The organism is Rahnella inusitata, assembly GCF_965118895.1.
Classification (GTDB): Bacteria; Pseudomonadota; Gammaproteobacteria; order Enterobacterales; family Enterobacteriaceae; genus Rahnella; species Rahnella inusitata_A.
The window spans coordinates 515,298-629,683 of the sequence record NZ_CBCPJJ010000009.1 but is presented as its reverse complement, the minus strand read 5'-3'; the positions used below and the strand labels follow the sequence as shown (position 1 = coordinate 629,683).

The 114,386-nt window shown below is 53.3% G+C and carries 108 protein-coding genes and 4 tRNA genes (2 of these 112 cut by a window edge); 62 read left to right on the top strand and 50 right to left on the bottom strand.

The window, feature by feature from the left end:
* On the bottom strand, positions 1-3,073 hold the 5' portion of the coding sequence (locus ACMHLI_RS10885; protein WP_413529463.1) for an efflux RND transporter permease subunit. The gene continues 23 nt to the left of window position 1, outside the view; 3,073 of the gene's 3,096 nt are visible here — the first part of the coding sequence; the start codon lies at positions 3,071-3,073; its stop codon lies off the left edge, out of view.
* Between the two features lie 9 nt (positions 3,074-3,082).
* Complete coding sequence (locus tag ACMHLI_RS10880; RefSeq protein ID WP_413529541.1) at positions 3,083-4,243, bottom strand: efflux RND transporter periplasmic adaptor subunit; 1,161 nt, start codon at positions 4,241-4,243, stop codon at positions 3,083-3,085.
* A gap of 565 nt (positions 4,244-4,808) precedes the next feature.
* Between ACMHLI_RS10880 and ACMHLI_RS10875 the strand changes: the two genes are divergently transcribed.
* Positions 4,809-5,354, top strand: a complete 546-nt coding sequence (locus ACMHLI_RS10875) for a cytochrome b (RefSeq protein ID WP_413529462.1) — start codon at positions 4,809-4,811, stop codon at positions 5,352-5,354.
* 49 nt (positions 5,355-5,403) lie between these two features.
* Complete coding sequence (locus tag ACMHLI_RS10870) at positions 5,404-5,979, top strand: YceI family protein (RefSeq protein WP_413529540.1); 576 nt, start codon at positions 5,404-5,406, stop codon at positions 5,977-5,979.
* A gap of 69 nt (positions 5,980-6,048) precedes the next feature.
* Here ACMHLI_RS10870 and ACMHLI_RS10865 read toward each other — a convergent pair whose 3' ends face one another.
* Positions 6,049-7,104, bottom strand: coding sequence for a rhodanese-related sulfurtransferase (locus ACMHLI_RS10865; RefSeq protein ID WP_413529461.1), 1,056 nt, complete (start codon positions 7,102-7,104; stop codon positions 6,049-6,051).
* Positions 7,105-7,323: 219 nt separating this feature from the next.
* Between ACMHLI_RS10865 and ACMHLI_RS10860 the strand changes: the two genes are divergently transcribed.
* The 4 genes from ACMHLI_RS10860 to mdtG all read left to right on the top strand — a co-directional run bounded on the left by ACMHLI_RS10860 (position 7,324) and on the right by mdtG (position 11,870).
* Positions 7,324-8,421: an NADH:flavin oxidoreductase/NADH oxidase gene (locus ACMHLI_RS10860; protein ID WP_413529460.1), complete on the top strand. Its 1,098-nt coding sequence runs from the start codon at positions 7,324-7,326 to the stop codon at positions 8,419-8,421.
* Between the two features lie 359 nt (positions 8,422-8,780).
* Positions 8,781-9,716: a Kdo(2)-lipid IV(A) acyltransferase gene (locus ACMHLI_RS10855; protein ID WP_413529459.1), complete on the top strand. Its 936-nt coding sequence runs from the start codon at positions 8,781-8,783 to the stop codon at positions 9,714-9,716.
* A gap of 213 nt (positions 9,717-9,929) precedes the next feature.
* Positions 9,930-10,364, top strand: coding sequence for a DoxX family protein (locus ACMHLI_RS10850; RefSeq protein ID WP_112167272.1), 435 nt, complete (start codon positions 9,930-9,932; stop codon positions 10,362-10,364).
* Positions 10,365-10,631: 267 nt separating this feature from the next.
* Entirely contained in the window at positions 10,632-11,870 is a 1,239-nt protein-coding gene (gene mdtG, locus ACMHLI_RS10845; protein WP_413529458.1) for a multidrug efflux MFS transporter MdtG, read from the top strand.
* A gap of 26 nt (positions 11,871-11,896) precedes the next feature.
* Here the strand turns inward: mdtG and ACMHLI_RS10840 are convergent, their stop codons facing one another.
* Together ACMHLI_RS10840 and ACMHLI_RS10835 are read right to left on the bottom strand one after the other, a co-directional pair.
* Positions 11,897-12,238, bottom strand: coding sequence for a hypothetical protein (locus ACMHLI_RS10840; RefSeq protein WP_413529457.1), 342 nt, complete (start codon positions 12,236-12,238; stop codon positions 11,897-11,899).
* 132 nt (positions 12,239-12,370) lie between these two features.
* Positions 12,371-12,769, bottom strand: a complete 399-nt coding sequence (locus ACMHLI_RS10835; protein ID WP_413529456.1) for a VOC family protein — start codon at positions 12,767-12,769, stop codon at positions 12,371-12,373.
* Positions 12,770-12,990: 221 nt separating this feature from the next.
* On the opposite strand from ACMHLI_RS10835, the gene ACMHLI_RS10830 reads away from it, so the two are divergent.
* Positions 12,991-13,398, top strand: a complete 408-nt coding sequence (locus tag ACMHLI_RS10830; protein WP_213052276.1) for a MysB family protein — start codon at positions 12,991-12,993, stop codon at positions 13,396-13,398.
* 3 nt (positions 13,399-13,401) lie between these two features.
* Here ACMHLI_RS10830 and ACMHLI_RS10825 read toward each other — a convergent pair whose 3' ends face one another.
* The 3 genes from ACMHLI_RS10825 to ACMHLI_RS10815 all read right to left on the bottom strand — a co-directional run bounded on the left by ACMHLI_RS10825 (position 13,402) and on the right by ACMHLI_RS10815 (position 17,973).
* Positions 13,402-13,647, bottom strand: coding sequence for a YceK/YidQ family lipoprotein (locus tag ACMHLI_RS10825; RefSeq protein WP_413529455.1), 246 nt, complete (start codon positions 13,645-13,647; stop codon positions 13,402-13,404).
* Positions 13,648-13,856: 209 nt separating this feature from the next.
* Complete coding sequence (mdoH, locus tag ACMHLI_RS10820) at positions 13,857-16,445, bottom strand: glucans biosynthesis glucosyltransferase MdoH (RefSeq protein WP_413529454.1); 2,589 nt, start codon at positions 16,443-16,445, stop codon at positions 13,857-13,859.
* The gene (locus tag ACMHLI_RS10815) at positions 16,438-17,973 is read right to left on the bottom strand and encodes a glucan biosynthesis protein G (RefSeq protein WP_413529539.1); all 1,536 of its coding nucleotides are present in this window, start codon (positions 17,971-17,973) and stop codon (positions 16,438-16,440) included. Before ACMHLI_RS10815 ends, mdoH begins: the two co-directional genes overlap by 8 nt.
* Positions 17,974-18,304: 331 nt before the next feature.
* On the opposite strand from ACMHLI_RS10815, the gene mdoC reads away from it, so the two are divergent.
* Positions 18,305-19,489, top strand: a complete 1,185-nt coding sequence (mdoC, locus tag ACMHLI_RS10810; protein ID WP_413529453.1) for a glucans biosynthesis protein MdoC — start codon at positions 18,305-18,307, stop codon at positions 19,487-19,489.
* A gap of 112 nt (positions 19,490-19,601) precedes the next feature.
* Here the strand turns inward: mdoC and ACMHLI_RS10805 are convergent, their stop codons facing one another.
* Positions 19,602-20,636: an HlyD family secretion protein gene (locus ACMHLI_RS10805; protein ID WP_413529452.1), complete on the bottom strand. Its 1,035-nt coding sequence runs from the start codon at positions 20,634-20,636 to the stop codon at positions 19,602-19,604.
* A gap of 58 nt (positions 20,637-20,694) precedes the next feature.
* Entirely contained in the window at positions 20,695-22,305 is a 1,611-nt protein-coding gene (locus ACMHLI_RS10800) for an MFS transporter (RefSeq protein ID WP_413529451.1), read from the bottom strand.
* 254 nt (positions 22,306-22,559) lie between these two features.
* On the opposite strand from ACMHLI_RS10800, the gene ACMHLI_RS10795 reads away from it, so the two are divergent.
* Entirely contained in the window at positions 22,560-23,360 is an 801-nt protein-coding gene (locus ACMHLI_RS10795; protein WP_413529450.1) for an IclR family transcriptional regulator, read from the top strand.
* Positions 23,353-23,799 (top strand): universal stress protein, encoded by a 447-nt coding sequence (locus ACMHLI_RS10790; protein WP_413529449.1) that lies wholly within the window; start codon positions 23,353-23,355, stop codon positions 23,797-23,799. Before ACMHLI_RS10795 ends, ACMHLI_RS10790 begins: the two co-directional genes overlap by 8 nt.
* A 63-nt stretch (positions 23,800-23,862) precedes the next feature.
* On the opposite strand, the gene ACMHLI_RS10785 is transcribed toward ACMHLI_RS10790, so the two are convergent.
* From ACMHLI_RS10785 to ACMHLI_RS10775, 3 genes are all read right to left on the bottom strand, one after another.
* Positions 23,863-24,123: a hypothetical protein gene (locus ACMHLI_RS10785; RefSeq protein WP_413529448.1), complete on the bottom strand. Its 261-nt coding sequence runs from the start codon at positions 24,121-24,123 to the stop codon at positions 23,863-23,865.
* Positions 24,124-24,527: 404 nt separating this feature from the next.
* Positions 24,528-24,872, bottom strand: coding sequence for a DUF2502 domain-containing protein (locus ACMHLI_RS10780; RefSeq protein ID WP_413529447.1), 345 nt, complete (start codon positions 24,870-24,872; stop codon positions 24,528-24,530).
* A 252-nt stretch (positions 24,873-25,124) separates the two neighbouring features.
* The gene (locus ACMHLI_RS10775) at positions 25,125-25,256 is read right to left on the bottom strand and encodes a hypothetical protein (RefSeq protein WP_256370271.1); all 132 of its coding nucleotides are present in this window, start codon (positions 25,254-25,256) and stop codon (positions 25,125-25,127) included.
* A gap of 225 nt (positions 25,257-25,481) precedes the next feature.
* Here ACMHLI_RS10775 and ACMHLI_RS10770 point away from each other — a divergent pair, with 225 nt between their 5' ends.
* Positions 25,482-25,694 carry a YccJ family protein gene (locus tag ACMHLI_RS10770; protein ID WP_056778653.1) on the top strand — a complete coding sequence of 71 codons (213 nt, stop codon included), beginning with the start codon at positions 25,482-25,484 and terminating at the stop codon, positions 25,692-25,694.
* 60 nt (positions 25,695-25,754) lie between these two features.
* On the opposite strand, the gene ACMHLI_RS10765 is transcribed toward ACMHLI_RS10770, so the two are convergent.
* From ACMHLI_RS10765 to ACMHLI_RS10755, 3 genes are all read right to left on the bottom strand, one after another.
* A complete protein-coding gene (locus ACMHLI_RS10765; protein WP_244207707.1) occupies positions 25,755-26,018 on the bottom strand; it encodes a hypothetical protein in 264 nt (87 codons plus the stop codon).
* Between the two features lie 34 nt (positions 26,019-26,052).
* Entirely contained in the window at positions 26,053-26,328 is a 276-nt protein-coding gene (locus tag ACMHLI_RS10760; protein WP_413529446.1) for a hypothetical protein, read from the bottom strand.
* 138 nt (positions 26,329-26,466) lie between these two features.
* Positions 26,467-26,973 (bottom strand): YlaC family protein, encoded by a 507-nt coding sequence (locus tag ACMHLI_RS10755; RefSeq protein WP_413529445.1) that lies wholly within the window; start codon positions 26,971-26,973, stop codon positions 26,467-26,469.
* Between the two features lie 184 nt (positions 26,974-27,157).
* On the opposite strand from ACMHLI_RS10755, the gene ACMHLI_RS10750 reads away from it, so the two are divergent.
* Positions 27,158-27,634 (top strand): GyrI-like domain-containing protein, encoded by a 477-nt coding sequence (locus ACMHLI_RS10750; RefSeq protein WP_413529444.1) that lies wholly within the window; start codon positions 27,158-27,160, stop codon positions 27,632-27,634.
* Positions 27,635-27,640: 6 nt separating this feature from the next.
* Here the strand turns inward: ACMHLI_RS10750 and deoR are convergent, their stop codons facing one another.
* Both deoR and ACMHLI_RS10740 read right to left on the bottom strand, forming a co-directional pair.
* Positions 27,641-28,405, bottom strand: a complete 765-nt coding sequence (gene deoR, locus ACMHLI_RS10745) for a DNA-binding transcriptional repressor DeoR (RefSeq protein ID WP_413529443.1) — start codon at positions 28,403-28,405, stop codon at positions 27,641-27,643.
* A gap of 82 nt (positions 28,406-28,487) precedes the next feature.
* Positions 28,488-29,147, bottom strand: a complete 660-nt coding sequence (locus tag ACMHLI_RS10740; RefSeq protein WP_413529442.1) for a metallophosphoesterase — start codon at positions 29,145-29,147, stop codon at positions 28,488-28,490.
* 227 nt (positions 29,148-29,374) lie between these two features.
* Between ACMHLI_RS10740 and ACMHLI_RS10735 the strand changes: the two genes are divergently transcribed.
* Complete coding sequence (locus ACMHLI_RS10735; RefSeq protein ID WP_112167230.1) at positions 29,375-29,641, top strand: hypothetical protein; 267 nt, start codon at positions 29,375-29,377, stop codon at positions 29,639-29,641.
* A gap of 195 nt (positions 29,642-29,836) precedes the next feature.
* On the opposite strand, the gene wzz(fepE) is transcribed toward ACMHLI_RS10735, so the two are convergent.
* The 7 genes from wzz(fepE) to uvrY all read right to left on the bottom strand — a co-directional run bounded on the left by wzz(fepE) (position 29,837) and on the right by uvrY (position 34,886).
* A complete protein-coding gene (wzz(fepE), locus tag ACMHLI_RS10730) occupies positions 29,837-30,958 on the bottom strand; it encodes an LPS O-antigen length regulator Wzz(fepE) (RefSeq protein ID WP_413529441.1) in 1,122 nt (373 codons plus the stop codon).
* A gap of 386 nt (positions 30,959-31,344) precedes the next feature.
* Positions 31,345-31,430, bottom strand: a tRNA-Leu gene (locus ACMHLI_RS10725).
* Between the two features lie 11 nt (positions 31,431-31,441).
* Positions 31,442-31,515 (bottom strand) — tRNA-Cys (locus ACMHLI_RS10720).
* Between the two features lie 58 nt (positions 31,516-31,573).
* Positions 31,574-31,649 (bottom strand) — tRNA-Gly (locus ACMHLI_RS10715).
* A gap of 147 nt (positions 31,650-31,796) precedes the next feature.
* The gene (gene pgsA / locus ACMHLI_RS10710; protein WP_413529440.1) at positions 31,797-32,345 is read right to left on the bottom strand and encodes a CDP-diacylglycerol--glycerol-3-phosphate 3-phosphatidyltransferase; all 549 of its coding nucleotides are present in this window, start codon (positions 32,343-32,345) and stop codon (positions 31,797-31,799) included.
* A 56-nt stretch (positions 32,346-32,401) separates the two neighbouring features.
* A complete protein-coding gene (gene uvrC / locus ACMHLI_RS10705) occupies positions 32,402-34,237 on the bottom strand; it encodes an excinuclease ABC subunit UvrC (protein WP_413529439.1) in 1,836 nt (611 codons plus the stop codon).
* Positions 34,230-34,886 (bottom strand): UvrY/SirA/GacA family response regulator transcription factor, encoded by a 657-nt coding sequence (gene uvrY / locus ACMHLI_RS10700; protein ID WP_112167220.1) that lies wholly within the window; start codon positions 34,884-34,886, stop codon positions 34,230-34,232. Before uvrY ends, uvrC begins: the two co-directional genes overlap by 8 nt.
* Positions 34,887-35,681: 795 nt before the next feature.
* Between uvrY and ACMHLI_RS10695 the strand changes: the two genes are divergently transcribed.
* From ACMHLI_RS10695 to ACMHLI_RS10685, 3 genes are all read left to right on the top strand, one after another.
* Positions 35,682-35,906: a DUF2594 family protein gene (locus ACMHLI_RS10695; RefSeq protein ID WP_413529438.1), complete on the top strand. Its 225-nt coding sequence runs from the start codon at positions 35,682-35,684 to the stop codon at positions 35,904-35,906.
* A 105-nt stretch (positions 35,907-36,011) separates the two neighbouring features.
* On the top strand, positions 36,012-36,182 hold the full coding sequence (locus ACMHLI_RS10690; protein WP_413529437.1) for a hypothetical protein: 171 nt from the start codon (positions 36,012-36,014) through the stop codon (positions 36,180-36,182).
* 3 nt (positions 36,183-36,185) lie between these two features.
* Positions 36,186-36,962: an AraC family transcriptional regulator gene (locus ACMHLI_RS10685; RefSeq protein ID WP_413529436.1), complete on the top strand. Its 777-nt coding sequence runs from the start codon at positions 36,186-36,188 to the stop codon at positions 36,960-36,962.
* Here ACMHLI_RS10685 and leuA read toward each other — a convergent pair.
* A complete protein-coding gene (gene leuA, locus ACMHLI_RS10680; RefSeq protein WP_413529435.1) occupies positions 36,931-38,601 on the bottom strand; it encodes a 2-isopropylmalate synthase in 1,671 nt (556 codons plus the stop codon). The genes ACMHLI_RS10685 and leuA overlap by 32 nt on opposite strands.
* Before the next feature lie 228 nt (positions 38,602-38,829).
* Here leuA and ACMHLI_RS10675 point away from each other — a divergent pair, with 228 nt between their 5' ends.
* The gene (locus ACMHLI_RS10675; RefSeq protein WP_413529434.1) at positions 38,830-40,596 is read left to right on the top strand and encodes an EAL domain-containing protein; all 1,767 of its coding nucleotides are present in this window, start codon (positions 38,830-38,832) and stop codon (positions 40,594-40,596) included.
* A gap of 56 nt (positions 40,597-40,652) precedes the next feature.
* Here the strand turns inward: ACMHLI_RS10675 and ACMHLI_RS10670 are convergent, their stop codons facing one another.
* Positions 40,653-41,066, bottom strand: coding sequence for a hypothetical protein (locus tag ACMHLI_RS10670; protein ID WP_413529433.1), 414 nt, complete (start codon positions 41,064-41,066; stop codon positions 40,653-40,655).
* A 227-nt stretch (positions 41,067-41,293) separates the two neighbouring features.
* Here ACMHLI_RS10670 and ACMHLI_RS10665 point away from each other — a divergent pair, with 227 nt between their 5' ends.
* Positions 41,294-41,542: a hypothetical protein gene (locus ACMHLI_RS10665; protein WP_413529432.1), complete on the top strand. Its 249-nt coding sequence runs from the start codon at positions 41,294-41,296 to the stop codon at positions 41,540-41,542.
* A 267-nt stretch (positions 41,543-41,809) separates the two neighbouring features.
* Here ACMHLI_RS10665 and ACMHLI_RS10660 read toward each other — a convergent pair.
* Positions 41,810-41,885, bottom strand: a tRNA-Lys gene (locus ACMHLI_RS10660).
* 368 nt (positions 41,886-42,253) lie between these two features.
* Here ACMHLI_RS10660 and cycA point away from each other — a divergent pair.
* Positions 42,254-43,654 carry a D-serine/D-alanine/glycine transporter gene (cycA, locus tag ACMHLI_RS10655; RefSeq protein WP_413529431.1) on the top strand — a complete coding sequence of 467 codons (1,401 nt, stop codon included), beginning with the start codon at positions 42,254-42,256 and terminating at the stop codon, positions 43,652-43,654.
* A gap of 57 nt (positions 43,655-43,711) precedes the next feature.
* On the opposite strand, the gene ACMHLI_RS10650 is transcribed toward cycA, so the two are convergent.
* Both ACMHLI_RS10650 and rutR read right to left on the bottom strand, forming a co-directional pair.
* Positions 43,712-44,701, bottom strand: a complete 990-nt coding sequence (locus ACMHLI_RS10650; RefSeq protein WP_413529430.1) for a metal-dependent hydrolase — start codon at positions 44,699-44,701, stop codon at positions 43,712-43,714.
* A 10-nt stretch (positions 44,702-44,711) separates the two neighbouring features.
* A complete protein-coding gene (gene rutR, locus ACMHLI_RS10645; RefSeq protein WP_413529538.1) occupies positions 44,712-45,392 on the bottom strand; it encodes an HTH-type transcriptional regulator RutR in 681 nt (226 codons plus the stop codon).
* A gap of 427 nt (positions 45,393-45,819) precedes the next feature.
* Between rutR and rutA the strand changes: the two genes are divergently transcribed.
* The 14 genes from rutA to ACMHLI_RS10575 all read left to right on the top strand — a co-directional run bounded on the left by rutA (position 45,820) and on the right by ACMHLI_RS10575 (position 59,823).
* Entirely contained in the window at positions 45,820-46,911 is a 1,092-nt protein-coding gene (gene rutA / locus ACMHLI_RS10640) for a pyrimidine utilization protein A (RefSeq protein WP_413529429.1), read from the top strand.
* Positions 46,911-47,678 (top strand): pyrimidine utilization protein B, encoded by a 768-nt coding sequence (gene rutB, locus ACMHLI_RS10635; protein ID WP_413529428.1) that lies wholly within the window; start codon positions 46,911-46,913, stop codon positions 47,676-47,678. The genes rutA and rutB overlap by 1 nt, the downstream gene beginning before the upstream one ends.
* 25 nt (positions 47,679-47,703) lie before the next feature.
* A complete protein-coding gene (gene rutC, locus ACMHLI_RS10630) occupies positions 47,704-48,093 on the top strand; it encodes a pyrimidine utilization protein C (RefSeq protein WP_413529427.1) in 390 nt (129 codons plus the stop codon).
* A gap of 9 nt (positions 48,094-48,102) precedes the next feature.
* Positions 48,103-48,942: a pyrimidine utilization protein D gene (rutD, locus tag ACMHLI_RS10625; protein WP_413529426.1), complete on the top strand. Its 840-nt coding sequence runs from the start codon at positions 48,103-48,105 to the stop codon at positions 48,940-48,942.
* Positions 48,927-49,517 (top strand): malonic semialdehyde reductase, encoded by a 591-nt coding sequence (locus ACMHLI_RS10620; protein WP_413529425.1) that lies wholly within the window; start codon positions 48,927-48,929, stop codon positions 49,515-49,517. Before rutD ends, ACMHLI_RS10620 begins: the two co-directional genes overlap by 16 nt.
* 29 nt (positions 49,518-49,546) lie before the next feature.
* Complete coding sequence (gene rutF / locus ACMHLI_RS10615) at positions 49,547-50,110, top strand: NADH-dependent FMN reductase RutF (RefSeq protein ID WP_413529424.1); 564 nt, start codon at positions 49,547-49,549, stop codon at positions 50,108-50,110.
* Positions 50,111-50,134: 24 nt separating this feature from the next.
* Complete coding sequence (gene rutG, locus ACMHLI_RS10610) at positions 50,135-51,481, top strand: pyrimidine utilization transport protein G (protein WP_413529423.1); 1,347 nt, start codon at positions 50,135-50,137, stop codon at positions 51,479-51,481.
* A 236-nt stretch (positions 51,482-51,717) separates the two neighbouring features.
* Positions 51,718-53,358 (top strand): TIGR04028 family ABC transporter substrate-binding protein, encoded by a 1,641-nt coding sequence (locus ACMHLI_RS10605; RefSeq protein ID WP_413529422.1) that lies wholly within the window; start codon positions 51,718-51,720, stop codon positions 53,356-53,358.
* A 16-nt stretch (positions 53,359-53,374) separates the two neighbouring features.
* Entirely contained in the window at positions 53,375-54,331 is a 957-nt protein-coding gene (locus ACMHLI_RS10600; protein ID WP_413529537.1) for an ABC transporter permease, read from the top strand.
* On the top strand, positions 54,328-55,191 hold the full coding sequence (locus tag ACMHLI_RS10595; protein WP_413529421.1) for an ABC transporter permease: 864 nt from the start codon (positions 54,328-54,330) through the stop codon (positions 55,189-55,191). Before ACMHLI_RS10600 ends, ACMHLI_RS10595 begins: the two co-directional genes overlap by 4 nt.
* Positions 55,188-56,807 carry a dipeptide ABC transporter ATP-binding protein gene (locus ACMHLI_RS10590; RefSeq protein WP_413529420.1) on the top strand — a complete coding sequence of 540 codons (1,620 nt, stop codon included), beginning with the start codon at positions 55,188-55,190 and terminating at the stop codon, positions 56,805-56,807. The genes ACMHLI_RS10595 and ACMHLI_RS10590 overlap by 4 nt, the downstream gene beginning before the upstream one ends.
* A 10-nt stretch (positions 56,808-56,817) precedes the next feature.
* Positions 56,818-57,879, top strand: a complete 1,062-nt coding sequence (locus ACMHLI_RS10585; RefSeq protein ID WP_413529419.1) for a putative FMN-dependent luciferase-like monooxygenase — start codon at positions 56,818-56,820, stop codon at positions 57,877-57,879.
* Positions 57,876-58,985, top strand: a complete 1,110-nt coding sequence (locus tag ACMHLI_RS10580; RefSeq protein WP_413529418.1) for an alkylhydroperoxidase domain protein — start codon at positions 57,876-57,878, stop codon at positions 58,983-58,985. The genes ACMHLI_RS10585 and ACMHLI_RS10580 overlap by 4 nt, the downstream gene beginning before the upstream one ends.
* Complete coding sequence (locus ACMHLI_RS10575) at positions 58,978-59,823, top strand: VOC family protein (RefSeq protein WP_413529417.1); 846 nt, start codon at positions 58,978-58,980, stop codon at positions 59,821-59,823. The genes ACMHLI_RS10580 and ACMHLI_RS10575 overlap by 8 nt, the downstream gene beginning before the upstream one ends.
* A gap of 188 nt (positions 59,824-60,011) precedes the next feature.
* Here ACMHLI_RS10575 and fruA read toward each other — a convergent pair whose 3' ends face one another.
* From fruA to fruB, 3 genes are read right to left on the bottom strand one after another with little or no spacing between them, the layout of a single operon-like run.
* Positions 60,012-61,715: a PTS fructose transporter subunit IIBC gene (gene fruA / locus ACMHLI_RS10570; RefSeq protein WP_413529416.1), complete on the bottom strand. Its 1,704-nt coding sequence runs from the start codon at positions 61,713-61,715 to the stop codon at positions 60,012-60,014.
* Between the two features lie 15 nt (positions 61,716-61,730).
* Complete coding sequence (gene fruK, locus ACMHLI_RS10565) at positions 61,731-62,666, bottom strand: 1-phosphofructokinase (protein WP_112167162.1); 936 nt, start codon at positions 62,664-62,666, stop codon at positions 61,731-61,733.
* A complete protein-coding gene (gene fruB, locus ACMHLI_RS10560) occupies positions 62,663-63,793 on the bottom strand; it encodes a fused PTS fructose transporter subunit IIA/HPr protein (protein WP_413529415.1) in 1,131 nt (376 codons plus the stop codon). Before fruB ends, fruK begins: the two co-directional genes overlap by 4 nt.
* A 472-nt stretch (positions 63,794-64,265) precedes the next feature.
* Between fruB and ACMHLI_RS10555 the strand changes: the two genes are divergently transcribed.
* Positions 64,266-65,480 (top strand): sugar efflux transporter, encoded by a 1,215-nt coding sequence (locus tag ACMHLI_RS10555; protein ID WP_413529414.1) that lies wholly within the window; start codon positions 64,266-64,268, stop codon positions 65,478-65,480.
* Here the strand turns inward: ACMHLI_RS10555 and ACMHLI_RS10550 are convergent.
* Positions 65,477-65,731: a YkgJ family cysteine cluster protein gene (locus ACMHLI_RS10550; protein ID WP_413529413.1), complete on the bottom strand. Its 255-nt coding sequence runs from the start codon at positions 65,729-65,731 to the stop codon at positions 65,477-65,479. The two genes, ACMHLI_RS10555 and ACMHLI_RS10550, sit on opposite strands and share 4 nt — an antisense overlap.
* A 245-nt stretch (positions 65,732-65,976) precedes the next feature.
* Between ACMHLI_RS10550 and yeiP the strand changes: the two genes are divergently transcribed.
* Positions 65,977-66,549, top strand: coding sequence for an elongation factor P-like protein YeiP (gene yeiP / locus ACMHLI_RS10545; protein ID WP_112167405.1), 573 nt, complete (start codon positions 65,977-65,979; stop codon positions 66,547-66,549).
* A 270-nt stretch (positions 66,550-66,819) separates the two neighbouring features.
* Positions 66,820-68,289 carry a mannitol dehydrogenase family protein gene (locus ACMHLI_RS10540; protein ID WP_413529412.1) on the top strand — a complete coding sequence of 490 codons (1,470 nt, stop codon included), beginning with the start codon at positions 66,820-66,822 and terminating at the stop codon, positions 68,287-68,289.
* A 65-nt stretch (positions 68,290-68,354) separates the two neighbouring features.
* Here ACMHLI_RS10540 and ACMHLI_RS10535 read toward each other — a convergent pair whose 3' ends face one another.
* Both ACMHLI_RS10535 and ACMHLI_RS10530 read right to left on the bottom strand, forming a co-directional pair.
* The gene (locus tag ACMHLI_RS10535; protein WP_413529411.1) at positions 68,355-69,086 is read right to left on the bottom strand and encodes an FCD domain-containing protein; all 732 of its coding nucleotides are present in this window, start codon (positions 69,084-69,086) and stop codon (positions 68,355-68,357) included.
* 239 nt (positions 69,087-69,325) lie between these two features.
* Positions 69,326-69,634: a hypothetical protein gene (locus ACMHLI_RS10530; RefSeq protein WP_413529410.1), complete on the bottom strand. Its 309-nt coding sequence runs from the start codon at positions 69,632-69,634 to the stop codon at positions 69,326-69,328.
* A 216-nt stretch (positions 69,635-69,850) separates the two neighbouring features.
* On the opposite strand from ACMHLI_RS10530, the gene ACMHLI_RS10525 reads away from it, so the two are divergent.
* From ACMHLI_RS10525 to yejF, 8 genes are all read left to right on the top strand, one after another.
* On the top strand, positions 69,851-70,834 hold the full coding sequence (locus ACMHLI_RS10525) for a CobW family GTP-binding protein (protein ID WP_413529409.1): 984 nt from the start codon (positions 69,851-69,853) through the stop codon (positions 70,832-70,834).
* A 51-nt stretch (positions 70,835-70,885) separates the two neighbouring features.
* Positions 70,886-71,599 (top strand): phosphatase PAP2 family protein, encoded by a 714-nt coding sequence (locus ACMHLI_RS10520; protein ID WP_413529408.1) that lies wholly within the window; start codon positions 70,886-70,888, stop codon positions 71,597-71,599.
* Positions 71,600-72,027: 428 nt separating this feature from the next.
* Positions 72,028-72,603: a bifunctional murein DD-endopeptidase/murein LD-carboxypeptidase gene (mepS, locus tag ACMHLI_RS10515; RefSeq protein ID WP_112167147.1), complete on the top strand. Its 576-nt coding sequence runs from the start codon at positions 72,028-72,030 to the stop codon at positions 72,601-72,603.
* A gap of 178 nt (positions 72,604-72,781) precedes the next feature.
* Positions 72,782-74,365 (top strand): cyclic di-GMP phosphodiesterase, encoded by a 1,584-nt coding sequence (locus ACMHLI_RS10510; protein ID WP_413529407.1) that lies wholly within the window; start codon positions 72,782-72,784, stop codon positions 74,363-74,365.
* A gap of 196 nt (positions 74,366-74,561) precedes the next feature.
* A complete protein-coding gene (locus ACMHLI_RS10505; protein ID WP_413529406.1) occupies positions 74,562-76,367 on the top strand; it encodes an extracellular solute-binding protein in 1,806 nt (601 codons plus the stop codon).
* A gap of 10 nt (positions 76,368-76,377) precedes the next feature.
* Positions 76,378-77,472 (top strand): microcin C ABC transporter permease YejB, encoded by a 1,095-nt coding sequence (locus tag ACMHLI_RS10500; RefSeq protein WP_413529405.1) that lies wholly within the window; start codon positions 76,378-76,380, stop codon positions 77,470-77,472.
* A complete protein-coding gene (locus tag ACMHLI_RS10495; protein WP_413529404.1) occupies positions 77,472-78,515 on the top strand; it encodes an ABC transporter permease in 1,044 nt (347 codons plus the stop codon). Before ACMHLI_RS10500 ends, ACMHLI_RS10495 begins: the two co-directional genes overlap by 1 nt.
* A gap of 1 nt (position 78,516) precedes the next feature.
* A complete protein-coding gene (gene yejF / locus ACMHLI_RS10490; protein ID WP_413529403.1) occupies positions 78,517-80,130 on the top strand; it encodes a microcin C ABC transporter ATP-binding protein YejF in 1,614 nt (537 codons plus the stop codon).
* 33 nt (positions 80,131-80,163) lie between these two features.
* On the opposite strand, the gene ACMHLI_RS10485 is transcribed toward yejF, so the two are convergent.
* Entirely contained in the window at positions 80,164-80,508 is a 345-nt protein-coding gene (locus ACMHLI_RS10485; RefSeq protein ID WP_112167136.1) for a YejG family protein, read from the bottom strand.
* A gap of 644 nt (positions 80,509-81,152) precedes the next feature.
* Between ACMHLI_RS10485 and ACMHLI_RS10480 the strand changes: the two genes are divergently transcribed.
* The 3 genes from ACMHLI_RS10480 to ACMHLI_RS10470 are packed head-to-tail and all read left to right on the top strand — an operon-like array spanning position 81,153 to position 84,825.
* Positions 81,153-81,770 (top strand): sorbitol dehydrogenase family protein, encoded by a 618-nt coding sequence (locus ACMHLI_RS10480; protein WP_413529402.1) that lies wholly within the window; start codon positions 81,153-81,155, stop codon positions 81,768-81,770.
* A complete protein-coding gene (locus ACMHLI_RS10475; RefSeq protein WP_413529401.1) occupies positions 81,770-83,425 on the top strand; it encodes a GMC family oxidoreductase in 1,656 nt (551 codons plus the stop codon). Before ACMHLI_RS10480 ends, ACMHLI_RS10475 begins: the two co-directional genes overlap by 1 nt.
* The gene (locus tag ACMHLI_RS10470; protein ID WP_413529400.1) at positions 83,422-84,825 is read left to right on the top strand and encodes a c-type cytochrome; all 1,404 of its coding nucleotides are present in this window, start codon (positions 83,422-83,424) and stop codon (positions 84,823-84,825) included. The genes ACMHLI_RS10475 and ACMHLI_RS10470 overlap by 4 nt, the downstream gene beginning before the upstream one ends.
* Before the next feature lie 65 nt (positions 84,826-84,890).
* On the opposite strand, the gene ACMHLI_RS10465 is transcribed toward ACMHLI_RS10470, so the two are convergent.
* From ACMHLI_RS10465 to idnO, 3 genes are all read right to left on the bottom strand, one after another.
* Positions 84,891-85,061, bottom strand: coding sequence for an Ig-like domain-containing protein (locus ACMHLI_RS10465; RefSeq protein ID WP_413529536.1), 171 nt, complete (start codon positions 85,059-85,061; stop codon positions 84,891-84,893).
* A 163-nt stretch (positions 85,062-85,224) separates the two neighbouring features.
* Positions 85,225-85,968 carry an SDR family oxidoreductase gene (locus ACMHLI_RS10460; protein WP_413529399.1) on the bottom strand — a complete coding sequence of 248 codons (744 nt, stop codon included), beginning with the start codon at positions 85,966-85,968 and terminating at the stop codon, positions 85,225-85,227.
* Between the two features lie 12 nt (positions 85,969-85,980).
* The gene (gene idnO, locus ACMHLI_RS10455; protein ID WP_413529398.1) at positions 85,981-86,745 is read right to left on the bottom strand and encodes a gluconate 5-dehydrogenase; all 765 of its coding nucleotides are present in this window, start codon (positions 86,743-86,745) and stop codon (positions 85,981-85,983) included.
* Between the two features lie 219 nt (positions 86,746-86,964).
* Between idnO and ACMHLI_RS10450 the strand changes: the two genes are divergently transcribed.
* On the top strand, positions 86,965-87,948 hold the full coding sequence (locus ACMHLI_RS10450; RefSeq protein ID WP_413529397.1) for a LacI family DNA-binding transcriptional regulator: 984 nt from the start codon (positions 86,965-86,967) through the stop codon (positions 87,946-87,948).
* Between the two features lie 184 nt (positions 87,949-88,132).
* Positions 88,133-89,488: an MFS transporter gene (locus tag ACMHLI_RS10445; RefSeq protein WP_413529396.1), complete on the top strand. Its 1,356-nt coding sequence runs from the start codon at positions 88,133-88,135 to the stop codon at positions 89,486-89,488.
* Positions 89,489-89,520: 32 nt separating this feature from the next.
* Here ACMHLI_RS10445 and ACMHLI_RS10440 read toward each other — a convergent pair whose 3' ends face one another.
* Entirely contained in the window at positions 89,521-90,726 is a 1,206-nt protein-coding gene (locus tag ACMHLI_RS10440) for a Bcr/CflA family multidrug efflux MFS transporter (RefSeq protein WP_413529395.1), read from the bottom strand.
* Positions 90,727-90,758: 32 nt separating this feature from the next.
* Positions 90,759-91,466 (bottom strand): 16S rRNA pseudouridine(516) synthase RsuA, encoded by a 708-nt coding sequence (gene rsuA / locus ACMHLI_RS10435; protein WP_413529394.1) that lies wholly within the window; start codon positions 91,464-91,466, stop codon positions 90,759-90,761.
* A 367-nt stretch (positions 91,467-91,833) separates the two neighbouring features.
* Between rsuA and ACMHLI_RS10430 the strand changes: the two genes are divergently transcribed.
* Positions 91,834-93,597, top strand: a complete 1,764-nt coding sequence (locus ACMHLI_RS10430; protein ID WP_413529393.1) for a DEAD/DEAH box helicase — start codon at positions 91,834-91,836, stop codon at positions 93,595-93,597.
* Between the two features lie 136 nt (positions 93,598-93,733).
* Positions 93,734-94,024 (top strand): 50S ribosomal protein L25, encoded by a 291-nt coding sequence (gene rplY, locus ACMHLI_RS10425; RefSeq protein WP_413529392.1) that lies wholly within the window; start codon positions 93,734-93,736, stop codon positions 94,022-94,024.
* Positions 94,025-94,117: 93 nt separating this feature from the next.
* Here rplY and yejK read toward each other — a convergent pair whose 3' ends face one another.
* Positions 94,118-95,119: a nucleoid-associated protein YejK gene (gene yejK / locus ACMHLI_RS10420; protein ID WP_413529391.1), complete on the bottom strand. Its 1,002-nt coding sequence runs from the start codon at positions 95,117-95,119 to the stop codon at positions 94,118-94,120.
* A gap of 220 nt (positions 95,120-95,339) precedes the next feature.
* Between yejK and ACMHLI_RS10415 the strand changes: the two genes are divergently transcribed.
* Both ACMHLI_RS10415 and yejM read left to right on the top strand, forming a co-directional pair.
* A complete protein-coding gene (locus ACMHLI_RS10415) occupies positions 95,340-95,567 on the top strand; it encodes a YejL family protein (RefSeq protein WP_112167111.1) in 228 nt (75 codons plus the stop codon).
* A 24-nt stretch (positions 95,568-95,591) separates the two neighbouring features.
* Complete coding sequence (gene yejM / locus ACMHLI_RS10410) at positions 95,592-97,373, top strand: LPS biosynthesis-modulating metalloenzyme YejM (protein WP_413529390.1); 1,782 nt, start codon at positions 95,592-95,594, stop codon at positions 97,371-97,373.
* 82 nt (positions 97,374-97,455) lie between these two features.
* Here yejM and ACMHLI_RS10405 read toward each other — a convergent pair whose 3' ends face one another.
* Genes ACMHLI_RS10405 through ACMHLI_RS10390 form a run of 4 tightly spaced genes read right to left on the bottom strand, consistent with a single transcriptional unit; the run spans position 97,456 to position 100,998 of the window.
* Complete coding sequence (locus ACMHLI_RS10405; RefSeq protein ID WP_413529389.1) at positions 97,456-97,956, bottom strand: protein disulfide oxidoreductase; 501 nt, start codon at positions 97,954-97,956, stop codon at positions 97,456-97,458.
* The gene (locus ACMHLI_RS10400; RefSeq protein ID WP_413529388.1) at positions 97,943-98,527 is read right to left on the bottom strand and encodes a DsbA family protein; all 585 of its coding nucleotides are present in this window, start codon (positions 98,525-98,527) and stop codon (positions 97,943-97,945) included. The genes ACMHLI_RS10405 and ACMHLI_RS10400 overlap by 14 nt, the downstream gene beginning before the upstream one ends.
* Positions 98,527-100,566: a protein-disulfide reductase DsbD family protein gene (locus tag ACMHLI_RS10395; protein WP_413529387.1), complete on the bottom strand. Its 2,040-nt coding sequence runs from the start codon at positions 100,564-100,566 to the stop codon at positions 98,527-98,529. The genes ACMHLI_RS10400 and ACMHLI_RS10395 overlap by 1 nt, the downstream gene beginning before the upstream one ends.
* Positions 100,567-100,620: 54 nt before the next feature.
* On the bottom strand, positions 100,621-100,998 hold the full coding sequence (locus tag ACMHLI_RS10390) for a copper resistance protein (protein WP_413529386.1): 378 nt from the start codon (positions 100,996-100,998) through the stop codon (positions 100,621-100,623).
* Between the two features lie 195 nt (positions 100,999-101,193).
* Here ACMHLI_RS10390 and ACMHLI_RS10385 point away from each other — a divergent pair, with 195 nt between their 5' ends.
* The 3 genes from ACMHLI_RS10385 to ACMHLI_RS10375 all read left to right on the top strand — a co-directional run bounded on the left by ACMHLI_RS10385 (position 101,194) and on the right by ACMHLI_RS10375 (position 104,302).
* On the top strand, positions 101,194-101,436 hold the full coding sequence (locus ACMHLI_RS10385; RefSeq protein ID WP_413529385.1) for a DinI family protein: 243 nt from the start codon (positions 101,194-101,196) through the stop codon (positions 101,434-101,436).
* A gap of 221 nt (positions 101,437-101,657) precedes the next feature.
* Positions 101,658-103,430 (top strand): penicillin-binding transpeptidase domain-containing protein, encoded by a 1,773-nt coding sequence (locus tag ACMHLI_RS10380; RefSeq protein WP_413529384.1) that lies wholly within the window; start codon positions 101,658-101,660, stop codon positions 103,428-103,430.
* Between the two features lie 485 nt (positions 103,431-103,915).
* Positions 103,916-104,302 carry a helix-turn-helix domain-containing protein gene (locus tag ACMHLI_RS10375; RefSeq protein ID WP_056778417.1) on the top strand — a complete coding sequence of 129 codons (387 nt, stop codon included), beginning with the start codon at positions 103,916-103,918 and terminating at the stop codon, positions 104,300-104,302.
* Positions 104,303-104,465: 163 nt separating this feature from the next.
* Here ACMHLI_RS10375 and ompC read toward each other — a convergent pair whose 3' ends face one another.
* Positions 104,466-105,593 carry a porin OmpC gene (gene ompC / locus ACMHLI_RS10370; protein WP_112167089.1) on the bottom strand — a complete coding sequence of 376 codons (1,128 nt, stop codon included), beginning with the start codon at positions 105,591-105,593 and terminating at the stop codon, positions 104,466-104,468.
* 778 nt (positions 105,594-106,371) lie between these two features.
* Here ompC and ACMHLI_RS10365 point away from each other — a divergent pair.
* Positions 106,372-108,357 carry a DUF4034 domain-containing protein gene (locus ACMHLI_RS10365; RefSeq protein ID WP_413529383.1) on the top strand — a complete coding sequence of 662 codons (1,986 nt, stop codon included), beginning with the start codon at positions 106,372-106,374 and terminating at the stop codon, positions 108,355-108,357.
* A gap of 688 nt (positions 108,358-109,045) precedes the next feature.
* Here the strand turns inward: ACMHLI_RS10365 and ACMHLI_RS10360 are convergent.
* Together ACMHLI_RS10360 and ACMHLI_RS10355 are read right to left on the bottom strand one after the other, a co-directional pair.
* The gene (locus ACMHLI_RS10360; protein WP_413529382.1) at positions 109,046-109,582 is read right to left on the bottom strand and encodes a GNAT family N-acetyltransferase; all 537 of its coding nucleotides are present in this window, start codon (positions 109,580-109,582) and stop codon (positions 109,046-109,048) included.
* Positions 109,583-109,609: 27 nt separating this feature from the next.
* Positions 109,610-110,179, bottom strand: a complete 570-nt coding sequence (locus tag ACMHLI_RS10355) for a helix-turn-helix domain-containing protein (protein WP_413529381.1) — start codon at positions 110,177-110,179, stop codon at positions 109,610-109,612.
* A gap of 177 nt (positions 110,180-110,356) precedes the next feature.
* Here ACMHLI_RS10355 and ACMHLI_RS10350 point away from each other — a divergent pair, with 177 nt between their 5' ends.
* The 5 genes in view from ACMHLI_RS10350 to ACMHLI_RS10330 are tightly spaced (at most 1 nt apart) and all read left to right on the top strand, a layout consistent with a single transcriptional unit that may run on beyond the window.
* Positions 110,357-111,190, top strand: coding sequence for a MerR family transcriptional regulator (locus ACMHLI_RS10350; RefSeq protein ID WP_413529380.1), 834 nt, complete (start codon positions 110,357-110,359; stop codon positions 111,188-111,190).
* Positions 111,190-111,642 (top strand): nuclear transport factor 2 family protein, encoded by a 453-nt coding sequence (locus ACMHLI_RS10345; RefSeq protein ID WP_413529379.1) that lies wholly within the window; start codon positions 111,190-111,192, stop codon positions 111,640-111,642. The genes ACMHLI_RS10350 and ACMHLI_RS10345 overlap by 1 nt, the downstream gene beginning before the upstream one ends.
* Positions 111,642-112,358, top strand: coding sequence for an SDR family NAD(P)-dependent oxidoreductase (locus ACMHLI_RS10340; protein WP_413529378.1), 717 nt, complete (start codon positions 111,642-111,644; stop codon positions 112,356-112,358). The genes ACMHLI_RS10345 and ACMHLI_RS10340 overlap by 1 nt, the downstream gene beginning before the upstream one ends.
* Before the next feature lies 1 nt (position 112,359).
* The gene (locus ACMHLI_RS10335) at positions 112,360-113,721 is read left to right on the top strand and encodes an NAD(P)/FAD-dependent oxidoreductase (protein WP_413529377.1); all 1,362 of its coding nucleotides are present in this window, start codon (positions 112,360-112,362) and stop codon (positions 113,719-113,721) included.
* On the top strand, positions 113,718-114,386 hold the 5' portion of the coding sequence (locus ACMHLI_RS10330; RefSeq protein ID WP_413529376.1) for a DUF1365 domain-containing protein. The gene runs 48 nt beyond the window's last position; the window shows 669 of its 717 coding nt (coding positions 1-669); its start codon is at positions 113,718-113,720; its stop codon lies off the right edge, out of view. Before ACMHLI_RS10335 ends, ACMHLI_RS10330 begins: the two co-directional genes overlap by 4 nt.

The following is a 114,386-nucleotide window of genomic DNA, read 5'->3' as shown; positions in this document are numbered from 1 at the left end:
GTAAACGCTGAATGTGCATATACAGCGCCGGGATAAACAAGATCCCCGCAGTCGTGGACAGCAGCATCCCGCTGAAGACCGTGACGCCGATGATGTGGCGGCTCATTGCTCCGGCACCTGAGGCCAGCACCAACGGCAGAACCCCCAGAATAAAGGAAATCGCCGTCATCATCACCGCACGAAAACGCTGCTTCGCGCCGTCCTGCGCCGCTTCACTGATCGACGCCCCTTCTTCACGTCGCGCTTTCGAGAATTCGACAATCAATATGGCATTCTTCGCCGCCAGCCCTATCAGCAACACCATGCCGATTTGTGCGTACACGTCGTTGCTCAGCCCGGCCAGATGTAATCCGCCGATTGCACCAAATACGGCGAAGATAACTGAAATCATCACCACCATTGGGATACTCCAGCTTTCGTACTGCGCCACCAGGAACAGATAGGCAAACAACAGCGCGGCGGCGTAAATCAGGATTGCCTGACCGCCAGCCTGAATTTCCTGTAATGACATTCCTGTCCATTCATAACCATAACCGGCTGGTAGTTTTTCGCTCAGAATATTTTCCATCTGCGCCATCGCTTCCCCGGAGCTTACGCCCGGCGCCGCAGAACCGCTGATGGCCAGTGACGGGAACTGGTTGTACTGAGTGATAAACGGCGCGCCGAGCGACGGAGTGAGATCGACGAGTTTGCCCATGCTGATTAGCGAGCCATTATCACTGCGCACGCTGAGGGTCGAAATCTGATCAGCGCGCTGACGGTCTTCCATTTCATTTTGCATCTGCACGTTGAAGAGACGGTTGTTGATGATGAAATCACTGACGTTCACGCCGCCCAGCGACGTTTGCAACGTGCCGAAGATACGACTGACCGGTACCTGCAACTGTGCGGCACGGTCGCGGTCGACGCTCAGGGCTATCTCCGGTACGGATGCGCTGAAAGTGGTGAATACACGGCTCAGTAGCGGATCCTGATTGGCGGCCATAATCAGCGCCTGACCGGTTGCCGCCAGCTCCTGCGGTGATTGCCCCTGTAATGCCTGCAGGCGCAGATCCAGCCCGGAGGCAGTACCCAATCCGGAAATAGCGGGCGGATTGATCGCCATGATCATCGCTGAAGGGATACCTGCCATAGCCGGTTGCAGGCGACCTATCACTTGATCCACGCTACTGCGAGCCCCCCAGGGTTTCAGCAGCACAATCCCAAACGCTGAGTTTGGCGCACTGCCGCCGCTCAGCAGACTAAAGCCACTGATGGCAATCACGTCGTCAACCGCTGGATCGCTCTCCAGCAGCGTCTGCATTTGTCCAAGGACCGCGTCAGTCCGCCCCAGTGATGCGCCATCAGGCAATTGCACATTCACAAAAAAATAGCCCTGATCTTCATCCGGCAGGAAGGATTTCGGCAAGCTCGAGTAGCCCCATACACATGCTCCCACGAGGGCTATAACGGTGAGCACGCTGGTCAGCGCATGTTTGCTGAGGCCGCGGGTAGCGGTCACATACCTATCTCGCACGGTATCCAGCCCACGGTTGAACGCACTGAACAGCCTCGCCGGTTTTTCTGGGCGAGGTTTGAGCAACGTGGCGCACAACGCAGGAGTCAGCGTTAATGCGTTGATACTGGAAAGGATCACCGCCGCCGAAAGCGTCACGGCAAACTGGCGGTAAAGTGCCCCGGTGATGCCCGGCAATACCGCGATGGGAACGAAAACCGCCATTAACACCACGGTTGTAGCGATGATCGGCCCGGCGATTTGCTTGAGCGCCTTGCGGGTGGCGGCCACGCGACCAAGTGACGGGTCTTCGGTCATCAGGCGCTCGACGTTTTCGACGACTACGATGGCGTCATCGACCACGACCGTCAGTGCCAGAATGATCGCAAATAAACTCAGCGTATTGGCCGAATAACCAAACGCGTAGAGCACCGCAAAAGTGCCAAGCAAAGAAACGGGAATGGTCAGGGCGACAATAAACGTGGCGCGCGCGCTTTGCAGAAACAGGAAGACGATAGTCAGGACAACAAGGAACGTAATTGCAAGAGATACCACGATTTCATCGAGCGTAGCGCTGACGAACTGAGTCGAGTCGAACTTAATTTCATAGTTGAGATCGTCCGGGAAATAGCGCGCCTGACGCGTCATTTCTTCGCGCACGGCATTCGCCACGTTCAGCGCATTGGCACCCGGCGCAGGATAGACCGACAGAAAGGCAGAAGGCGTCTGATTCAGCGTCGCGTTAACCTGATAATCCTGCGCCCCCAGCTCAATACGGGCGACGTCACGCAAACGCACCGTGCCACCATTTTCATTTTTACGGACGATAATATTCGAGAACTCTTCGGGTGAACTCAGGCGTCCGGCACCGCTGATGGTCAGGGTTTGCTGCTGCATCGACGGACTGGGTGATGCACCGATTTGACCGGCTGCGGCCTGTACGTTCTGGCTCTGGATCGCGGCGCTGATTTCCGTGCTGCTGACATTGAGTGCTTCCATTTTGCGCGGATCCAGCCAGATGCGCATGCTGTAGTCACGCGATCCAAAGACCTGCACATCACCCACGCCGTCAATACGCGCCAGCGCGTCACGTAGCTGGATGCTGGCAAAGTTACTGATAAACAACATGTCGTGCGTGTTTTTTGGCGAAAGCAGGCTGATGCCCATCAGAATGTTAGAAGCCTGTTTACGCACCGATACGCCGGTGTTTAGCACTTCGGCAGGCAATTTTGCGCTGACCTGAGAAATACGGTTTTGCACTTCCACCGCAGCGGTGTCCGGATCGGTACCGCTGGCAAAAGTAATATTGAGGGAATAGCTGCCGTTATTGCCGCTGTTTGATGACATATACAGCATATTGCTGACACCGTTCACCTGCGCCTCAATTGGGGCAGCAACGGATTCCGCAACGTCCCTCGCGCTCGCGCCCGGATAAATTGCGCTGACGGACACCACCGGCGGCGTGATATCCGGATACTGTTCGACCGGGATGACGTTGAGCGCCACCGCACCAATCAGGGCGGTGACCAGCGCGATAACCATCGCAAAACGGGGTCGCTTGATAAATTGCTGGAGCATCGTCGTTCCTTAACGTTTTGTTATCTGAGCTGGTGAAACGCCCTGAGCGTCCCGCGTCGATACTTTCATTCCCGGCTGGATCCACTGCAGGCCTTCCGTCACCACGTGATCTCCGCCCTTTAAGCCTTCCAGCACGAAATATCCCTGAGGCGTTTGGCCCCCGAGGCGGACTGCCCGCGCTTCAACTCGCTGCTCTGCATTGACCAGCAGAACAAAGTGACCGGCCTCATTTTGCTGTAACGCATTGGCTGGCACGACAGGAAGATGGGCATCAGAGCGCGGTTCCGCCAGCACATTGACGGTGCCGCCTGGCAGTAGGCGATGTTGTGGATTCGCCACCGTCAGCCTGACCGCCACGGTACCGGTCTGCGCATCAATACGGTTGCCCAGCGATTCAAACGCAGGCCCGGTCATATACGGCGAACCGTCTGATAAGCGTAAAGACAGCGCCATGTTTTTCTCTGACATCGCCTCTTCTAATGAACCTGTGTTCTGGCTGGCGCTGAGGAAATCGCGTTCATTGACGGAAATCACTACGCGAACCGGGTCAAGCTGAACAATTTCAGTCAGCGTGCCGCTCGCCGGATTCACCAGACTGCCGGTATGAAAATGGCTGACCCCGATGCGCCCGGAAATCGGCGCGGTGATGCGGGTATAGCTAAGCTGCAGCTCCTGAGTTTTCAGGGCGGCCTGCGCCTGTGCGACGGCTGCACGGGCGGTGTCCCGTGCAGCCACGGCGGCGTCAACGTCAGACTGGCTGACAGTGCGGGCATCGCCCAGACGCTGAATACGGTTCAGATGTGTTTGTGCGTGGCGTGCCGTCGCGTTTGCGCTGTCGAGCTGCGCTTTCGCCTGAGCAACAGCTGATTTATGTAAAGCGGGCTCGATTTCATACAGCAGGTCACCTGCATTGACAAACTGTCCTTCTTCAAAGGCGCGTCTTGCAATAAAACCTTCGGTGCGGCTGGCCACATTGACCGACTGAACGGCTTCAAGTCGCCCAAGATAAGTGCGGCTGACGCCGTCAGTTTGGGTAGTAATGGTGACAGTGCCGACCGCAGGTACAGGCTGAGCTATCACATCGTCAGAATAAAGCAGAACAAAAGCCAATATTGCGGCGAGAGCGTTAAATCGGGTGCCCGTTGCCGGGCGGCGAAATGCAGGGATCATCATAGCGTCACTCTCCGTGTGATGTCGGATGCCTGCCCGAATTGAGAAGAGCGCGCAAGCAACGGCAGACATCAGATATAAGAATATAAAGAAATTCCTAACAAAATTTCCGGCAAGTATAATTGCGGAAATATTTAGTAACCTGATCTCGATCACCTGAATCCCCACCCTTAATTTTCTTTACGTTTTATTTAGGAAATATTTAAACTCTAGGGAATTGAGTAGACATATATATAAGAATTTTCGTACCGATAAATAAGACTGCAAAAAACATATCAAAAAATCAACGACTGCGGATAAAACTAGATTTATTTACTCAAATTTTTAGAACTGGAATCATCTTTACCCAGCATGACAAAAACTTACAAACCCCTTCCAGCACTGCATTTTGCGCCATTTATTTTATGATTCCCGGAGTGAGACTAAACCATTGAACAAATTCAGGCCATTATCATCAAAATTAATGAACAAGTTAAATTAATCGACACTTTTGAAAATTAAATATTGCCAATATATTTCAAAATGTTTACTTTCCAAAAATATTTCATTGAGTGAGATGTCTTTTATGCTGTGGAAAAACACGCCTGTTCACTTTGGCCATATTTCCGTTGTGATTCATTGGGCCGTCGCGCTGGCCGTTTACGGATTATTCGCGCTGGGTCTGTGGATGGTGGGATTGGGTTATTACGACACCTGGTATCACCGTGCGCCGGAATTACATAAAAGTATCGGCGTATTGGTTTTCGCAGCCATGGTATTCCGGCTGGCATGGCGGTTTATTTCCCCGCCGCCGAAACCGCTCAGTAGCTACAGCGCGAAAACCCGCCTCGGCGCATGGCTGGCACACGTTCTGCTGTTTGCCGGGCTGTTCGGCATTTTGATCAGCGGCTATCTGATTTCCACGGCAGAAGGTCAGCCGATAAGTGTGTTTGGCTGGTTTGATATTCCCGCGACGCTGTTCGGACTGAACCAGCAGGCGGACATTGCCGGAACCATTCATTTATGGATGGCGTGGGGCATTGTGATCGTTTCCGCCTTTCATGCACTGGCGGCGCTTAAACACCATTTCGTTGACCGTGACAGCACCCTGACACGCATGCTCGGGCGCTGACCCCAACGCTTATTGCTCTTCCCTTTATGAACAATGGAGAATCATCATGTTGAAAAAAACTACCCTGGGCCTGACGCTGGCATCGCTGTTACTGGCGGCCGGTTCCGCCAGCGCGGCAAATTACAAAATCGACAAAGAGGGCCAGCACGCCTTTATCGAATTTCGTATCAAGCACTTAGGTTACAGCTGGCTGTACGGCAGCTTTAATGATTTCGACGGTGGTTTCACCTTTGATGAAAAAGATCCCTCTGCCGATAAAGTCAACGTCACCATCAACACTACCAGCGTCTTTACCAATCACGCTGAACGCGATAAACACCTGCGCAGCGCAGAATTCCTCAACGTAGGTAAACATCCGCAGGCCACATTCACCTCAACATCCGTGAAGAGCGAAGGCGGGAATCTGGCAGTGACCGGTGATTTCACGCTTAACGGCATCACAAAACCGCTGACATTACAGGCGAAACTGCTGGGTCAGGGTAAAGATCCATGGGGTGGTTACCGTGCAGGCTTTGAAGCCGCTGGCACCATCGCGCTAAAAGATTATGGCATCACCACCGATCTGGGCCCGGCCTCTCAGGAGGTTGAGCTGATCATTTCTGTTGAAGGTGTCCGGGAGAAGTAATTTCTGCCAGCAAAGAAAAAGCCCTGAATGGCAACGCCAGTCAGGGCTTTTTTACGTTATGAAAACGGATCAGTCTTTTTCTGGTGCTGGAATATGCATGGTGGTTTGCAACAGGCCTTTGGACTTGTTGAAAATCTTGATGCCATTTTCGCGCCCGGCACGCAGCGCGCGCTGTTCTTCGACCGGCAGTTTCAGCTCTGTCATACAGATTTCACTGCAACAGCCATCAAACTTTGCCGTACAATCTGGACACTGAATAAACAACAAGTGGCAGCCGTCGTTTTTGCAGTTGGTATGGTTATCGCACGCGGTGCCGCACTGGTGGCAATGGGCGATCACGTCATCAGAAATACGTTCGCCCATGCGCTCATCAAAAACGAAGTTCTTGCCTTTAAATTTAACCGGCAAACCCTGCTCTTTCGCCCGGCGCGCATATTCAATAATGCCGCCTTCGACGTGATACACATTTTTAAACCCGTTGTGCAGCATGTAAGCACTGGCTTTTTCACAGCGGATCCCGCCGGTGCAGTACATGACGATTTTCTTGTCTTTGTCTTCTTTAAGCATATCAACGGCCATGGGCAGCTGATCGCGGAAAGTGTCAGACGGCACTTCAATCGCTTTGTCGAAATGCCCCACTTCGTATTCGTAGTGATTACGCATATCAACAAACAGCGTGTCCGGATCGTCAATCATCGCGTTGACCTGTTCGGCTTTCAGGTACTCGCCAATATTTGACGGGTCAAAGCTTTCGTCTTCGATACCGTCCGCCACGATGCGGTCACGCACTTTCAGGCGCAGCACCCAGAACGATTTGCCATCGTCTTCAAGGGCAACGTTCAGACGAATTTGATCCAGCGCGGGATGGCTGGAAAACAGCTCGGTTTTGAACGCGTCAAACCGGCTTTGCGGGACGCTTATCTGCGCATTAATCCCTTCTTTGGCGACGTAAATACGGCCAAACACGTTCAGGCGGGTCAGGCTGATATACAGGGCATCGCGGAAAGCTTTTGGATCTTCAATCTGGAAATACTTATAAAAAGAAACTGTAGTGCGCGGCTCGGTTTCGGCCAGCATGCGCTCCCTCAGTTCCTCATTAGAAATACGGTTATGTAACACTGGCATGGTGTACGTTCCTGTCTTTCGGGGAATTTAACTATCGGTAACTTTTAAGCGGCAAGATTATACATTAAAGCAACAATGAGGACATCTCCCGTTGCAAATTCGTCAACAGAAAAACACCTGCTGCACCTTGCCCTCAGGATAATTACGATAATCTATGCTTAGGTGTTATCCAATTTTCGGGATTTATTCACGATTCAACCCTTCGCAGGAGCAGGAAACATGAGCAAGCTTTTTGAACCGATTTCGCTGGGTCAGCTGACACTCCCAAACCGCATTGTGATCGCCCCAATGTGCCAGTACTCCTCAGATAACGGCAAAGCCACGTCCTGGCATCATGCCCATCTCGGCCAGTTATCCTTCTCGGGTGCAGGTTTGCTGATTCTGGAAGCCACAGCGGTGGAATCCGTCGGGCGCATTTCTGCCGAGGATTTAGGGTTATGGGATGATGAGACTGAGACCGCGCTGAAAGGTCTTGTCGATGGCCTGCGTGAAAACAGCGACATGGCACTCGGCCTGCAGCTCGGCCACGCAGGTCGTAAAGCATCGTGCGCAGCACCATGGAAAGGTGGCGCGCAAATCCCTCAATCCGCCGGTGGCTGGCAAACCGTAGCACCCTCTGCGCTGGCGTTTGCAGAAGGTACCGAACCCCCCGAAGCGATGTCACTTGAACGCATCGCCGAACTGAAAAAGGCTTACGTTGACAGCGTATTCCGCGCCGATCGTCTGGGGTTTGATCTGCTGGAATTACACGGTGCGCACGGTTATCTGCTGCATCAGTTCCTCTCACCGCTCTCCAACCAGCGTACCGATCAGTACGGCGGTTCGCTGGAAAACCGTATGCGCCTGCTGCTGGAAATTTTCGAGGAGATCCGCGCGGCCTTCCCGGCAGAAAAACCGGTGGGTGTACGCATTTCCGCGACTGACTGGGTGGAAGGCGGCTGGGATCTGGAGCAATCCATCGAACTTTCGAAAGCACTGGATGCGCTGGGCTGCAGCTACATTCACGTCTCCAGCGGTGGCCTGAGTACGGAGCAAAAGATCGCCGTCGGTCCGAACTATCAAGTGCCTTTTGCTGATGGCATCAAGCGTTACGTGAAAATGCCCGTGATCGCCGTTGGCCTGATTACCGAACCAGAGCAGGCTGAAGCGATTATCGGTACCGGTCAGGCGGATATGATAGCCCTGGCACGCGGGATTCTGTACAACCCGCGCTGGCCGTGGCACGCCGCCGCCAAACTTGGCGCCAAAGTGACCGCGCCGAAACAATACTGGCGCAGTGAGCCGCACAGCGTAAAAGGTTTATTCCTGCCAAAGTAAACTCTGTTTGTAAATTTACCTTCGGGCAGCCCATTTGGCTGCCCGTTAATTTGACAAAAACCGATTCTCTGCTGATATTCAGTCGGAAAGAGAAAAGTCCGCTATCTTGCCTTTAACAGGCCGCCGTTCAGAAAAAAAGCACAATGCTTTCCATTCAGGCAGTGAATACCAGAAAATGAGGTATTAGTGCCGACGACTTTCACCTCATTCAAAAAAAGTGCCACAATATGTCACTTTGTTATAAGAAATTAACGCATAACACGCACTCCATATGGGGAGTGACCGTTTTTATGTAGCGGGCTGCTGCACTAGACAGAGCTTATATATTTTCTACTTCGATATAATGACGCAGAGATTCTATGACTCAGGTACCAACATTTAACCGTTCATTACTGCACCCACGATACTGGCTCACCTGGCTGGGTCTGGGTCTGCTGTACACGCTGGTCTTATTACCTTATCCGGTTATCTATCGTCTGGGCACCGGATTGGGCCGATTCTCCATGCGCTTTCTGAAACGTCGCTACAAAATCGCGGTGCGCAATATCGAACTCTGCTTCCCCGATATGCCCCCGGAACAACGGGAAGATATGGTGGTGAAAAACTTCGAATCCGTTGGTATGGGCTTGTTTGAAACCGGTATGGCGTGGTTCTGGCCTGACTGGCGAATCGAGCGCTGGTTTCGCGTCAGCGGGCTTGAGCATATTCAGCGTGCCCGCGACAACCAACAGGGCGTGTTGCTGATTGGCGTTCACTTCCTGACGCTGGAGCTGGGTGCGCGCATTTTCGGCATCCATAATCCGGGCGTTGGCGTGTATCGCCCGCACGACAATAAATTGATGGACTGGATCCAGACCAAAGGCCGTATGCGCTCTAACAAAGGTATGCTGGATCGCAAAGACCTCAAAGGGATGATCCGCAGCCTCAAGCAGGGCGATATCATCTGGTACGCGCCTGACCATGACTACGGCCCGCGCGCCAGCGTCTTTGTGCCGTTCTTCGCCGTCGATAAAGCTGCCACTACCACCGGGACGTATCTGCTGGCACGTATGGGCAAACCGGCAATTATTCCGTTCACCCCGCGACGTCTGGAAGGTGGCAAAGGCTATGAGATGATCATTCATCCTCAGGTCGCCGACTTCCCGCTCGATGATGAGGTGGTTGCCGCCACCTATATGAACAAAGTGGTAGAAAACGAAATCCGCCAGGCGCCGGAACAATACATGTGGCTGCATCGCCGCTTCAAAACGCGTCCGCAGGGTGAGTCCTCACTCTATAAAACACTGAAGGAGTGATGCCGCTTGCCGGTTCAGGTTGATTGAGCCTGAACCGGCACTTGTTCCTCCCTCCTGATTTGCTTAAACAGTTTTTTTGACAGACTTCTTCAAAGTTATCAGATTTTATCTCATCTCTTTTAGGCCAATACTCTCAGCATAATTTCCCCACGTGATTACCCCGCCTTTTTTGGGGCCGCGTGACCTCTGAATCTCACTCGAAAGGAACGTTTTATGCTGGCTAAACTGAATACTGCTTTTACCCGCGCCACCGACCATCCTGATTTCGGTAAGCTTTTGTTACGTCTCACTTTCGGCATTCTAATCCTGTTCCACGGCGTGGCAAAAATTGAGAACGGTGTGGGCTGGATAGCCAAAATGTTACAGGCTGATGGCTTGCCGGGTTTCATTGCCTACGGTGCCTATATCGGCGAAGTGATTGCGCCCGTGCTGATCATTCTGGGGATCTTCACCCGCCCTGCGGCGCTGGTGATGGCATTCAATATTCTTGTTGCCGTTTTCCTGGTGGTCGCCGGAAAATTCTTCACTGTCACTGACGTCGGGGCCTGGGGTCTGGAAGGCGAAGCGCTGTATTTCTTCGGCGGATTGGTAATCATGTTCCTCGGCAGCGGCCGTTATTCTGTGATGAAAAACCCGGCGCTGCGTTAATTTCTACTGTGGTTTTTATCTTTCTGCGTTTGTCGCGGCCAGCCCCTTGCTGGCCGTTTTCTTTTGATCTATCCACACTGATATTGATCTCCTTCATCTCCGATTTTTTTAAACCTGTATTTTATTTCACTTGTTACAGTTCATTAACATCATTGAAGTGGATGATAATTAGGCGCATAATTATCCATCTGACTGATTGTTACTTGTGCTCTGCCTTGTTTCTGTCTGCTATGACAGAGCGAATCGACCTTTATCTTTCGGTAATTTATGACCCCGGCTCCTGAACCTGAAATCGCACCAGAACCCATTAACTGGAAACGTAATTTGTTTGTTGCCTGGATCGGCTGCTTTCTTACCGGTGCTGCATTCAGCCTGATTATGCCTTTCCTGCCGCTGTACGTAGAAACCCTCGGCGTCACCGGTCATGAGTCCCTGAACATGTGGTCAGGGCTGGTATTCAGCATCACTTTCCTGTTTTCCGCCATCGCATCGCCCTTCTGGGGTGGCCTTGCCGATCGCAAGGGACGCAAAATCATGTTGCTGCGATCCGCACTCGGTATGTCGATCGTCATGGTGCTGATGGGGTTCGCGCAAAACATCTGGCAATTCCTCGTTCTCCGCGCCCTGCTTGGCTTACTCGGCGGCTTCGTCCCCAACGCCAACGCGCTGATTGCCACTCAAATCCCCCGCAACAAAAGTGGCTGGGCGCTAGGTACGCTTTCCACCGGTGGCGTCAGTGGCGCATTGCTCGGGCCGCTGGTCGGCGGTTTACTGGCCGACAGCTACGGGCTGCGTCCGGTCTTCTTCATCACTGCTGCGGTGCTTTTCCTGTGCTTCGTGATGACGCTGTACTGCATCCGCGAACAGTTCGTGCCGGTGAACAAAAAAGACATGCTTAACCGCAAGCAGGTGTTTGCTTCGCTTAAAAATCCGAAACTGGTGCTGTGCCTGTTCGTCACCACGATGATTATTCAGGTGGCGACCGGCTCGATTGCGCCCATCCTCACACTTTACGTGCGGGAGCTGGCGGGTAACACGCAGAATCTGGCGTTTATCAGCGGCATGATTGCTTCGGTACCGGGTGTGGCGGCATTAATGAGTGCGCCACGGCTGGGTAAACTGGGGGACAGGATCGGACCTGAGCGCATTCTGGTGGCAATGATGGGGATATCAGTGCTGTTGCTGATCCCGATGGCGTTTGTGCAAACGCCGCTGCAACTGGGGATACTGCGCTTCCTGCTCGGCGCTACCGACGGTGCGCTGCTTCCGGCGGTACAGACGCTGCTGATTTACAACTGTACCAATCAGGTGGCTGGCCGCGTGTTTAGCTATAACCAGTCGTTCCGTGATGTGGGGAATGTCACCGGCCCGTTGCTGGGTGCGGCGGTTTCGGCAAGCTATGGATTCCGTACGGTGTTTTTCGTCACTGCGCTGGTTGTGCTGTTTAACGCCGTCTACTCCTGGTGGTGTCTGCAACGCCGGCCACGTCAGGCGATGGTCGATTAAACACGACCGTCGTTGCAGGAAACCTCTTACTTGGCCCTTTCTGGCAGCGGACGCATAGCGTCAGGCACTTCAACCACCGCCAGACGGACCTCATAGTGTTTACCGGCCGTTATCGCCGGAAGTACTGAGGTCAGTTTCTCAATGGTCTCGGTCGGATTATCACTGGCGACGCTGGCGCAGAATAATTGCCCCGGATGACAGAACCCCGCCATCATAATCGGTGGCGGCGGTGGCATACCGTCGCCGTGGAACGAGGGTAAGCCCATAGGAGGCTGAGGAGGTAGATTTTCAGCTGCCGTGCTGGCGACGCTGAATAATACGCCAAGACCGCACAGTGGCAGAAGTAACGCGCGGGAATGAATCTTCATAACAGTAACCTTATTGCTGTAAGTTTCATGGTCACTTTAGTCCCCAAATTCACGCCGCGCAGACGGTTTGCTAAAACTTTACCCTCCCCCTCCACTGCCTTTGCAAAGCAGGGAAAGTACTGACATTTGTGTCTATAGTAACCATTCACGCGAAGCCAAAACCACGCGGTAACCGTCCACATCCTCAAAGGTTCTGCCATTTTCATCCCAGTAAGGATTAAACGACGGCACGCCTGTAAATCCGGCTTGCAGCATCGCTTCACATTGTTCAACCCACTGTTTTTCTTCGGCAATATAAAATACCAGCAAATTATCCTGCGTCGGTGCGCAGCCTGCGACTGAACCATGATGATGCGTAAATTCAAGATGGTAATGATGCTGAGGATGCCCCACCAGCACGCCATCAAATCCCTGATGATCGCTGAAACATCCAATCACTTCGAATCCCAGCCCGTCACAATACATGGTGGCTATTTCATCAAGATTGTCAGTCGGTCGCGCTACGCGCAGCACTGCGTTTCGTGAAATCATGGTGAAAAACTCTCCCTCAACTTACCGTTTTTATTTAGAAAAATAAGGATAGCAGAAGAATACCCACTGTTTTTCATCTGAAAACTTGCACTCTGGGATTTATCGACAACAATCATTGAATCAGCGTTTTCACTGGCGGATGGTTGTTACCTGTTCATTCATAACGCTATTTACACCACACGTGTTTACCCATTACCCCCATTTCAACTCAGGAGACAACAATGAGCATGTACGTAACGCTTGAAGAAGCTATTGATGCCGCCCGCGAAGAATTTCTCGAAGCCGCACAGGACAGGATCCAGGGCGATGAAGAGCCGCTTCCCGATCAGTTCAATTTGCAGAAATACATCATGCAGGATGGCGACATCATGTGGCAGGCGGAGTTTCTTAACGGCGAAGGGGAATCGATTGATGCATTAACCTTCCGCAGCGGTGCCGCCGCTCAGGCCATTTTCGATGAGGACTATGACGTTATCGAGCTCGAAGAAGAGTGGCTGGAAGAAGCGACGCTGTACGAGTGGGATGAAGGAGAATTCCAGCACGAGCCGCAGACCGACACTGAAGAAGGCGCTGCTGCTGCTGAAGAATGGGATGATGAGGACGATTATCCGGGACGTGACATCGACTAACGATTAGTTATAGGGGCCGTGGCGGGCGTCAATCGGCAACATGAAGGTGTCGACGATCATCGAAAGCGGTACATCGATGACGGTGACATAACGCCACGGACTATCCCGCAGATCCCATTGCACCCCGGGATAATACTGATTGCCATGTCCCTGCCCCGGCACTGTCCGGCTAATGATACTGCCACAGCCCGTCAGAGTCCCAGCCACTAATGCCAGTACACATCCACGTAAAATTACCCGATTAATCACTCATACAACCTGTCGATTCGACTCAATGGAAGCACTCCGTGGAGCGCTGAAAGCGCTGTCAGCTTAGCACGCGCGCATGCCCCACGATGTTAAGGCAAAGTAAAATTTTATACGCTGACGCCTAAAGAGTCACTGAACTTCCGGCCATAAAAAACGGGCAGTACGTTTTCACATACTGCCCGTTAGCTTTAATGACTCTTCACATCAACTCAGGCGGGTTTAACTTCCAGCGTCTGGGTTTCAGGGAAAGCCTCAACGTTACGCGGCAATTTACTATAATGCTCACTCCACGCCCGTTGATCCGGTTGCGTCCAGACCGCAGAGTGTAAGCGTGCCATCAGTACCGGATCGCTCAGAAGGATCAGGCGATCGGCCTTGCCTAAATCTTTCGGCCCGGTTTTCAACGCCTGCTCAAGGTGAGCGCGACGGCCATTTTCAACCGCATCACGCATCAGGTGGCGCGAAGTCGCCATAGCTGTCGCCAGTGCATTGAAAGTCGGATCAAATACCGCATGCATGAAGCCGTTTTGCAGTTTGCGTTCACGGTTCAGCTTGAGATATTCATCCGTTGCCACCAGTTCACGCGGAGGATCGTACTCTTCCGGGATCAGGAACAACTTGGCTCTCTTACTCTTAATCCCCAGCGTTGCGCGGCTTGACAACACCGATACGATTGGCGAGAGGATCAGAGAGAAGACGATAGGCGCCAGCCACCACAGGAAGCGTAAGTCCAGCCATGCCATACCGGCGGCCCAGACAGCACCCAGCAACAGCTGAGAACCGTGACGCTTAAAGGCTTCGCCCCACGGCGTGTCATCATCATCACGCTGCGGTGAATTCCAGACCACTTCCCAGCCCAGGAATGCGCTGACCACGAATACGGTGTGGAACAACATGCGCACTGGTGCCAGCAGGACTGAGAACAGCATTTCCAGCAACATGGATAGCAGCAGACGCAGACCGCCGCCAAATTGCTTCGCACCTTTAGCCCAAATCAGGACGATGCTCAGCAGTTTTGGCAGGAACAGCAGCACCATGGTGGTCGAAAACAGCGCAATGGCCAGCTCGGGACGCCACTGCGGCCACACCGGAAACAGCTGGCGCGGTTGCAGGAAGTACTGCGGTTCCATCAGCGTATGCACTACCTGCAAGGCAGTAGACAGGGCCAGGAATGTAAACCACAGCGGAGCGGACAGATAAGACATCACGCCGGTCAGGAACACCGCACGGTGTACCGGGTGCATCCCTTTCACCAGGAACAGGCGGAAGTTCATCAGGTTACCATGACACCACCGGCGGTCACGTTTTAGCTCGTCCAGCAGGTTCGGCGGTAATTCTTCATAACTGCCCGGCAGATCATAGGCGATCCATACGCCCCAGCCAGCACGACGCATCAGTGCTGCTTCCACGAAGTCATGCGACATGATGGAACCGGCAAACGAACCTTCACCCGGCAGCGGCGCAAGCGCACAGTGCTCGATGAACGGTTTGACGCGGATGATGGCGTTATGACCCCAATAGTGGGATTCGCCCAGTTGCCAGAAGTGCAGACCGGCGGTAAACAACGGGCCGTAGACGCGGGTCGCAAACTGCTGGCAACGCGCATACAGCGTATCCATACCGGACGCTTTCGGCGAAGACTGGATAATACCGGCGTTCGGGTTGGCATCCATCAGACGCGCCAGACCGGTCAGACATTCACCGCTCATGACGCTGTCGGCATCAAGAATAACCATGTAGGCATATTCCCCGCCCCAGCGACGACACCAGTCATCGATGTTGCCGCTTTTACGTTTCACACGGCGGCGGCGGCGGCGGTAGAAGATACGACCATGACCATCAACGTCGCGGCACACTTCCATCCAGGCTTTTTGTTCGGCTACGCAGATGTCCGGGTCATAACTGTCGCTCAGGACATAGATATCAAACTGATCCAAATCACCCGTCGCTTTTACTGATTCATACGTTGCACGAAGACCCGCGAAAACGCGCTCCACGTCTTCATTACAAATCGGCATGATCAGCGCAGTACGGTTATTCGGGTTCAGCGGCTCATCGCCTTTGGTCGATGCCGTGATGCTGTATTTATCGCGGCCGATGAGCAGTTGTAAAAAGCCCATCAGCGCAGTCCAGAAACCGGCCGACACCCAACAGAAAAGGATGGCGAACAGCACCAGGATCCCCGTCTGCAACACATAAGGCAGAAGTTGCAGAACCGACTGTAACCAGTCCTGGTTTAGCATATCTGCGGGGTCGATCAGCGCCCAGCCCTGATAAGGCAGGATGGTTTTCATGTACCAGGTCGCGATCGCCGTTTGCACCAGCATGAGAGCCAGCAAAATATAACGACGGACGGAACCTGCATGACGCCAGCGTTTTTCCGACTCCGGCATTTCAGAGGCACGATGACGGGAAGCTGCACTGCGCCCCATCAGGTTGTCCCAAAAACGTCCTACCGGGTTGGTACGCCAGACATCAGGGAACATGCTGGAACGTTTAACTGCAGGCATAGCGCTCGCGATGGTGCGGCCTTCGTTATCCACCTCATCCAGCGAGCCTTTCTCCAGTGCGTAAGGCCAGCCAGCACCGACGCGTGCTTTCACCGAGGCCAGAGGCGCATCGGTGTCCGCAGCAGCGGCAGCCGCAGAAGCCATGTCATCAGTGCCCAGGCGCCGATGCACGGTGGCAAAAGCTTCGCCCTCAGCAGCCGGAAGCTGTTGAAGGAGTGCCGCTTTCTGATCTTCAGTAAGCGGCAAAGCTTCTACATATTCATGAGTAGAGTGCGTTGACTTATTCATTTGCAGGCAGCTGATAGCTCCAGGTTTCACTCAGTGTTTTATCGCCATTGGCCAGAGAAGCGCGCATTTCGATCGCTTTCTTCGGATCTTTCACTTTCAGGCGCAGCGTCAGACGCCAGCCCTTAGTTACCGGATTATAGCGGACAGTGTTTTCAACCAGATCGCCGTTGTCGCCCACGCTGACCTGAGACGCCACCGGTGTGTCGCTTTTCAGGGCTTTCAGGTTTGGACCGACAAAATCAACCAGGAAGGCAACGCTGCCGTCTGGCTCACGGATCAGATTTGACTGCTTCACATCACCGGTTGAGCGCATGGTACGTTCAACCCACGCCAGATCCGGTGAATGTAATTTATCTTCTTCAATAGAGAAGTGCAGACGATAGTTCATAGACAACGGCTTACCTGCATCAGGTAACTGATCCGGCGTCCAGAAGGCCACGATGTTGTCATTGGTTTCATCGGCGGTCGGAATTTCTACCAGCTCAACTTTCCCTTTACCCCAGTCGCCTTTGGTCTCTACCCAACCGCTTGGACGCAGATCGTAACGATCGTCCAAATCTTCAAAGTTGGAGAAACTGCGGCCGCGTTGCAGCAGACCGAACCCTTTCGGGTTTTCCATGGAGAACTGACTGACGGCCAAATGTTTTGGATTGTTCAGCGGACGCCAGATCCATTCACCGTTACCGGCGTGGATAGACAGACCATTAGAATCATGCAGCGCCGGACGATAGTTCATCACCGGAGACGGCTGGTTCGCGCCGAACAGGAACATACTGGTCAAAGGTGCGACGCCAAGTTTGCCCACTTTGTCACGCAGATAGACCTGAGACTGCACGTCAACGGTGGCTTCTTTGCCCGGATAAACATCCAGACGGTAAGCGCCGGTCGCACGCGGAGAATCCAGCAATGCGTAAATGACTAAGTGTTTTTCATCCGGATTAGGACGTTCAATCCAAAATTCGCGAAAACGCGGGAATTCTTCGCCGGAAGCCAGCGCGGTATCGATAGCCAAACCACGTGCAGACAGACCATAAACCTGGCCTTTACCGATGACACGGAAGTAGCTGGCACCCAGCACACTCATAATTTCATCATTTTTGTCTGCTTTATTGATGGGATAAAGCACTTTGAAACCGGCAAAGCCGAGGTTCTTCACAGAGTCAGCGTCATGTTTGACGTTGCCAAAGTTGAAGTAATCCGGGCTGTATTTGATTTCTTTAACGGAGTTAGCCGTCACTTCATTGATTTTCACCGGAGTGTCGAAGTACATCCCCTGGTGGTAGAACTCAAGCTTGAAAGGCGTGTTCTGATCTTTCCAGTACGCTTTGTCATGATTGAACTGAATTTGTTGGTAGTCTGCGAATTTGAGGTCGCGGAACTGGGACGGTAAATTGCTCTTCGGCGCTTCGTAGCCTTTATCGGCTAATGCTTTCGCTTGTTTTGCAACATCGTCAATAGAAAAAGCCCAGGCAGATGAGGTGAACATGGCCATCAACACTGCGGCACTTAGCAAACGGACTTTGATCATACGTGACCCTATGGAAAAATTTTTATCCGACACCTTGTCTCCTTTAAGCGCGCTTAACTCATTCGCTGTAACAATTTTAAGGGAAGTGTCAGGTTTCCGACAACCTGAGCAGTCGATGGTTCATCCATTGATGAACCGTTTAAGCGCAACAGGGTACAAGGATATCAATTCGTTGAAACACAGGCTATGGAAACTTGTCCTATAACAAAGCCCGTTTTATGTTCGGACTTATACTATTGTCAGCAATGTCCATTTCTGGTTACCTGAATGAATCGCCCTAAAGACAAATTACGATCTAAAATTAGGATGAGCTGCATACAACGGGAACGTAATGAAACCACAAAAACCACAACGTGAGTTCTTTTTGGACTCCATACGCGCATATTTGATGCTGCTGGGTATTCCATTCCATATATCATTGATTTACTCCAGTCATATCTGGGCAGTAAACAGTGCCATACCCTCGCACGGCCTGACTATCTTCAATGATGTCATCCACGCCTTCCGTATGCAGGTGTTCTTCGTCATATCAGGGTATTTCTCCTATATGCTGTACGAGCGCTATGAATCGCACCAGTGGCTGAAGGTGCGTTTGGAGCGGGTCGCCATCCCGCTGGCCGCGGCATTTCCGCTTATCACGCTCCCTCAGCTTTATTTCCTGATGAAATACACCAGCAAGTTTTCTGACTGGAGCACAATGGGCCTCTATCAGAAAATTAACATCACAGTCTGGGAATTAGTGTCTCACTTATGGTTCTTGCTGACGTTGGTTATTCTCACCAGCATTTGTTTTTATCTGTTTAAATTTATAAAAGAAATTAAGACTAATCGCATTCAATTAATTAAAAACCGAACAAATAGCTTAGGAAAACTCTCAATACTCTTTTTGTTTATCGGTTTAATTTATGCCGTATTTAACAGAGCGTTGTACCTTTTTGCGCCGGACTTACTTTCTAACGGAGCGTTTAATTTTATCGTCATGCAGACGCTGTTTTATCTGCCATTTTTCATTATCGGCGCCTTTGCGTATAAATTCGCCTGGTTGAAAGAGCTGTTTATCAAACCGTCTGCTACTGCGGGTGTGGTCAGCATCTTCCTGTTCGCTGCCTACATGTTCAATCAGCACGTGAATACTCCGCAGCTTTACTCGATGGAGATTGATGCCATCATCACGACGCTGTTGGGTATTCTGATGGTGAACGTGGTGTTCTCATTTAGCCATTACATGCTGAACTTCCAGGCACCGTGGATCACCTATCTGGTGAACTCATCCTTGTTCATCTATCTGATTCACCACCCGTTAACGCTGATTTATGGTGCCTTCATCACGCCAAAAATTCACAGCGACTGGATGGGTTTCTGGGTGGGTCTGGTGTTCGTATTCGGTATCGCCTTCTTCCTTTATGAAGTGCATAAACGTATACCGCTGCTGCGCTTCCTGTTTTCAGGCAAACCGCAGCAACTGAATAAAAAGAACGAGTCCGGCCCTACCCCGCCGCAAAATCAGGCGTCTTAATCGCCCGAAACTTTACAGCACGTTAAAGAAACTCCACAGCACGTTAAAAAGGCGACCATGCAATGAAGCATGGTCGCCTTTTTGTGTCGATTTAAGTGACTGAAAACCGGATTTATCGCGATGCGGTAGTGATAGTGGGGATCACGGACATGCCCACTTTAAGACGATTCGTATCGGTCTGATCAGGATCAAGCACGATTTTTACTGCCAGACGTTGCACCACTTTAGTGTAATTGCCCGTTGCGTTATCCGCAGAGATCGGGGAAAACGTCGCGCCGGTTGCGGGAGAAATGCTGTCCACTTTTCCTTTGAGCACGACCCCCGGCAGCGCATCGACTTTGATCTCCACAGCCTGATCGGGTTTCACCTCGCCTAACTGTGTTTCAAGATAATTCGCTAAAATATAGGCATCCCGTAGCGGAACGACTGCCAAAACTCGCGTGCCGGCGCTAACATAACCACCGATGCGCAGCGAACGTTGCCCGACAATACCGTCGACGGGCGCCGTTATTTGCGTGTAGGAAAGATTTAATTTTGCCTGCGCCAGCGCGGTCGTGGCTGAGTCGATGGCAGCTTTTGCTTCGGCCTGCCCCGCTTTTAGCACGTCGACCTGTTTTTCAGCCGCCTGTGCTGCTGCCATATCGCTTTGCTGCGTAGCCAGTTTGGCCCGCAGATTCGCATCCGATTCATCGCGCGCATCGGCGGTGCCTGATCCGTTTTGCAGTAAACGCTTGTAGCGGTCAGCGCTCTGACGCGCGTACAAAATACCCGCGCTGTCGGCATTCACCTGCGCCTGAGCCTGCAAAATGGTTTGCTGTTGTTTCGCCAACTGCGCGGTGAGGCTCAGCATTTGCGCATTGGCCGTTTCCAGATTCGCTTCGGCCGTCAGAACGGCGTTGCGATAATCCCGGTCATCGATGCGAGCCATTACCTCCCCGGCTTTAACTGACTGATTGTCGCGCACATACACCTCGGCAATAGTGCCGGAAATGCGCGGCGCCACCAGAGTAGAGTCGGCGGACACAAAGGCATCATCGGTTTCTGGCTCAGTGCTCCCGGTCAAAATCCAGAAGGCGATGACAATCAGCAATATCACCACTAAGGCGGCAATCAGCCAGCTCAGGCGGACGGGCGATGTTTTTATCATGATTCTTTTCTCTCATTCTTTTTTGTTGTGGCTTGCATTTGTTTGGGTGGAGCGTACTTCAGTTGCGGTTAACCAGTGACTGTGGCGGATACGTGCGTTTAGGCAAAACTGCGGCCAACACGATCAGTCCCAGCGCCAGACCGATAATCACCAGATAGGTATCCGCCAGCCCAAGGACCAGTGCCTGTTTTTTTACCAGCCTGGAAAACTGGGTGATCACTTCTGTCGAAATCGGTGAGCCATCGCTGTTAAGCGGCGCGAGAAAACTACTGCCGCCCCCGTACGGCTGCGACAGCAGATAGCTCACACTGCCTGCGTGATTGAGTAATACATTGGAATGAAACTGCTCGCGGTGACTGACGAAAACGCCCAGCATGGCGCTGCCCATCACGCTGCCCAGACCGCGCGTGGTATTAAACATCGCCGAGGCAAAAGGCCCTTCCGGCGGCTGGACCACGCTGGTCGCACTCATCAGGATGGGTAATACTGCCATCGGCTGACCGAACGCCTGCATAATCTGAATCAGATAAAAGTTGTCACGTGCCCAGGCACTGGTCAGGTGCGTGCCCCAGTAGCAGGAAAAACCAATCAGCCCCAGCCCGCAGGCCAGCACCCAGCGGCTGTCAATCCAGCGCATCGTCAGTACAAACGCCACCAGCGGTGCCAGCAATAGCTGCGGCAGGCCAATCGTCAGCGCCAGCGGCCCCACCTGAACCGCACGGAACCCGCCGACCTGCTCCATATAGCTCGACGGTAAGGCAGAGCCGGATAAGAAAAGGAACATCAGCGCAAACAGCGTGATTAAACCGTGAGCCAGATTGTGCCGCCGGAGCATCTGTAATTTGAATAACGGCAAAGGATGATGCCATTCGTTAACCAAAAAAATTGTCAGCAACGCCAGTGCAGCAAAAAACATCATCGTGATCAGCGGGGAGTTAAACCAGTCCAGACGCTCCCCTTGTTGCAGGGACAGCACCAGCAGAGAAATACCGCTGCACCCGGTCAGCATCCCGACCTTATCCATCTGCTTAAAACGCTCAAAGCGCAACGGATCCTGCGGAATACCGTAGCCGACCATCATGACAGCCAGCAAACAAGGCGGGATAACCTGCCAGAACACCCACTGCCAGCCTACGTAATCGGTCCAGATGGCTGCCAATGACGTCGCCATATTCGGGCCGAAGGTGGCCGTCAGCGCGTATGCACTCAGGCCATATAATTTGAAATGCGGCGGCATAAAGCGCAGCGCGGCGGTCATCAGCAAAGGTGGCAAAGCACCGCCGAAGATCCCCTGAACAGTGCGCAAGGCGATAAACACCGGCAAATTGGGTGCAAAAGGCAGGATCGCAGCCAGAAGTAAAAATCCGAGAGTGACGAACAAAGTGAAACGGCGCAGTGAAAATGTCATCGCAAACCACGGCGCGATCATCATCGCTGCCACTTCCGCCGCCTGATAGACACCGATCAACCATGATCCTTCGTCACTGCTGATACTGAGCGCACCGCGAACATCGGCCAATGCAATATCCGTTACCCGATCGTTCAGGCCGGAGCACATTGAGGCAATCAATACGCCGATTAGCCCAATAATCAGCCGCAGATTAAAAGGGGGCGGAACGGGCATTGCAGCACCGCTCGCGGCAGGTGCCGTTGTGACTGAATGATTCATCTTGTCGCTCGTTAACTTCGTCGCTTATCAGTGCGGCGAGAGTGAAAAGGCAGGTATGCGGATGGAAAACGTAATATGACGATCGGTATCACTTTTATTTCGATGCATTGCACCACATTGTGATACACAAGCAAATACTATAATACGGTGCACTGTATTGCAATGTGATTAAAAATTGTTTTTAGACCGCCCAGCTATTACATTGGCAGCATAGATTTCGTTAAGGATCACCCGTCGGTGACCAAGGAGAAGTGATGGCGCAGGACATTGCAGGAGACGAAGAACGCAGCGGTGGTATCCAGGTGATTTCGCGTGCGGCATCCATTCTTAATGCGCTTGGGAAACATCCTCAGGGAATGAGCCTTGGGGCAATCGCCAATGATGTTGATCTGCCGCGATCGACCGTGCAACGGATTGTTGCGGCACTGGCTGAAGAGGGTTTGGTGCGTTCAGAGGGAAGCGGCGGCGTCCGGCTAGGCCCGACGCTGCTGAAGCTGGTGTCCACGGTACACACCGATGTGATCGCCATCGCCTCCCCTTTCCTTCGCCAGCTGTGTGAATCCACGGACGAAACCGTCTCTCTCGAGCGGGCCAGTGGCCGCCAGATCGCCAATATTCACAGCATCGTGGCGGAACGAGAATTGCGCGTGGTACCGAGGGTCGGCCTGAATTTGCCGATTTACAGCACCTCCGGCGGCCGCGCGTTGCTCTCGCTTAAAACAGATGACGAGATCCGTATTATTGTCGGCGAGGTGCTTGAACCCGCCACCGAACAGACAGTGCGTACGGTGGATTCCCTGCTGAATAAAATCGCCGAGGTCCGCGAAAGCGGCATCTCCATGGAGAACGGTGAGACCGTAGATGGCGTCTCGACGCTGGCCGTTGCTATTGACACCATTTTGGGTCGCTACTCCGTTTCAGTGCTTTTCCCCACCTCGCGCCGGGAAAGCAAAGAATCCTTAATCCGTGACGCGCTGCTCGAGTGTAAAAACGCGCTGATTGGCGAAATCGGTAAACTCGGCCAGAACAACGAACCCAGGAGTGCACGTGTTTGATGTTATTTTGCTGGCCGTAGACGGCTCAAAGCAGTCCCCATTCGTCGTCGATCTTGCCCGGCAACTGGCGAACGGCCATTCATCAACGGTGTATGTTAGCTGTTGTATTGATGAATCTTATGCACTGGAAGAGAACGACGATGTGCCAGGAGAAATAGTGGAGTACCCACCGGCGGAGGAAGAGCAAAATACCGCCCGCGCCGTGGTCGGCAATGCACTGAAAACGCTGAATGAAGCGGGGATCCACGCGAAAGGAAATCTCATCGTCGGGGCTGCTGGCGAAGCACTGGTGGCAGAAGCCGAAAAAATTAAGGCCTCGGTGATCGTTATCGGCCATCGTCAGCTCTCGGTCTTTGGTCGCATGATGAAAGGATCAGTCAGCGCGGAAGTCATCGCCCACGCACCCTGCCCGGTGTTAGTTGAAGTTCGTGGAAATTAATTCCGCCGGGCTAAAAACAAATAAAGCGCCTGCTGGCGCTTTATTAATATATGAAGAATAAGGTTATTTACTCTTAATAAGGCCCATAGACGTCGCCCAGTCATTGATATTATTGCGGTAGAAAAAAGCAATATCGCTGTCTAAAGGATTGGTTTTGGAGGGGGTTACCATTCCCAGGCAAGGGTATTCTTGTGGACGCGATTCAAAAAGAAAATCATCCATTTCTTCATCGGTCAGGAGCGTATCACCAAAGATATTGTCCTGTCGAAAATAGGCATCAAGCATCCAGGAACGGTATTCAAAATCGTTTTTAATCAAGTGCATAAGATTAGCTCACAGTAAATAATGTCTAACGCACCTGATAAAAAACTTCCTTGAAGACTGAATATGAGATCAGGCACGCGTTGCGTTCGAGCCATCCATTGCTGATTTCACATAACAGAAAATTAACATATATATCGCAGTTAGCAAGCAGCAATCAGTCTTAAAAACCTGATTACAGGCTTTATTTCATTATTATTTAGAAATAACCACTCAATTCATAATCTCAATGAATACATTATTTTATTGCATTTTTTATTGTAATTAATAACGACTGAAATGGTCAGGCGAGAAAGTATAAAAGTAAAAGGAACAGAACTGACATTGGGGATACTTTCGCATCACCACTGCCAGCCCTGTTCCCAAAATTTTTATGACGATGTGTAAGCTAACTTATTGCACTTTGATTACCAGCGTCCCGGAGGCGGGCCTTCACGCCAGTGCCGCGGAGGGCCATCTCGCCAGTAACCGGGAGGCGGACCTTCGTGCCAGTGTTCATGATGCCAGTAACGCGGCGGTGGCGGCGGAGCGGGCTCGTAATACACCCAGTGACCCCGACCTTCATCACGGTAATGTTCATCCCACCAACCCGGCGGACGCCAGTCGCCCCCATCCCAATAATATCCGCGGGGATCGCGGTCACCGATGTGCAGTGACAGGCCCGGCATATTTACGCCCAGCTCGACGTTTGCCTGAGCCAGCGCGGGCACAGTGGAAAGCATAACGGCGAGAATCAGAATCAGTTTTTTCATTGGAAACCTCACGACCTGCTTATCAGGTGATGACAAATTACCGCCAGCTATCTTCCTGTTCTATAGGAATTTATCCCAAAAAAAATGTCCTTTCGCTATCCTTACATTTGCGTCAGAAACCAGCTATACGTAATACGTTGCAACGCTATGGCAGCAAAGGAGATTCAGACAAATAAAGCTAACATCCCTCAAACGTCAGACACAAAAAAACCGCCGAAGCGGTTTCTTTATTTACTGTACTTTGGGGCAAAATCAGATTTTGCAGCCTTCACAGTCACTTTCGTCCTGAACGGCTTCAGGCACTGCTGCTGCTTTCTCAGCCGCTTTTTCTTCTGCGGACACCAGTGCAGCATCAATGTCAAAATCAAAAATATCGTCGCTCATTCTCATCACCTTAATTGTTCGAAATCGACTTTAGTATAAACGACACAGGCGAACATCTGGCGCCTTTTTTGTGCCCTGATGATGCTTTTCTTGCTCCTGATATTGGAACGAAAAGCCGCAGGATTTGCATAAACCGCTTATGGAAACCATAGTTAAAGTGATTATGAGGGTGTCATGACGACACTTTTACGAACTTATTGTGCGAAATGTTACGAGGAGAACCGGATGACGACGTCAAATATCAAAGCTTGGGCCAACACGCGTGAAACCTCTCACGAAATCGCTGAAGCCATTTTCGAGCTGGCCAAAAATGATGAAACTCTGGCTCAGAAAATTTGGGAAGAAGGCAATGATGAAGTGCTGCCTATCGCCTTCGCAAAAACCAAGGAAGACCATCTGTTCTGGGGTGAAGAGAAAATCGACAGGAAAAATGTGTAAAAGCTTCCTGTGAAAGCCCTGAGCGAGACTCAGGGCTGGCGTTCATTGTTGCTGCAACAATTAGCTGTCAAAGCCAAAGCCCATCTTGTGCGCCCAATCAAATATCTGTTCTTTATAGACGAAACGCGGTTCGCAAACACCCGGCTCTCCCGGCGTCTGGATCATCACCGCCACGCACGGGTACGCCACAGGCCTGGCATCGAAAATAAAATCATCCACTTCCTGATCGGCAAACTCAGAAGTTTCGCCTACCGCGCTCGCCTGGAAAATTTCATCCATTATCCATTTACGGTATTCAACTTCGTTGTTGATAAACTTCATCATTCACCTCTGCTTTGCTTTTACTCTCTGCGTTTTCTTACCCGTGAAGTGCGTCGCCACCACAACACGGACAAACTTCTGCGCGGGAAACTGACATCTTTGCACTTCCGTCACAGTCCCATTCCACCCGTAAAGGTTTACCGGTGTCATTATCGACGTGAATGTAGCGATTAAAATGGATAGCCTGCCCGGTCATCGTCTCAGTCAGCAGCAACTTTTCGCCAGCATAAATGCGGGCGATAGCCTGCGCATCCTGTTTTTCATCAGAAACGATTTTGTGCAGATGATGAATAGTCAGTTTGATTCGTTCCACAGTGGCCCCTGTAGCGGCTTACATACCTTGTGATTTGTTCGTTAGATGAACAACCCATTCACGAAATGTATGTCCAGCCGCTATTTTATCAGAGCATGCGGGGTGGCGTCATGGCCGAAAGCCATATTGAAGGGGGAATTAGTGCGCTAACGGTACAGCGTTCATCGCGGCCGGTTGCTGGTGCTCAAGGCGGGCCAGATCGTAAACATCGTAAAAATCGACAAAACCTTTGTGACGTACAATCGACTCTATGCGGTTTTTCACCCAACTGCTTACGCTATCGGCACTCAGAATCTGTTGTACGGCCTCAGGGGATAATTCACGGCTGAAATACCATTCGCCGTTATAGCAGACACGTAAATCCAGAACACCGATGTCTTCATAGCGATATACCGGCTTGATTTCTAACAAAAGCATCGCTGACATAAAGATCAGAAAAGCGGTGAAACCGATAAACCAGCCGATGCCCATGTAAGGTGATACATACATCACGACGCCGACGGCAATATAGCCGATCAGCATCGCCAGGCACAGCCACGGATGATTCACAAAGAACTCAACGTTGATGCGCGCCCTGCCATCACGGCCTTCCTGACGGTTGATACGATCAATTTCACTATTTAATACATTTTTGATCACGTCCATCCCATAACCTCGCTGCAGTGACGACTATAATTCAATCTGATTATATTATTTTATCATGACAACTGTTATAGCGCGTAGAGCAGTTAAACGCTGCAAAACGGGTAACTGTTATAGCTAGCATCTACATCGTTGGTATTATCATCATAGAGTTCTCTCAATTCATGTCAGATAAAAGGAGATCATCGTGGCACTATTAATCGTCGAAAGACCGGCAAAAAAACTGGTGAGCTACCGGGTTGTTGGGCCATATAAGGAGTCAATCCACAACGGATTTCAGCAGCTGACGAAATGGGTCGCACGACACCATCAGCCACATAATGAATGGCTGACGTGGTTTCACGATAACCCGGATACCACACCCGCTGAAGCGCTGCGCGCCGATCCTTCGGTTTGTGTCGCGGATAATTTCATTCTCGATGACGCTGACGGGCTGGCGCTGCAAACTCTGCCAGGGGGCACCTATGCGGCGTATCACACCACCATAACAGATGGAAACTTTGAACAAGCCTGGCGGGAGTTTTACAGCCAGCTGCTGGCCAGTCATCAATACCGGCCAGATGGTAAAGCCTGCTTTGAGCACTATCTGAGTGATGGCTCAAAAACCGGCATCTGGGAAGTGGTGTTTTATCAGTCGGTGGAGAAGATCCCGGCAATCCGCTGAAGGGAGTCAGACGCTGAGTGAAATGTCAGCCTGCTGGCAAAAATCCAGATAAGCCTGTGGCGGTTTGGCATCGCTGACCAGGGTGTTAAAACGGGCTAAAGGTGCGATTGCCGCCGGTCGCACCTGATCAAACTTGCTGCTGTCAGCCACCAGAATACATTGCACTGAACGCTCCATCGCCTGATGCTTCATGAGCAATTCATCGAAATTAAAGCACGTTACGCCATGTTCAATGCTGACACCTGCGGCAGAAATAAACGCTTTTGCCGGGCGGATGAAATCGAGTTCACTGCTTCGACCGATCGGCGTGAAGATACTGTTGCTGGATTTAAATGCGCCGCCGCATAAGATGACATCGCACTGCGGTTTTTCCTGAAGTGCCAGAAAGGTGTTAAGCGAATAGCAGATTGCGGTGAAAATTCTGGATTCTGGTATACTTTCAATCACATACGGCATGGTAGTACCGCAATCGAAAAAGACGGTGTCATTATCGAGGATCAGACTGGCTGCATGTTTGGCCAGTCGGCGTTTCTCAGCGACCTGCCTCATTTTTTGCTCACTGACAAAATAGTGCGTCGCCGGATTATTCTTGGGATCCATCACAATATAACCGCCGAGCAGGATCACTGGCGCAGGCTCTGCATTCAGATCACGCCGGATAGTCATTTCGGAAACATCGAGCAGTAAAGACGCTTCTTTCAGGTGGATTTTGTCAGTCTTTTTTAGCGCCAGCAAAAGACGCTGGATCCTGTCTTCACGCTTAGTTTCCATGATGTTATCTCAGCTTTCCGGTTCGCAGCCGGTCACTATACCTTTGCCAGCAATTCACCGCAAACCCGCACTCCGTCTGATGTTATTGCAACTGAAGTAAGGTCAGATAACCGCCGAATACCGCGCCGGTATCAATGTAGTGCTGATTAGCAAATTGCATCGCCTTTTCAACCGGCGTATGGCCGAAATAAAAGGAATCGGCACCGGCGACAGGCTGATAACGTCCGGCCAGCGCCTGATTCACGCGATCACGATTCCAGATAATTTCATAACTGTCCAATAGCTTTCCAAATGCATACTCGTCTGAAATGTAGTCAGCGTGCGCCACCACGATACGTTTCCCTTCGCGGGTCGTCAGCTCAATAACATGCGGTAAACTGTCTGCCTCAAGAATCAGTGCTTTCGCCTGTTCCTGAGCTTCGCTTTCCAGCGCATACAACCAGTCACCACCGTTACGTAGCCAGCGCGGAATATTCAGTTCGTTCACTGCTTCAATCGCCATTTGCTCATGGTTGCCTCTCACGCAGCGAAACCACGGCTGACGGATGAGTTTCAGGCAACCGACGCTGTCGGGTCCGCGATCGGCCAGATCGCCAACTGACAGCAACAGATCGAGGCTGGGATCGAAAGTGATTTTATTCAGTTGCTCGTCCAGTAAGGCCATACACCCGTGCAGATCACCCACGATAAAAATGTGCCGGTAGTTTTTGCCATCAATACGTTTATACAAAGCAGGAATCATATTTGGATGAGATCCATTGCGACTGTGAATAGCTTAAGTGTATCTGATGAGGAGTGTTAGGAAAGGATGTTCAAAGAGCAAACTGAGCTTTTCCCCGTGCGTTCAGGAAGTTTAGGCTTCTCTACACGTAGTCGCGGCTGAAATCCACTGATAAATTATTTATCATTAAGTAACTGCCGCCTTTTTGTGCTAGACTACTGGCCGCTCTAAGTAAAACCGGAGGTTTTATGAGTTCTACAGTTGTAAACGCTCAAGACGAGTGTCCGTTGTGTCAAAACACGAATAAGACGTCGGTAAATATGTCGGCGAAAATTGTTACTGTGACCTGCACTTCTTGTGGCCGTTACAGTATCTTCCGCAAAACCATGGAAGAGATTTCGATAGACCGGAAGAAACGCGTCGCCCTTCAGGCGTTTTTCACCAGCCAACCGAACTACCACCTGCCTTTATCGATCCGGGCACTGAGTAATACAGATTCATCGGGCGAGATTTAGCCCTAAAAACGCCCTTCGGGGCTGTTTTAATCTGCACTCTATCCGCCACTTTCACTGAACATCAGCACATACCAGACCGGTAATTACCGCAAAGGGACGTTTTGCATTGCTGATATGATTTGGCGTTGCTGTTAAAGCACAAAGGCCACTCTTCGAGGTGGCCTTTATTATATGCAAAGTGAACGTTTTGCGATGTCAGAGAGAAGTTTTTTCGCTACGATTGATTGACATGTGGTTCAACAGCACCATAGCTATCGCCCCCATCATGCCCAACATACCCGAAATTATCAGGATAATGAGTTTCTTTGGTTCATCTTTCTTGGATGGGACTTCTGGCATTTGCAGATATTTAAAGGGCCTAAACTCAACATCATTCAATTTCACATTGCGTAACAGATCGATATTCATCTTTCGGTTGCGTAAATCAGTACTTATGTCGAGAGGGTCTTTAATAGACTCTTCGACTTTAAGTTTTTCGGCGAGTGCATCCGCACCCAGCGAAATTGAATAGTCAGGATCGTCAAGTATGGTTGCGCCATTTGAGTAGACCGGCTTTTTCACGCCTGCGGCTTGAGCAATTGAAAGAGCATATTTGATCTTGTTGATACGTACATCGCGATCATTTTGGATTTTTTTAATTTCCACATCGTAAAGCTGCTGCTCGTTTTGGAGTTTCAGCGTCACTGCTCGCTTAATCTTAAATGTAACGTACCCCTGAACAGATTTTTCAACATAGTCCATGTACCCCTGAAGCAAATTTTTTGCTTCTTCAGGCTTTGTAGCTGAAAAATTTAGTCGGAAGTAATTATACGCTTTGGAACTGAGTCCTTTATCATCAGCATTACTGGACGTGGTAATGTTATTCGAGCTGATGGAATCCAGAAGTTGTCTTTTGCGAGACTCGTCATCGGGATTCTTAGCCATCAGCATCTTAAAGTAACTGGAATGCTGCAAATAATTGTCCCGTAAAATGCGGGAATCAAAGTACCGCATGTAAGTCGCCAGCAGATAAGTAGAATCAACCCCCGTATCGATACCGGCAATCTTTAACTGATCCAAGAGATCATCCAGCCCTATAAATTCAGAAGCCGCAGGTGCAATAATTACAGCGCTGCTAGTCCATTTTTGAGGTAAAACAGCCCCAACACCAATTCCTGCGATGATAAAAGCGAGAGTGACTAAGGTTATGAATTTCTTAGCTTTATAAATGACAGAGAAGAATTCAAACAAATCAATTTCATCGTGCTTTACAAAGGTACTATCAAGAACGGGGAGATGTACCCTTGGTTCATTTGGTAAGGTATTCATGCTACTCATTGGAATGTTCCATTTCAATTTCGTACTGGCGTTATATTCACCCACATAATATCCAGCCAAGCCCGTGAGACTTCAGCACTTACCATAAATGAGAAAGTTGTATGGTGTTGTGCATTTGGCTTCCTTAGGATTGCCGGTATATCGCTGCTTTAAGACTATTCTTAGGAGGATAATATACGAAAATTTTATGGATTTACAGTCTTATACAAAGCCAGCTAAATGATTTAATTAAAAGTCATGGATGATGGGAAAATTTCATCACAACTGAAGAGGCAAGAAGATTCGAAAGGGGGAAGCAGCAAATTTCAGACATAAAAAAACCACCCGAAGGTGGCTATAACGACATTACTACACTATTGCTTTTGATTATTCTGCTAATTTTCCCATGGTACCCGGGACGAGACTTGAACTCGTACAGCCTAAGGCCGAGGGATTTTAAATCCCTTGTGTCTACCGATTCCACCACCCGGGCTCCGGGAAAATTGGAGGCGCGTTCCGGAGTCGAACCGGACTAGGCGGATTTGCAATCCGCTACATAACCGCTTTGTTAACGCGCCTTAAATCTTACTACTTGTCTTGCACTTAAACCGATTAAGAAATCAATTCAAGAAAATTTGGAGCGGGAAACGAGACTCGAACTCGCGACCCCGACCTTGGCAAGGTCGTGCTCTACCAACTGAGCTATTCCCGCTTTAATCAGAACGTACTGATTTTTTTAGCTATCTTCCGGCGCATTGCTGTCTGCCTTCCGATGCGTTGCATTCTACTGACCTGAGAGAATGAGTCAATAAAATTATCTGGATCCTTCGCTCGTTTGACGTTTTTTACGTCAGTTTGATCAGGGTTCCAGCAAATCGTGGCGTGCAGCGTTCAAATACTGGAACATTGACCAGAAAGTCAGCACTGCCGCGATGTAAAGAGCTACCACACCGACACCCACGACAATGTTGTCAGGACGCCACAACAAGGCGACCAGAGATAACATCTGCGCGGTGGTCTTGACCTTACCAATCCAGGAAACGGCAACGCTGCTTCGCTTACCAATTTCAGCCATCCACTCGCGCAGGGCAGAAATAATAATTTCACGAGCGATCATAGTGGCAGCCGGTAATGTTATCCACCAGGAGTGGAAGTACTCCGCGACCAGCACCAGGGCAATCGCCACCATCACCTTATCGGCCACAGGATCAAGGAACGCACCGAACCGCGTCGTTTGCTTCAGGCGACGGGCCAAGTAGCCATCCAGCCAGTCAGTCATTGCCGCAAAAATGAAAATGAGCGCACAAGCCATCGATGCCCATGGATAAGGCAGATAAAAGGCGAGCACGAAGAAAGGGATCAGTGCAACGCGGAACAGGGTAAGGCACGTCGGTATATTAAATTGCATAGCGAAGGTAACTGTTTGTCCAGTTTGGATATTATGAGTATGTTGCTACAACGGCTTTAGTGTTTCAACGCATTATGAATCTTTTCTGCTAATGCGGTCGAAATACCCGGTACCTGTGCAATTTCCTCGACGCTGGCATTCAGTAATGGCTGGATGCCTCCCATATATTTCAGTAATACCTGACGTCGTTTCGGCCCGACGCCTTCAATCTCTTCGAGTGCGCTGGTTGTGCGCACCTTGGCGCGCCGCTGACGGTGCCCGGTGATCGCATGATTATGCGAATCATCACGAATATGCTGGATAACGTGCAATGCCGGTGAATCTGACGGCAAGGCAATCCCCTCACCTTCTGGCACAAAGAATAACGTTTCAAGCCCTGCTTTACGATCGGCACCTTTCGCAATACCGATCAGCAAAGGTTTAGATTTATCCCATGTCACATCCAGTGAATGAAACACATCCAGCGCCATGCCGAGCTGCCCTTTCCCGCCATCGATAAAAATCACGTCAGGAATTTTTTTCTCATCCAGTGATTTACTGTATCGACGCGTCAAAACCTGCTTCATGGCCGCATAATCATCCCCCGGCGTGATACCGGTAATGTTATAGCGGCGATATTCAGAACGTACCGGCCCGTTATTGTCGAAGACCACACAGGAAGCGACCGTTTGCTCGCCCATAGTATGGCTGATGTCGAAACATTCCATGCGGTTAATTTCCGCAAGATTAAGGGTTTTTGCCAGCTCTGCCAGACGCTGATGAATAGTCGACTGCTGCGCCAGTTTCGTGGTCAGGGCCGTGGAGGCATTGGTACGCGCCAGCTTCAGGTAGCGGGCACGGTCACCACGCGGCTTACTCTGAATCAGCACTTTGCGCCCGGCAATCTCACTCAGAGAATCAGCCAGCAGATCTTTTTCCGGCAGGCTGAAGTCCAGGAGGATTTCGCCAGGCAGGGTGCGCATCTGACTACCCTGTAAATAGAACTGCCCGACAAAAGTCTGTACCACTTCGCCAAGATCGGTACCGCCCGGTACCTTCGGATAGTAGCTGCGGCTGCCCAACACTTTGCCCTGACGAATAAAGAGAACGTGCAGGCACGCCATGCCTGATTCGAATGCGACACCGATAACGTCGAGATCTTCGCTGTTACCCGACACGAACTGACGTTCAGTGACACGGCGAACAGCCTGGATTTGATCTCGAATGCGTCCGGCATCTTCAAAACGTAAATCCTTGCTGGCCTCTTCCATACGGTTTACCAGCTGCGTGACCACTTGCTGATCTTTCCCTTCAAGGAAAAGACGCACGTAATCCACCTGATCTTTATAATCCTGTTCGCTGACTAACCCTTTCACGCAGGGACCGAGACAACGCCCAATCTGATATTGCAGGCAAGGGCGCGAGCGATTGCTGTAAACGCTGTTCTCGCACTGGCGGATCGGGAAAAGTTTCTGCAACAGTGCCAGCGTTTCACGCACGGCATAGGAGTTGGGAAACGGCCCGAAATATTCGCCTTTAGCGTGCTTGGCGCCGCGATGCACGGTAATACGCGGATGATTATCGGCACTGAGGAAAATCAGCGGATAGGATTTATCATCACGCAACAGCACGTTATAACGCGGCTGATACAGCTTGATGTAGTTATGTTCGAGGAGGAGCGCTTCGGTTTCCGTATGGGTCACGGTGACGTCGATTTGCGCGATATTTTTGACCAGCGTTTCCGTTTTACGGCTGGAAACCTGAACGCGAAAATAGCTGGCAAGACGCTTTTTAAGGTCTTTAGCTTTACCTACATAGATTACGGTGCCGCTGGCGTCATACATCCTGTAGACGCCCGGCTGGCTGGTGACCGTTTTCAGAAAGGCTTTAGGGTCGAAACGCTCATCATTCACTGCCTGATAAAGTCTCCGCGTTGAACAAACCGTGACGGATTGCCAGATGAGTTAACTCGACATCGCCACTGATATTTAATTTACTAAACATTCTGTAACGATAACTGTTAACGGTCTTCGGGCTCAAGTTCAGTTGTTCTGAAATTTCATTCACTTTTTGCCCTTTGGTAATCATCAGCATGATTTGTAATTCACGCTCAGATAAGGAGTCAAAAGGCGTTTCAGACTGAGGCTCAATCTGGCTCAGTGCCATTTGCTGAGCGATGTCAGACGCAATATAGCGCTGGCCCGAGTCAACCAAACGGATGGCGTTAACCACTTCCTGTGGTGCAGCACCTTTGCTCAGATAACCGGAAGCCCCCGCCTGCATCACTTTTGCCGGCAGCGGGTTTTCAGTATAGATAGTTAACATGATAATCTTGATATCCGGCGAGAAACGCACGATTTTCTTCGTCGCTTCCAGCCCGCCAATACCCGGCATATTCATATCCATCAGGACAATATCAACATCATTAGTACGGCACCACTTCACGGCGTCTTCGCCGCACTGAGCCTCACCAACGACTTTGATGCCTTTGATATCTTCGAGAATGCGTCGGATCCCTGCGCGCACTAATTCGTGGTCATCAACAAGAAGAACGCTAATCAAAGAGAATTCTCCAAAAAATAAGGGCGACGCACCGTCAGGGTCTTCGGGCTTGTCTTAACGCAATCATACACGTTAAACATTAATATCGTGCGCAGACAGCTTATAGAAGAGAAGGTGGCAATAAAAAGCCAACATCAACGAACTTACCTCACTACCGCACGAGGGCAGTGTTTTTAAATCAGGAATTCAGGTTATTTATATCGCCCGTGCATTTTACTCTATCAGGCCATCTTGACCAAGAAATGTCTGCAAAAAACTAGTTTGCTGAATGTAAATGAGAACTTTCATCACCTGTATTAATAATACATAAAAAAGGCATTTTGAATCAAACAATAAGGTCTGTATCAAGCTACATCTATTCTGTTGTGAAAAATAACTATGCCGGGACTGTTCCCTTCAAAATAACACGTTTTATAGAAAGATGATTAAAGCAGCGAATCACGACTTTCATATATCTATGATATACCCAATGATTATTTGCAATAGCACGAATTGTCGCGGTACTTATAAGAATAAACTCAGGCGGACCACGTGAAATGTCTGATCCCCTAATATGTTTAGTATTCTTTACTTACTTTCAAATGTGTTAACTCATCGGATTTCTCTCCTCATTTTGCCCGTTCTATTGAATGCTTTTCGAAAGCATCCCGTGCGCCACTGCACTAAAAGCTGCCGACTATGCTAAAATGCTGTCACTTTGCACCCTGCCGTTTCGGGTGAGCCCGCTGATATACCCCCTTCTTTTTACTGTATAAAGTCGGGAGCGCTGCCTGGCAGCCTGCCTGAGGAGAAATAATGAGTAACTGCGATTTTACCACTGAAGCGAACGTTGAAACCCTGGCGACAGAAGTTGCCTGCCTGAAAGCCACCCTGACTCTGATCCTGAAAGCGATCGGTCAGGCGGATGCAGGTAAGGTCATGTTGAACATGGAAAAATATGCCGCACAGATGGAAGATGAACAGCAGGCAGCCATCTTCAGAAACTCCCTGCAGCAAATTAAATTCGCCTACCGTCAGTAATGTTTTTGGGAGTCTGTCGCCCGACGGACTCCACCCCCTTACCCGCGTAACCGCACGATTTCTGCTATAATTACCCCCTCTTCATATTTCATCAGGACAACCGTAATGAGCGAAAATAATAAAGAAAATAAAAGTAAAGCAGATGACGTGCACGTCAGCGACGGGCTGGCAGAACTGCTTGAAGTCTCCGAACAACTGACTGAAGAAGAAGTTCAAAAGGCGGCTGAAGACGCTAAACAAGCCGTCGAAGATGCTAAAAATCATCCGCACCACTGATTTATGCACTCTACCTTTCTCGCACCTGATCAGGCCATTGCTCCGCTGGCGATTGATTATCAACACGGTGACAGCGAACCTGCTCACAGCCACAGCTGTTCACAACTGATCCACACTCTTTGTGGCGTTGTTGAAGTTCATACCGCGCTCGGCACCTGGATGGTTCCGCCGGGGCGCGGCATCTGGTTACCTGCCCATGTCGAACACAGCCTGCGCTTTATCGGCGGCGTTAAGGCACGCACCTTATTTGTCGATCCACTGGCACGTGCGGATTTACCTGCACAATGTCAGGTTGTACAAATTTCCCCGCTGCTGCGAGAACTCATTTTGGTTTCGCTGACGATCCCCGCCGGTTATTTGCCGGGTGGCCGTGACGAACGGATTATGGAATTACTGCTCGATGAACTGCGTCTGTTACCGACGTTGCCATTGTATTTACCCGAGCCCAAAGAGCCCGAACTTCTGATGCTTAGCCATCAGATTTGCCGTGATTTAAGCGCTTCGTGGGAACTTGAGGAAGTTGCTGCGCGGCTGAATATCAGCAGCCGGACACTTTCCCGTCGCTTTCAGCGTGAGACCGGATTGCGTTTCAGTGACTGGGTGCGTCAGGCAAAATTGCTCGACGCTTTGCAGCAACTGGCGGCAGGAAATTCAGTGATTGATGTGGCGCTGGCACTCGGCTACGACAGCCCGAGTGCCTTCAGTGCGATGTTCCGCCGATCGCTGGGCGTCTCGCCAAGTGAATATTTTAGTCAGTCAGAATCCCGCTCGCCGCATTAAACAACGCCTGCAACGAGGCGCTTGAAACATCACTGTCGATACCCACGCCGTAGCACGTTTCACCCAGTTTCCCCTGACAACTCACGTACGCGACTGCCCGGCTGTGGCTTTGATGTCCCAGCGTGTGTTCGTGATAATCGCCGATTTCCAGCTGAACATCGTAACTGCGGCGCAACGCATCTACCGCACCGGACAACAAACCATTACCGCTGCCGGTAATATGCTGTTCTTCATTACGATAGCGGATACGCGCGTTGAAATGGCAGACATTCTGCTCGTCGCTGCGGATATCATAACTTAGCAATTTCACCACGGGGTGATCAGTCAGTCCGTAACGCTGACGGAACAGTCGCCAGATGTCGCTGGTGCTCATTTCTTTGCCGTGAGAATCAGTGTCGCGCTGCACGGCTTTGCTGAAATCGATCTGCAAACCGCGCGGCAGTTTCAGCCCGTGATTCTGTTCGAGCAACCATGCGGCACCGCTTTTTCCCGACTGGCTGTTCACCCGGATCACGGCTTCGTAGCTGCACCCCACATCGGCGGGATCCAGCGGCAGATACGGCACGCGCCAGAGGTCATTGTCTGCGGTTTTTTGTGCCGCGAAACCTTTTTTAATGGCATCCTGATGCGAGCCTGAAAACGCGGTAAACACCAGTTCTCCTGCGTACGGATGGCGCGGATGCACTGGTAACTGGTTACATTCTTCAACCGCTTCGACGATGGCCTGCAGATTACTGAAATCCAGTTCCGGGGAAACACCCTGAGTGTAAAGGTTCAGCGCCAGCGTCACGATATCCACGTTACCGGTACGCTCGCCGTTACCAAACAGACAGCCTTCCACCCGATCGGCACCCGCCAGCATCGCCAATTCGGCGCAGGCCACGCCTGTTCCGCGGTCATTATGCGGATGTACGCTGATGGAAACCTGTTTGCGGCGGCTGAAATGACGACAGAACCATTCAATCTGATCGGCATAAATGTTCGGTGTGCTGACTTCCACGGTGGCTGGCAAATTAATGATCATCGGCCGCGCATTGCCTGGCTGCCAGACTTCGGCGACCGCTTCACACACCTCCAGCGCAAATTCCAGTTCAGTAAAACAGAAGGTTTCCGGGGAATACTCAAACGTCCACTGGGTCTGCGAATATTGTTCGCAAAGCTGACGGATCTGCTGCGCGCCGCGAACCGCCAGATCGCGCGTGGCATCTTTGTCCTGATTAAACACGACTTCACGAAATACCGGCGCCGTAGCGTTATACAAATGCACGATGGCGCGTGGTACATCTTTGAGCGCTTCAAAAGTGCGCGCGATTAAGTCCGGGCGCGACGGCGTCAGCACCTGAATCACCACGTCATCCGGGATTAACTTGTCATCAATCAGACCGCGAACAAAATCAAAATCAGTTTGCGACGCCGAGGGAAACGCAACCTCAATCTGCTTAAAACCACAGCGGATCAGTAAATCAAAAAACTGACGCTTACGGGTGTTGTCCATGGGCTCAGCCAGCGCCTGATTACCATCGCGCAGGTCACTGGAACACCACTGCGGTGCCTTAGCCAGCACATTTCCAGGCCACTGGCGGTCGGGTAAATTCACCGGAGGGAAGGGACGATATTTATGCGATGGGTCGATTAACATGGGGTTCTCCTTAGAATTCGTCGTTGCCGGCTTTACGTTGCGAAATACCGTTGCTTTGTAAATACCGTTGTCTTGTAAAAAACATAGTACGCAAACGATAACTATCTGCGCCTTGCTAACTGACACCAACCCTCGCAAAACGGACAAAAAGAAAATGATAAATGAATCATAGTCACGTTATAGTGCATAACTAAACGCGTCCAGGTTGGCGATCAGAGGTCGTACAGAATGAAAAGGGTTCTGAATCTAAACGAAAAAAAACGGCTTTCGGCGCTGCAAAAATTAAAAATTGCTGACAGCAATCCGGACGAAGTGCTTGATTTAATTACCCGCCTTACCCAGCAGATTTTTGATATTCCGGTGTGTTTAATTACACTGGTCGATGAACATCGCCAATGGTTCAAATCAAAGACCAATACGGCGATAAGCCAGACGGCGCGCGATATCGCCTTTTGCGACCACACCATACGTTCTTCCTCTGTGATGATCGTCCCCGATGCCGGACAGGATCCACGTTTTTGCAAAAATCCGCTGGTGACCGCTGATGAAGGAATGCGTTTTTATGCCGGTGCGCCGCTGATTACCCGTGAAGGCTTTGCTATAGGCAGTTTGTGTCTGATCGACCACCAGCCACGTGACTTTTCCGTGCAGGAAATAGAGATGCTGTCAGATCTCGCCGCTATCGTCATCGACATCATTGAGTCACGCAGCTCGGTCGGGTTTGTCGATATCGTCACGCGACTGCCGAACCGCCAGCGCCTGATGGAAGACATCGGCATGCTTATCAAAGCGCCAGACCACACGCCGTATTTGCTGATTCTGATCGACACGCTCGATACACTTTATGCCTACGATATTGGCCGCGCGATCGGCATTCCCAAAGTCGAAAATATTCTGAAAGATGTGGGATCTTTTTTACGCACTGAGCTCAATGGCAACGACAAGGTCTATAGCCTGATGCTCGGGCGTTTCGCCATTATCAAACCGCTCGACGATCAGGAAGCGATTTTTAATCAGTTAGAAATCGCCGCGAACAAAATTTCGCAAAGCATTACCAGTGATATCCCGATTAACGTCCGTCTGCACGCCGGTTACACCGTATTTTCCTCTTCGTCGGAGTGCGCCGAAACCATTATGCGCCAGGGCATGTCTTCCCTCCACGAAGCCATCAGCCACAACCAGCTGGTGATGCCGTATCAGCAGGAGTCAGATGTCATCCAGCTGCGCACCTTTAATCTGCTTAACGATTTAATGGCTACGGTCGCGTCCTGTGAGGATTTCCATCTTCTTTATCAGCCAAAAATTCGTCTGGCCGATAAAAAATTTCACGGCGTCGAAGCGCTGATCCGCTGGCAACATCCGACGCTGGGCATCATTTCACCGTCTGAATTTATTCCTCTGGCGGAAAAAACGCCGCTGATAACTCCGCTGACCAACTGGGTTATCACGCAGGCGGTGATGCAGATAGCAGAATGGCAAAAGTCCGGCGCACAGATTCAGGTGTCTATCAATTTGACTGCCAATAATCTGGTTGAGCAGGATCTGGTGCAGCGTATTCATACGGCACTTATTCTGCATCAGGTATCACCGTCGATGCTGGAGATTGAATGCCTGGAAACTCAGACGCTGATGAATAACCCTCACGCGGTGGCGTCTCTGGATGCCCTGCGTCATATGGGGATCAGTATCGCGCTGGATGATTTTGGTTCCGGTTACAGTAATCTGAATTACCTGCAAAAGATCCCCGCCGATATCCTCAAACTTGACCAGTCGCTGATTCAGGGCATCAGCAGTGACACTAAGAGCAAAGTGATTGTGAAATCGATGATTGATATGGCGCATGCGCTCAGCTATCACGTCGTCGCGGAAGGCGTAGAAGATAATGACACGTTGCAGTGTCTGGAGGAGTTGCAGTGTGATTCAGTTCAGGGCTTCTACTTCTCGCGTCCGTTGCAACACGATCAGATTCTTGAATGGTCAAAGCCTTATATTTAATTCCCTATTTCAGAAGCAAAAACAAAAAATCCGCCGAAGCGGATTTTTTATGCCGGTTATTCGCCGGTTTTGGGACGAATATAATAGGTGCCAAAGATGCTGCGGTCGGTTTCGAGACTGATACTCTGCCCTTTAGCATCTACGGTGATGGAACCGGTAGTTTTGGTCAGCGCACAGGCAACACGGACATCAATCTTGCGCTGGCCGTTAGGCACATTTAAATCTACGTACTGATTAAAATGCAGGGAAGCCACGGTCTGACCGTCCAGAATCACAATCAGCGGACAGGTTTTCTCAAACGGCACCGTGGACCATTGATCGATACGATGCAACCTGATGTGTGTCTGCCCTTCCGGCGCTTTAGTGCTGGCGTTAGCGAAAGAGGATTTGACCTGAAGGGTCGGTTCATAAGGATTGCTTGCGCACCCGGCTAAAAGCAGAGCAGCCAAGGCCACCAGTGTTTTTTTCATCGTTATCTCCCTGAGTTTATGCACGAATGATAGCAGCGTGCGCGGCGCGGGCAACAAAAAACCGGCCAGAGTTGCGCACGAACGAAAGGGAGAAGGTAAAAGCGGGACAAATCTGTGACGTTAGTATGAAAATCAGCCACCCGAATTGCTAATCACCGTCCGCTGGTATTTGATAGTCTTATTAGGATTTATCCGATGAGACGTTCAACCAGATTCAGGAAGCATCTATGTACAGCTACACACTTATCGCCCCCGCCGGGATCGTAAAGACCTATGAAGACGAGTTTCGCGAGAAAGGCATTGAGCTGCTGGTTGCCAAACAGAATCGTTCGGAAATGGTGGTCTTTCGCAGCAGTCAGTTTACCGAAGAGCGCGCTTTTATTACCCACGTCCATCTGCTGATTTTTAGCCTGTGCATGCGGGTACAAAAACAATTAAAAAACGGCAATAAACCGAATACGACCATTATGTATTGATTTTCGAACCCGTTCTCCCTGTTACGGCCTCAATCTGTGAGGCCCAACTCTCCGCTTTCTTCTATTTCCCTTTTGCAAGTCATTGCGATATCTAAAATAATCCTACTCTGTGGCTCGAATATATACAGGTTCTCCGACGTTATTTTCGTCAGAAAATCGTCATTATTTTGACTGAGGTTGAAATCAAATATTGCTGTCAAGAAAAGGCCGGGAGAGGCAGAAAAAAATCAAGGAGGAAAGAGATTATTGCTTTGATTTATTGAATGTTGGTGGGTCGTGCTGGGTTCGAACCAGCGACCAATTGATTAAGAGTCAACGGCTCTACCAACTGAGCTAACGACCCAACGGAACGGATTATTCGCCTGTTGGCCGGTGATGTCAAACGCTTATCCCTACTTTTTTTGTCGTTATTCGAAATGAGAATTGTGAAGCTCATCACAAGCAAAAGCGGTATTATTCTTTGTGCAATAATGCTCACCTGATTAATTAACACGCAATTATCCCCGATGTAAAAATTACGATACATTTTCCCGGTTGGCATTTTTCATGCCAGTTATAATAAATACGCACTTAACATTACTATTACATCGACAGACCGTCGCTGTCGTTCCCCGCGGCGGTCAAAAAACGCGTTTCAAATCTTAATTTGTTGAAATGAATGCGATATGGCGGAGTTCATACGCAAAAGCAAAAAACAGGAATCTATACAACATGCAAGACGAGTCAAAAATCCTCACACAGCCGGAGGAAGAGAACGCCGAAGGTCTGCGGCGCAATCTCTCCAACCGGCACATCCAGCTGATTGCTATTGGTGGTGCCATCGGCACGGGTCTGTTCATGGGATCCGGCAAAACCATCAGCCTGGCGGGTCCTTCTATCATCTTCGTGTACATGATCATCGGCTTTATGCTGTTTTTCGTGATGCGTGCGATGGGCGAATTACTGCTGTCCAACCTCGAATACAAATCCTTCAGCGACTTCGCCGCCGACCTGCTCGGCCCGTGGGCCGGCTATTTTACCGGCTGGACCTACTGGTTCTGCTGGGTCGTCACCGGCATTGCCGACGTTGTGGCCATTACCGCTTATGCGCAGTTCTGGTTCCCCGGACTCTCGCAGTGGATCGCCTCTTTGCTGTGCGTTTTACTGTTACTTAGCCTGAATCTCGCCACGGTAAAAATGTTTGGTGAGATGGAATTCTGGTTCGCGATGATCAAAATCGTCGCCATCGTCGGGCTGATCATCGCCGGGCTGGTGATGGTACTGACCCACTTCCAGACGCCAACCGGCACCGTTGCTTCCTTCAGCAATCTGTGGAATGACGGCGGATTCTTCCCCAAAGGCATTAGTGGCTTCTTCGCCGGCTTCCAGATCGCGGTGTTTGCGTTCGTGGGTATCGAACTGGTTGGGACTACCGCCGCCGAAACCAAAGATCCGCAGAAATCCCTGCCGCGCGCCATCAATGCCATTCCGCTGCGCATCATCATGTTTTACGTTTTCTCGTTAATCATGATCATGTCAGTGACGCCGTGGAGCCACGTCGTGGCGGATAAAAGCCCGTTTGTTGAACTGTTCGTTCTGGCGGGTCTGCCGGCTGCGGCGAGTATCATTAACTTTGTAGTGCTGACCTCCGCCGCGTCTTCTGCCAACAGCGGCGTCTTCTCCACCAGCCGCATGTTGTTTGGCTTAGCGCAGGAAGGCAATGCGCCGAAAGCGTTCGGCAAACTCTCCTCACGCGCGGTGCCGTCGAACGGTCTGACCTTCTCCTGCATCTGCCTGCTGGGCGGTGTGGTGCTGATTTACCTGATCCCGAACGTGATGACGGTCTTCACGCTGGTCACCACCGTATCCGCAATCTTGTTTATGTTCGTCTGGACCATCATCCTCTGCTCGTATCTGGTCTATCGTCGTAAACGCCCTCAGCTGCACGAAGCGTCAATCTACAAAATGCCGCTGGGCAAGCTGATGTGCTGGGTCTGCATGGCATTCTTCGCCTGCGTACTGGTGCTGCTGACCCTGCAGGATGACACCCGTCAGGCGCTGATGGTCACACCGCTGTGGTTCGTGATTCTGGGAATTGGCTACTGGCTGCGTTGCCGCAACCGTACTGCCTGAGCAGAAATCACCCACCGCCAGATAAAACAAAGGAGCCAACATGAGCTCCTTTTTTCTTCATTCCACCTCTAACGCCTGCCAAAATTGTTGCAGCATTTTGGTCGCTGATGGCCTCGCCGAAGCGACTTTCACCGGTAACGCCGGTGGTACACCGGGGTTCATGTCGCCGAGATCGAACACAAAACTGTAATCTGGCTCCTGCCCCATGCGTAAATCGCTGACCAGAATATGGTCGCCCTGCTGTTTTACGCTGAAGAAGCCGTGGCTGAACCAGGCGACGCGCGCCAGAAATGCGTTGTCTTTGTGGGCTTCATATAACGCTTCGCCGCGAGGATAAAAGCGGAAACGGATCGGCGAGTCAGGGTGCAGCAACGAAGTGAATCCTTCACCGTAGCTATCTTTGGTCATCACCACCACGCGCCAGACCAGCGTATTGAGCGGCGTCGGGGTCACCAGAACCTGCGTACTTTCGATGTTCTGGCGTTGAAGCTCATCGCCGACGTGCACCGTCACCTGATGTTGTTCGACCACGGTGCAGGCCAGATACAGGCAGCTTACGCCCAACAGCACGTTGTTCCAGACAATGCCGCGCTGACGTTCACGATACAGGGCTAGCCCGACGCCGATAATCATCGGCAAGGTATAGAGCGGATCAATGATGAAGATGCTGCCGACTGCAAACGGCGTATTGGTAAACGGCAGGCCAAGCTGCGTACCGTAGACGGTCATCAGATCCAGCAGCGGATGCGTAATCAGCGCCAGCCAGACCGCGCCCCACCAGTACCGGAAATGCTGCCCGGCGCTGAACAGTCTGGCCATCAGCCAGGCAATCAGCGGGGACACCAGCGTCAGATAAAACAGCGCGTGGCTCTCCGTGCGGTGCAGCGTCATATTGCTGATGGCGTCACCGTGATCGTAAAACACGTCGAGATCCGGCAAGGTTCCGCACACCGCACCCGCCAGCGCAGCCTTCCACACCGGTACGCGTTTGCCCATCACCGCGATACCTACCGCAGCGCCCAAGACTAATTGTGATACCGAATCCATCCTGACCTCTTTAAGCCCGAAGCTGTATACCTTCGGTAATAATGCGCTGCACGTTACTCACGGTCTGCTCGAAGAACTCAGGATCGTTGAGCGTTTTGCCGGTGATGGCTTCGACCTGCACACCGAAATCCGCATAATGCTGGGTCGTCGCCCACAGCATAAATATCAGCTGCATCGGATCAACCGGCGCGATTAACTGGTCTTTTATCCAGCCTCGGATCACGTCAGATTTATCTTCCACCAGCGTTTTCAGGCTGCCGCCGAGTTCCTGCCTGAGCAGCGGCGCGCCCTGTACCATCTCCAGACAGAACAGGCGCGAAGCCTGCGGATGGTCGCGTGAAACACACAGCTTGAGGCGAATGTATTCGCGGATCGCTTCCAGCGGATGCTGATCCGACTGCAACGCTTTCAGGGGCGCCAGCCAGATATCGAGCAGGCCTTTCAGCACCGCGATATACAAATCCTCCTTCGACGGAAAGTAGTACAGCAGATTGGTTTTCGAGACGTCGGCGCGCTCGGCGACCTGATCCAGGCTGGTGCCATGAATACCGTACAACGAAAAAAATTCCAACGCCGCCGCCATGATATTGCCACGCTTGGCGGCGACGGCGCGCGAACGTCGCGTCGGGGCTTTCGCTGCGGCTTTACGGGTGTGATTTCTCCCGTCGGCAGGCTGCGGATGTTCATCCATTGGCTTCACAATGTCTCCCTGAGACAAACGGCAAGGCAGAAATCATAACAAATGGGGATAGAAGCGACTATCGCTATGCATCCGCATGATGAACGCAACATGTTATCTAACACCACACAACCACAAAGGACTATAAATTTAACAAATTTGCACCATTTCTGTTCAATCCTGCCTGATTTACGTGCAGTTAGTTTTGACCAGATGGTCTGAAATAGACCATCTGCTCCACCTCAAACCGAAATGATTTTTTAACTTACTGAATATCATGGCGATTATAAAAGTGGCATCCCCTTTGCAATAGTCCTCACGTCAGGAAATTTCAGCCCGGTGCAATTCGGAACCCGCAGGACGCACTCAAGCCGCGCAGAGAATTTCGCAAGCCCTTGTTTTGATCTCTAATTTTCAAAAATCTGTCATGAGGTGAGCTATGAAAATCGGCGTCTTTATTCCTATCGGTAACAACGGCTGGTTGATTTCTGAAACCGCGCCGCAGTACAAACCGACTTTCGAACTGAACAAAACCATCGTGCAAAAAGCCGAGCACTACAATTTCGATTTCGCGCTGTCGATGATCAAACTGCGTGGCTTCGGCGGCAAAACCGAGTTCTGGGAACACAATATGGAGTCGTTCACGTTGATGGCAGGCCTCGCCGCCGTGACCTCCCGCATCCAGCTCTACGCCACAGCCGCCACACTGGTGATGCCACCGGCTATCGTGGCACGCATGGCGGCGACTATCGACTCCATCTCCAACGGCCGTTTTGGCGTCAACGTTGTCACCGGCTGGCAGAAACCGGAATACGAGCAGATGGGCATGTGGCCGGGCGATGACTATTTCAGCCGCCGCTATGATTACCTGACCGAATACGTCAGCGTGCTGCGCGATCTGTGGGGCACCGGCCACTGCACGCTCGACGGCGAGTTCTTCAAGATGGACGACTGCCGCGTCAGCCCGCGCCCGCAGGCCGAAATGAAAGTCATCTGCGCCGGACAAAGCGACGCAGGCATGGCGTTCTCCGCCAAACACGCTGACTTCAACTTCTGCTTCGGCAAAGGCGTCAACACGCCGACCGCTTTCGCACCGACCGCCGCCCGTATGAAAACCGCCGCAGAAGCCGAAGGTCGCGACGTCTCTTCTTACGTGCTGTTTATGATTATCGCCGATGAAACCGACGCCGCCGCCCGCGCCAAATGGGAGCTGTATAAATCCGGCGCCGATGCCGATGCGCTGGCATGGCTCACCGATCAGAGCAGCAAAGATACTAAATCCGGTGCGGACACCAACGTGCGCCAGATGGCTGACCCGACTTCTGCGGTCAATATCAACATGGGCACGCTGGTCGGTTCTTACGCCAGCGTCGCCAAAATGCTCGATGAAATCGACACCGTGCCTGGCGCAGAAGGCATTCTGCTGACCTTTGATGATTTCGTCGAAGGCATTGAAAACTTCGGCCGCTACATTCAGCCATTAATGAAAACCCGCCAGCATATCGCGGCAGAACAGAAAGAGGTCGCGTAATGACTGTTTTTGAGAAACCTAAAGCGGTTGAAAATCAGACGGTTGTCCGCCGCGAGCCGAAAAATACCGGCGATGAAACTATTCTCACTGCCCGTCCGGAAGCCATCGCCTTCACCCCGCAGCAAACGGCGTTGATCGTCGTGGATATGCAGAATGCTTACGCGTCACAGGGCGGCTATCTTGATCTGGCAGGTTTTGACGTTTCCGCCACTGCACCGGTGATTGCCAACATCAAAGTGGCGATTACCGCCGCGCGTGCCGCGGGCATTAAAGTGATTTTCTTCCAGAACGGCTGGGACAATCAGTACGTCGAAGCAGGCGGTCCAGGTTCGCCCAACTTCCACAAATCCAATGCACTGAAAACCATGCGCAAGCGCCCTGAGCTGATGGGCAAACTGCTGGCGAAAGGCGACTGGGATTACGATTTGGTGGATGAACTCCAGCCGCAGCCAGGCGATATCGTGCTGCCAAAACCGCGTTACAGCGGGTTCTTCAACACTCAACTCGACAGCCTGCTGCGCAGCTACGGCATTCATCATCTGGTCTTCACCGGCATCGCTACCAACGTGTGCGTTGAATCCACGCTGCGCGACGGTTTCTTCCTTGAGTATTTCGGCGTGGTACTGGAAGACGCTACCCATCAGGCCGGCCCGGAGTTTGCGCAAAAAGCGGCGATCTACAATATCGAAACCTTCTTCGGCTGGGTGTCGGACGTACGCAGTTTCTGCGATGCGGTGGGTTACAAATCTGAACAAAACGCAGCCTGACCGGCAGCAGATAAGGAAAATTCGTATGCCTAAAAGTGCAATTATCCCAGCCGGTACCGGCGTTCCTCTGGCACCTTTTGTTCCGGGCACGCTGGCCGATGGCGTGGTGTATGTCTCCGGCACGCTGCCGTTCGATAAAGACAATAACGTCGTGCATCTGGGAGACGCCGCGGCACAAACCCGCCATGTGCTGGAGATCATTAAAAGCGTGATTGAAACCGCGGGCGGCACGATGGATGACGTCACCATGAACTCGATTTTCATCACCGACTGGGCGAACTACGCGGCGGTGAATCTGGTTTACGCGGAGTATTTCCCCGGCGAAAAACCGGCGCGGTTCTGCATTCAGTGCGGGCTGGTCAAACCTGGTGCACTGATTGAAATCGCGTCGATTGCTCATCTCGGTAAGCAATGAGGTAACGCTATGTATTACAAGGTGTCAGGTAAGAAAAATGCAGATGCCGAAACCGTCGTTCTCTCCTCCGGCCTCGGCGGTTCGGGCAGTTTCTGGCAGCCACAACTCCCGATGCTGAATGCGCATTTCCGCGTGGTGGTCTATGACCAACACGGCACCGGCGTCAGTCAGGGCAGCGTCCCTGCCGGTTACCGGATGGAAGATATGGCGGACGAACTGGCAGGGCTGCTCAACGAACTGGACGTCAGCCGCTGTCATCTGGTCGGTCACGCGCTTGGCGGCATTATCGGCCTGCACCTGGCCCTGCGTTATCCGGCGCTGCTGCAAAGCCTGGTGGTGATCAACGGCTGGACAAAGCTCGACAGCCAGACCCGCCGCTGCTTTGAAGTACGCCAGAATCTGCTGCTCAACAGCGGCGTCGACGCCTACGTGCAGGCGCAGCCGCTGTTTCTGTATCCCGGCGACTGGCTTTCTGAAAACGAAGCATTGTTGCAAGAGGAGCGCCAGCATCAGGTGGCGAATTTTCAGGGGATGGAAAACCTGCTGCACCGCTTACAGGCGCTGATGGCATCCGATCTGAGCGAAACGCTCGGGCAGGTGATCGCCCCGACGCTGGCATTGAGCTGCAAGGATGATTTGCTGGTGCCGTGGATGCGTTCCGCCGATCTCGCCGCCCGTTTGCCCAACGGCGAACACACGCAAATGTTATACGGCGGCCATGCAATGAGCGTGACCGATCCCGATACGTTTAACCCTATTTTACTGGACTGGCTGCTACGGCATTCATCGCAAAACACGGCCACACCGTCCAGCCGCCTGCCCACGGAGACATCATGGCCGAAGCATTAACCGCCAGCGCACTGGCGACTTTATTCACCGAAGCCCGCACCCACAATGGCTGGCAGAACAAACCGGTCACCGGTGAACAGCTGAAAACAATTTATGATCTGGCACGCATGGGGCCGACCTCCGCCAACTGCAGCCCGGTGCGCATCGTGTTTATTCAGAGCGCGCAAGCCAAAGAGAAACTGGCACCGGCGTTATCCAGCGGAAATCTGAAAAAAACCCTGACCGCGCCGGTTACGGCGATCGTTGCCTGGGATCCGGCGTTTTATGAGCTGCTGCCCGAACTGTTCCCCTCCGGCGATGCCCGGTCGTGGTTCACCTCCAGCCCGGAACTGGCGCACGCTACGGCGTTTCGCAACAGCAGTTTGCAGGCAGCGTACCTGATCCTCGCTTGCCGCTCGCTGGGGCTCGATACCGGCCCGATGTCCGGTTTTGACAATGCCAAAGTGGATGAAACCTTCCTGGCGGACACCGGCTGGAAATCCAATTTTCTGATTAACATCGGTTACGGCGATACCAGCAAAGTGTATCCGCGCGCGCCGCGACTTGATTTCGACCGCGCCTGCCGCGTGCTGTAAGTCACTGACAGAACTCTGAGGATCCGATCATGCAAACCACCCTGAATGCTGTGGATTTACCTGTTGCACCCGCCACGCCCAACGCCGTTGAGAAAAAAGCTGCCGTCGACAAAATGGAGTACCGCGATGCAATGGCGCACCTCGGTTCCGCCGTGAACATCATCACTACCGACGGCCACGCAGGCCGTGCCGGATTCACCGCCTCCGCCGTGTGCAGCGTCACCGACTCACCGCCAACGTTGCTGGTATGCCTCAACCGTTCCGCCTCGGTGTACCCGGTGTTTAAGGAGAATCAGGTGCTGTGCGTGAACACGCTGGCGGATTGCCATGAATCGTTGTCCAACCTGTTCGGCGGAAAAACGCCCATGGAGCAACGCTTCGAAGCCGCCGAGTGGGCACGCCTTGCCACCGGATCGCCCGTTCTGACCGATGCACTGGTGTCGTTTGACTGCAAAGTCACACAGGTTACCACCGTCGGTACCCATGACATTCTTATCTGTGAAGCCGTCGCGCTGCGACGTAACGACGAACGCCACGGACTGGTGTATTTCGACCGCCGCTATCACCCGCTGATGCGTCAGTCTGCCTGTTAATTTAACCTGATTAGGGAACACAGCATGGCAAACACTTACTTTCCAACATGGCGTAAAAGAGAAGGCAATTTAGATGGCGCAGTGATCGCTCCGGAAGAGCGGCTGCCGTTAGGGCCGACCGTGGTGATGGGGCTGCAACATACGGTGGCAATGTTTGGTGCCACGGTACTGATGCCCCTGCTGATGGGTTTCGACGCCAATATGGCGATCCTGATGTCAGGCATCGGCACCCTGCTGTTCTTCCTGGTGGTCGGCGGGCGCGTTCCCAGTTATCTCGGTTCCAGCGCGGCATTTGTCGGGCTGGTGATCGCGGTGACCGGCTACAGCGGCCACGGCGCCAACCCGAATATCGGCGTGGCGCTAGGCGGGATTATTGCCTGCGGCGTGGTGTATACGCTGATAGGCTTTGTGGTAATGGCGGTGGGCACGCGCTGGATTGAACGCCTGATGCCGCCGGTGGTGACCGGTGCGGTAGTGATGGCGATAGGTCTGAACCTCGCGCCCATCGCCATCAACAGCGTGTCTGCCTCTTCTTTTGACAGCTGGATGGCGGTGGTGACCGTGCTGTGCATCGGCTCTGTCGCCGTGTTCACGCGCGGTCTGGTGCAACGCCTGTTGCTGTTACTCGGCCTAATCGCCGCGTACCTGATTTACATGGTAGTGACCAACGGACTGGGGCTCGGCGCGCCGGTAGACTTCTCTGCCGTGGCGCAGGCGCCATGGTTTGGCGTTCCAACCATTACCACGCCGGTGTTCAGCTCGCACGCCATGCTGATGATAGCGCCGGTGGCGGTGATTCTGGTGGCAGAAAACCTCGGCCACATTAAAGCGGTCGCCGGTATGACCGGCAAAAACCTCGACCCGTATATGGGCCGCGCATTTGTCGGCGACGGTCTGGCGACGTTACTTTCCGCCTCGGCGGGCGGTACCGGCGTCACCACTTACGCGGAAAACATCGGCGTCATGGCGGTCACCAAAATTTACTCCACGCTGATTTTCGTTGCAGCAGCCGTTGTTGCCATCGTGTTGGGCTTCTCGCCCAAATTTGGTGCACTGATCCACACCATTCCCGGCCCGGTACTTGGCGGCGCGTCGATTGTAGTGTTCGGCTTGATTGCGGTAGCGGGCGCGCGCATCTGGGTACAAAACCAGGTGGATCTGGGTCTTAACGGCAATCTGATCATGGTCGCGGTGACGCTGGTACTGGGCGCAGGCAACTTTACCCTGAGCCTTGGCGGTTTCAGTATGGGCGGTATCGGCACGGCAACTTTCGGCGCAATCCTGCTCAATGCCTTCCTGAGTCGCAGCAACAAAGAAAAAACGTTGCCTGTTTCAGAAACTGGCACAGAAGCTGCATTAAAAGATCACTGACGACCTCAGTTTCTCCTTAGCTCATCATTTTTGATGATCGCCAGCGGTTAGCCGGTCCACCCGTCCGGATTAGCCGCTGGTTTTTTTCTTTCTGTCCTCCCCATTCCTGTTTTCCAGCTAAGCAATGCAGATTTCCTTCGTTCACCTGCCCTTTAAATTGGTTTGTTATGGATCCAGCACTTTCGTTCTATGAGAACGGAAAAGTGATTCATCTGCCTATAAGAAAAGGGTTAACTATGCAAAACATTCGCCGGAAAAGCGCCATCGCTCGCGCACTGGCTTTAGGGATTCTTCTCGCCAGCACGTCCACCGTATTTGCCGCCGACGGCGCACCGGTTCAGGGCGGAACACTGATTTATCTCGAACAGCAGGCACACACCAACCTTTATCCTCCGGCGGGCGGTTTCTACCCGAACGGCGGCATTCTCAATCAGATCACCGATAAACTGACTTATCAGAATCCGCAGACGCTGGAAGTGGAACCCTGGATCGCTGAATCCTGGACGTTTAACGCGGACAAAACCGAGTACACCTTCAAACTGCGTCCGGGCGTGACTTTCTCCGACGGCACGCCGCTCGACGCCAACGCGGTCGCCAAAAACTTTGATACCTACGGTCTGGGCAACAAAGAGCATCATCTGCCGGTGTCCGAAGTCATCAATAATTACGACCACAGCGAAGTGATCGATCCGCTGACCGTGAAGTTCTATTTCAAAAAATCCTCTCCGGGCTTCCTGCAAGGGACGGCCACCATTGGCTCGGGGCTGGTTTCACTGAGCACGCTGAACCGCAATTTTGATGCGCTGGGCGATGCGACACACATCATCGGCTCCGGCCCGTTTGTGGTGAGCAAAGAAACCCTCGGACGTGAAGTCGATCTGACCGCGCGCAAAGAGTACAACTGGGGGCCGAAAAATCTCAAACAGCAGGGCCGCGCCAATCTTGACGGCATTAAAGTGATCGTCACCGGCGAAGACAGCGTGCGCATCGGCGCGCTGCTGGCGGGTCAGGCGGATTTCATCCGTCAGGTTCAGGCGTATGACGAAAAACAGGCCAAAGAGCAGAACTTCCCGATTTATGCCGCGCCAACCAAGGGCGTGAACGACGGCATCGCGTTCCGCCCGGATAACGCGCTGGTCGCTGATCTCAAAGTCCGTCAGGCACTGCTGCATGCCACCAACAGCAAACAGGTGGTCGATACCCTCTTCTCGCCAAACTATCCGCAGGCCACCTCTGTCATTGCCAAAACCGCCGCCGGTTACGTCGATCTCAGCCATAAGCTGACTTATGACCCGACGCTTGCCAAAAAGCTGCTCGACGAAGCGGGCTGGAAACCGGGCGCGAATGGCATCCGTCAGAAAGATGGCAAAACGCTGGCGCTGACGATTTATGAATCCCTGCCGCAGCCGCAGAACAAAGAGGTGTTGCAGCTGGTTTCCCAGCAGTGGAGCCAGGTCGGCGCGAAGCTGAACATTCTGGCCGGTGACGCAGGCAGCCGCGTGGCGGATAACCTGGATCCGGAAAAAACACCGGCTAACGTCGTCGAAGTGGGACGCGCCGATCCCGATGTCATCAAAAGTTCTTTCTACCCGACTAACCGAGATGCGCTGCTGCAAAAAGGTGGCCTGAGCAGCAAGGTGAAAAGTTTCCGCGACGACAAACTTAACGACCTGCTGACCGCTATTTCGGCAGAAGTGGATCCGCAAAAACGTCTGGCGCTGACCGCTGACGTGCAGAACTACCTGCTCGATCAGGCGTACATCATTCCCATTTTCGAAGAGCCGCAGGTGTTTGCCGGTGCGCCGTATCTGAAAGGCGTGAATTTCGAAGCCGTTGGTCGTCCGAGCTTCTACGGCGCATGGCTGGAAAAGCATTAACAGGCAGGAGTGAATGATGAACCGATACGTGAGCGGTCGTCTGGGTCAGGCTTTACTGGTGTTGTGGGCGGCGTTTACCGTCTCCTTTATCCTGTTGCAGGTGCTGCCGGGCGACGCGATTCTGATTAAATTCCAAAACCCGGACATGGGATTAAGCCCGGCGCAAATCGCCGATATGCGCGCGGCGTACGGTGCGGATGTGCCGCTGGTGCAGCAATATCTGCACACTCTGGGCAATTTTCTGCGCGGGGATTTGGGGTATTCGATTCAGGCTGGCGTACCGGTCACTGAATTACTCAGCACCAACTTCCCGCCGACACTGCGACTGGCGCTGATTGGCTTTGCACTGGCTGCCGTGGTGGCCTTTGCACTGGCGTTTCTCTCCAGCCTGCTGCACTTCGGCTGGCTGAAAAACCTGTTGCAGTCAGTGCCGTCGCTGTTTATTTCCATCCCGACCTTCTGGCTGGGCATCGTGCTCATCCAGATTTTCTCCTTCCATCTGCGCTGGATCCCGGTGATTAACCCCGGCGAGTGGGTCGGGCTGATTTTGCCGGTCGTGACGCTGGCGGTGCCGATTTCCGCGCCGCTGGCACAAATCCTGATCCGCAGTATCGATCAGGTACAGACCCAGCCGTTTGTCGCCGTCGCCCGTGCTAAAGGGGCGAGCCGCAGCGGCGTGCTGTGGCGTCACGTGGCGCGCAACGCCTTACTTCCCGCGCTGACCATTGCCGGCCTGCTGTTCGGTGAGCTGATTGCCGGGGCGCTTATCACCGAAACCGTGTTCGGCCTCAACGGTCTTGGTCAGCTAACGCAGCAGGCGGTGAATAATCAGGATGTCGCTGTATTACAGGCGATTGTGGTGATTTCCGCCGCCGCCTTTGTCGGCATCAATTTACTGGTCGACTTGCTCTATCCGCTGCTCGACCCGCGTCTGAAAACGTCCGCTAAACGTACCGCCGGAGCCACCTCATGAGCAGCTTACCGCTTGGCAAAAGCACAATTTCTTTACCCCTCACGCAGCGTCGCCGCTGGAAAACCGCCCGCCTGCAACCGGCGCTGATTTTAGCCTGGCTGGTGATGGCGACCGTTATTCTCTGGGCGATCGCGCCCGGCTGGTTTACGGATTACAGCGGCACCGAAGGCATCGCGGGCGCGCAACGTCTGGCGCCGCAGGCCGGACACTGGCTCGGCACCGATCAGCTTGGCCGCGACGTCTACGCGCGCATTGTGTACGGCGCATCACATTCGCTGTCCGGTGCGCTGGTGGCAGTGGCACTCGGGCTGGTGTTCGGCACCGCATTAGGGCTGGCGGCCGGTGCCAGCGGCGGCGTCGTTGACGCCATCGTCATGCGTATTAATGACGTGCTTCTCTCGATTCCCGGCCTGCTGCTGTCGCTGAGTGTGATCATTCTGCTCGGCTTCGGTACGGTGCATGCGGCGATTGCGGTCGGCGTCACCTCGGTCGCCAACTTCGCCCGCCTCGCCCGCGCCGAAGTGGTGCTGGTGCGCCACAGCGATTACGTCGAAGCCGCCTACGGCAGCGGTGCGACATTTTTCTCAATCCTCTGGCGACATATTTTGCCTAACTCGCTGACCTCAGTCATCGCCTTCTCGGCGTTGCAGTTCGGCAGCGCGATACTGGCGATTTCCACCCTGAGTTTTCTCGGCTACGGCACACCACCGCCGACGCCGGAATGGGGTTTGCTGATCGCCGAAGGCCGTAATTACATTTCCACCGCCTGGTGGCTGACCACCTTCCCCGGCATCGTCGTGGTGCTGGTGGTGCTTTCCGCCAACCGCATCAGCCAGTCATTACGCAGGAGAACACGATGAACGCACAGGCCACGTTAAAACATGACGCCCCGCCGGTTCTCGAACTGGAGAATGTGTCAATTGCCTACGACGGCAAACCGGTGGTGCACAATGTGTCGTTTGCCATTCACGCCGGAGAGGTGCTGGCGCTGGTGGGCGAATCCGGCTCCGGCAAAACCACAACCGCGCAGGCGATCATCGGCCTGCTGGCGGAAAATGGTCATATCGATCAGGGCGAAATCCGCCTCAACGGCACCGACATCAGCCAGTGGTCGCAGCGACGTCTCGACGCTCTGCGCGGCGCACGCATCAGCCTGATCCCGCAGGATCCGACCAGTTCACTTGATCCGGTGAAAACCATCGGCTCTCAGGTGGCGGAAATTCTCGACATCCATCAGCGCCTGCCGCACAAACAGCGCGATGAACGCGTGGTCGAGTTGCTGACCCGCGTCGGCCTCACGCATCCGGAGCAGCGCGCGAAACAGTATCCGCACGAGCTGTCCGGCGGTATGAAACAGCGCGTGCTGATTGCGATTGCCATCGCCCTGCAACCGGCGCTAATCATCGCCGATGAACCCACCAGCGCGCTGGACGTGACGGTGCAAAAGCGCATTCTGGATCTGATCGACGATCTGCGCCGCGAGTTTGGCACCGCCGTATTGCTGGTCACGCACGATCTGGCAATTGCCGCCGAACGGGCCGATCGGCTGCTGGTTTTCCGTCACGGCAAAGTGCAGGAACAGGGCCTCACCGCCGGGGTGCTGAACGCACCGAAAAGCGACTACACCCGCCAGCTGTTCGCCGATGCCCCTACCCTGTCAGGCCGCCACCGTGCGCAGAGTCCGGCCACCGCCGAACCGGTGCTGGTGGTCGACGGTGTGACGCACGACTTCACGCTTGGCGGTAAAAGTCGTGCCGCCTTCCGCGCGGTGGATAACGTCTCTTTTAGCATTCCGCGCGGGACAACGCATTCGCTGGTCGGCGAATCAGGCTCAGGAAAAACCACGCTGGCGCGCATTCTGCTCGGTTTTCAGAAACCGGATAAAGGCCGCGTGCTGATCGACGGCGAAGACATCACCCGCCTCAAGGGAGAACCGCTGCGCCAGCTGCGCAAGAAAATTCAGCTGGTCTATCAGAATCCGTTTGCCTCACTCGATCCGTCACAAACGCTGTTCAGCGTGATTGAAGAGCCGCTGCTGAATTTCGAAAAAATTCCGTCCGCCGAACGCCGTCAGCGCGTGCTGGATATCGCCCGCCGCGTGGCGCTGCCGGAGGAATTGCTCAGTCGCAAACCGCGTGAACTGTCCGGCGGTCAGCGTCAGCGCGTGGCCATTGCGCGCGCCCTGATCCTCAAGCCCAAGGTACTGATCCTCGATGAAGCCACCTCGGCGCTCGATGTCACGGTACAGGCGCAGATCCTCACGCTGCTTGCGCAGCTACAGGATTCGCTTGGTCTGACCTATTTATTTATCTCGCACGATCTGGCGACCGTCCGGCAAATCTCCCACAGCGTCTCGGTGTTACACCGCGGGCAACAGGTCGATTCCGGCGAAGTGGAAGCGGTATTTGCGCTGCCTTCCAGCGATTACACCCGCCAGCTTATTGATGCCATTCCCGGCCGACATCGCGCCGCCTGAGAGGAAAATTATGAGCAGTAAACGTCTTGGATTTTTTACCCGCCTTCTGGACAACACCAGCGCGCAGGAGCGCTACCGGCTGGCGACCGAGCAAATCATTCACGCCGAGCAGCTGGGTTTTGATTCCGCATGGGTCGCGCAGCACCATTTCCACGAAGCCGAAGGCGGTCTGCCCGCACCGCTGGTGTTCCTCGCGCAGGTGGCGGCACACACCCGTTTTATCCGCCTGGGTACGGGTGTGATTACGCTGCCAATGGAAAATGCGCTGCGCGTGGCCGAAGACACCGCCGTGCTGGATTTGCTCAGTGGCGGACGGCTGGAGATCGGCCTCGGATCCGGCGGCACGCCGACGTCCTTCCCACCGTTCGGCCTGGAGAGCGGCCAGCGCGGCGCGGCGTTTGCCCATAATCTGCATACCCTGCTCACCGCATGGCGCGGCGAAAAACTTGCGGGCACCGACAACTGCCTGTATCCGGCAGCGCCGCACCTGGCGCACCGCGTCTGGCAGGCAACATTCTCCGTGGACGGTGGCGCGCGTGCGGGTAAATCAGGCGATGGCCTGATGCTGTCGCGCACCCAGCCACGACCGGCAGATGCCCCGGATCTGCGCCTCGACGAACTGCAAAACCCGATCATTGATGCCTATCTTGATGCGCTTCCTGACGGTGTTGCGCCGCGCATCATGGGGTCGCGCACCGCGTTCGTCACCGAGAATGGCGATGAAGCCCGTGAACTGGCCCAAAAAGGCCTGCGCCGTCAGGCCGAAAATCACCGCGCCAGCGGGCAAATCGTGCAAGGCGATACGCTGGATGATTACATCCGCGCGTTTGACGTCCATCTCGGCACCGCGGCGCAGGTGACCGTCTCGTTACAGGCCGATACCGCGCTGGCCCGCGTCACCGATCTGGCGTTTCAGGTGCACTCCATCGATCCACCACATCCGTATATTTTGCGCTCCATCGAACTGATCGCCCGTCACGTCGCACCGGCCCTCGGCTGGGTTCGCCGCACGCCGTCACGCGCCGTTTCCACGTCTTCCTCCGATACCACTTTCTCCAAGGAAACCCAATGACCGACTATTCGACCGACCTGCTGGAAAAACTGGCCGAAATCGCCCCGGCGTCTGAACTGAAACTGGCGCGCGACACACGCGATGCCGCCACCCGCCATGCGCAGGGCAGCTACGACGCGTTATTCACTGAACAGGATGGCGTGGATTTCACGCTGGCGGAGCGCCTGCGTCTGGCGCAAAACGTGGCGCGCTGGCACGGTGATTCCCAGCTCACTAACCACTATTCCGAGCGTTTGCAGGATTTGCCCGACATCGATGAAACCGCCCGCCTCGATGCGGCGCTGACGCACGGTGAACGTCTGAGTTTCAAACCCGCCAGCGCCACGCCCGCGCATTTGCAGGCGCTGAGAAAAGCGGGCTGGTCGGTGGATGCGATTGTCACGCTGTCGCAGCTGATTTCTTTCGTCAGTTTCCAGAGCCGCGCGTTGCGCAGCTACCGGCTGATCGGCGGTAAACCGGTGGAAAACGGCAGCAACAAACCGGTTGGCGCAGCGTTCTGGCGCACTGATCCAAATACCCACAATGGTCGTGACGCACCGCAAGCGTTCACGCAGGAAGAGCTCGGCTGGGAGCCGTGGATCCCGGCGAAAAAGCTGGAAGAATTCGATGAAGCTCAGCAGGCGATTCTGGCGAAATTTGGCCATACAGATTCCGACTATTTCCGCCTGTTAGGCCGCAACCTGCCGGTGCTGGAGCAGCGTACGCTGACCGACAAAGGCATTTTCTTTACCTCCGGCGGCCTGCCGCGTAAAGAGCGTGAACTGGCCGCCACCGTGGCCAGTAAAATCAACGGCTGTATTTTCTGCGCGTCGGTGCATTCGCGCAAAGCCAGCCAGCTGTCAAAGCAAACCGACGATGTTCAGCGCCTGATCGACACCGCACCGGGCGGCATTCTCAGCAAAGACCAGTCTCCGCGCTGGCAGGCAGAAATTGACTTTGCCGCCGCACTCTCAGCCACGCCGCCGGTCGCCACTGCTCAGCACATCGCGGCCCTGCGCGAGCAGGGTCTGAGTGAACTGGAGATCGTCGATTTAGCGCAGTCCACGGCGTTTTTCGCCTGGGCAAACCGTCTGATGTTAACGCTGGGAGAACCGTTCAATGACTGAGTCCCTTCGCCCGCAGCTCGACCACGTGGTGATCAACGTCGCCGAACAGCTCAATCATTCCGAACTACAGTTTCGTCGGTTAGGATTTCATCTCACCGCGCGCGGCCACCACTCACTGGGATCGAGCAATCATCTGGCAATCTTCAGCGAAAACTATCTCGAACTGCTCGGTTATGAACAGGATAATGCCCACACCCGCACCGACTTATGGCAGGCTCCGCTCGGTCTGACTGGTCTGGTGTGGAAAACGCAGAATTCGGCGGCGGTTTACCATCATCTGCAAAAGCAAAATATCGCCGGATCGCCTCCTGCTGAATTCTTCCGCCCGGTGGCACTCAACGACGGAACCTCGCCAAATGCGCGGTTCCGCACCGTTCCGCTGGCTGCAGATCGCGTGCCCAATGGCCGCAGTTTCTTCTGTCATCACCTGACACCGGAGCTGGTCTGGCGCAACGAATGGCAGCACCACCCCAACGGTGTCGCTGACATCACCGGCTTTGTGATTTCCGCCGCTGACCCGCAGGCTGCGGCCAAGGTCTACGGGGAGTTGTTTGGCGCTGAAGCCTTACAGAGTGGCGCCGATGGCGTGATCCTGCGTGCCGGGCGCGCTATCGTCCGGTTTGTGACACCAAAGCAGGCCACGGCAGAATTCGCCATTGTGCCCGAAGGTGATGGCGGCAGTGCGCGAATGGTCGGGTTGGAGTTTGCGACGCGGTCACTGGAGGCAGTGCGTAATAGTTTGCGGGTGGGTGAAATCCCGTTTGATGATTTAACCCGTCGGATTTTAGTTCGCGCAGCGGATTCACTGGGTGTCGCGTTGGCGTTTCGGGAAGAATAAAGTCAACATCAGGCAAAATCCGGCCCGTTTGCTCTCCCCCTGCTAAGGGCAAAAGCAGACTGAGCATTGTTTGATATAGCTTCTGGACGTGTTCAAAAAGTACCTGAAACCGGCCCCATTGCAGCAAACACTACAATAAAAAAGGCGCGACATTTTCACGTCGCGCCTTTCAACAAATTTAAAAACTTTTAGATGACGGCTTTAGCCGCTACCGCCGCATCTGAACGTTTCAGAATGGCGTAAGCACCACCGGCCAACACGGTACCCACAATGATCGAAATCAGATAACCCAGAACCGGTGTGATTGCGCCAGGGATCAGCAGAACGAACAGACCGCCGTGCGGAGCCATCAACTGTGCGTGGAAGGCCATCGACAGAGCACCTGTCACCGCACCGCCCACGATACAGCAAGGCAGTACGCGCATCGGGTCACGGGCTGCGAACGGAATCGCACCTTCGGAGATAAAGCACAGGCCCAGAACCAGCGCCGCTTTACCGCCCTCACGTTCACTTTCCTCGAACTTATTGCGCGCCAGCAGCGTTGCCAGGCCCATCGCCAGCGGTGGCACCATACCGGCAGCCATGATGGCAGCCATTGGTGCGTAGACGGAAGAACTCAGCAGTGCCACGCCGAACGCGTAAGCTGCTTTGTTCACCGGGCCACCCATATCGGTACACATCATCGCACCAAGGATTGCGCCCAGCAGTACCGCATTCGCTGTACCCAAAGATTGTAACCATGCTGTCAGACCTGCCATGATTTTAGCGACCGGCGTACCGACTACGTAAATCATGACCAGACCGGTAATCAGACTCGCTACCAGCGGAATAATCAGGATAGGCTTCAGGGCTTCCATACTTTGCGGTAACTTCAGCTTGCCGCTGATGGCTTTCGCCACGTAACCGGCCAGGAAACCGGCAATGATACCGCCAAGGAAACCCGCACCGGTGCTGACAGCCAGCATACCGCCGATAAGACCCGGCGTCAGACCCGGACGGTCAGCGATGGAGAAGGCAATGAAACCGGCCAGAACCGGCACCATCAGCGCGAAGGCGGAAGCGCCACCGATTTGCATCAGTGCAGCCGCCAGTGTGCCCTTCACTTCAAAGGCTTTAATACCGAATACGAAGGACAGCGCGATACACAGACCACCCGCAACAACCATCGGCAGCATGTAAGACACGCCGGTCAGGAGGTGACGGTATGGGCCTGAACCGCCCACTTCTTTCTTCTTCGTCGTTGAAGCGGCGCCCTGTGCATTAGGGGCAAACACTTCAGCTTCAACCAGCGCTTTATCCAGTTCTTGCTTGGTCTTTTTCAGTGCCAGACCCGTTGAGGTACGGTACATCGGCTTACCGGCAAACTTAGCCAGATCCACTTCAATGTCAGCCGCAACAATCACCAGATCGGCTGCTGCAACTTCTTCAGGCGTGATGGCGTTGCCAGCACCCACGGAACCACGGGTTTCAACTTTCACCCACCAGCCGCGTTTTTTAGCTTCACTTTCGATGGCTTCAGCTGCCATGAAGGTGTGCGCGACGCCTGTCGGGCACGCAGTGATCGCCACAATACGTTTTGGACCATTAGCCGCCGGTGCTGAAACAGCAGCCACAGCGGCAGAAGCAACGTAAGGTTTCGCTTCGGCCAGTGCGCGTTGCACGAAAGCCTCAGGTTCACGAACCGCAGCAGCCACATCGCCGGTATATATATTTTTGCCAGTCAGCGCCGCGTCGTTTGGCACGGTTTCACCGGCGACGATCACGATTTCAGCGTCAGCAGCCTGCTCAACTAACTGGTGCCCGGCTTTCGCTACGGCAGCAGCGAGCAAATTTTTCGCCAGATGGCTGCGAGCCTGTCCCAGCGAACTGTCTATCATCAGCAGCGTTTTCATTCTGCCTCCTGCGGATTAAAAGGGTTTCAGATCAACACGGGCCATCATCGCCGCGAGCTGCGGACGGTCGGTGACACCGACATTACTCTGGCTGACAGCCAGGGCGGCAACGGCGGTTGCCAGTCGTAACGTATGTTCACTGGATTCACGCATCAGTAAACCGTAGATCAGGCCGCCGACCATGGAGTCACCGGCACCGACGGTGCTGACAACTTCACAAGCTGGCGGTTTGGCGATCCACGCACCGGATGCGTTAACCCACAAGGCACCTTCTGCACCCAGAGAAATCACCACATGGGCGATACCCTGGTCACGCAAGGCGTGCGCGGCTTCTACCACGTCACTCAGTTCTGGCAATTTACGGCCAGCCCAAATTTCCAGCTCACGGCGGTTTGGTTTAACCAACCACGGCGCGGCTTTCAGGCCAGCAACCAGTGCTTCACGGCTGCTGTCGAAAATGATGCACGGACACTGCGCGCGCAGACGTTTCATCCAGTCGGTAAATGCGTCAGGATCGACGCCCGCTGGCAGGCTGCCGCTCACGCAAACCATGTCGAACTGGCCGAGCCATGACAGGGAATCCGTCACGAAACGTTCCCAGTCAGCCGGCGTCACGTTAAATCCGGAGAAATTGAAGTCGCTGACTTCGCCGTCTTTTTCGGTCAGTTTGACGTTGATACGGGTACGGCCATTGACCACCTGAAAGCGGTTGGCGATGCCCAGATCGCTAAACAGTAACTGGAAACCATCCTGATTTTCTTTACCGAGGAAACCACCCACGGTGACGTCAATGCCGAGATCTTTCAGTACTTTCGCAACGTTGATGCCTTTACCTGCGGCGTGCAGGCCAGTGGTCTGCACCAGATTCACTTCACCGCGCTCGATCTCAGGCACATAGCCCACTAAATCGTATGCCGGGTTCAAGGTAATTGTGGCGACTCTGCGGCTCATGCGCCCTCCCCCAGACCTTCGGAAATGGCTTCACCGATGGTTTTCAATGCCAGTTCGGCATCTTCACCGCTGGCAGTAAAGCGCAGGTGATGACCTTTTTTCACGCCAAGCGCGACGACTTTCATCAGGCTGCGGCCGTTGGCCGGTTTACCACTGCCATCAAGATTGGTAACGGTGATTTCGCTGGTGAACTGCTTGATCACGTTGACCAAGGCCGTACCCGGACGCGCATGCAGACCGTGTTCGTTACGGATCACGTATTCTGCAGTCAGCACGTTGGCTTCTTCTGCGACTTCGCTGGTCAGCAAGGCCAGCACACCCACGGCATCGGCCGTCAGCAAGCGTTCAGCTTTGTTGGCAATCAGCAGGTCGCTTAAGTAGTTCAGCACGTTCAGAGGCTGGTCATCGGCGACGGAAATGGTCAGCAGCAATGCCACTTTTTCACCGTCCAGTTCGAAAGCCTGCTGAGCACGACTGACCGTCGCCGCGCTTTTCAGATTGCCTTCGGTGCTGTCACTCAGCCAGATGCCCTGACCCAGATTTAGCGGTTTACGGCTGATCACGTCACTGACGAAGGCCGTATCGACCGCCCCCATCTGTTGCAGACGACCGGCGTTCAGCGCCTGCAGGGTGATCAGGTTTTCAGCCGCGACATCGACTGCAATCAGTTGCGTATCAAACAGGAATTCAGCGGCGTTCTTCTCGCCCATCAGCAGGCTGCGCAGCTCTTCAGCGGAATCTGTTTTTGCCATGCGTTCTGCCACACTGTCGTCGCTTAAGACGTGCGTCAGCTGACGCAGCAGGCTGAGGTGTTCATCAGAACGGGCGGCAATACCGATAACGATGTAAGCGGTTTGGTCTTCACCCCAGGCAATACCCTGTGGGAACTGAAAAACCTGAACGCCGGTATCGAGCACCAGATCACGGGTATCCGTGGTGCCATGAGGGATAGCGATGCCATTACCGAGGTAAGTGGAGGTTTGCAGTTCACGGGCTAACATGCCGTCTACATAACCTTCGCTGACGCGGCCCGCCTGAGTCAGCGCAGCGGCGACCTGACGAATGGCCTCCTGCTTGTCGCTGGCAGCTGCGCCGAGGTGAATATCTTGCTGTGACAGTTGGAACATAATTCTCCTCTCCTGCTGAAATTGAATCGTTTCAGCTTTACTGAGAAAAAAGGAGCGTCACCAGATTTCGTTGTTGAAATCGATAACGCTGAAACGTTTCAGGAAGTCTTAATCGGCCTCGCTTTTAAAGCAAGTTTTCCCTGATTCTACGTGATGATTTTTTGATGCTACGCACAGTTTCCTTTATTCAGAACGTCTGAGTCTGCTCACTTAACACAAATGCTGAAATCAGGCTGACGCGATTGTATTCAGACTTCAACGTCAAAAGCTGACGTCAGCTGACAGTTTTTGATGACGCTATCGGGCCCTCCCTTTCGGCTATTTTTAACACAAAGTGCGGTTTTATTATTCAGTATGGCAAATTCATCCGGGTTTACATTTTTGATGATCAAAACCTGTTTTTGTTTTTTTTAAACTGTCGTAACATTCGCGCAAATTTTGTCCCTTCCCTACTTCTGGCACAGTTATCTCAATGCGAACATCTACAGCGTCGGCCCGCTGCCTCCCCGACATGACCTCGACGGCCTTTCTGATCATTGCCTTTCTCACCGGTATCGCGGGCGCGTTACAAACCCCGACGCTCAGCCTGTTTCTGACCTCTCAGGTCCACGTCAGCCCGTTCATGGTCGGCATTTTCTTTACCGGCAGCGCGGTGATCGGCATTTTCGTCAGCCAGCTGCTGGCCACGTGGTCGGATAAACGCGGCGATCGTAAAACACTGATCCTCTATTGCTGCCTGCTCGGTGCGCTGGCCTGCGTGCTGTTCGCCTTCAACCGCAACTACTTTATATTGCTGTTTATCGGCGTATTGCTGTCGAGCTTTGGCTCCACCGCTAACCCGCAGATGTTTGCACTGGCGCGTGAACATGCTGAGAAAACCGGGCGTGAAGCCGTAATGTTCAGCTCTATTTTGCGCGCGCAGGTTTCACTGGCGTGGGTCGTAGGACCGCCGCTGGCGTTTGCGCTCTCCATGGGCTTCGGTTTTACCTTTATGTACTGCGCGGCGACGCTGGCATTTCTGGTATGCGGCGCGATGGTATACGTGTTTTTACCGTCGATGCCGAAAGCGCGGATGAAGACTTCAGCAACCCTCGAGGCTCCGCGCCGAAACCGTCGTGACACGCTGATGCTGTTTATCGCATGCTCGCTGATGTGGGCGGCCAACAGTATTTATCTGATCAATATGCCGTTGTATGTGGTTCGCGAACTGGGTCTGCCGGAGAAACTGGCGGGCGTGCTGATGGGCAGCGCAGCCTGTCTGGAAATCCCTACCATGCTGATCGCCGGTTATCTGGCGAGACAGCTCGGTAAACGCTTCCTGATGCGACTGGCGGTCATCGCCGGGGTGATTTTCTACGGGTGTCTGTTGTTTACTACCGGCGCGGTCATGCTGATTGCTTTACAGTTGCTGAACGCAATTTTCATCGGCATTCTGGCCGGTATCGGGATGTTGTATTTTCAGGATCTGATGCCGGGTCAGGCGGGTGCGGCCACCACGCTGTTCACTAACTCAACGCGCGCGGGCTGGATCCTCGCCGGATCGCTGGCCGGGATAATTGCGCAGTTCTGGAATTATCACGCCGTGTTTTACGCCGCGCTGGCCATGGTGGTGGGCTCGTTGCTGTGTATCTGGAACGTGAAAAACGTGGAAGATCCGATCACAGAAACTGTCGCACCAGAAGCTTAAGGTGCGGTGTCTGCTTCCAGTTTAATCAGATAGGTCAGGGCCTGATCGCGATGGGTGAAACACATCTCGCGGCTGGCCTGCAAACTGGCGCAAACTTTCGGGCGCAACGGTGAGGTAAAAATCTTGCACAGGAAATTATCCGCCAGCTGAACGCAACGCGTATTCGCAGGTTTACCCTCCGGCATTCCGGGGATCGGGCTGGAAATTGAAGGCGCTATGCAACAGGCTCCGCAATCAGTACGACAGTCCATCAACAGCCTCCTCAGGCCTGGTTTCGAGGCGCGACAATAGCAGGCACTTTACTGCGCCACCAGCGAAATATTTACTACTCTTTAACACAGTTGGCCGCCCATTTTTAACGTCAACGGGCTGGCCTGAAAAAATGCGTAATAATGCGGACTTTCCCGACTCTTTTTACGCTATCTGCTTGCCTGAAACCGGCGCCGCGAGTAACGTGTCGCAAATTATTTTCCCCTTTATCTCGACAGGTATTTATATGGCTCGTGCTAACGAAATTAAACGCGGCTTCGTTGTGAACTACGACGGCAAATTGCTGCTGGTAAAAGATATCGATGTTCAAAGCCCAAGCGCCCGTGGTGCCAGCACTTTGTACAAAATGCGTTTCGCCGACGTGCGTACCGGTGGCAAAGTGGAAGAACGCTTCAAGGGTGACGACATTCTCGACACCGTCAGTCTTACCCGCCGTAAAGTGAACTTCTCATACGTCGACGGCGACGAATACATTTTTATGGATGACGAAGACTTCACGCCTTACACCTTCAACAAATCACAGATCGAAGAAGAACTGCTGTTTATTCCTGAAGAAGGTTTGCAGGGTATGCAGGTTCTGACGCTCGACAGCCAGCTGCTGGCGCTGGAAATGCCACAAACCGTCGATCTGGAAATTATGGAAACAGCACCAGGCATCAAAGGCGCCTCTGCCAGTTCACGCACTAAACCGGCTGTAATGGCAACCGGGCTGAACATTCAGGTTCCAGAATACCTGAGCACCGGCGACAAAATCCGCATCCATATCGCTGAACGTCGTTACATGGGCCGCGCAGATTAATCCCTGCTCCCCCTGAAATTGAAGGAACGCTGCGACGTTCCTTTTTTATTGCCACAAGTTTGCTAAAAATGCCCCAGACTCTCGATCTACCTCACAAAACGAGAGGCCATCCGGACTTACCAATTCCCCTTTCTATCATATGACTTTACACTCAAAGCCCTGATTTCGGCTTAAATCGTCGCTTTATCCAGCATGAAATTGAACTGACGGGTAAACAGCCCCTATTTGGCCTGACCAATTATTTATTTTCTGACCTGCCTGGAGTATTGCATGAAAACTATTGCCACTGCGTCCCTGCCCGCAGCCGTGTCATTGCCTGCTTACGATCGCGATGCACTGAAAAGCCGTATTGTTCACCTTGGATTTGGCGCTTTTCACCGCGCACATCAGGCGCTGCTGACCAACCGGGTGTTGAATTTACAGGGCGGCGACTGGGGCATCTGTGAAATCAGCCTGTTCGGCAATGAAACCTTGATCAAAACGTTACGCGAGCAGAACCACCTGTTCACGGTGCTGGAAAAAGGCGCAGAGGGCAATCAGGCCATTATTGTCGGCTCAGCCCATGATTCAGTGCACGGCGTAATTGACGGCCTGGATGCCGTCCTCAAAAAACTGACCGAGCCTCAGGTGGCGATAGTCTCGCTGACCATCACCGAAAAAGGCTATTGCATCGAGCCGGGCACCGGCCAGCTGGATTTGCAGAACCCAAAAATCCAGCAGGATCTGGCTGGCGGACAGGCGCCATGTACCGCACCAGGCGTGCTGGTCGAAGCGCTGCGTCTGCGCCATGAGCATGGCCTGCCGGGCTTTACTGTACTGTGCTGTGACAACATTCCGGAGAACGGCCTGGTAGTCAAAAATGCCGTTCTGGGCATGGCGAAAGCGCGTTCCGCAGAACTGACGAAATGGATCACCGAAAACGTCTCCTTCCCGAGCACTATGGTGGATCGTATCGTTCCGGCAGCGACAGAAAATACGCTGGAAGAAATCACTCAAGCGCTGGGCGGCGTGGCTGACCCTTGCGGTATCGCGTGCGAACCGTTTATTCAGTGGGTGGTGGAAGACCATTTTGTCGCTGGTCGTCCTGACTGGGAAAAAGCCGGTGCGCAGATGGTCTCCGACGTTTTGCCTTTCGAGCAGATGAAACTGCGAATGCTCAACGGCAGCCATTCTTTCCTGGCCTATCTGGGATATCTGGCGGGATATCAGCACATTAACGATTGTATGGAAGATGTGCATTACAAAAACGCTGCCCATCGTCTGATGCTGAAAGAACAGGCTCCGACGCTGAGCGTTGAAGGTGTAGATCTGAATGCCTACGCCGACAGTCTGATAGCACGCTACAGCAACCCGGCGCTTAAACACCGCACCTGGCAAATCGCCATGGACGGTACGCAGAAGCTTCCGCAACGTATGCTCGACTCGATCCGCTGGCATGTGAAAAACGGCGGTTCTTACGAGCTGCTGGCGCTGGGTGTTGCCGGCTGGATGCGCTATATCGGTGGTAAAGATGATGCCGGTCAGCCAATTGAAATCAAAGATCCGATGGCTGAGCAGCTCGCTGAAATCGTGGCATCTACCGCAGACGGCGAAGAGCGCGTAAAAGCCCTGCTGGCGCTTAATGCAGTGTTTGGTGAGCAACTGCCGCACGAAGAGAAAGTAGTGCAGGCAATTCTGGCGGCATATTCAGATTTGCAACGCGTCGGCGCGAAGAAAGCGGTGGCGAAGTACGTCAGTTAACGTTCAATGTGATGAGATTAAAAGCAACGGCTGCAGCGGCAGCCGTTTTTATTGGAACCGATGCATCAGTCATTGAGTTCAGAAGGTACTGATGAAAATAAAAATCCGTCGAATGAGGGGTCATCCGCGTCAGACACCTGCAACAACATATCTTTGACATTCTCCAGGTGCTGCCACATCGCCTGCTTTGCCGCTTTCGGATCCCGGCGGAGCACTGCCTGCAAAATGCTCTGGTGATCCTGCAACCAGATCTGACTGTAATTTTTATCGCCTACGTGCTGATGGATCCCCTGCCACATAGAACTGCGCTGACGGATCACCCACAAATCGTCCACCAGTTTGACCAGTACGCTGTTCTGCGACGCCTGCGCCAGCAAACCGTGGAAACGCTGATCCTCGGCGTCATCAGAAACGCCGCGCTCAATACAATCGCGCTGCGCGTCAATGGCGTCGCGCATTTGCAGAATATCGGTTTTGGTGGCTTGCATCGCAGCAAAGGCGGCAACTTCGCTCTCCAGCAGTTGCCGCGCCTGAAGCAGTTCAAACGGGCCGTAACCGCTGTCCGTAGCGTCTGACTGGCTATTTTCTGGGGGCGGCAATACATAAACGCCGGAGCCTTTGCGCACGTCCACCACTTTTTCCAGTTCCAGCATGATCAGAGCTTCACGCACCACGCTGCGGCTTACGGAGAAAGATTCCGCGATATCGCGTTCCGGCGGCAAACGGTCACCGGGGGCATATTTTCCGGCGTGAATATCACGACGTAAGTGCCCGCCAATCTCCTGATAAAGTCGCATAAAGTTGCCTCTGGCGTTCAATTGGTCTGACATCTGCAAGCGATTGATTTGCTGTCATGATGCCTGAATTAAGAGGAAAAATTATAACACGCGGGGATAAAGGGAAAAGAATGAGAACTGAAAACTGACGGCCCGATCAAAATTGGGCCGGCCAGTTTAGAGATTGTCAGGCCAGAGGCACTAACTCTGCCTCCGACCAGAAAAGTTACTTAATTAAATTATTAAAAAATATTTAAGATTTAATTGTAAACCACAGTCATGATCGCAAGATGCGGATCATTATTCACATGCTCAGTTTTCACCGAACCCAGAGAAAGCGGCAGGCTATAATTCAGCGGGTCTTGCGTATTCACTGCCCGAACCTCGGTCACGGTTTTTCCGCCGCTCTCGCACTTGCTGGTCACCTTGTTATTAACGGTATCAAAGGTACATCCGCCATCCACAATCGCACCATAAAAATGGATAGTGCCGCTACTTCCAGCAGTTGCAAACTGAGTCATCCCTGAGGTTAACAATCCCAAAAACAGTACCCACATCATTCTGTTCATGGTCACACCCTCATATGAAAATAGATTTTTTAATATTTAGCAAACATCCATTTAACATTAATACACCTAACCAAATTCGCACTGTGCGGGCGAAAAAAATTGGGGGTAATGCACGTCAAATTCAAGCCTCAGGAACAAACATCGGCACAGCGCTGGATTTTCTTTAATGCCCGTTGCACATTGTCGGGTGAATTTTTCTAATAAGGATAGGCAGTCATGACCAAAACTAACCTGATCACCGGTTTTCTCGGCAGCGGAAAAACCACCACCCTGCGCCATTTACTGGCTCAGAAGCCTGAAGGTGAGAAATGGGCGGTTTTGGTCAATGAATTCGGCGAAATCGGCATTGATGGCGCCTTGCTGGCCGACAGCGGTGCTGTACTGAAAGAAATACCCGGCGGATGCATGTGCTGTGTGAATGGGTTGCCGATGCAGGTGGGACTGAACATGCTATTGCAGCAGGCAAAACCCGATCGCTTGCTGATCGAGCCAACCGGGCTCGGTCATCCTAAGCAAATTCTGTCACTGCTGACGTCTGAGGTTTATAGCAACTGGATAACGCTCAATGCCACGCTTTGTTTACTGGATCCGCGCCAGCTCAGCGATCAACGCGTTATCGACAATGAAAACTTCCGCGACCAGCTGGCTTGCGCGGATGTGATCGTCGCCAATAAATCCGATGTGGCGCAGCCGCAGGATCAGCAGGCGCTCGATACGTGGTATGGGCTGAACGGCGGCGGACGTCAGTTGGTGATTGCGTCACAGGGTGCTGTCGCCCCCGCCCTGCTCGATTTGCCGCGCTTTAATCAGACGCAACTGCCGGATGGCAAACATCATCATGCACATGCGGATAAACGCGGACTGGCGGCACTGAGCCTGCCGGGGATGCAGCGCTGGCGTCGCGCAGTGAATCAGGGTGACGGCTATACCAGCTGTGGCTGGATTTTTGATGCTGACACGCAGTTTGATACCGCAGGCCTCCTCGACTGGGCGCGTAGGGTGCCGGTTGACCGGGTGAAAGGCATTATGCGCATAAAGGAAGGGACGCTGTTGATTAACCGCCAGGGAAACGATCTGCATATTGAGACAAAACCGATGGCCCCTTTAGACAGCAGAATCGAGCTGATTACACGAGATGTTGCGCAATGGAATGAACTACAATCACTCTTGTTGAAGGTTCGTTTAAGTTGTAAGGATTAAGTTAACGCTGACTAATTTATTCATTACCCTGCTAAGTATAGGTTTTCATTTATGTGGCGCCGAAATATACCCGCAATCCTGATACTCAATGTATTAGGCGTTGCCCTGTTTTTATCCTATTACCTGCCAGCGAATCATGGTTTCTGGTTCCCGATTGATAAGTCGATTTTCTTCTTCTTCAATCAGCATCTGGCGACCGACCACTGGTTTCTGCATCTGGTGGCTGTGACCAATAACCGGGCTTTTGACAGCATTTCGCTGCTGGCGATGGGTGCGCTGTATCTGTGTTTCTTCCTCAAGCAAGATCCACTGGGGCGCCGTCGTCTGGTCATTATTGGGTTTGTTATGCTGCTGACCGCGGTGGTGCTTAACCAGCTCGGCCATCTACTGCCAGTCAGTCATAAAAGCCCATCGCTGAGTTTCCCGGATGTTAATCGTGTGAGTAAACTGACCGGCATTCCGACCAAAGATGCCTCTTCGGACAGTTTCCCAGGCGACCACGGCATGATGCTGATTATCTTCTCGTGTTTTATGCTGCGTTATTTAAGCAAAGGCGCTTTTGCCGTTGCAGTGCTTATTACCATTATCTTCTCGCTGCCACGTGTGATGATTGGTGCGCACTGGTTCACGGATATCGCGGTCGGTTCAATGTCCGTTGTGCTGGTCGGCGCCAGCTGGTGGCTGATGACACCCGCCAGCGACATGCTGATTAACTGGCTGGAAAGAAAGTTACCCGGTAATAAAAATCCCATTAAGAACGCGTGATTCATTGATACATATCATTTCATTATGACCCGTCGACGTTTTGCTGTCTGACGGGTCTTTTTTTAAGACAAATCCCAGATATACTTAGCTGAAATGTTAACAAGAAACCCGCGTGTGGCGCGGTTTTAATCCAAATTAGCATAAAAATAAACCATCTTTTTTTACATCTTTACTTACATCAGCTTACATCACAATTTCTTATAAAAAATCTCATAATACCTCTCGCAATCCCCTATTCATTACGGTAACCTCCAATTCGCCTGCACAGAAATGTGGCAAAAACACCCGGCTTCAAGATAAAAACGTGCTCTGACGCACATTTTATCATTCAGGTGTTTGTCCCGACTGTGCGCGGCGGGTAGTCTCGCTTCGTTTGGCAATTTTAATAACGATTTTATCGTTAAGGACAGCAAGGGATAACAACAATAATGGTCAAGTCTCAACCGTTTCTGAGATATATCACGCGGATAATTCCCGCGATTGGCGCAGCAATTATTCTCACTGCGTGTAGTGGTACACATTCTTCGAACACAGAAAACGCGCAAACTGATATGCGTGCAGTAAATGACAAAGACGGTCTTCTACTGCAAGCCTCTCAGGATGAATTCGAAGCAATGGTTCGCAGCGTCAACGTAAAATCCAAAATTATGGATCAGTATGCTGACTGGAAAGGCGTTCGTTATCGTTTAGGTGGTGACAGCAAGCGTGGTATCGATTGCTCAGCCTTCGTTCAGGTAACATTCCGCGAACAATTTGGTATGGATTTGCCTCGTTCAACGTATGAACAGGAAGAAAAGGGCAAGAAAATCCAGCGCACGAAACTGCGTCCGGGTGATCTGGTTCTGTTCCGCGCCGGCTCAACAGGCCGTCACGTCGGTATTTATTTAGGTAACGATCAGTTTGTTCATGCCTCCACCAGCAACGGTGTGATGATTTCAAATCTGAAAGAAACTTACTGGAATGCACGTTATCGTGAAGCAAGACGCGTATTGGCTAACGGTTAACCGTTACCCCATGATTTAGCTCTTGTTGTTCTATGCCAAGCGAATAAAAAAACGTCATCTTCGGATGGCGTTTTTTTATGCCCCGATTTTCCCATTCACTATGCCTCGTAATAAAAGACTGATGTTTTTTTGGCTGAGTTATACTTTGATTTCATCAGTCAGATAAAGGTTAACTCCCATGGGTTTAAAAGCGGCGCTTACGCACAGCGTATTGCCAAAACGCCGTTATTTAAAAAGAAGCCTTTTTTTCTCCGTCTTATTTTTTATTTTATTTACCCTCATCACTCTCAGTGTCATCAAAGCCAATAATTCCCGCGAACAAAATGAGATTGCTAAAAGAACTGAGCAATTCAGCGCCCACTATTTTCACCAGTTAACCGACAATATGCGACGGCTGGGCTTGCTCACCGCCGAACCCTGCGCGTCCGTTACCCACGAAATTAACCGGGATGCAGCGTTCAGTATCGGCGTACGGGACTTCCAGCTGGTGCGTGATGGCATTGTGTATTGTTCGTCGGCCTCAGGTAATCAGAACGTTCCGGCCAATACCACGCTGCAGGGCATAGATTTTACCCAACCGATGGCCGTCAATTTGCAGATGGGCACCGCCGCGGTACCGAACCGCCCGGTGATCATCGTCTGGCAACGTAATCCTGGCTCATTTGACGACGGCGTGATCGCCACGCTCGAACTGACGTTATCGCCATACATGTTATTTACACAGCCCGGGACGGGATATCGCGGATTTGCCCTGCTGGTCGGCGACGCGGCGCTGATATCTACAGAAGAAGGGTTAGTCTCGCTTAACAAATTGCCGCGCAGCCATTACACCGAGATCAAAGCTGGCGACTACCCTTTCACCATCCGCCTCTACTCCCCTTCCCTCACTGCCGACAATCTTCGTTTTACGCTGCTGGGCGGTTTGCTGCTGAGCATTTTCGTCTGCATGCTGATTTACCATAGCTTTCTCAATCGCCACAACGTGGAAAAAGAGATCCTACGCGGGCTGAAAAACAAAGAATTCTTTGTAGAATATCAACCGATAATAGAATCGCGCAGCATGAAGATTACCGGCGTCGAGGCATTGTTACGCTGGCAGCATCCGATTGAAGGTCGCATTCCTCCTGACCTGTTTATCGCTTATGCGGAAACCCAGGGGCTGATAGTTCAGCTGACCCAACATATGATGGCGTTAGTTGCGGCGGATGCGCATGGGCTGCAACATGCATTCCCCGATAAAGCCAAGCTGAGCATCAATATTTCCCCGCATCACATGAACAAAGTGGGCTTCCATGATGATGTCCTGAACTTTGTCGAAGCGCTGCCGGAAAACGCGTTTCAGTTGGTTTTCGAAATCACCGAACGGGGAATGATTGATACCGAGGCGGCGATACGCGAGTTTAACTGGCTGCGCAGACATAAAATCGAAATCGCCATTGATGATTTTGGCACCGGCCACAGCGCGTTAATTTATCTGGAAAAATTCACGCTCGATTATCTCAAAATCGACCGGGGTTTCGTGATGTCGATTGATCAGAAAACCCTGATCGCACCAGTCCTGGATACCGTACTCAAGCTGACCGAAGAGCTAAAGCTGAAAACCGTAGCCGAAGGCGTAGAAACGCACCAACAGGCCGACTATCTGCGCAATCACGGCGTCACTTACCTGCAGGGTTTTTTGTACAGTAAACCACTGAGCATCACCGTACTCATGGACTTCATCCGCGACTTCAACGAGAAAGAGGCGTGCTATCACATCTGAGCCGCCAACTGCTGCCCTTTGAGAGTCTATTTTTCTTTTAGGCGTCTGCAGCTGAATATGATAAAAAGGCCGAAATCAGGGAAGTCGCCGAAAACTGGCGCGTTACAAGGCCTTAGCCATAATTTACTCATCACTGAACGACAGCCCGCGCCTAAGCCGCAACTTGCTGTTGTCATCACAGGAGTGCAGATTCAGGATGTTTTCTCGCGTGTTTGCCGCAGCATTGTGCCTGCTGAGCCTCGGGGCTCAGGCTGAAGTCATTCAGGACAGCTATGCGTTCGCGATTTTAGGCGAACCGAAATACGTGTCCAACTTCAGTAATTTTGACTACGTCAACCCTGCCGCGCCTAAGGGCGGTCAGGTTACACTCGCAGCCATCGGCACCTATGACAACTTCAACCGCTTCGCTTCCCGCGGCAATCCGGCCGTGCGCAGCGGATCGCTCTACGACAGCCTGTTCACCACTTCCAGCGATGAGATCGGCAGCTATTATCCGCTGATCGCCGATTCTGCCCGTTACGACAGCCAGTACCGCTGGGTGGAAGTGGATATCAATCCGCGCGCGCGTTTTAACGATAACACCCCAATTAACGCCAGCGACGTCGCCTTCTCATTTAAAAAATTCATGACCGAAGGCGTCTCGCAGTTTCGCGTGGTATACAAAGGCGTCGAGGTGAAAGCCATTTCGCGCCTCACCGTACGCATCGAGCTGCCGAAGCCGGACAAAGACATGATGCTCGGGCTGCTGGGTTTGCCGATCCTGCCGCAGGCGTTTTGGGAAAAACACAAATTCAACGAACCGCTCAATACCCCACCGCTGGGCAGCGGGCCTTATCGCATCAGCGATTACAAACTTGGCCAGTACATCACCTATTCGCGCGTGCACGACTACTGGGCAGCTAATTTGCCGGTCAACCGTGGCCGCTATAATTTCGATACTATCCGCTACGACTACTACCTCGACGACAATGTGGCGCTGGAAGCCTTTAAGTCCGGTGCGTTTGATTTCCGCATGGAAACCTCCCCGAAGAACTGGTCAACGCAGTATCAGGGCGGCAATTTCAGCAAAAACTTTATTGTGAAGGCAGATGAGGAAAATCAGGCCGCACAGGATACCCGCTGGCTGGCGTTTAATCTGCATCGCCCGCAGTTTACCGATCGCAAAGTCCGTGAGGCCATAACGCTGGCTTTCGATTTTGACTGGATGAACAAAGCTCTTTATTTCGGTGCCTATCAGCGCGTTAACAGTTATTTTCAGAACACGCAGTATGCCGCGAAAGACTACCCTGACTCTGCCGAACTGGCGTGGCTGGGGCCACTGAAAGGTAAAGTGCCGGCTGAAGTGTTCAGCAAACTCTATCAGCCGCCGCGCTCCGACGGCAGCGGTAACGACCGGGCTAATCTGTTAAAAGCCACGCAGCTTCTCAAAGAAGCTGGCTGGGAAGTGAAAAATCAGGTGCTGGTGAACGGTAAAACCGGCAAGCCTTTTACCTTCGAACTGCTGTTGCCGAGCGGGGGGAACTCGCAGTACGTTTTGCCGTTCCAGCATAATCTGCAACGCCTGGGTATTAAAATGTCAATTCGTGAAGTCGACAGTTCCCAGTTCGTACGCCGGATGCGCCAGCGCGATTACGACATGATCCCGGCTGTTTATCCTGCCAATTCTTATCCGAGCAGCGATTTGCAGATTTACTGGAATACCCGATATCTCGATTCAACTTACAACAAATCGGGTATCAGTGATCCGGCCATCGACAAGCTGACTGAAGAGATCGCCGCCAATCAGGGCAATCCTGACGCGCTGCTTTCACTCGGCCATGCGCTCGATCGCGTACTGACGTGGAAAATGGTGATGATCCCAATGTGGTACACCAACCACGAGCGTTATGCTTATTGGGATAAATTCTCGATGCCTGCCGTTGCGCCGTCTAACGGGATGGAGCTGGATACCTGGTGGTATGACATGAACCGGGCCGCCCGCTTACCTGCGCAACGCCGCTGAGGAGAACGCCGTGGCCGCCTATTTATTACGACGACTGCTTCTGGTGATCCCTACCCTCTGGGCTATCATCACCATCAACTTCTTTATCGTGCAGATAGCACCCGGTGGCCCCGTCGATCAGGCCATAGCGGCCATTGAGATGGGACATTCCAGCGGCCTGCCCGGCGCGGGCGGTGACTCCGGTAACGGCAAAGCCTCACCGGGCGTTGCACAGTTTGGTGAAGGCCAATACCGTGGCGCTCGCGGCCTGGATCCGGAAGTCATTGCTGAAATCACCCATCGCTTCGGTTTCGATAAACCGCTCCATGTCCGCTATTTCGAGATGCTATCGAGTTATGTGCGCTTTGATTTTGGCGACAGTCTGTTTCGTGGCTCATCGGTCATGGGGCTGGTGAAAAGTGCGCTACCGGTGTCGGTAAGCATTGGCTTGTGGAGCACGCTTATTATCTATCTGGTGTCGATCCCGTTGGGTATCCGCAAAGCGGTGCGTAACGGGACTAAATTCGATACGTGGAGCAGTACATTCATCATTATCGGCTACGCGGTGCCGTCGTTCCTGTTCGCCATTTTGCTGATTGTGTTATTCACCGGCGGCAGCTATCTCGACTGGTTCCCGCTGCGCGGCCTGACATCACCCAATTTCGATACCCTGCCGTGGTACGGTAAAGTCACCGATTATCTCTGGCATATCACGCTGCCAGTGCTGGCCACGGTGATTGGCGGTTTCGCGACGCTCACCATGCTGACCAAAAACTCGTTTATGGATGAAGTGGGCAAACAGTACGTGGTGACGGCGCGCGCCAAAGGCCTGAACGAGAAGCAGATTCTGTACCGCCATGTTTTCCGTAACGCCATGCTGCTGGTGATCGCCGGTTTTCCAGCCACGTTTATCAGCATGTTTTTCACCGGTTCGTTGCTGATTGAAGTGATGTTCTCCTTGCAAGGCCTGGGATTACTGGGCTACGACGCCATTGTGCAGCGCGATTTCCCGGTAATGTTTGGCACGTTGTATATCTTCACGCTGATTGGCCTGCTGCTGAATATCATCAGCGATATCACCTACACGCTGGTTGACCCGCGTATCGACTTCGAGGGACGCCACTGATGCCCTTTCTTAATGTAAGCACGGTAAATCAGGCACGCTGGGCGCGTTTTTGCCAGAACCGGCGCGGTTTCTGGTCGCTGTGGATTTTCCTGGTGATCTTCGTTCTGGCGCTGCTCTCCAACCTACTGGCCAACGATAAACCGCTTCTGGCACGCTATCAGGGCCACTGGTTTGTGCCTTTCATGGTTAACTACAGCGAAACCACCTTCGGCGGCGAACTGGAAACGCCTGCCGATTATCAGGATCCCTTTGTGCTCAGCCAGCTGCAAGACCACGGCTGGGTACTTTGGGCACCGATCCGCAGCAGCTTTAACTCCATCAATTTTGCCACCACCCAGCCCTTCCCTTCTCCGCCTTCAGCGCAAAACTGGCTGGGCACCGACAGCAACGGGCACGACGTGCTGGCGCAAATCCTTTATGGTCTGCGGATCTCGCTGTTCTTTGGTATTTTGCTGACGTTGTTCTCATCGCTGATTGGTGTGACGGCAGGTGCCGCGCAGGGCTATTACGGCGGGCGAATTGATCTCATCGGGCAGCGCTTTATCGAAGTATGGTCAGGCATGCCGACGCTGTTTCTGATCATCATGCTGGCGAGCGTCGTGCAGCCGAATTTCTGGTGGCTGTTGCTGATAAGCGTGCTTTCCGGCTGGATGATTCTGGTCGGCGTGGTGCGCGCGGAGTTCCTGCGTACCCGAAACTTTGATTACATTCGCGCGGCGCAGGCGATGGGCGTCAGCGATCGCGCCATTATGCTGCGACATATGCTACCTAACGCGATGGTCGCCACGCTGACCTATCTGCCGTTTATTTTGTGCGGCTCGATTACCACGCTGGCCTCGCTGGATTTCCTCGGTTTTGGTCTGCCCCTCGGTTCGCCTTCACTCGGCACATTACTGATGGAAGGTAAAAACAACTTGCAGGCGCCGTGGCTGGGCATCAGCGCCTTTGTGGTGCTGGCTTCGCTGCTGACACTACTCATTTTCATTGGTGAAGCGGTTCGTGACGCCTTTAATCCGTCTGCACAACACCATGAGGCGCGCTGAAATGACAGACACACCTCTTTTACAAATCAAAAATCTCAGCGTGGCTTTCCGGCAGGGAAATCAGCTGCGCGAGGTAGTGAGCGACGTGTCGCTGGATATACGCGCCGGGGAAACACTGGCGCTGGTGGGGGAATCCGGTTCAGGCAAAAGTGTCACCGCGCTGTCGGTGCTGCGCCTGCTGCCCTCGCCGCAGGTGAATTATCCGCAGGGCGATATTCTTTTCGACGGAAAATCCTTGCTGCACGCCGATGAAAGCACGCTGCGCGGTATTCGCGGCAACCAGATTTCGATGATTTTTCAGGAGCCGATGGTTTCACTGAACCCGCTGCATACGCTTGAAAAACAGCTGGCCGAAGTGTTGATGTTGCACCGGGGTTTGCGCGGTGATGCGGCGCGCGACGAGATTATCCGCTGTCTCGATCGCGTGGGTATTCGTCAGGCTGCCTCGCGGCTGAAAGATTTTCCGCATCAGCTCTCCGGCGGAGAACGCCAGCGCGTGATGATCGCTATGGCCGTGCTGACCCGGCCCAAACTGCTGATTGCCGACGAACCTACCACCGCGCTGGATGTTTCGGTGCAGGCGCAGATCCTCTCCTTGCTCGACGAGCTGAAGAAGGAAATGGGTATGGCGATGCTGTTTATCACCCATAACCTGCGCATCGTGCGCCGTCTGGCGGATAACGTCGCGGTGATGCAGCACGGGCGACTGGTGGAGCAGCAACCGCGGACAACGCTGTTTAGCCAGCCACAGCATCCGTATACGCGACAGTTATTGCAGGCCGAGCCACAGGGGCGTCCTCAGCCGCTTACAGGCCAACCGCCTGTATTGCTGGAAGTGAAGAATCTGAACGTCGGGTTTCCGGTCAGACGCGGCTTGCTGCGCCGCACGGTCAGCGTCAAACACGCGGTAAATCAGATGAGTTTCCAGCTGCGTCGCGGGGAAAGCCTCGGCGTGGTCGGCGAATCCGGTTCGGGGAAAAGCACAACCGGACTGGCATTGCTGCGCCTGCTGAAATCACAAGGCGAAATCTGGTTCGACGGCCAGCCGTTGCATACTTATTCGCGCCAGCAGATGCTGCCCTTCCGCAGCCGGATTCAGGTGGTGTTCCAGGATCCCTTCTCGGCACTGAACCCACGCTTTACCGTCGAACAAATCATCGCCGAAGGCCTGCTGGTTCATCGCAAAGTGACGGAAAAAGAGCGCGAACAGGCGGTGATCCTTGCCATGCAGGACGTGGGGTTGGATCCGCACACCCGCCACCGTTACCCGACCGAGTTTTCAGGCGGCCAGCGTCAGCGCATCGCCATCGCCCGCGCCCTGATTTTAGAGCCGGAAATGCTGATCCTTGATGAGCCGACGTCGTCGCTGGATAAATCGGTGCAGGCGCAAATTCTGGCGATCCTGAGCGAACTGCAACAACGTCGCAGCCTGACCTATTTGTTTATCAGTCATGATTTGCACGTCGTGCGGGCGTTGTGTCACCAGCTGATGGTGTTGCAAAACGGAGAAGTCGTGGAACAAGGGGATTGTGAGCAGATTTTCACCGCGCCGCAGCAGGCTTATACCCGCGAGTTGCTGGCCGCGTCAGATGCGTTTGATACGCAGAAGGAGTGAAAGGAGACGCCTGACTCAGTTATCGTCAGGCTGTCAGAATGGATAAAGTGCGGTGATCGACTCGGCAATGGCCGCCCCGATATTCTTCAGGCAGCAGAGCGTAGCGCTTTCATCTTCGCGACGCACAAACAGACAAGGTTCGCCGTCGATTTCGACAATCGCAGCTTTGACCTGGATATCTTCCAGCGCGTTGGTCAACTGATGCATCACCTGCCAGGCAAACTCACCCTCATGGCTCAACAATTTCAGGCCAATCAGATTGTTATCTTCTTCGTTACCAGGCAGCGGAATCGGTTCAACTTTGATACCTGCAAAACCTGACATCCAGCGATAACTTTGCGGCAAACGATGTACTACCGAAAGTTGAATATTATTCACGGAATTCCCCAGACAATGATTTAAACAAATCACCTACAAATTCGTTACATCAATACCAGTTATAGACGACGGAACGTGCTTTGCCCAATTTATGCTCAAATAATTAACATTAAATTAACTCAATCAGCACACACCCGTAAACTATAACCCTTTTCTGTCCGCTCCTGATGGTTCTGAGAGCCAGATCTCATTTTGGCTTCTTTGTAACCTTTTCAGCCTTATTTAACAACTATTTTCATCATTAACAGCTACTTTTTAACTTCTATTTCTTTACAATTAATATACAAATTGCGTGGAGCGAAAAAAACCACCACATTTTAAAATCGATAAAAATCAGGATAATAAGCCTTTTAACCGATAGCATATTTCCTGACACTGTCACTAATTTCAGGCTGAAATGAACCGGTTGGTAACATTTTTATCGCGGCGCATAATACGTTAAAATCTGGATCTAATGTTAATAAATCCGCACAATTTGTTTGCACAAAACCCTCATTATTGGCTTATGATCCGCATCGTTATTACTGATATACCCTGTCAGGATGAAAGACACCCGCCTTAACCTTCTGATAAATATCATAATGAGTCATTGAATTATGCATTCCTGAGTCATTTGGCTCACACCCAACCCAGCGAGAAATGAGATGGAAAACGATCCTTCAATCAATGGAAGCAATGCAACCGTAAATGGAACCGGTTTCAGCCGTCGTCAACTGCTGAAAGGTTTAACCTCAGCGATGGTCGCCACCACCCTGCTCGGCTTTCCTTTCCTGAGTCAGGCCGAAAAAGAGACCGCCACGCAGGCCCCGGTTATCTTCGGGCAGTTCTATCTGGTCTCACAGGCCATTACTGAACATAAAAATATCAGCGAAGGCTCTTCAGCCCAGATTTTCAACGCATTCCACCGCTCGCAGCCGGACTTCGCCGCACAGGTCAGTAAGCTCCACGCGCTGGTCAGGCCGGGGCAATCAGCCAACGCATTGCAGGAAGCCGCGAAGCAAAATGGCCTGGGTGAACTGGTGACCAGCATAGTCACCGCGTGGTACACCGGCACCGTTGGCCATGGTATCGATTCCATTCTAATTTCTTATAAAGATGCCCTGATGTACCGCCCGGTAAGCGACGGCCTGATCGTGCCGACCTACTGCGGCAACGGTCCGCTGTACTTCACCGCCGCGCCGCCCGACGCCGCGATGCCTGAATCCATGAACGCTGACCGTTTTACCAATACTTCTGAATCTGCTGATGTGAGCAAAGCCTGATGAAAAAACCCGAATTTACCGCAGACGGCGATGCGTCTGCTGATGTCATCGTTGTCGGTTCCGGCGTCGTTGGCGGCATGATTGCCGATCAACTGGTCAGCCAGGGATATTCCGTACTGGTGCTGGAAGCCGGTTTGCGTATCGAGCGCGCACAGGCAGTCGAAAACTGGCGCAACATGCCGTTTGATAACCGTGCCGGCTCTGATTTCCAGGGGCTTTATCCGCAGTCAGAGAACGCCCCCGCACCGCTGTACTTCCCTGAAAATAACTATGTGCATCTGACCGGCCCGAGCGCAAGCAGCTTTAAACAGGGTTATCTTCGCACCGTCGGTGGCACCACCTGGCACTGGGCGGCATCCTGCTGGCGTCACGTTCCTAACGATTTCAAAATGAAAACGCTGTACGGCGTGGGTCGCGACTGGCCAATTTCCTATGACGAACTCGAGCCCTACTATTGTCGTGCGGAAGAAGAAATCGGTGTAGCCGGTCCGAACGACCCGGCGTTGCAATCCCCTGTGGAGCGCAGCAAACCTTATCCGATGGAACAGGTGCCTTACGGTTACGGCGATACCCGCTTTGCGGAAATCGTAAACCCGCACGGTTACCGCTCGGTGCCTATCCCGCAGGGCCGCAGCACGCGTCCGTGGAACGGTCGCCCGACCTGCTGTGGTAACAATAACTGCCAGCCAATCTGCCCGATCGGCGCCATGTATAATGGTATCGCCCACGTCGAACGTGCCGAAAATAAAGGTGCCGTGGTGCTGGCCGAAGCCGTGGTTTACAAGATTGATACCGACGAAAACAACAATGTGACGGCGGTTCACTGGCTGGATAATCAGAAGAAATCACACAAGGCAACCGGCAAAGTGTTTGCGCTGGCCTGTAACGGCATCGAAACCCCGCGTCTGCTGCTGATGGCAGCCAATGACAAAAACCCGAACGGTATCGCCAACTCGTCCGATCACGTGGGTCGTAACATGATGGATCACTCCGGTTTCCACTGTACGTTTATTGCCAAAGAACCGTTGTGGATTGGCCGTGGTCCGGCACAAAGCAGCTGTCTGGTCGGCCCGCGCGACGGTGATTTCCGCAAGGATTATTCCGCCAATAAGATGATCCTCAACAACATCAGCCGCGTGATCCCGGCGACGTCCAAAGCGTTGCAGATGGGTCTGGTAGGCAAAGAGCTGGACGAAGAAATCCGCCGCCGCTCTATCTTCGGCGTGGATTTATCCATCAGCCTGGAACCGTTGCCGGATCCAAACAATCGCCTGACGCTGAGCACCACGCGCAAAGATCCGCATGGCCTGCCGTGCCCGGACATTCATTACGACGTCGGCGATTATGTGCGCAAAGGCGCGGAAGCAGCGCACAAGCAGCTGGAACACATCGGCTCGCTGTTTATGGCGGAAGAATTCAACATCACCACCAGCCTCAACGCCAATAACCACATCATGGGCGGCACCATCATGGGCAGCGATCCGAAAGATTCCGTGGTCAACGGTGAATGCCGTGCGCACGACCATGCCAACCTGTGGCTGCCGGGCGGCGGAGCGATTCCTTCCTCCAGCGTCGTCAACAGTACGCTGACCATGGCCGCACTGGGCCTGAAAGCAGCCGATGATATGGCGAAAAAACTGGCGGGTGCAGCATGAAAAAAATCCTTATCGCCTGTCTGTTAGGTACCTCGCTAAGCGGATTTGCCGTCGCCCAGGACAATCAGGCGGAGCTGATTCGCCAGGGGCAGGAGGTGGCGACCGCGGCCGACTGTCAGGCCTGTCATACCGCGCCGGAAGGCGGTAAAGCGTTTGCCGGTGGCTATGAAATCCACTCGCCGATGGGCACGATTTACACCACCAATATCACGCCGTCGAAACAGTTTGGTATCGGCAATTACACCGAAGAGCAGTTTGTCCGTGCGGTGCGCGAAGGGGTGCGCCCTGACGGCGCAAACCTCTATCCGGCCATGCCTTACACCTCTTACAGCCATATGAGCGATGCGGACATGCATGCGCTGTATGTCTATTTCAAAGAAGGTGTGAAGCCGGTCGAGCAGCCGAATACTGAAACCGCCCTGCCGTTCCCATTCAACATGCGTATTGCGATGGCTGGCTGGAACATGATGTATCTCGACAGCACGCCGTTTAAGCCGGATCCGACCAAAAGCGAGCAATGGAACCGGGGTGCCTATCTGGTGAACGGTGCCGGTCACTGTGATACTTGCCACACACCGCGTAACCTGATGATGGGTTCTGTGACGGACAAACCGCTGGCGGGCGGTATGGTCGGGCCGTGGTATGCGCCGAACATCAGTTCTGATCCGGTGAGTGGCATCGGTAACTGGTCGCAGCCTCAGTTGGTGGAATATCTGAAAACCGGCAAAACAGCCGGTAAAAATCAGGCCGCCGGTGGCATGGCAGAAGCGGTGCAAAACAGTCTGCAATACATGTCTGATACCGATCTCAATGCCATCGCCTTCTACCTGAAAAACAGTACGCCGGTGCGTGACCCGCGTGATACACAGGCAGCGGATACCTTTGGTAAACCGGTGAATGTGGAACAGGGTTTGCGCGGCGCGCATCCGTACAACGCCAACCATACCATCGACACTGGTGCGGCATTGTTCAGCGGCTACTGCGCCAGCTGCCACCAGCCGGATGGCTCAGGCAGCAAAAATCAGGCGTATCCTTCGCTGTTCAACAATACTGCCACCGGCATGGGCAACGCCTCTAACCTGATTTCCGCCATCCTTTACGGCGTGGATCGTCAGGTCGGTGACCATCACGTGCTGATGCCGAAATTTGGCGTGGGTTCGTATGTCGGTCAGCTCGACGATCAGCAAATCGCTGACATCTCCAACTACGTGTTGAAGAATTACGGCAACCCGACCATTCAGGTCAACGCGCAGGATGTCGCGGTGTTACGCGCTGGCGGTCCGGTCACCTTGCTGGCGAAATTGCAACCGTTCATGGCTCCGGCGATGGTCGCAGGCGTAGTGGTTCTGCTGGTGTTGATTTTCTGGCTCGGCAGAAGGCGTAAACACAAAACGGCGTAACATTCAGCCGAAGTGGAAATAGAAAGCAAAACGGCCCGATTGGGCCGTTTTTACAAGCTTGGTCTTTATTCTACGTATTGAACCACTGACCCGCTATATGTCACTTCCATACTGTCGACAGTAATGGTCTGGTTAACATCAAATGTGACGCCATCAGTTCCGGCTGGAATTTCCGACCACGTAATTTTTCCATTGTCGTAAACACCGTTGTTACTGATATCCGTTGGCGGAATCAAGGATCCATCTACACTTTTCAACGGGTTATCAATGGTTACAGAGTCCGCACTAGGGACAGGGTAGGAGGAATTTTTAAATATTATCTTTTAATGATATGGGTAAATTATAAAACGCTCTTCACCGAAATAATTTGCAGCGATTATCTCTGGTGAAGAGGCTGTATTATCCCCGCCCGACCAGCGGCATGGCGCTTGCCATCACGGTCATCGTCAGGACGTTGGTATCGAGCGGTAAGCCCCCCATAAACGCCACTGCCTCTCCGACGCGCTCGACCGGGATCACCGGCTCTTCGGCGATCTGCCCGTCGGCCTGCATCCTGCCCGCCAGCGCTTTGTTGCCCATGTCCGTCGCCGCATTCCCCACGTCAATCTGCCCGCAGGCGATGTTAAACGCGCGGCCATCGAGCGCCGTGGATTTGGTCAGGCCGGTAATGGCATGTTTGCTGGCGGTGTAAGGAGCCGAATTCGGGCGCGGAGATTGCGCTGAAATCGATCCATTATTGATGATACGACCGCCCTGCGGCGACTGCTGTTTCATCAGTTTTACCGCCGCCTGAGTACACAAAAATGCACCGGTCAGATTGGTATTAATTACTGACAGCCAGTCTTCTACCGCGAGCTCTTCGATGGGGACATCTTTCACGTTATTACCGGCGTTATTGAACAGCAAATCCAGCCTTCCGAAAGTTTGCTGTATTTCCGTAAACAGCGCCGTCACGGACTGCGGACTGGTGACGTCTAACTGCCGCGCCACCGCCTGCCCTTGTGGGAACTGCGCGACGGCCTGCTCCAGTTTTTCAATATTGCGTCCGGCCAGAATCACTCTGAATCCGGTGGCGGCCAGTGCCTTCGCGGCGCTTAACCCGATACCGCTGCCACCGCCGGTGATGAGTGCTGTCTTCTTCATCGTCATTCCTTCTTAAACTGCCGCCAACATGCCGCCATCAATGAAAAGAAGATGACCATTGACGAAGTCCGAGGCTTTGGAAGACAGGTACACCGCACCGCCGACCAGCTCTTGGGGATCTCCCCAGCGTGCAGCTGGCGTGCGTTTGCACAGCCACTCGGAGAACTCTTTGTTATCCACCAGCGCCTGCGTCATGTCGGTTTTGAAATAGCCCGGCGCAATGCCGTTCACCTGAATATTGTAGCGCGCCAGCTCCACGCACATCCCGCGCGTCAGCATTTTCACTGCGCCTTTAGACGCAGCGTAAGGCGTGATGGTGTCGCGGCCCAGCTCGCTTTGCATCGAACCGATGTTGATGATTTTGCCGCGCTCGCGCTGGATCATGTAGCGCGCCACTGCCTGCGAAACAAGGAATACAGATTTCTGGTTCACGGCAATCACATCGTCCCAGTCTTTTTCCGGGAACTCAGTAAACTTATGGCGACGCTGGATCCCGGCATTATTGATCAGCACATCGATCGGGCCGATTTTGCTTTCGATGTGATCGATTGCCTGATTTACCGCCTGACTGTTGGTGACATCAAACGAGACGGCGTGGGCGATAAACCCTTCGGCGCGCAGTGCTTCAGCCGCTTTCTGCGTAGATTCAGGCTGTGTGCCGTTAACGATAATCTCGGCGCCGTGTTGCGCCAGCCCTTTCGCCAGCAGGAAACCCAGACCGCGCGTGGAGCCGGTGACCAGTATCTTTTTATTATCCAGTGAGAAGAGATTTGTCATAGCGTTGACCTTATGAAGGAAGCGGTTCCAGGAAGTTAGCCACACTACAACGTTTTAGGCGCGAGCAAACTGTGATGCAGATCACTTTGAAGGATGTTAAAAAACCCTGTTACCGCTGATGTGATCATCATCATTTTGATAACAATCTCCGGCGCTTTCTGTTTCAATAATCAGGTAACGTTATTGAGCAAAGCAGTCAGGAAAATCAGGACAACAAGCATGAGAAATCAGCGCGTGACACTACAGGACATTGCCCAACTGGCGGATGTTACCAAGATGACGGTCAGCCGTTTTCTGCGCACGCCGGAAAAAGTGTCTCCTGAAACCCGTGAGCGCATCACCAAAGTCATGGAAGAGGTCGGGTATCCGCTGGAGGAAGCGCGCGGGCCCGTCAAAGCGCCTCGCATCGGCATCCTGGTGCCGTCGTTCAATAACCAGATTTTCTCCGATCTGCTGGCCGGGATTGAATCGGTCACCGCCGCGCAGGGCTACCAGACGCTGGTGGTCAATTACGATTACAGTAAAGATCGTGAAGAAGAGCACATCATCAACCTGCTCGGTTATCAGTTGGCGGGGCTGATCCTCACTGATTCCGTGCATACGCTGAAAGCCGATAAATACCTCAATGCCGCCGAAATTCCCGTCGCGCAGGTGATGGATCTTGATGATACGCATGGGCGCATCGCCGTCGGTTTTGACAATCAGCAGGCCGGTTACGATATGGCTAATACGTTGCTCGCCAGCGGCAAAGAGCATGTGGTCTATTTCGGATCGATGTCCGACGCACGCGACCAGAAACGTTATCAGGGATATTGCCGCGCCATGGCCGAACGCGGATTGACGCCGCTGCACATCACACCGAATAAAGTCTCTTCAGTGTCGATTGGCGCAGGCATGTTAGCGATGGCGCGCCAGCTGGATCCGCAGACAAACGCGATTCTATGCACCAACGATGATATTGCGGTGGGCGTGTTACAGGAATGCCTGAAGCTGGGTATCCGTGTTCCGCAGGACATGGCGATTTCGGGCTTTCACGGCCTGGATATCGGCCTGGCGACCACGCCGCTGCTGGCCAGCGTTATCACTCCGCGCTTCGAAATGGGCAAAGTAGTGGCTGAGATATTATTGAAGAAAATCAAAAAGTTGCCGACCATTGAACGCGTTGATTTACACTACCGGATCTCCCTCGGTGGTACAATTTAACGCGGTTCCCCCCCTTCTTCCCGTGAATTAAAACCTCCTGTATCGCGCCCGAAGTGTGGCGCAGGATCACGTTACGGGTAACACGTTTTCTTAACATAATTCAACGTGACTCATGTCACTAAATAGTTTCCTCAAAATGCTTTTATTAGGTCATCGCCGGATACAAGTACACAGAGGAAAGTATATGAATAATAAGATTCCTAAGGCCCGCTGGTTACGCGTCATTGCTCCCATTCTTATCGCCTGCATTATTTCGTTCATGGACAGGGTGAATATTAGTTTCGCCATGCCCGGCGGAATGGATGCCGAATTAGGCATTACCGCCTCGATGGCCGGACTGGCGGCGGGTATTTTCTTTATCGGTTATCTATTCCTGCAGGTCCCCGGCGGCAGCCTCGCCGTTCACGGCAGCGGACGCAAATTTATCGCCTGCTCGCTGATTGCCTGGGCAATCATTTCCATTCTCACCGGCTTTATTACTAACCAGTATCAGTTGCTGTTCCTGCGTTTTGCGCTGGGAGTAGCGGAAGGCGGGATGCTGCCGGTGGTGCTGACCATGGTCAGCAACTGGTTCCCGGACAAAGAACGTGGCCGCGCCAATGCCTATGTACTGATGTTCGCACCGCTGGGCGGGATGATCACGGCTCCTCTGTCTGGCCTGATTCTGGACACGCTCGACTGGCGATGGTTGTTCATCATCGAAGGGGCATTGTCCTTCGTAGTGATGCTGTTCTGGTGGTTCACCATCAGCGACCGTCCGGAAGAGGCCAAATGGCTGTCTGAACGCGAACGTGATTATCTGGTGACCGAGCTGAACCGCGAACGCGAAGCCCTGCGCGCACTGGCGCCGGTGAATAACGCGCCGCTGAAAGAGGTGTTTCGCAACGGTTCCATCGTCAAACTGATCATCATTAACTTCTTCTATCAGACCGGTATTTACGGCTACACGCTGTGGCTGCCAACCATCCTGAAAAACCTGACCGGCGGCGATATGAGCTCAGTCGGCATGCTGGCCATCATTCCTTACGTGGGCACTATGCTGGGGATCCTGGCGATGTCGGTGATGTCTGATAAAACCGGTAAACGTCGCATGTTCATCGCCCTGCCGCTGTGTGGATTCGCGGCCTGTCTGGCGGCGTCGGTGACGTTTGGTCACAACATCATGGCAGCCTACGGTTTCCTGGTCGGTGCCGGTTTCTTCCTGCAGGCCGCCACCAGCGCCTTCTGGACCATTCCGGGCAAAGTCACCACGCCGGAAGTGGCCGGCAGTGCGCGCGGTGTCATTAACGGTCTGGGAAATCTGGGCGGTTTCTGCGGCCCGTATCTGGTCGGCGTACTGGTCAGCTTATACGGTCAGAGCACGGCGATTTACGCGCTGGTCGCCTCCCTGCTGATAGCGGCAGCGGTCACTACGTTACTGCCGAAAGAGTGTGATATGGCGCTGATCCCCGGTGCAAAAGCCAAGGCGATGGCAGATGAATATGCCAGAGCCAAAGCGGCACGCAGGGTTCAGGGAGTTAAAGCGGAGATTGCTGGCTAGGAAAATGACTCCCCTTCGCAGGGGAGTTGACATCAGGCGGCTTCAGCCGCCACTTTCGTAGGGCGGCTGGCGTACAGATACAGCAAGGTCGCGGCAATCACGCAAAACGCCATCGAACCCACCATCGGCCAGGCGCTTTTCGCGGTAAACAACGAGAGGACGGAACCGATCGCCGCACCGGTACCGAAACGAATCGTTCCCGCCAGAGACGCCGCCGTGCCTGCCATGTGCGGGAAGTCATCCATGATCACCGCCATCGCATTCGACGTCACCATCGCAATCACGCCAACGTAACCTGCCACGCCCATCACCATCGCCCAGAACGGCAAACCAAGCAGACAGACCACCACCAGCCAGATACCCATCACCAGCTGCACAAACAGGCCGAAGCGGAACATTTTCACCGCGCCGGCGCGGCGGACGTTGCGGCTGTTAATGATGGTCAGGATGACCAGCGCCACGATGTTCAGCGCAAAGTAAAAGCCGAAGTGCTGAGGCGAAACACCGTTGAGTTCGATATACACAAACGGACCGGCGCTTAAGAAGGAGAACATCCCGGCGAACGAGAATCCACTTGCCAGCATGTAACTCAGTACGCGTTTATGACGAAACAGCGACACGAAGTTGCCGATACTGGTGCGCAGGTGGAATTTTTGTCTTCGCTCTTTGGGCAGCGTTTCTTTGATGTACACCGCCACCAACGTTGCGGCAATCAGCGCGGCAATTGCCATCGCCCAGAAAATTGCGTGCCAGCTGAACAGTACCATCAGCACGCCGCCAAGCATCGGGGCGAGCAGCGGCGCGACGGTCATCACCAGCACCACAAAAGACATCATCCGCGAGAACTCGTCTTTGGTGAACATGTCGCGCATCAGCGCATTGATCACCACGCTGGCGGCCGCAGCGGCTAAACCGTGCAGGAAGCGCATCCAGACCAGTTGCTCGACCGACTGCGCCATCGCACAGGCACCGGCCGCTACCGCAAAGATCATTACGCCCCAGAAAATGACCGGCTTACGTCCGAGGCTGTCCGCCATCGGCCCGTAAAACAGCTGCCCTATCGCAAAACCCAGCACGTACGCGCTGAGGGTCATTTGCACACTGCCCGCCGGAACACCATATTCCTGCGCGATCACGGGCATACTTGGCAGATACATATCGATAGCCAAAGGCATCAGCATCGATATCAATCCCAGAATGAAAATCAATCCAATGTGGGATACCGGTTTTTCCTGCACGTTCACCACCCAATTAATAAGACAAAGTAAAACTATCGTCCAGGCATGCCAACGCTGGCAATTTCCTGTTCAGTTAAAGGACGGTATTGACCCGGCTCTAAATCTTCATCCATCACGATCTCGCCGATACGTTCACGGTGCAGCGCCACCACGTGGTTGCCGACCGCAGCAAACATGCGTTTCACCTGATGGTAACGGCCTTCGCTGATGGTAAGACGCACCACGCGCTCATCGATTTGCTCGAGCTGCGCCGGTTTGGTCAGGGAATCTTCGTTGTGCAGTTGCACGCCCGCTTCGAACTGCGCGGCGGTGTCGTCAGCCAGCGGATTTTCGAGCGTCACCAGATAGGTTTTTTCACACTGATGGCGAGGCGATGTAACACGGTGCGACCACTGGCCGTCGTCGGTCATTAACACCAGACCGGTGGTGTCGATATCCAGACGCCCTGCCGCATGCAGTTTGTACGCCACCGGCTCTTCGAGGAAATACAGCACGGTCGGATGATCGGGATCGTCCGTAGAACATACGTAGCCCTGTGGCTTGTTGAGCATGAAATAACGCGGACAGGTGATTTGATCGAGCACATTGCCGTCGAAGGCGACGACCTGCTCGGGGCTGATTTTCATCGCGCCGGTTTTGACGATGTCACCGTCAACGGTGACACGTTTATTGCGAAGCTCACGCAGCACGAGCGCGCGGCTTACACCTAATTGCTGAGATAAAAACTTGTCCAGACGCATTGGATCGGCTTGCCTTACATGGCGATCTGAGTGACCGCGTTACTGATAAAACACAAGACCCCGCCGCCGCATTCAAGCAACTGACAGGGTTCAGGGTTATTCGATTCGTAATACTTTCAATTCGCAATACTTTCGATTCGCAATAAGTGCAAAACGTGGTTATTACTTCGAGGGGGCAGACGCACTGCCGCATTGAGACAGAGAGTATAGCCGCGCTTAGCGGTGCATCCTAGAAGGAAAGCATAAAAATAAGCAGGCTAAACATTCACGTCGGGTGATTTGATTGCTCATCGCCATCCGGCGGATTTCTTGGCATACTTCACCACTGTGGTTATTTACAGGAAAACCAAAAGGTGACTGACCAACCGTGACTGCTTTTACACTCCGCCCTTATCAGCAAGATGCCGTGGACGCCACGTTGCGTCATTTCCGCCAACACGATGAACCGGCGGTGATCGTGCTGCCCACCGGCGCGGGGAAAAGTCTGGTGATTGCCGAACTGGCCCGCGTGGCGCGTGGCCGCGTGCTGGTGCTGGCGCACGTCAAAGAGCTGGTCGCGCAAAATCACAGCAAATATCTTTCCTACGGTCTGGAGGCGGATATCTTTGCCGCCGGACTGAATCTCAAACAAAGCAGCGGCAAAGTGGTGTTTGGTAGCGTGCAGTCCGTCGCCCCCAATCTTGCGGCGTTCAGCGGTGAGTTTTCCCTGCTGATCGTCGACGAATGCCACCGCATCTCCGACGATGACACCAGCCAGTACCAGCAAATCATCACCCACCTGAAAACGCAGAACCCGCGTCTGCGGCTGCTCGGGCTGACGGCCACGCCATATCGTCTCGGCAAAGGCTGGATTTATCAGTATCACCATCAGGGCATCGTGCGCGGCGACGCCAACAGCCTGTTTCGCGACTGTATTTATGAACTGCCGCTGCGTTACATGATCAAAAATGGCTTTCTGGTGCCGCCGGAGCGGCTGGACATGCCGGTGGTCAGTTACGATTTCAGCCGTTTACAAGCCAACAGCAACGGGCTGTTCAGCGAAGCGGATCTCAACAACGAACTGCGCCAGCAAAAACGCATCACGCCGCACATCATCAGCCAGATTGTCGAATTCTCGCAGGATCGCAAAGGCGTAATGATCTTTGCCTCTACCGTCGAACACGCGGGGGAGATTTTCGGTTTACTGCCGAAAGGCGAAGCGGCGCTGATCAGCGCACAAACCCATGCGGTCGAGCGTGACCGACTGATCACTGCCTTTAAACAGCAGCAGCTGCGCTATCTGGTGAATGTCTCAGTGCTGACCACCGGCTTCGATGCACCGCATGTCGACCTGATAGCCATTCTGCGTCCGACCGAATCCGTCAGCCTGTATCAACAGATCGTCGGGCGCGGGCTGCGCCTCGCGCCAGGCAAAACCGACTGTCTGATCCTCGATTACGCCGGAAATCCGCACGACCTTTTCACGCCGGAAGTTGGCAGCCATAAACCGGCTGGCGATAACAAACCGGTGCAGGTGTTTTGCCCGGCCTGCGGCTTCGCCAATATCTTCTGGGGGAAAACCACCGAAGACGGCACGATTATCGAGCATTTTGGCCGCCGCTGTCAGGGCGTGCTGGAAGATGACGACGGCAACCGCGAACAGTGTGACTTCCGCTTTCGCTTCAAAAGCTGCCCGCACTGCGGCGCAGAGAACGACATTGCCGCGCGCCGCTGCCATCAGTGCCAAGAAATTCTGGTCGATCCTGACGATATGCTCAAAGCCGCACTGCGCCTGAAGGATGCGCTGGTGCTGCGCTGCGGCGGCATGAATCTGGAACACGGTCGCGACGATAAAGGCGAATGGCTGAAAATCACCTATTACGATGAAGATGGCGCGGACGTCTCAGAACGTTACCGGCTCAGCACGCCCGCCCAGCGAATGGCGTTTTTACATAATTTCCTGCGGCCACATCAGCGCGCGCCGGGCGTAACGCTGGAATGGAACACGGCAGCGGACATTGTCGCGCAGCAGGTTTTGTTGCGACATCCGGATTTTGTGGTTGCGCGCATGAAAGGCCAGTTCTGGCAGGTGCGGGAAAAGATGTTTGATTACGAGGGGCGTTACCGGCGCGCCAACGAGCTGCGCGGATAATATCCAGATAGGACTTTTAGTCCCACGGGTATTCCGGTATCATACCGCCCGCTTTCGCCATGCGTGGAAGCAGCAATACTCAACTCGTCACTCGGTCGCAGGTGGCGGGGCAAACTTTCTAATAGAGAAATAAAACATGTTCACTATCAATGTTGAATTACGTCCAGAAGCAGAGCAGGGCAAAGGTGCGAGCCGCCGCCTGCGTACAGAAAACAAATTCCCAGCTATCGTTTACGGTGGCTCAGCTGCTCCAGTTTCCATCAAACTGGACCATGATTCTGTAAAGAACATGGAAGTTAAAGCGGAGTTCTACTCTGAAACTATCACTCTGGTTATCGACGGTAAAGAAACCAAAGTTAAAGTTCAGGCTGTACAGCGTCACCCGTTCAAGCCAAAACTGGCTCACATCGACTTCGTTCGCGTTTAATCGCTGACAGAGTTGTTGCGCATCGGGACGCCGTGCGAGAACAAATAAAAAACACCGCCCAGGCGGTGTTTTTTATTGGCTGGGATCCGGGTTTTACTTGCCGGATTTACGCTGCAGCTGATCCCGCAGATTCGGCGGTGTGCCTTTGATGGTCAGCGTGTCGGTCGCCGGATCCCAGAAAATACGTTCACCCATCAGCATCGCATCAAAGTTGATAGTCAGACCGCCGCCGCTGCCGGCGAATTTGGTCAGCTGACGCAGCGTACTGCGATCTGCCGGGAAGGTTTCTTCCAGCTGATAGCCCTGCTCCTGGGTAAATTCTTTGAATTTTTTGTCATTCCACGGCGGCAGTTCTTCAGACAAATCATCCAGCGCGATCTCTTCGCCCGCCTGTAACTGCTCGTTGCAGTAGGTGTACACCTGCTGGCGGTAATTCTGACGCTCGTTTTTATCGAGCTGCGCTTCCGTACAGAAATCATCGACCGCCTGCAATAAGCCCCGATTCTGCGCTTTGGTGTCCAGCCCGACCCCTGCGCCAAGGAAATCCATGAAAAAATCAGAGACCTTGCGCCCTACCCGGCCTTTCAGGAAGGTCAGATAGCGGGTGGATTCAGGATTGGTTTCCCATTCAGTCAAATCGATACGCGCCACAATATCTGCATGGTTTATATCGAGATAATGAATGCTGCTGACGTCCAGCTGTTCGTTGACGCGCATGCTGCTGCGGCTGCTGAGCACCGCGACCAGCAAATATTCAACGGCTAAGAAACGATAATGGCAGAACAGCACCACGCCACCTTCGGCGAATGGATACTTAGCCAGTTCATCACGCAGGCGGCCGGTGGCGGCGCGGCTGAATGACAGGAAATCATCGTCCCCTTTGCGGCAGCTGCGTAACGTTTCTTTCAGCTCGCTGTCTTCGTTGAACAGACCATAGGCTTTGCTTTTTGCGCTATAGACGCGGTGCAGTTCAGCCATCATTTCGTCAACGGCAGCATTCGGCGTCAAAAGCGTATCGCGCAGCACAACATCCAGCGTTTGCTCATCGCGCTTGTTCAACTGGTGCAGAGCGATCTGCTCGATATCCAGACTCATGGGACTTTCTCCTGTTTGAAATGCAGCCGTGTAAGAGGGGTTTTCCTGCGGGGCGTATTCAAACACTGAAGTGCCAAAGCCGCAACCACTCCCACCGTGGAAATACCGATTAATAGATGCGATCAATAACGCAACGTTATCTTCGTTATAAAAATGCGGAAAATGGGGGCGCGTTACGTTAAGATATTGGACTTTGTCAGATCAAGAAGCACATTACTCTATGGCACAATCATCCCGTTACAGTGACGAACACGTTGAACAACTCCTTTCCGAGCTGGCAACTGTTCTGGAAAAGCACCGCGCCCCAACCGATCTTTCTTTGATGGTTCTGGGCAATATGGTGACTAACCTTATCAATACCAGCGTCGCTCCTGCACAGCGCAAAGCGTTATCTCAGTCTTTCGCAAGTGCTCTGCAAGCGTCGATAAGAGAAGATAAAGCCCATTAATCCTTTACTTGCCCAAACCCTCTCATGGTGACAAATAGTCAGCGCTATCGCGAAAAAGTTTCCCAGATGATCAGCTGGGGCCACTGGTTCGCCCTGTTTAATATCCTGCTCATTCTTGGGCTAGGCAGCCGCTACCTGTTTGTTTCTGACTGGCCTTCCTCGCTGCAAGGTCGCGTTTACGCGTTCGTCAGTTGGCTTGGGCATTTCAGTTTTATCGGTTTCTCCGCCTATCTGCTGATCATCTTCCCACTGACCTTTGTGGTGATGTCGCAACGCTTGTTGCGATTCCTGTCAGCGATACTGGCGACCGCCGGGCTCACGCTCCTGCTGGTCGACACCGAAGTCTTTACCCGCTTTCACCTGCACATTAATCCTGTGGTGTGGGAGCTGGTCGTCAATCCCGGACGGGGTGAGATGGCGCGCGACTGGCAGCTGATGTTTATCGCCGTGCCGGTGATTTTCCTGATTGAAATGCTGTTTGGTACCTGGGCGTGGCAGAAGCTGCGCAGCCTGAACCGTCGCAATTTCGCCAAGCCCATCGTGGTGCTGTTTATCGTCAGCTTCTTTGCCTCGCACCTGATGTACATCTGGGCGGATGCCAATTTCTATCGTCCGATCACCATGCAGCGCTCCAATCTGCCACTGTCCTATCCGATGACGGCACGTAAATTCCTTGAGAAGCATGGCCTGCTGAATGCCGCTGAATACCAGAAGCGTCTTGTTGAGCAGGGGAATCCTGAAGCGCTGGCGGTGGAATATCCACTGAACAACATCACGTTCAACGCCACCGGCACCAAATACAATCTGCTGATGGTGGTGCTCGACGGTGTCCACACGTCCACGCTGAACCAAGATATGCCCGCGCTTGCCGAGTTCGCCAGGCAGAACATCCGTTTCGAGCAGCATTTCAGCTCCGGTAATCGCGAAGATACCGGCCAGTTTGGCCTGTTCTACGGTATCTCTCCGACTTATATGCCGGGAATTCTGGCGGCGCGCAAACCTTCGGCGCTGGTCACATCTTTGGAACATCAGGGTTACGAATTTGGTCTGTTCGCCTCCGACGGCTTTGATAATCCGCTGTACCGTCAGGCGCTGCTGACCGACTTTACGCTGCCTGCGGCGGTCAAACAGACCGATCAGCAGACGGTCGCGCAGTGGCAACAATGGCTGAACGTGCGCGGTAACGGCCCGTGGTTCTCCTACGTCAATCTGAACGGCATCAGCTCCGCGCTGCGTAAGAACGGCGACAGCGTGCCGGTAGGCAATACCTTTATTCACCGTTATCAGAGCGGTGCACAGGATGTTGATCAGCAAATCAGCAGCATCCTGCAATCGCTCAAAGCGCGCGGAGAGCTGGATAAAACCGTGGTGGTGATCACCGCTTCGCACGGCATTGAATTCAACGAAAACGGCACATGGGGTTCGGGCAATACCATGAACCGCCAGCAGATGCAGGTTCCGCTGATCATTCACTGGCCGGGTACCCCGGCGCAGAATATCGACAAGCTGACGGCGCATGCGGATGTCATGACCACGCTGATGCAGCGTCTGCTGCACGTGACCACTTCGCCTGCGGATTATTCACAGGGTGAAGATCTGTTTGCAGCAAAACGTCGTCATAACTGGGTCACCACCAACGACAATGGCACGCTGGTGATCACCACGCCGACCCAGACGCTGGAACTGGAAAGCGACGGCGATTACCGTGCGTTCGATGAGAACGGTAAGCGTATAAAAGATCAGAAACCTGAACTAAGCCTTCTGCTTCAGGTTCTGACCGACGAGAAACGCTTCCTCGCCAACTGATAAGTTTTGCATTACGCCGCAGCATGAAAAAGGCCTTCACCGATCCGTCAGTGAAGGCCTTTTTGTTTTGCCTGAATGGGGATTAGAACCCTGCCCACCACAATCTGGCTTTCATCCCCCAGTACGATGTCCAGCCAGTGGTTGTGCTCACTACGTTGCCTTTATCGATCATGACAAACGTCGGCGTCACGCCGATGTCCCACTGTGCGGAAAGCTCGCCGCGCGGGTCATTTACCACCGGCATCGCGATATTTTTCGCAGCCAGATACTGCCGGATTTTGTCTTCATCACCCGAGCGCAACGCCACCGAAAGGACGTTCCCGCCCTCTTCCGCCAGCTTCGCGACGTCCGGAGTGGTCATTTTGCATACACCGCACCACGTCGCCCAGAAGTACACCAGCAGGGGTCGCTGCTGACTTTGTTCAAGTAACGTGACGTTCTGGCTGTCAACTACTTGCAAAGGCTGATGGCCGAAATCAGCCGGTGCCTGCGGCGCGCGCAGAAAATCCACCCCTGACATCACCGCAAATATCAGCAGCGCCAGAACGCCGAGCTCGCGCGCCCAGCGTTTAAGCCTTGTCATGTTTCACCTTAGCCAGCTGTTCTTTCACCAGCTTATTAAGGTCATCCCACCCGATCGCGCCCGCCACCAGCTGATCGCCAATAATGGTCGCCGGAGTGCCCTGAATGCCCAGCACTTCGGCGATTTCGACGTTGGTTTTCAACTCAAGATAGCTGGCGGGCGTAACGGTGATCGGCGCCAGCCCGACGCTTTTCACTGCCTCTACGGCACTGGCTTCATCATGCGGTCCTTTTTTAGACATAAGACGCTGATGCAACGCCTGAAACTTTTCGGGATGCTGTTCCCAGACGGTCATCGCCGCGCGACCGGCAATGATCGAACTGGCACCGCGAAACGGCAGCAGCTTGATGACCACCGACACGTCCGGGTTTTCCTTCACCACCCGCTCCAGCAGCGGATCGAATTGTTTGCAATACGGACAATTGTAATCGGTGAATGACACAATGGTCAGCCGCGGATTTTTCGCGCCAAAGTGCGGCGTAGCCGGGTTGTTGAACAGCGTCTCTTCCGGCGTCATCGCCAGCACTGCCGGGGAAATTATCATCATTAACATCAGCATTAATATTTTCATTATTCAGCTCCGCGGGCTTTTTTGAGCCCTTGTAAAACGGCTTCACGGGTCAGCAGTGGCGATAAAATTTCGCCCTCCGGCTGGGACGGGCCATAAATTTGATTGAAAGGCACGGCGACGTTGCCGCGTTTTTGCAGAAATTCAGTGATCGTTTTCGACGGCAAACTCCAGTCACCGCGCAGGGCGACCACGTTGTTTTCCGTCAGCGCTTTTTGCACGTCATCACGCATCAGGACATTGTATTTATTGGCTTTACAGGTAACACACCAGTCAGCAGTGACATCCACAAACACCCCCTTTTTCTGCGCCAGCGCGTCTTCAATAGCCTGCTCGGACAGCGGTTGCCAGCGAATAGCATCCCGGCTGGATGGTTTGCCAGAGCTGAAAGTCAGACCAAAGAAAATGATCGCCGTGACAATAAGCCCGAGACCGGTCGCAGCCGCCGTGCCGCGTATACCGTAGTGACGGGCAGAAACGCCGATCATTACCAGTAACAACACGGCGGCGGCGATGACAACCGTCTGAACGGAAAGGTGATTTTGCATCAGGCTGAGCAACCACAGGCAGGCGGCGAGCATCAGGAACCCGAGCGTCAGCCGCAGGCGCAGCATCCAGCGGCCAGGACGCGGCAGGCGCAGCGCCAGTCCGGGCCACAGCGCAATCATCAGCCACGGCAGGCTCATGCCCACCCCTAACATCAGGAAGACGCCCCACAGCACCGGCAGCGATGCCGCCAGCGCAAACGCCACGGCGGTGCCGAGGAACGGCGCGGAGCACGGGGTCGCCAGCAGGGTCGCAAACGCACCCTCGGCAAAGTGACCGGCTAATCCGCCGCGTTTTTGCGTCGCTAAGCGGGTGGTCATGCGGGAAGGCAGATTGATTTCAAACAGGCCAAGCAAATTAGCGGTAAACAGCGCGGTGACCAGTACCATCAGCCCGATAAACCACGGATTCTGAAACTGAATTCCCCATCCAAGCGTCTGTTGAGTGAGGCGTAATACCGTCATCAGCAGCGCCAGCGCAAGGAACGAGGTAATAATCCCGGCAGAGGATGCCAGAAACTGCACGCGGACGCGTTGCCGGTCGCGTTCGGCCATCTGCAAGATGCTGCCCAGCTTCATGCCCAGCACCGGCAGCACGCATGGCATCAGATTGAGAATAAATCCTCCCGCCAGCGCCATCAGCGCAACCTGCCACAACGCCATGCCATTTCCGGACTGCGCAGGAAGTGCGCCAACCTTCAGGCTTATCTGCTGCGCAAGGCCATCATCGTTCAGCACTACACTGACGGTTTTACCGCTCAGTTCACCGGCAATATCGCCCCACTCATCGGTCACCGGCAGCGTCACCCGCAGTTGCTGACCCTCAACCTTCACCACCGGTTTACCAAACGCGCTGCCTTCCAGCGTATCAATAAACAGTTCCGGCTTCTGCCAGCCCTGAGCGCGCTGAGCGGTAATCTGCAAACTTCCGCTGCGATACCCCGCCGAAGCCTTATCCGTCAGCCCCTGCACAATCGGCACCTTGCCCATCGCCACAGCAAACTGACGGGCAAAATCCTCATTGTCGGTGGTTTTACGCAGATCCAGACTGAAAGGATAATCGGTCAGGATGCAAACGTTGCTGCACACCGGCAGCGTCAGCGTGCCGGAGAGGGTTTCCGGCGTTTTACCGGCCAACACCAGCGGCAAACTCACTTCACCGTGGTAGCCCTGGGTGGTGATACCGGCGACATCAAACCTCGACGGCGTCGGCCAGAACCAGATGGCTGATTTGCCCACGGCAGCATCCTGCCAGCTGATCGACGGTGCAATACCGCCCTCGCCCGGCGATCGCCAGTAGGTTTTCCAGCCCTTTTCGAGACTGACAGACAGCAGTAGCCGGGAGTGTTGCGCATTATCGTCCGCAGGCTGAGCCTGCAAACGCACCTTCGCATGGGTATTTTGCGGGCTTTGCAGCCAGCCGGAATCGGCCGCTGTCCCGGCGTTCAGCCAGAGCATCAGAAAGCAGCCGAACGCCGCTCTGAATAAACTTCGCATAGATTTTCTCCAAAAATAAAAGATCACGTCCTGTAGAACAACGCAGGCGTATTTTTATTCCCGGAAAACACACAGCCGCAGATGTACCCGCAGTCGCGGTACAGGCACGGCCTCGGGCAGAAGACAGCGAATGGCCGCCATGTTGCCGCGTGACAAAAAGGCCAGCAGCAGGCTCAGCGCCAGAAAAGCAAATTCTAAAAGCAGGGGCGGCACAGACAGCAGCGATTTGCTGGCCAGTTCGCACGGGGTGGGAATAGACGAGAGGTCAGAAGGCTGTTCATTCAGCGCGGGTGAACCTGAATGCGTCACCGCATCCTGTTTCAGAAGGGCAGACAACGCATTCAGCCCGGCGATGCGCTGCGTCATACAGGTTAGTATGACAAGACATGCCAGGCAGAAGAAAATCAGTGCTGAACGCCGGTGTTTATTCACAGTTCCCTCATCTATATCGCCGCCATTCTAACTGGCAACAAAACATTCACAAGAGCCGTGGGTCGCGAATTACATGAATTTACGCTCAAAAAGATGAAACTGATTCCAATTCACCGATGAAAAACAGCTAGAGCGCCCCGCCCGGTTACTGTATATTTAGCCAGTTAATGACATTGGATAATAACGAGGAAAGTTATGCGGGTTGAACTGATTTTTGACAAACGGAATGTCGCCGGCATCCCTAATGCCAGTGAAAAAATTGAAGCCGAGCTGGCCAGGCGCGTGCACCGAATGTTCCCGGATGCCGACGTGAAAGTGAAACCGATGCAGGCTAACGGGCTCAACACCCACGGTGCCAGTAAGCAGGAACGTTCACAATTAAACCAAATGCTAGAGGAAATGTTCGAAGAAGCCGACGAATGGCTGTCCGTCGAATAAAAAACGGCGTTGCGGTTGCACTTGCTTACAAAGCGCAATTGAAATAAACAATCCATAGCTTGGGCTTAATATAAGATACTGGTGATATACGAAATTCATTATCAATCAGAGCGATGAGTCGCATTATATTGGGTACAAACCGGGCGCAGAAAGCCGGTTTTATTGTCCCCGCGCACCTTCGCTTTTCGCTTCAAATGCGTCAATGACTTTGCGAAACCGCCATGCCACCGAGCTCAAAAAAATCCAGCGCCCAACCCCATTTTTACGCCAAGCGCTTTGCGCTGATTTGCCTCGGCATTGTCTGTTGTATGGCGCTTCTGCTTGGCCGGGTGGGCTATTTGCAACTGCTCAACCAGCCGATGCTGGAAAAAGAAGCCGACTCGCGCTCACTGCGTTCCAATATTATTCCAGCCGTGCGCGGGACGATATCCGATCGCAACGGCCATCCGCTGGCGTTAAGCGTCGCTTCCAAAGATATTGTTGCCGACCCCTTTCGCATTCTCGAATTACACAGCGATCTGAACAGCCCGAAATGGCAGTATCTGGCCTCCGCGCTAAATATGCCGCTGTCGCAATTGCAGCAAACCATTAATAGTGATCCGCAGCGCCGCTTCGTGTATCTGGGTCGAAAAATTGAAGAAGGTATTGCCGAAGATATCGGTCAGTTGCATCTCGGTGGCATCAGCAGCATCCATGACGACAGCCGTTACTATCCGATGAGCGAAGCGGCGGCCAATCTGGTCGGCGTGGTTGGCACCGATAATGAAGGTCTGAACGGCATTGAAAAAGGCTTCAACGCGCTGTTAGAAGGTAAACCGGGCATGCGCGAGTACCGTCAGGATCGCCACGGTAACGTCATCGGCGTATTGAAAGAAGTCGCACCACAGCAGCCGCCGACCATCAACCTGAGCATCGACAGCTTTATGCAGTACGTTCTGTACTCGCGTCTGCGCACCGGCGTGTTACTCAATCAGGCAGAATCTGGCGCAGCGGTGCTGGTGGATGTGAATACCGGTGAAATTTTAGGCATGGCCTCGTTCCCGTCCTATAACCCGAACAACTACGCTGGCGTGGCGGTCAAAGACATGCGCAACGTCGCCATCAGCGACAGCTTCGAGCCAGGTTCAACCGTGAAACCGCTGGTGGTGATGGCCGGTCTGGCACGCAAGATGATCCGTCCAGACTCCGTGCTGGATACCCATCCGTACACCGTCAACGGTCACCTGATCAAAGACGTCGGCCACTGGCCAGCGCTGACCATCACCGGCATTTTGCAGAAATCCAGTGATATTGCCGTCTCGCATATCGCGCTGGCGATGCCAGCGAATGTGCTGGTGCAGCTCTATCAGTCCTTCGGTTTAGGCAAAGCGACCGATTTAGGCATCGGCGGCGAGAGCAGCGGTTACTTCCCGGCGCACCGTGAGCGCTGGGCAGATATCGAACGCGCCACCTTCTCCTTCGGCTATGGTTTGCGCGTCACACCACTGCAAATCGCCCGCGAATACGCCACCATCGGCTCAGAAGGCATCTATCGCCCGCTGTCGATCACTAAAGTGACGCCTCCGGTGCTCGGCACCCGGATCATGTCCGCTGATGTGGTGCGCACCGTGATTCACATGATGGAAAGTGACGCCCTGCCCGGCGGCTCCGGCCTCAGCGCCGCGGTTCCCGGTTATCGGCTGGCAATCAAAACGGGTACCGCAGAAAAAATGGGCGCCAGCGGTAAATACGACGGCGGTTACATCAACTATACGGCGGGCGTCGCACCGGCAAGTAATCCGCGCGTAGCGCTGGTGGTGATGGTCAATAATCCGCAGGCCGGTAAACACTTCGGTGGCTCGGTGGCAGGCCCTATATTCGGACAAATCATGGGTGAAGTGCTTAACCACATGAATATCGCCCCGGACGCGCTGGTGCCTGAAACGCCGCCAACCACCGTCATCAACGGCGGGCAGAAGACCGATCTGGTGAGACGTCCGGCGACAGAAGAGTAGATCTGCGTCACAAGTTCACTGGATTTGTGTGGAAAATAGGGTTAACGTTCGCGTGATTTGCTTCCTGAAATTCAGTTTCAGGAAGTTTGCAGATTATGTCCCTATGCTGGAGGAAGAGCTCAGGCTCTGATAAAAAAGAATGAAACGCCTTTTTATCGTTTTGCTGGTCTTTGTTGTGGTCTGTCTGGGTGTTATCGCACTGAATATGCAGGGCAGTGGCCCCTGGTAACTGAGGTAACTTATGCCAACGCGTAAGAACTTTATCATTCTGATCGTTCTTATCCTCGCCGGAATGGTACTTCTGGACGACGGCATTGCCCGGTTAATTCACTGGTTCCTGTTACGCTAAATCATGGCCCACCAGACTGCACGCGCAGTTCTGATCCGCGGGCCATTTTGTTCCCCCCTCTCCTGAGCAACACCTGCCACGCCATCAGGGCGAAGTCGTGTATAATAGCGATATTCGACATTAATACAGACTGGTTATGGCTCAAGACATTCATCTCGCAATCGTCAGCGCACTCAGCAAATGGATCGAAGGCCACCTTGGCCGCGTGATCCACCTCGAAGAACTGGCTGAGTACTCAGGCTATTCGCTCTGGCACATGCAAAAACTGTTCAAGGAATCGACAGGCATTTCTCTGGGGAAGTACATCAGGGAACGTCGTCTGGCGAGCGCTGTCTATCAGCTGAGCAGCAGTGAAACACCGATTTTTGATATCGCGATGGATTTCGGATTCGGCTCGCAGTCGCATTTCACCTACATGTTCCGCAAGCGTTTCAACATTACGCCTCATGAATTTCGCCAAAACCCCGACATCAAACTCGATGTTTCTCCCCCGTTGCATTTGATCCACCAGAAATCAGCCTGAGGCTGTCAGCCCCCCATTTCATTTAGGCCCGATGGCGGCGATTAGCGGGGTTCTCACACCATATCTTGCCCATAAAAAACGCGGCCATTGATGGCCGCGCTCTTTTACTGCTCATTCTTTACTGCACAATTCTAAACGCATTCTGTGTCTGAGAAAGGCAAGCTTAGAACTGGTAAACCAGACCGACCGCCGTCACGTCATCGGTATTGATACCGGCGTTGTCGGTGAAGGTGCTGCTGTCGATCAGGTTGATTTTGTAGTCAACGTAGGCCGACATGTTTTTGTTGAAGTAATAGGTCGCACCCAGATCGACGAATTTGACCAGATCCTGATCCTGGTAGTTATTACCCAGACGGTCTGTGCCTAAATCTTTGCCGCGAGTCTGGTTATACGCCACGAACGGACGCAGACCGAAGTCGAACTGGTAGCTGGCGTAGGCTTCAAATGCCTGCGACTCATTGGCGTAACCGTAAGCTTCTGAATCGGTAGAACCGAAGCGGGACGCGTTGTACGCCTGTGTGAACATGGCCGCCAGATAGACGTTATTGGCGTCATATTTCAAACCACCGGTATAGCCTTCGGCTTTTTTGCCGTCGCCCATGATCCCTGGTGCAGAGTTTTGCTCGTCAGTGCGGTCAGAGTTGAAGAAGGCACCCGCTACGCTGACGCCAGCGCCAATGTCGTAGCTCAGGGACATCCCGTAACCGTCGCCGTTCTGCGTCAGCACATCACGCGTGCCCGGTTCACCACCGCCGCTGTCATTTTTACCCTGATATTGCAGGGCAAAGTGCAGGCCATCGACCATACCGAAGAAATTATCGTTACGGTAAGTGGCTACGCCGTTCGTACGCTGGAACAGGAACTGGTCCGCGCCGTAGGTGGAACCATCGAACTCAGGCTGCATGTCGGTCCATGCCGCCACGTCATACAGCACGCCGTTATTGCGACCATAGTCGAATGAGCCCATATCACCAAATTTCAGACCGGCAAACCCGTAACGGGTGAATGCACGGTCGCCGTCGTCAGAGCTTTCGGCCTGGTTGGCCTGAACCTGATATTCCCACTGGCCGTAGCCGGTCAGCTGATCGGTGATCTGCGTTTCGCCTTTGAAACCTAAACGAATGTAGCTCTGATCGCCGTCAGAACCGGCGTTGTTGGAAAAATAGTGTAAACCGTCAACCAGACCGTAAAGGTCCAGTTTATTGCCATCTTTATTATAGACTTCTGCCGCACTTGCTGAGCCCGCTACCACTAATGCTGGGATCATGAGCGAGAGAACACGGAGTTTCATTATATTTATCCTCGATAGGTGTCGAGCCGTGCCACTGAATGTAAAGTATCGTTTTTACTTTTTTACTGAGGTAAAACTTTTTTAATTTTTGGCCCGACATGGCGAATTCATTCTCTGGTTATAATTACTATTAATCCAGAGAGAAAATGCTACTAAGTTAGTTAAGACATTTCTTATATACGATAAAATGTAACAAAATATTTAAAAACAGTAAACTTACCTCTATTTATCTATGTTAAAATAAAGCACGCAAAGCTAATTTTATATAATACCCTTTAAAATCAATAAAATAATAGAGATAATTACCGCACTAACTGATAAAGCAAACCCTCAGCATTAATATATACTTCATCTCGCTATCATCATTATTTGTTATTGAATTACCCTCATTCCCCGTTTTGTGGAAACAACAGCCGACCCATTGTGGTCGGTTTTTTTTTGGATTTAAAAAAATACTCACGGCAGGTGATATTACTTCGCAGTGGTTATTACACACATTGACATTCCTCCTCCATAATTAATTCATGTTTTCTCCTTATTTCACACCACCATTTTATTAATATCTGATATCTAAATGCAGGAATTTGAAAGGAAATAAAGCCTGATTATTAACCGATAAATTATGCAGGGTTTGTTCGTCACTCAGGAACGGATCCGGTAGTATAAGCAAAGTCAGAGCAATCTCGCTGATCTGCGCACTCAACAACGTTAGACTGCGTTGCCACGTATTACCTTCTTTATCCGACAGTTCAGGCTTCATAACCGTTCAGGGAAACTCATGCCACAACAGGATCAGTCCGACAACATATCCAAAGCCAGAATGCTGCTGGCAACCCGCCGTTTTCTTAAACTCGACGAGTGGCTGTTGTCACTGATGCGTGGCTGGCAGAACCAGACTGACGATCACAGCGCTTATGGCCTGCTGATGCACCCGGCGACGCTGTTTACCGGTACTGAATCTCCTGCCCTCAATCCGCTGGAAATTCTCAGCGACTGGGCACAACAATGCCCGCAGAGCTATCACGCCCACGTCTTACTCGGTATGGTCTGGCATGAAAATGCTTGGCTTATCCGTCAGACGCAGGCCGGTCAGGAAGTTGAGGACCACCAGTGGCTGGGCGCACAGCTTTGCTGCGACTACGCCGTTCTGGCTTTTTTACGCGCAATTGAATTGCATCAGCGCCCGACCCACGCCTACCGCCATATGATGAATCTCAGCGGCGGCTTCGGCGAACCCTATTGGCTGAAATCCCTGTTCGCTGGCGAAATCCCGTTGCCATTGCATGAAAAGTTTTCGATTCAGGGCAATGAAATCTGGCAGGCCGGTATCGCGCACATCCACGCCCTCGGGTTTGAACCCGCCACCCACTGGCCGCAAACCTTACCCGCCGCTTTGCAGGACACCCGTAAAACCGGTGAAGAGGCGGTGGATCACTGGCTGCGCATGGCGATGTCGGTGCGTCATGCCGACGTCGGCACCATGGAATCCTATCTGCTGTTCCATTCCGCCTTCTGGGGCGGCAGCGACGAGCAGCAGATGCTGATTATCGACAGCCCGTTGTGCGCGGAATTCAGCGAAGAAGAACGTAATCAGTTTCGCGCGAACGCCCTGTGCGACGCGTTGTCTGGCGATATTGCCGATCGCGACTCGCCGCGTGCCTTCGAATTACAACAACGTCTGGCTGATCTGCTGGGGCAATCTCTCGACCCCGCCACGCGTATCCGTTTGCTGGATCTGGCAGGTATCTGCGTCGCCTACTGGCAGGATGACGATCAGGCTGGATTAGCCGTTTATCACGAGCTGTTTGCCGTTTCTTCGCAAGCTATGCCGGGGCATTTCGCCACGATGTTTATTTCCCGCGCGGTACTGGCGAACGGTCATGAAGAAGGTTTGCCGGTTCTTACGCAGCTTCTTACCCGCGCGCTCAGTCAGGCCAATAACTCGACGCTGGTGGCCTTTGCCGCCGCAGCGCTTCAGTCCGGCTTATACGGCTTACCGGCAAAACCAGAGTTGTGCAGCGGGTTGATGGATCACGCGTGGTCGCTGATGCAGCAATCCGGCGACGATCAGCCTGCTAAAGATCTGGTCACGCTGGCGCACGACATGGCGATCAACGACGATCTGGACGCTGCACATTTTCTGATGACCGAGATGGCCCGCCACGGCAGCGCCATCCATTGTTATGAGCTGTACTTTTTCTATCGCAACACCTGGCATCAGGACGTTCCGGCTCAGTATCACAATGACAGCAATGCGATGGATTGCGTGCTGAGCGCCGCGCGCTCCGGGATGGTCCCGGCGATGTTCACCTGTGCCAACGCCCTGCGTGAAGGTCTTGGCGGCGAACCGGATTACGAACAGGCAATGCAGTGGTATCAGCGTGCAATGGACGCCGGACACTTATCCGCCGCCTACTGGCGCGCCAGCTGCGCACTGGATAACGGCTCTGACGCTGAAAAACGTCAGGCTGTCGAACACTGGCTGCCGGAAATTTTGCACAATGCCGAACACCCGGATCGCGCGGAAGCGGCTTATACGCTGGGCATGGCCTGGCTGACTGGGACAGGTGTGAAGAAAAACCGCTACATCGCAGATCAGTTTATGGCGTTCGTACTGGAAATGAATCCCGAATCGGAGGCGGCCAGACAGGTTCATGAAGAGCTTAACGGGTCGCTGAGAGCGCGGATGAATTTGTGGCAGGATAAGCGGAAAAGTGAGGATAGCGATCCGATTCAGGTGTTTCGGCAGGAGCCGCTGCAATAGCGGCTTTAAAATCAACTTCAAGGTCAAAACCTTGGGTTGCCACCCAAACCGGCCTTAAGGACGGCTTATCGTCGCCGCCCTTAAGAATCCCGGACTCTTCAAAACACGTGCCATGCATCCCGGCTCTGTTTCAGCAGCCACAGTTATTGCCGCAAAATCCCGCCGCTACGCGGTGCCCTCCGGTCGGGTTACAACCCGCGCAAACAGACGCGCGGTTTTCCACCTCTCCCTCCGGCGTGATTTTTGAAAGCGGCCAGAGCTTTTTAGGTTACAACTTCACCCACTCGGACCATTTCCAAAACCAGATACCTTGCTGAAATCACATTTGTTTTGTCTTAAAAATGGTGGGATGGCGCGATTAAAAAATCCTGCCGAACGGAGCGGCCTGAAGACCTATGGCTTCAGGATCGAGAGAGGGCACCGCGTAGCGGCAGGGTTTTGCGCCACACGCGGGAGCTACAGAACACGTCCTTCGTTCCAGCGATAGTGCGTGTTTTAAAAGACGTGGAGATTCCAAAGAGGGCCCGTCCTGGCCCTCTTTGGGCGGTTTCAGCACAGTCGGGTAAGTGATCGCTGTTCGTGAGAAACCGAAATATTTTCGATCCATTTTAAATCAGCCAAGAGCAACGCAAAAACCGTAATATTCTCGATCCGACTTAGGCATCCAGGGTGCAGTGTTCTCCTGCACTCAAACCAACACCTTATACATCACACTCGTTGACTCCAGAATCCCCCCGGTCGACATCGCGTAATGCGGAATCGTGCCGCTCAGCGTAAAACCCTGATTTTCGTAAAGTGTCTGCGCAGGGCTGCCGGTTACCGTGTCCAGCACCAGCAGCGTTTTGCCTGCTTCGCGCGCCAGCGTTTCAACCCGCTCCATCAACAGACGGGCTATGCCTTTGCGGCGGCCATCCGGATGCACCATCATTTTCACCACGTCACCGCGATGCTCACCGTTAGCGGGCTGATCGACCACCAGTTGCACCGTACCGACAATAATCCCATCAAGGCGTGCCACCAGCAAACGTCGCTCTTTGCGCTCGAAAGCGGGTAACAGCTTTTGCCAGAAGGCCTGCGCCTGTACAAACCCAAACGGCAGTACGAAACCAATACTCGCACCCAGCGCAACCGACTGCATCAGCGTCTCCGCTAAGGCATCGAGATCGGCTGCCGGTAGCACACCACCCTGCACTTCACTGATCACTATTTCACTCGCGCTTTGCATAGCGTTACACCCTATTTCTGACTGAGATTAAGGACGGGAGATCACGATCGCATAGCGCGCATCGGCCGGGCCCGGGACATAAAAGGAGGATGCACCGTGAAGATGAAATCGCAGGCAGTCGCCCGGCTCAAGGCGGTAACAGCGCGAATCCAGCGTAAAATCCAGCACGCCTTCCAGCATCCAGATGTGCTGCTCCAGGCCGATAACCGGCGGGGAATCGTAAACAATGGTGGCACCGGCTTTTAACCGGCCACACATCAGTTCAGCGCGAAAACCCGGTGCAGGCGCGGATACCGACCGACGTTCGAAACCGGTTTCGCGATCATGCCAGACCGGCTGCCGCGCGGCGCGAATCAGCTCCGGTGGATTGTCTTCCAGCGCCATCAGCAGCCTCGACGTCGTCAGGCCATACGCCGCGCTCAGCTTGCCCAGTACCGACGCCGTCGGGCTGGTTTCCGCCCGTTCGATGCGCGACAACGTGGCCCGGCTGATCCCGGTACGCTGCGCCAGCTGTTCAAGCGACCACCCCTGCCCGATGCGTAACTCCGCCAGCCGTTCTGCCAGCCGTACATCGTGGTTATCCTGTACGTCTTCCATTCCCTTCCCCATCCATAAATTCTCAATAAAGGGAAATTATCTCTAATCAGGGAAACTGGCAAGTTAAAATAATGTAATCCGTTAGTATTAGCCAAGTTGTACAAAAATAATAAAGTTGTACAACTTTGAGCCAAGACGCTAGAGTTAACATTAGTCTTATGAATATTTGGGTAGCGAATGTCACTTTACAGCATCGGCGAGGTTGCTCGCATTTGTGGTATCAATCCGGTCACGCTCCGCGCGTGGCAACGCCGTTATGGTCTGCTTAAACCGCAGCGCACCGAAGGCGGCCACAGGCTGTTTAATGAAGACGATCTTGACACCATCCGCACCATCCTTGGCTGGATAGAACGCGGCATTCCGGTCGGTCAGGTCAAATCTCTGCTCGAAGGCAAAGTCGAGGCAATATCCGGCGACTGGTCAGAATCCGAACACCGGCTGCTGACCGCGCTGCAAAAAGGCCAGAGCCAGAAAGTGCGTCAGGTGATAACCGAACTGGGGCGCGAATATCCGGCCGCAGCGCTGGTCAATAACGTTTTCCGCCCCCTGCGTGCACGCCTTAACCCCGGCGATCACCGGTTGCGTACCTTGCGCAGCCTGTTTGACGGTTTAGTGATTGAGCACGCGGTGATGTGCATGAATGCCGCCCGTAAACGGCCGGGTATGCGGGCTGTTGTGCTGGGCTGGGGCGTCATCGACACCGCAGAACTGTGGCTGGAAGCGATAGTGCGTTGCGAAGAAGGGATGCAGGTGGAAGTTTTGCCCGCGCCGCTCGAAGATCCACATTTAGACAATCTGTTGTGCGATCTGATTTATGTGTGGGCCGAAGGAAAACTGACGCAGATTGAGCGTTTGCGGATGGCGCAGTGGGTGGAACAAGGGCTTACGATCACTTTGCTTGGCAGCGCCTCGGTGTTGCTGGCAGCGGAGGCAGGCAGTCAGGAGGAGGCAGAAGACGTTCCTTTCGATGATCCGACCATCGTCCCGATACACAAATTTAAGGAAAAATAATGATTAAACATTTTCCTGAACCTCCCCTGTCCGCCGACGTTCTGACGCGACTCTGCGACTTTTACCGTCATCTGGATACGAGCCTGCTCCCGCAGCTTTCGCGCATCTATCATCCTCACGTGGTGTTTATCGATCCGGTATCGCATTACGACGGCGTCGACGCGCTGGAGCGTTACTTCGCGCAACTGCTCAAAAAAGTGAACTACTGCCGCTTTGATATTCAGCCTGCGCTGGTTCATGGCGATGAAGCGTCGTTATTCTGGCGGATGGAGTATTCCCATCCGTCATTGAAAAAAGGCCACGCGATGTCGCTTAACGGCGCCAGTCATTTGCGCCTGGCGGAAAACCGTATCATCTATCAGCGCGATTATTACGATCTTGGTGCCATGATTTACGAGCACGTCCCCATGCTCGGCGGTGCCGTCCGCGCCATTAAAGCCAGGTTGAAATAATGCGCCGCGTACTGATTACCGGTGCCAGTTCGGGTATCGGTCAGCAACTGGCGCAGGATTACGCCGATGAAGGCTGGGAAGTGACCGCCTGCGGGCGCGACGCCGCCAAACTCGACGGCGTGGCCGCCCACAGCCCTCTGATTATTCCGCTGCGTTTTGATATTACGGATTTGGATGAAACACGTCAGGCATTACGGGGCGTGACAGCGGATTTAATCATCCTCTGCGCCGGAACCTGTGAGTATCTGGATAATGGCGTGGTTGAGGCTGAAAAAGTCGCGCGGGTCATCAGCACCAATTTTGTGGGGCCGGTTAACTGTCTCGATGCCCTGCTGCCGGGCTTAGCGGCGGGCAGCCGCGTCGCACTGGTCGGTTCCACCGCCTCATTGTTGCCGTTCCCGCGCGCTGAAGCTTATGGCGCATCCAAAGCGGCACTGGCGTATTTCGCCCGTTCGCTGTCGGTCGACCTGATAGCGCGGAACATCCACGTTTCGCTGATCCAGCCGGGCTTTGTCGACACGCCCCTCACTTCACGTAATGACTTCCCGATGCCGATGATGGTGACCGTCCGTCAGGCCTCGGCACATATTCGTAAAAAGCTGGCACACGGTGCCAGTGAAATTGCCTTCCCGCCACTTTTTGCCCGCTTACTGAAGGTCGCCTCGCTGCTGCCGGTCAGCATTCAAAAATGGTTAAGCCGAAAAATGGTGAGATAACATGACAACAAAAGTGGCGATCGTCGGCAGCGGTATTTCCGGCCTGAGCTGTGCGTGGTTACTGGCACAGCGCCAGCCTGATGCAGAAATCACCGTATTTGAATCTGCAGCGACGCCGGGCGGGCATACCGCCACGCAGGACGTGGTTTGCGACGGTAAAACGTACGCCATCGACACCGGTTTTATTGTCTATAACACCCGGACTTATCCCCATTTCATTGCTTTGCTGAAAGAGCTGGGCATTGAAGGACAGCCGACCGAAATGAGTTTCTCGGTACGCAATCCGGTGAGCGGACTGGAGTATAACGGCCATTCGCTCAACAGCCTGTTTGCTCAGCGGAGCAACCTGCTTAAGCCGCAGTTCTGGCGATTTATTCGCGAAATTCTGCGCTTCAATAAACTGTGCAAAGCGCGTCTGCTCAATGCGCACAACGACGAAGATACGCTGGCCGATTTGCTCGATCAGAACGGTTTCACGCCGTTTTTCGCCCTTCACTACGTGTTGCCGATGGGTGCGGCGATCTGGTCCTCTTCCCTGAGCGATATGGCGAATTTCCCGCTGTCGATGTTTCTGCGGTTTTTCGACAACCATGGCCTGCTCGATGTGGCCAACCGTCCGCAGTGGATGGTCGTGCCGGGCGGCTCGCGGGAATACATTCGCCGGATGCAGGAAAAGTTGCCGCGCCGCGTGACGCTTCGCACGAACACGCCGGTGACCAAAATCACCCGCACCACGGGCAAAGTGACGCTTCACTCCACCACGCGCGGCGAGGAAACATTTGATCAGGTGATTTTCGCCTGCCATTCCGATCAGGCGCTGGCGATTTTAGGTGACAGCGCCACGGCGGAAGAACGTGCAATTCTCGGCGCACTGCCGTATCAGGCCAACGACGTTATCCTGCACACCGACACCCGTCTGCTGCCGCGTGAAAAACGGGCGTGGGCGAGCTGGAACTATCAGTTGCCCAACTCGCTGAAATCTTCTTCCCGTGCCGATATGCGCGATACCAGCCCGGCGCACACCCGCCGCGCCAGCGTGACCTATAACATGAATATTTTGCAGGGGCTGGAAGCAGCGCAGACGTTCTGCGTCTCGCTCAATCCGCTTTCGCCGATTGACGAAAGCAAAGTGCTGTTTCGCGCAACCTACATGCATCCGGTGCTGAATCTGGCCAGCCATCACGCGCAGCAGCAGCGTTTTCGCATCAATAGCCATCACCGCACCTGGTTTTGTGGCGCGTACTGGTATAACGGCTTTCATGAAGATGGCGTGAACAGCGCCCGCGACGTGGTCGAACAACTGGATTTGCAGCTGCAACGCGAAGCTGAACAACAAACGCCCGCTGTGCTGGAAATGTCATGAACAGCACGCTGTACGTCGGCACGGTGCGCCATCGCCGGTTTACGCCGGTTGAGCATCGCTTCGACTACGACATTTTTATGCCGCTGATTGATCTCGACGAGCTGGAGCAGCTGCCCGCCGTCGGCATCAAACTGGAAAGATTTTCCGCCGCCAGCTTTCGCCGCAAAGATTATCTCGGCGGTGGTGACATCAAAACCAAAGCGCAGAACAGAATTGCCGAACTGACCGGGGAACGCCCCGATGGCCGCGTGATGTTGCTGTGTCAGCTGTGTTATTTCGGCTGTTATTTCAATCCGGTTAATTTTTACTACCTTTATGACAAAACTGGAGTTTTGCGCTGGATGCTGGCCGAGGTGCGTAACACACCGTGGAACGAACGCCACACTTACGCCGTCGTTCCCGACGGCTCGCAGCCCGTGCCAAAAGCCTTTCATGTGTCGCCCTTCAATCCGATGGACATGGTCTATCACTGGCGGCTGACACCTCCGGGAAAAGAGTTACACATCACAATCGAAAATCACCGCAAAGAACGTGAATTCGATGCCACTCTGTCGCTCAAAGCGCTCCCGCTTACCCGCGAGGCGCTGCGCAGGCAATTGTGGCGACTGCCCCTGATGACCGCAAAAACCGCCCTGACCATTTACTGGCAGGCCGTGAAACTGTGG

Excerpts from the sequence above, each read along its gene's own strand:
- ACMHLI_RS10375 (WP_056778417.1), top strand. The coding sequence starts at position 103,916 with ATGGCTCAAGACATTCATCTCGCAATCGTCAGCGCACTCAGCAAATGG.
- ACMHLI_RS10670 (WP_413529433.1), bottom strand. The coding sequence starts at position 41,066 with ATGAAAAAAACACTGGTGGCCTTGGCTGCTCTGCTTTTAGCCGGGTGC.
- ACMHLI_RS10520 (WP_413529408.1), top strand. The coding sequence starts at position 70,886 with ATGTGGCGCCGAAATATACCCGCAATCCTGATACTCAATGTATTAGGC.
- ACMHLI_RS10445 (WP_413529396.1), top strand. The coding sequence starts at position 88,133 with ATGAATAATAAGATTCCTAAGGCCCGCTGGTTACGCGTCATTGCTCCC.
- ACMHLI_RS10830 (WP_213052276.1), top strand. The coding sequence starts at position 12,991 with ATGAGCATGTACGTAACGCTTGAAGAAGCTATTGATGCCGCCCGCGAA.
- ACMHLI_RS10850 (WP_112167272.1), top strand. The coding sequence starts at position 9,930 with ATGCTGGCTAAACTGAATACTGCTTTTACCCGCGCCACCGACCATCCT.
- rutR (WP_413529538.1), bottom strand. The coding sequence starts at position 45,392 with ATGGATGAACATCCGCAGCCTGCCGACGGGAGAAATCACACCCGTAAA.
- fruB (WP_413529415.1), bottom strand. The coding sequence starts at position 63,793 with ATGTTCCAACTGTCACAGCAAGATATTCACCTCGGCGCAGCTGCCAGC.
- ACMHLI_RS10340 (WP_413529378.1), top strand. The coding sequence starts at position 111,642 with ATGCGCCGCGTACTGATTACCGGTGCCAGTTCGGGTATCGGTCAGCAA.
- ACMHLI_RS10805 (WP_413529452.1), bottom strand. The coding sequence starts at position 20,636 with ATGATAAAAACATCGCCCGTCCGCCTGAGCTGGCTGATTGCCGCCTTA.
- ACMHLI_RS10505 (WP_413529406.1), top strand. The coding sequence starts at position 74,562 with ATGTTTTCTCGCGTGTTTGCCGCAGCATTGTGCCTGCTGAGCCTCGGG.
- rutG (WP_413529423.1), top strand. The coding sequence starts at position 50,135 with ATGGCAAACACTTACTTTCCAACATGGCGTAAAAGAGAAGGCAATTTA.
- ACMHLI_RS10800 (WP_413529451.1), bottom strand. The coding sequence starts at position 22,305 with ATGAATCATTCAGTCACAACGGCACCTGCCGCGAGCGGTGCTGCAATG.
- ACMHLI_RS10400 (WP_413529388.1), bottom strand. The coding sequence starts at position 98,527 with ATGAAAATATTAATGCTGATGTTAATGATGATAATTTCCCCGGCAGTG.
- ACMHLI_RS10530 (WP_413529410.1), bottom strand. The coding sequence starts at position 69,634 with ATGAACAGAATGATGTGGGTACTGTTTTTGGGATTGTTAACCTCAGGG.
- rutF (WP_413529424.1), top strand. The coding sequence starts at position 49,547 with ATGCAAACCACCCTGAATGCTGTGGATTTACCTGTTGCACCCGCCACG.
- ACMHLI_RS10785 (WP_413529448.1), bottom strand. The coding sequence starts at position 24,123 with ATGCACTTGATTAAAAACGATTTTGAATACCGTTCCTGGATGCTTGAT.
- yejK (WP_413529391.1), bottom strand. The coding sequence starts at position 95,119 with ATGAGTCTGGATATCGAGCAGATCGCTCTGCACCAGTTGAACAAGCGC.
- ACMHLI_RS10875 (WP_413529462.1), top strand. The coding sequence starts at position 4,809 with ATGCTGTGGAAAAACACGCCTGTTCACTTTGGCCATATTTCCGTTGTG.
- cycA (WP_413529431.1), top strand. The coding sequence starts at position 42,254 with ATGCAAGACGAGTCAAAAATCCTCACACAGCCGGAGGAAGAGAACGCC.
- ACMHLI_RS10355 (WP_413529381.1), bottom strand. The coding sequence starts at position 110,179 with ATGGAAGACGTACAGGATAACCACGATGTACGGCTGGCAGAACGGCTG.
- ACMHLI_RS10470 (WP_413529400.1), top strand. The coding sequence starts at position 83,422 with ATGAAAAAAATCCTTATCGCCTGTCTGTTAGGTACCTCGCTAAGCGGA.
- rutA (WP_413529429.1), top strand. The coding sequence starts at position 45,820 with ATGAAAATCGGCGTCTTTATTCCTATCGGTAACAACGGCTGGTTGATT.
- ACMHLI_RS10620 (WP_413529425.1), top strand. The coding sequence starts at position 48,927 with ATGGCCGAAGCATTAACCGCCAGCGCACTGGCGACTTTATTCACCGAA.
- idnO (WP_413529398.1), bottom strand. The coding sequence starts at position 86,745 with ATGACAAATCTCTTCTCACTGGATAATAAAAAGATACTGGTCACCGGC.
- ACMHLI_RS10880 (WP_413529541.1), bottom strand. The coding sequence starts at position 4,243 with ATGATCCCTGCATTTCGCCGCCCGGCAACGGGCACCCGATTTAACGCT.
- ACMHLI_RS10765 (WP_244207707.1), bottom strand. The coding sequence starts at position 26,018 with ATGATGAAGTTTATCAACAACGAAGTTGAATACCGTAAATGGATAATG.
- rutD (WP_413529426.1), top strand. The coding sequence starts at position 48,103 with ATGTATTACAAGGTGTCAGGTAAGAAAAATGCAGATGCCGAAACCGTC.
- ACMHLI_RS10585 (WP_413529419.1), top strand. The coding sequence starts at position 56,818 with ATGAGCAGTAAACGTCTTGGATTTTTTACCCGCCTTCTGGACAACACC.
- ACMHLI_RS10550 (WP_413529413.1), bottom strand. The coding sequence starts at position 65,731 with ATGGACTGTCGTACTGATTGCGGAGCCTGTTGCATAGCGCCTTCAATT.
- ACMHLI_RS10415 (WP_112167111.1), top strand. The coding sequence starts at position 95,340 with ATGGCACAATCATCCCGTTACAGTGACGAACACGTTGAACAACTCCTT.
- ACMHLI_RS10535 (WP_413529411.1), bottom strand. The coding sequence starts at position 69,086 with ATGCGACTTTATCAGGAGATTGGCGGGCACTTACGTCGTGATATTCAC.
- yejM (WP_413529390.1), top strand. The coding sequence starts at position 95,592 with ATGGTGACAAATAGTCAGCGCTATCGCGAAAAAGTTTCCCAGATGATC.
- rutC (WP_413529427.1), top strand. The coding sequence starts at position 47,704 with ATGCCTAAAAGTGCAATTATCCCAGCCGGTACCGGCGTTCCTCTGGCA.
- ACMHLI_RS10685 (WP_413529436.1), top strand. The coding sequence starts at position 36,186 with ATGCACTCTACCTTTCTCGCACCTGATCAGGCCATTGCTCCGCTGGCG.
- ACMHLI_RS10595 (WP_413529421.1), top strand. The coding sequence starts at position 54,328 with ATGAGCAGCTTACCGCTTGGCAAAAGCACAATTTCTTTACCCCTCACG.
- ACMHLI_RS10835 (WP_413529456.1), bottom strand. The coding sequence starts at position 12,769 with ATGATTTCACGAAACGCAGTGCTGCGCGTAGCGCGACCGACTGACAAT.
- ACMHLI_RS10775 (WP_256370271.1), bottom strand. The coding sequence starts at position 25,256 with ATGAGCGACGATATTTTTGATTTTGACATTGATGCTGCACTGGTGTCC.
- ACMHLI_RS10335 (WP_413529377.1), top strand. The coding sequence starts at position 112,360 with ATGACAACAAAAGTGGCGATCGTCGGCAGCGGTATTTCCGGCCTGAGC.
- ACMHLI_RS10350 (WP_413529380.1), top strand. The coding sequence starts at position 110,357 with ATGTCACTTTACAGCATCGGCGAGGTTGCTCGCATTTGTGGTATCAAT.
- mdoH (WP_413529454.1), bottom strand. The coding sequence starts at position 16,445 with ATGAATAAGTCAACGCACTCTACTCATGAATATGTAGAAGCTTTGCCG.
- ACMHLI_RS10690 (WP_413529437.1), top strand. The coding sequence starts at position 36,012 with ATGAGCGAAAATAATAAAGAAAATAAAAGTAAAGCAGATGACGTGCAC.
- ACMHLI_RS10360 (WP_413529382.1), bottom strand. The coding sequence starts at position 109,582 with ATGCAAAGCGCGAGTGAAATAGTGATCAGTGAAGTGCAGGGTGGTGTG.
- ACMHLI_RS10495 (WP_413529404.1), top strand. The coding sequence starts at position 77,472 with ATGCCCTTTCTTAATGTAAGCACGGTAAATCAGGCACGCTGGGCGCGT.
- rplY (WP_413529392.1), top strand. The coding sequence starts at position 93,734 with ATGTTCACTATCAATGTTGAATTACGTCCAGAAGCAGAGCAGGGCAAA.
- leuA (WP_413529435.1), bottom strand. The coding sequence starts at position 38,601 with ATGTTAATCGACCCATCGCATAAATATCGTCCCTTCCCTCCGGTGAAT.
- ACMHLI_RS10675 (WP_413529434.1), top strand. The coding sequence starts at position 38,830 with ATGAAAAGGGTTCTGAATCTAAACGAAAAAAAACGGCTTTCGGCGCTG.
- ACMHLI_RS10475 (WP_413529401.1), top strand. The coding sequence starts at position 81,770 with ATGAAAAAACCCGAATTTACCGCAGACGGCGATGCGTCTGCTGATGTC.
- ACMHLI_RS10840 (WP_413529457.1), bottom strand. The coding sequence starts at position 12,238 with ATGAAGATTCATTCCCGCGCGTTACTTCTGCCACTGTGCGGTCTTGGC.
- ACMHLI_RS10540 (WP_413529412.1), top strand. The coding sequence starts at position 66,820 with ATGAAAACTATTGCCACTGCGTCCCTGCCCGCAGCCGTGTCATTGCCT.
- ACMHLI_RS10665 (WP_413529432.1), top strand. The coding sequence starts at position 41,294 with ATGTACAGCTACACACTTATCGCCCCCGCCGGGATCGTAAAGACCTAT.
- pgsA (WP_413529440.1), bottom strand. The coding sequence starts at position 32,345 with ATGCAATTTAATATACCGACGTGCCTTACCCTGTTCCGCGTTGCACTG.
- ACMHLI_RS10405 (WP_413529389.1), bottom strand. The coding sequence starts at position 97,956 with ATGACAAGGCTTAAACGCTGGGCGCGCGAGCTCGGCGTTCTGGCGCTG.
- yejF (WP_413529403.1), top strand. The coding sequence starts at position 78,517 with ATGACAGACACACCTCTTTTACAAATCAAAAATCTCAGCGTGGCTTTC.
- ACMHLI_RS10460 (WP_413529399.1), bottom strand. The coding sequence starts at position 85,968 with ATGAAGAAGACAGCACTCATCACCGGCGGTGGCAGCGGTATCGGGTTA.
- ACMHLI_RS10795 (WP_413529450.1), top strand. The coding sequence starts at position 22,560 with ATGGCGCAGGACATTGCAGGAGACGAAGAACGCAGCGGTGGTATCCAG.
- rutB (WP_413529428.1), top strand. The coding sequence starts at position 46,911 with ATGACTGTTTTTGAGAAACCTAAAGCGGTTGAAAATCAGACGGTTGTC.
- ACMHLI_RS10555 (WP_413529414.1), top strand. The coding sequence starts at position 64,266 with ATGCGAACATCTACAGCGTCGGCCCGCTGCCTCCCCGACATGACCTCG.
- ACMHLI_RS10860 (WP_413529460.1), top strand. The coding sequence starts at position 7,324 with ATGAGCAAGCTTTTTGAACCGATTTCGCTGGGTCAGCTGACACTCCCA.
- mdtG (WP_413529458.1), top strand. The coding sequence starts at position 10,632 with ATGACCCCGGCTCCTGAACCTGAAATCGCACCAGAACCCATTAACTGG.
- yeiP (WP_112167405.1), top strand. The coding sequence starts at position 65,977 with ATGGCTCGTGCTAACGAAATTAAACGCGGCTTCGTTGTGAACTACGAC.
- ACMHLI_RS10380 (WP_413529384.1), top strand. The coding sequence starts at position 101,658 with ATGCCACCGAGCTCAAAAAAATCCAGCGCCCAACCCCATTTTTACGCC.
- fruA (WP_413529416.1), bottom strand. The coding sequence starts at position 61,715 with ATGAAAACGCTGCTGATGATAGACAGTTCGCTGGGACAGGCTCGCAGC.
- ompC (WP_112167089.1), bottom strand. The coding sequence starts at position 105,593 with ATGAAACTCCGTGTTCTCTCGCTCATGATCCCAGCATTAGTGGTAGCG.
- ACMHLI_RS10590 (WP_413529420.1), top strand. The coding sequence starts at position 55,188 with ATGAACGCACAGGCCACGTTAAAACATGACGCCCCGCCGGTTCTCGAA.
- fruK (WP_112167162.1), bottom strand. The coding sequence starts at position 62,666 with ATGAGCCGCAGAGTCGCCACAATTACCTTGAACCCGGCATACGATTTA.
- mepS (WP_112167147.1), top strand. The coding sequence starts at position 72,028 with ATGGTCAAGTCTCAACCGTTTCTGAGATATATCACGCGGATAATTCCC.
- ACMHLI_RS10865 (WP_413529461.1), bottom strand. The coding sequence starts at position 7,104 with ATGCCAGTGTTACATAACCGTATTTCTAATGAGGAACTGAGGGAGCGC.
- ACMHLI_RS10345 (WP_413529379.1), top strand. The coding sequence starts at position 111,190 with ATGATTAAACATTTTCCTGAACCTCCCCTGTCCGCCGACGTTCTGACG.
- ACMHLI_RS10650 (WP_413529430.1), bottom strand. The coding sequence starts at position 44,701 with ATGGATTCGGTATCACAATTAGTCTTGGGCGCTGCGGTAGGTATCGCG.
- ACMHLI_RS10740 (WP_413529442.1), bottom strand. The coding sequence starts at position 29,147 with ATGATTCCTGCTTTGTATAAACGTATTGATGGCAAAAACTACCGGCAC.
- rsuA (WP_413529394.1), bottom strand. The coding sequence starts at position 91,466 with ATGCGTCTGGACAAGTTTTTATCTCAGCAATTAGGTGTAAGCCGCGCG.
- ACMHLI_RS10600 (WP_413529537.1), top strand. The coding sequence starts at position 53,375 with ATGAACCGATACGTGAGCGGTCGTCTGGGTCAGGCTTTACTGGTGTTG.
- ACMHLI_RS10525 (WP_413529409.1), top strand. The coding sequence starts at position 69,851 with ATGACCAAAACTAACCTGATCACCGGTTTTCTCGGCAGCGGAAAAACC.
- ACMHLI_RS10780 (WP_413529447.1), bottom strand. The coding sequence starts at position 24,872 with ATGAAAAAACTGATTCTGATTCTCGCCGTTATGCTTTCCACTGTGCCC.
- ACMHLI_RS10605 (WP_413529422.1), top strand. The coding sequence starts at position 51,718 with ATGCAAAACATTCGCCGGAAAAGCGCCATCGCTCGCGCACTGGCTTTA.
- ACMHLI_RS10480 (WP_413529402.1), top strand. The coding sequence starts at position 81,153 with ATGGAAAACGATCCTTCAATCAATGGAAGCAATGCAACCGTAAATGGA.
- ACMHLI_RS10365 (WP_413529383.1), top strand. The coding sequence starts at position 106,372 with ATGCCACAACAGGATCAGTCCGACAACATATCCAAAGCCAGAATGCTG.
- ACMHLI_RS10695 (WP_413529438.1), top strand. The coding sequence starts at position 35,682 with ATGAGTAACTGCGATTTTACCACTGAAGCGAACGTTGAAACCCTGGCG.
- ACMHLI_RS10580 (WP_413529418.1), top strand. The coding sequence starts at position 57,876 with ATGACCGACTATTCGACCGACCTGCTGGAAAAACTGGCCGAAATCGCC.
- ACMHLI_RS10450 (WP_413529397.1), top strand. The coding sequence starts at position 86,965 with ATGAGAAATCAGCGCGTGACACTACAGGACATTGCCCAACTGGCGGAT.
- ACMHLI_RS10385 (WP_413529385.1), top strand. The coding sequence starts at position 101,194 with ATGCGGGTTGAACTGATTTTTGACAAACGGAATGTCGCCGGCATCCCT.
- ACMHLI_RS10815 (WP_413529539.1), bottom strand. The coding sequence starts at position 17,973 with ATGATCAAAGTCCGTTTGCTAAGTGCCGCAGTGTTGATGGCCATGTTC.
- ACMHLI_RS10510 (WP_413529407.1), top strand. The coding sequence starts at position 72,782 with ATGGGTTTAAAAGCGGCGCTTACGCACAGCGTATTGCCAAAACGCCGT.
- ACMHLI_RS10755 (WP_413529445.1), bottom strand. The coding sequence starts at position 26,973 with ATGGACGTGATCAAAAATGTATTAAATAGTGAAATTGATCGTATCAAC.
- ACMHLI_RS10770 (WP_056778653.1), top strand. The coding sequence starts at position 25,482 with ATGACGACGTCAAATATCAAAGCTTGGGCCAACACGCGTGAAACCTCT.
- deoR (WP_413529443.1), bottom strand. The coding sequence starts at position 28,405 with ATGGAAACTAAGCGTGAAGACAGGATCCAGCGTCTTTTGCTGGCGCTA.
- ACMHLI_RS10395 (WP_413529387.1), bottom strand. The coding sequence starts at position 100,566 with ATGCGAAGTTTATTCAGAGCGGCGTTCGGCTGCTTTCTGATGCTCTGG.
- mdoC (WP_413529453.1), top strand. The coding sequence starts at position 18,305 with ATGAAACCACAAAAACCACAACGTGAGTTCTTTTTGGACTCCATACGC.
- ACMHLI_RS10735 (WP_112167230.1), top strand. The coding sequence starts at position 29,375 with ATGAGTTCTACAGTTGTAAACGCTCAAGACGAGTGTCCGTTGTGTCAA.
- ACMHLI_RS10575 (WP_413529417.1), top strand. The coding sequence starts at position 58,978 with ATGACTGAGTCCCTTCGCCCGCAGCTCGACCACGTGGTGATCAACGTC.
- ACMHLI_RS10855 (WP_413529459.1), top strand. The coding sequence starts at position 8,781 with ATGACTCAGGTACCAACATTTAACCGTTCATTACTGCACCCACGATAC.